The sequence below is a fragment of the Flavobacterium frigoritolerans genome, assembly GCF_025847275.1.
GTDB lineage: Bacteria > Bacteroidota > Bacteroidia > Flavobacteriales > Flavobacteriaceae > Flavobacterium > Flavobacterium frigoritolerans.
In genome coordinates this window covers 57,672-173,014 of the sequence record NZ_JAOZEV010000001.1, presented here as the reverse complement: position 1 = coordinate 173,014, position 115,343 = coordinate 57,672, and the positions used below count along the sequence as shown (strand labels likewise).

General features: G+C 32.3%; 99 protein-coding genes and 1 pseudogene. 56 read left to right on the top strand and 44 right to left on the bottom strand.

Features of this window, described 5'->3' with window-relative positions:
- Window positions 1-202: 202 nt before the first annotated feature.
- Entirely contained in the window at window positions 203-1,219 is a 1,017-nt protein-coding gene (locus OIU80_RS00745; RefSeq protein WP_264285200.1) for a glutamine synthetase beta-grasp domain-containing protein, read from the bottom strand.
- Between the two features lie 405 nt (window positions 1,220-1,624).
- Here OIU80_RS00745 and OIU80_RS00740 point away from each other — a divergent pair, with 405 nt between their 5' ends.
- The 10 genes from OIU80_RS00740 (at window position 1,625) to OIU80_RS00695 (ending at window position 12,293) form a co-directional block, all read left to right on the top strand.
- Window positions 1,625-3,814, top strand: coding sequence for a glutamine synthetase III family protein (locus OIU80_RS00740; protein WP_264285199.1), 2,190 nt, complete (start codon window positions 1,625-1,627; stop codon window positions 3,812-3,814).
- Between the two features lie 400 nt (window positions 3,815-4,214).
- On the top strand, window positions 4,215-4,904 hold the full coding sequence (locus OIU80_RS00735) for a hypothetical protein (RefSeq protein WP_264285198.1): 690 nt from the start codon (window positions 4,215-4,217) through the stop codon (window positions 4,902-4,904).
- A 111-nt stretch (window positions 4,905-5,015) separates the two neighbouring features.
- A complete protein-coding gene (locus OIU80_RS00730) occupies window positions 5,016-5,501 on the top strand; it encodes a hypothetical protein (RefSeq protein WP_264285197.1) in 486 nt (161 codons plus the stop codon).
- 4 nt (window positions 5,502-5,505) lie between these two features.
- On the top strand, window positions 5,506-6,240 hold the full coding sequence (locus tag OIU80_RS00725; RefSeq protein WP_264285196.1) for a curli production assembly/transport protein CsgE: 735 nt from the start codon (window positions 5,506-5,508) through the stop codon (window positions 6,238-6,240).
- Between the two features lie 81 nt (window positions 6,241-6,321).
- Window positions 6,322-6,759 carry a curli assembly protein CsgF gene (locus OIU80_RS00720; protein WP_264285195.1) on the top strand — a complete coding sequence of 146 codons (438 nt, stop codon included), beginning with the start codon at window positions 6,322-6,324 and terminating at the stop codon, window positions 6,757-6,759.
- A 70-nt stretch (window positions 6,760-6,829) separates the two neighbouring features.
- Entirely contained in the window at window positions 6,830-8,206 is a 1,377-nt protein-coding gene (locus tag OIU80_RS00715) for a CsgG/HfaB family protein (protein ID WP_264285194.1), read from the top strand.
- 84 nt (window positions 8,207-8,290) lie between these two features.
- Window positions 8,291-9,781 carry a carboxypeptidase regulatory-like domain-containing protein gene (locus tag OIU80_RS00710; protein ID WP_264285193.1) on the top strand — a complete coding sequence of 497 codons (1,491 nt, stop codon included), beginning with the start codon at window positions 8,291-8,293 and terminating at the stop codon, window positions 9,779-9,781.
- 156 nt (window positions 9,782-9,937) lie between these two features.
- The gene (locus OIU80_RS00705) at window positions 9,938-11,116 is read left to right on the top strand and encodes an AIR synthase related protein (RefSeq protein WP_264285192.1); all 1,179 of its coding nucleotides are present in this window, start codon (window positions 9,938-9,940) and stop codon (window positions 11,114-11,116) included.
- 183 nt (window positions 11,117-11,299) lie between these two features.
- The gene (locus tag OIU80_RS00700; protein WP_264285191.1) at window positions 11,300-11,656 is read left to right on the top strand and encodes a hypothetical protein; all 357 of its coding nucleotides are present in this window, start codon (window positions 11,300-11,302) and stop codon (window positions 11,654-11,656) included.
- Window positions 11,657-11,696: 40 nt separating this feature from the next.
- Complete coding sequence (locus OIU80_RS00695) at window positions 11,697-12,293, top strand: GNAT family N-acetyltransferase (protein WP_264285190.1); 597 nt, start codon at window positions 11,697-11,699, stop codon at window positions 12,291-12,293.
- 202 nt (window positions 12,294-12,495) lie between these two features.
- On the opposite strand, the gene OIU80_RS00690 is transcribed toward OIU80_RS00695, so the two are convergent.
- Window positions 12,496-13,116: a M949_RS01915 family surface polysaccharide biosynthesis protein gene (locus OIU80_RS00690; protein WP_264285189.1), complete on the bottom strand. Its 621-nt coding sequence runs from the start codon at window positions 13,114-13,116 to the stop codon at window positions 12,496-12,498.
- 280 nt (window positions 13,117-13,396) lie between these two features.
- Between OIU80_RS00690 and OIU80_RS00685 the strand changes: the two genes are divergently transcribed.
- Window positions 13,397-15,685, top strand: a complete 2,289-nt coding sequence (locus OIU80_RS00685) for a GH92 family glycosyl hydrolase (RefSeq protein ID WP_264285512.1) — start codon at window positions 13,397-13,399, stop codon at window positions 15,683-15,685.
- A 308-nt stretch (window positions 15,686-15,993) separates the two neighbouring features.
- Window positions 15,994-16,437 carry a hypothetical protein gene (locus OIU80_RS00680; protein ID WP_264285188.1) on the top strand — a complete coding sequence of 148 codons (444 nt, stop codon included), beginning with the start codon at window positions 15,994-15,996 and terminating at the stop codon, window positions 16,435-16,437.
- Between the two features lie 68 nt (window positions 16,438-16,505).
- Here the strand turns inward: OIU80_RS00680 and OIU80_RS00675 are convergent, their stop codons facing one another.
- From OIU80_RS00675 to OIU80_RS00630, 10 genes are all read right to left on the bottom strand, one after another.
- Window positions 16,506-17,717: a peptidylprolyl isomerase gene (locus OIU80_RS00675; protein ID WP_264285187.1), complete on the bottom strand. Its 1,212-nt coding sequence runs from the start codon at window positions 17,715-17,717 to the stop codon at window positions 16,506-16,508.
- 39 nt (window positions 17,718-17,756) lie between these two features.
- Window positions 17,757-18,851: a peptidylprolyl isomerase gene (locus OIU80_RS00670; protein WP_264285186.1), complete on the bottom strand. Its 1,095-nt coding sequence runs from the start codon at window positions 18,849-18,851 to the stop codon at window positions 17,757-17,759.
- Between the two features lie 24 nt (window positions 18,852-18,875).
- A complete protein-coding gene (gene gldI / locus OIU80_RS00665) occupies window positions 18,876-19,514 on the bottom strand; it encodes a gliding motility-associated peptidyl-prolyl isomerase GldI (protein WP_264285185.1) in 639 nt (212 codons plus the stop codon).
- A gap of 5 nt (window positions 19,515-19,519) precedes the next feature.
- Window positions 19,520-20,524 carry a DHH family phosphoesterase gene (locus OIU80_RS00660; RefSeq protein ID WP_264285184.1) on the bottom strand — a complete coding sequence of 335 codons (1,005 nt, stop codon included), beginning with the start codon at window positions 20,522-20,524 and terminating at the stop codon, window positions 19,520-19,522.
- Window positions 20,525-20,714: 190 nt separating this feature from the next.
- On the bottom strand, window positions 20,715-21,941 hold the full coding sequence (locus tag OIU80_RS00655) for a voltage-gated chloride channel family protein (protein WP_264285183.1): 1,227 nt from the start codon (window positions 21,939-21,941) through the stop codon (window positions 20,715-20,717).
- Window positions 21,942-22,058: 117 nt separating this feature from the next.
- Entirely contained in the window at window positions 22,059-22,445 is a 387-nt protein-coding gene (locus tag OIU80_RS00650; RefSeq protein WP_129537707.1) for a RidA family protein, read from the bottom strand.
- Between the two features lie 308 nt (window positions 22,446-22,753).
- Window positions 22,754-23,674, bottom strand: coding sequence for a phytanoyl-CoA dioxygenase family protein (locus OIU80_RS00645; protein WP_264285182.1), 921 nt, complete (start codon window positions 23,672-23,674; stop codon window positions 22,754-22,756).
- 59 nt (window positions 23,675-23,733) lie between these two features.
- Window positions 23,734-24,285, bottom strand: a complete 552-nt coding sequence (locus tag OIU80_RS00640) for a hypothetical protein (protein ID WP_264285181.1) — start codon at window positions 24,283-24,285, stop codon at window positions 23,734-23,736.
- A 277-nt stretch (window positions 24,286-24,562) separates the two neighbouring features.
- The gene (locus OIU80_RS00635; RefSeq protein WP_264285180.1) at window positions 24,563-24,868 is read right to left on the bottom strand and encodes a chaperone modulator CbpM; all 306 of its coding nucleotides are present in this window, start codon (window positions 24,866-24,868) and stop codon (window positions 24,563-24,565) included.
- On the bottom strand, window positions 24,861-25,778 hold the full coding sequence (locus OIU80_RS00630) for a J domain-containing protein (RefSeq protein ID WP_264285179.1): 918 nt from the start codon (window positions 25,776-25,778) through the stop codon (window positions 24,861-24,863). Before OIU80_RS00630 ends, OIU80_RS00635 begins: the two co-directional genes overlap by 8 nt.
- A 291-nt stretch (window positions 25,779-26,069) precedes the next feature.
- Between OIU80_RS00630 and OIU80_RS00625 the strand changes: the two genes are divergently transcribed.
- The 5 genes from OIU80_RS00625 to OIU80_RS00605 all read left to right on the top strand — a co-directional run bounded on the left by OIU80_RS00625 (window position 26,070) and on the right by OIU80_RS00605 (window position 32,976).
- The gene (locus OIU80_RS00625) at window positions 26,070-26,783 is read left to right on the top strand and encodes a hypothetical protein (RefSeq protein ID WP_264285178.1); all 714 of its coding nucleotides are present in this window, start codon (window positions 26,070-26,072) and stop codon (window positions 26,781-26,783) included.
- A 183-nt stretch (window positions 26,784-26,966) separates the two neighbouring features.
- A complete protein-coding gene (guaA, locus tag OIU80_RS00620; RefSeq protein WP_264285177.1) occupies window positions 26,967-28,496 on the top strand; it encodes a glutamine-hydrolyzing GMP synthase in 1,530 nt (509 codons plus the stop codon).
- Between the two features lie 62 nt (window positions 28,497-28,558).
- On the top strand, window positions 28,559-30,481 hold the full coding sequence (locus tag OIU80_RS00615; RefSeq protein ID WP_264285176.1) for a lytic transglycosylase: 1,923 nt from the start codon (window positions 28,559-28,561) through the stop codon (window positions 30,479-30,481).
- A 66-nt stretch (window positions 30,482-30,547) separates the two neighbouring features.
- Window positions 30,548-32,575 carry an amino acid ABC transporter substrate-binding protein gene (locus OIU80_RS00610; protein ID WP_264285175.1) on the top strand — a complete coding sequence of 676 codons (2,028 nt, stop codon included), beginning with the start codon at window positions 30,548-30,550 and terminating at the stop codon, window positions 32,573-32,575.
- On the top strand, window positions 32,575-32,976 hold the full coding sequence (locus OIU80_RS00605) for an OsmC family protein (protein WP_264285174.1): 402 nt from the start codon (window positions 32,575-32,577) through the stop codon (window positions 32,974-32,976). The genes OIU80_RS00610 and OIU80_RS00605 overlap by 1 nt, the downstream gene beginning before the upstream one ends.
- Window positions 32,977-33,055: 79 nt before the next feature.
- On the opposite strand, the gene OIU80_RS00600 is transcribed toward OIU80_RS00605, so the two are convergent.
- From OIU80_RS00600 to OIU80_RS00570, 7 genes are all read right to left on the bottom strand, one after another.
- Entirely contained in the window at window positions 33,056-33,388 is a 333-nt protein-coding gene (locus OIU80_RS00600) for a helix-turn-helix transcriptional regulator (RefSeq protein ID WP_264285173.1), read from the bottom strand.
- 485 nt (window positions 33,389-33,873) lie between these two features.
- Window positions 33,874-35,733 carry a glycoside hydrolase family 35 protein gene (locus OIU80_RS00595; protein ID WP_264285172.1) on the bottom strand — a complete coding sequence of 620 codons (1,860 nt, stop codon included), beginning with the start codon at window positions 35,731-35,733 and terminating at the stop codon, window positions 33,874-33,876.
- A gap of 102 nt (window positions 35,734-35,835) precedes the next feature.
- Window positions 35,836-37,215, bottom strand: coding sequence for a Gfo/Idh/MocA family protein (locus tag OIU80_RS00590; protein WP_264285171.1), 1,380 nt, complete (start codon window positions 37,213-37,215; stop codon window positions 35,836-35,838).
- 61 nt (window positions 37,216-37,276) lie between these two features.
- The gene (locus OIU80_RS00585; RefSeq protein WP_264285170.1) at window positions 37,277-38,575 is read right to left on the bottom strand and encodes a DUF3472 domain-containing protein; all 1,299 of its coding nucleotides are present in this window, start codon (window positions 38,573-38,575) and stop codon (window positions 37,277-37,279) included.
- Between the two features lie 138 nt (window positions 38,576-38,713).
- Window positions 38,714-40,411, bottom strand: coding sequence for a RagB/SusD family nutrient uptake outer membrane protein (locus tag OIU80_RS00580; RefSeq protein ID WP_264285169.1), 1,698 nt, complete (start codon window positions 40,409-40,411; stop codon window positions 38,714-38,716).
- A gap of 11 nt (window positions 40,412-40,422) precedes the next feature.
- Complete coding sequence (locus OIU80_RS00575) at window positions 40,423-43,497, bottom strand: SusC/RagA family TonB-linked outer membrane protein (RefSeq protein ID WP_264285168.1); 3,075 nt, start codon at window positions 43,495-43,497, stop codon at window positions 40,423-40,425.
- A gap of 723 nt (window positions 43,498-44,220) precedes the next feature.
- Complete coding sequence (locus tag OIU80_RS00570; protein ID WP_264285167.1) at window positions 44,221-45,444, bottom strand: FN3 domain-containing metallophosphoesterase family protein; 1,224 nt, start codon at window positions 45,442-45,444, stop codon at window positions 44,221-44,223.
- A 373-nt stretch (window positions 45,445-45,817) separates the two neighbouring features.
- Between OIU80_RS00570 and OIU80_RS00565 the strand changes: the two genes are divergently transcribed.
- Window positions 45,818-46,468, top strand: a complete 651-nt coding sequence (locus tag OIU80_RS00565; RefSeq protein WP_264285166.1) for a sugar-binding protein — start codon at window positions 45,818-45,820, stop codon at window positions 46,466-46,468.
- 1 nt (window position 46,469) lies between these two features.
- Here the strand turns inward: OIU80_RS00565 and OIU80_RS00560 are convergent, their stop codons facing one another.
- On the bottom strand, window positions 46,470-47,510 hold the full coding sequence (locus OIU80_RS00560; protein WP_264285165.1) for a LacI family DNA-binding transcriptional regulator: 1,041 nt from the start codon (window positions 47,508-47,510) through the stop codon (window positions 46,470-46,472).
- Between the two features lie 398 nt (window positions 47,511-47,908).
- On the opposite strand from OIU80_RS00560, the gene OIU80_RS00555 reads away from it, so the two are divergent.
- The 15 genes and pseudogenes from OIU80_RS00555 (at window position 47,909) to OIU80_RS00485 (ending at window position 65,516) form a co-directional block, all read left to right on the top strand.
- Window positions 47,909-49,003 (top strand): mevalonate kinase family protein, encoded by a 1,095-nt coding sequence (locus OIU80_RS00555; protein WP_264285164.1) that lies wholly within the window; start codon window positions 47,909-47,911, stop codon window positions 49,001-49,003.
- Between the two features lie 244 nt (window positions 49,004-49,247).
- Window positions 49,248-50,123 carry a sugar phosphate nucleotidyltransferase gene (locus tag OIU80_RS00550; protein ID WP_264285163.1) on the top strand — a complete coding sequence of 292 codons (876 nt, stop codon included), beginning with the start codon at window positions 49,248-49,250 and terminating at the stop codon, window positions 50,121-50,123.
- 181 nt (window positions 50,124-50,304) lie between these two features.
- Entirely contained in the window at window positions 50,305-51,687 is a 1,383-nt protein-coding gene (gene gluP / locus OIU80_RS00545) for a glucose/galactose MFS transporter (protein WP_264285162.1), read from the top strand.
- Between the two features lie 43 nt (window positions 51,688-51,730).
- Window positions 51,731-53,659 carry a glucosamine-6-phosphate deaminase gene (gene nagB / locus OIU80_RS00540; RefSeq protein WP_264285161.1) on the top strand — a complete coding sequence of 643 codons (1,929 nt, stop codon included), beginning with the start codon at window positions 51,731-51,733 and terminating at the stop codon, window positions 53,657-53,659.
- 231 nt (window positions 53,660-53,890) lie between these two features.
- Window positions 53,891-54,121, top strand: coding sequence for a DUF3820 family protein (locus OIU80_RS00535; RefSeq protein WP_229990684.1), 231 nt, complete (start codon window positions 53,891-53,893; stop codon window positions 54,119-54,121).
- An 81-nt stretch (window positions 54,122-54,202) separates the two neighbouring features.
- Window positions 54,203-54,532 carry a hypothetical protein gene (locus OIU80_RS00530; protein ID WP_264285160.1) on the top strand — a complete coding sequence of 110 codons (330 nt, stop codon included), beginning with the start codon at window positions 54,203-54,205 and terminating at the stop codon, window positions 54,530-54,532.
- Window positions 54,533-54,801: 269 nt separating this feature from the next.
- Window positions 54,802-55,040: pseudogene (locus tag OIU80_RS00525) on the top strand (DUF3820 family protein).
- 335 nt (window positions 55,041-55,375) lie between these two features.
- Window positions 55,376-55,789 (top strand): DUF4190 domain-containing protein, encoded by a 414-nt coding sequence (locus tag OIU80_RS00520; protein WP_264285159.1) that lies wholly within the window; start codon window positions 55,376-55,378, stop codon window positions 55,787-55,789.
- 593 nt (window positions 55,790-56,382) lie between these two features.
- On the top strand, window positions 56,383-57,996 hold the full coding sequence (locus OIU80_RS00515) for a CTP synthase (RefSeq protein WP_264285158.1): 1,614 nt from the start codon (window positions 56,383-56,385) through the stop codon (window positions 57,994-57,996).
- 66 nt (window positions 57,997-58,062) lie between these two features.
- Entirely contained in the window at window positions 58,063-59,970 is a 1,908-nt protein-coding gene (yidC, locus tag OIU80_RS00510; protein WP_264285157.1) for a membrane protein insertase YidC, read from the top strand.
- Between the two features lie 101 nt (window positions 59,971-60,071).
- Window positions 60,072-60,794, top strand: a complete 723-nt coding sequence (locus OIU80_RS00505) for a toxin-antitoxin system YwqK family antitoxin (RefSeq protein ID WP_264285156.1) — start codon at window positions 60,072-60,074, stop codon at window positions 60,792-60,794.
- Between the two features lie 498 nt (window positions 60,795-61,292).
- A complete protein-coding gene (gene mnmA, locus OIU80_RS00500; RefSeq protein WP_264285155.1) occupies window positions 61,293-62,480 on the top strand; it encodes a tRNA 2-thiouridine(34) synthase MnmA in 1,188 nt (395 codons plus the stop codon).
- Window positions 62,481-62,529: 49 nt separating this feature from the next.
- Window positions 62,530-64,143 carry a S8 family serine peptidase gene (locus OIU80_RS00495; protein ID WP_264285154.1) on the top strand — a complete coding sequence of 538 codons (1,614 nt, stop codon included), beginning with the start codon at window positions 62,530-62,532 and terminating at the stop codon, window positions 64,141-64,143.
- Between the two features lie 13 nt (window positions 64,144-64,156).
- Window positions 64,157-65,101 carry an NAD(P)H-dependent flavin oxidoreductase gene (locus OIU80_RS00490; protein ID WP_264285153.1) on the top strand — a complete coding sequence of 315 codons (945 nt, stop codon included), beginning with the start codon at window positions 64,157-64,159 and terminating at the stop codon, window positions 65,099-65,101.
- Between the two features lie 4 nt (window positions 65,102-65,105).
- Window positions 65,106-65,516 carry a hypothetical protein gene (locus OIU80_RS00485; RefSeq protein WP_264285152.1) on the top strand — a complete coding sequence of 137 codons (411 nt, stop codon included), beginning with the start codon at window positions 65,106-65,108 and terminating at the stop codon, window positions 65,514-65,516.
- A gap of 185 nt (window positions 65,517-65,701) precedes the next feature.
- On the opposite strand, the gene OIU80_RS00480 is transcribed toward OIU80_RS00485, so the two are convergent.
- A complete protein-coding gene (locus OIU80_RS00480) occupies window positions 65,702-66,136 on the bottom strand; it encodes a DUF4268 domain-containing protein (protein ID WP_264285151.1) in 435 nt (144 codons plus the stop codon).
- Between the two features lie 93 nt (window positions 66,137-66,229).
- On the opposite strand from OIU80_RS00480, the gene OIU80_RS00475 reads away from it, so the two are divergent.
- A complete protein-coding gene (locus tag OIU80_RS00475) occupies window positions 66,230-66,874 on the top strand; it encodes an NUDIX hydrolase (RefSeq protein ID WP_264285150.1) in 645 nt (214 codons plus the stop codon).
- A 316-nt stretch (window positions 66,875-67,190) separates the two neighbouring features.
- Window positions 67,191-68,000: a lysophospholipid acyltransferase family protein gene (locus OIU80_RS00470; RefSeq protein ID WP_264285149.1), complete on the top strand. Its 810-nt coding sequence runs from the start codon at window positions 67,191-67,193 to the stop codon at window positions 67,998-68,000.
- A gap of 127 nt (window positions 68,001-68,127) precedes the next feature.
- On the opposite strand, the gene OIU80_RS00465 is transcribed toward OIU80_RS00470, so the two are convergent.
- The 3 genes from OIU80_RS00465 to OIU80_RS00455 form a co-directional block, all read right to left on the bottom strand.
- On the bottom strand, window positions 68,128-68,757 hold the full coding sequence (locus tag OIU80_RS00465) for a hypothetical protein (RefSeq protein WP_264285148.1): 630 nt from the start codon (window positions 68,755-68,757) through the stop codon (window positions 68,128-68,130).
- A gap of 7 nt (window positions 68,758-68,764) precedes the next feature.
- Window positions 68,765-69,259, bottom strand: a complete 495-nt coding sequence (locus OIU80_RS00460) for an RNA polymerase sigma factor (protein ID WP_035623144.1) — start codon at window positions 69,257-69,259, stop codon at window positions 68,765-68,767.
- Window positions 69,260-69,326: 67 nt separating this feature from the next.
- Window positions 69,327-70,388 (bottom strand): DUF3810 domain-containing protein, encoded by a 1,062-nt coding sequence (locus OIU80_RS00455; protein ID WP_264285147.1) that lies wholly within the window; start codon window positions 70,386-70,388, stop codon window positions 69,327-69,329.
- 109 nt (window positions 70,389-70,497) lie between these two features.
- Here OIU80_RS00455 and OIU80_RS00450 point away from each other — a divergent pair, with 109 nt between their 5' ends.
- Window positions 70,498-71,958 (top strand): aminoacyl-histidine dipeptidase, encoded by a 1,461-nt coding sequence (locus OIU80_RS00450; protein ID WP_264285146.1) that lies wholly within the window; start codon window positions 70,498-70,500, stop codon window positions 71,956-71,958.
- A 298-nt stretch (window positions 71,959-72,256) separates the two neighbouring features.
- Here OIU80_RS00450 and OIU80_RS00445 read toward each other — a convergent pair whose 3' ends face one another.
- From OIU80_RS00445 to OIU80_RS00430, 4 genes are all read right to left on the bottom strand, one after another.
- Entirely contained in the window at window positions 72,257-73,567 is a 1,311-nt protein-coding gene (locus tag OIU80_RS00445; protein WP_264285145.1) for a DUF389 domain-containing protein, read from the bottom strand.
- Between the two features lie 132 nt (window positions 73,568-73,699).
- Window positions 73,700-74,467: a carboxypeptidase-like regulatory domain-containing protein gene (locus OIU80_RS00440; RefSeq protein WP_264285144.1), complete on the bottom strand. Its 768-nt coding sequence runs from the start codon at window positions 74,465-74,467 to the stop codon at window positions 73,700-73,702.
- A gap of 88 nt (window positions 74,468-74,555) precedes the next feature.
- Window positions 74,556-76,451, bottom strand: coding sequence for a DEAD/DEAH box helicase (locus OIU80_RS00435; RefSeq protein ID WP_264285143.1), 1,896 nt, complete (start codon window positions 76,449-76,451; stop codon window positions 74,556-74,558).
- A gap of 207 nt (window positions 76,452-76,658) precedes the next feature.
- Window positions 76,659-77,234, bottom strand: a complete 576-nt coding sequence (locus OIU80_RS00430) for a non-canonical purine NTP diphosphatase (protein ID WP_264285142.1) — start codon at window positions 77,232-77,234, stop codon at window positions 76,659-76,661.
- Window positions 77,235-77,503: 269 nt separating this feature from the next.
- Here OIU80_RS00430 and OIU80_RS00425 point away from each other — a divergent pair, with 269 nt between their 5' ends.
- Window positions 77,504-77,911, top strand: coding sequence for a hypothetical protein (locus tag OIU80_RS00425; RefSeq protein WP_264285141.1), 408 nt, complete (start codon window positions 77,504-77,506; stop codon window positions 77,909-77,911).
- Window positions 77,912-77,975: 64 nt separating this feature from the next.
- On the opposite strand, the gene OIU80_RS00420 is transcribed toward OIU80_RS00425, so the two are convergent.
- Together OIU80_RS00420 and OIU80_RS00415 are read right to left on the bottom strand one after the other, a co-directional pair.
- Window positions 77,976-79,487 carry an FMN-binding glutamate synthase family protein gene (locus tag OIU80_RS00420; protein WP_264285140.1) on the bottom strand — a complete coding sequence of 504 codons (1,512 nt, stop codon included), beginning with the start codon at window positions 79,485-79,487 and terminating at the stop codon, window positions 77,976-77,978.
- Between the two features lie 50 nt (window positions 79,488-79,537).
- Entirely contained in the window at window positions 79,538-80,341 is an 804-nt protein-coding gene (locus tag OIU80_RS00415; protein WP_264285139.1) for an NYN domain-containing protein, read from the bottom strand.
- A gap of 201 nt (window positions 80,342-80,542) precedes the next feature.
- Here OIU80_RS00415 and OIU80_RS00410 point away from each other — a divergent pair, with 201 nt between their 5' ends.
- The 5 genes from OIU80_RS00410 to OIU80_RS00390 all read left to right on the top strand — a co-directional run bounded on the left by OIU80_RS00410 (window position 80,543) and on the right by OIU80_RS00390 (window position 85,996).
- Complete coding sequence (locus OIU80_RS00410) at window positions 80,543-80,977, top strand: RrF2 family transcriptional regulator (RefSeq protein ID WP_264285138.1); 435 nt, start codon at window positions 80,543-80,545, stop codon at window positions 80,975-80,977.
- Between the two features lie 39 nt (window positions 80,978-81,016).
- The gene (gene azu, locus OIU80_RS00405; protein WP_264285137.1) at window positions 81,017-81,538 is read left to right on the top strand and encodes an azurin; all 522 of its coding nucleotides are present in this window, start codon (window positions 81,017-81,019) and stop codon (window positions 81,536-81,538) included.
- 96 nt (window positions 81,539-81,634) lie between these two features.
- Window positions 81,635-83,872 (top strand): nitric-oxide reductase large subunit, encoded by a 2,238-nt coding sequence (locus tag OIU80_RS00400; protein WP_264285136.1) that lies wholly within the window; start codon window positions 81,635-81,637, stop codon window positions 83,870-83,872.
- A gap of 13 nt (window positions 83,873-83,885) precedes the next feature.
- A complete protein-coding gene (ric, locus tag OIU80_RS00395; protein WP_264285135.1) occupies window positions 83,886-84,608 on the top strand; it encodes an iron-sulfur cluster repair di-iron protein in 723 nt (240 codons plus the stop codon).
- Window positions 84,609-84,724: 116 nt separating this feature from the next.
- A complete protein-coding gene (locus OIU80_RS00390) occupies window positions 84,725-85,996 on the top strand; it encodes a hypothetical protein (protein WP_264285134.1) in 1,272 nt (423 codons plus the stop codon).
- Window positions 85,997-86,385: 389 nt separating this feature from the next.
- On the opposite strand, the gene OIU80_RS00385 is transcribed toward OIU80_RS00390, so the two are convergent.
- The 3 genes from OIU80_RS00385 to nirK are packed head-to-tail and all read right to left on the bottom strand — an operon-like array spanning window position 86,386 to window position 89,177.
- Window positions 86,386-86,988: an SCO family protein gene (locus OIU80_RS00385; protein ID WP_264285133.1), complete on the bottom strand. Its 603-nt coding sequence runs from the start codon at window positions 86,986-86,988 to the stop codon at window positions 86,386-86,388.
- Window positions 86,989-87,004: 16 nt separating this feature from the next.
- Window positions 87,005-87,775 (bottom strand): formylglycine-generating enzyme family protein, encoded by a 771-nt coding sequence (locus OIU80_RS00380; protein WP_264285132.1) that lies wholly within the window; start codon window positions 87,773-87,775, stop codon window positions 87,005-87,007.
- Between the two features lie 13 nt (window positions 87,776-87,788).
- Window positions 87,789-89,177, bottom strand: a complete 1,389-nt coding sequence (nirK, locus tag OIU80_RS00375; RefSeq protein ID WP_264285511.1) for a copper-containing nitrite reductase — start codon at window positions 89,175-89,177, stop codon at window positions 87,789-87,791.
- A 349-nt stretch (window positions 89,178-89,526) separates the two neighbouring features.
- On the opposite strand from nirK, the gene OIU80_RS00370 reads away from it, so the two are divergent.
- Both OIU80_RS00370 and OIU80_RS00365 read left to right on the top strand, forming a co-directional pair.
- Window positions 89,527-90,789, top strand: coding sequence for an aminotransferase class I/II-fold pyridoxal phosphate-dependent enzyme (locus tag OIU80_RS00370; RefSeq protein ID WP_264285131.1), 1,263 nt, complete (start codon window positions 89,527-89,529; stop codon window positions 90,787-90,789).
- 131 nt (window positions 90,790-90,920) lie between these two features.
- A complete protein-coding gene (locus OIU80_RS00365; RefSeq protein ID WP_264285130.1) occupies window positions 90,921-91,388 on the top strand; it encodes a hypothetical protein in 468 nt (155 codons plus the stop codon).
- A 112-nt stretch (window positions 91,389-91,500) separates the two neighbouring features.
- Here OIU80_RS00365 and OIU80_RS00360 read toward each other — a convergent pair whose 3' ends face one another.
- Together OIU80_RS00360 and OIU80_RS00355 are read right to left on the bottom strand one after the other, a co-directional pair.
- Window positions 91,501-92,619: a GTP cyclohydrolase gene (locus tag OIU80_RS00360; RefSeq protein WP_264285129.1), complete on the bottom strand. Its 1,119-nt coding sequence runs from the start codon at window positions 92,617-92,619 to the stop codon at window positions 91,501-91,503.
- Between the two features lie 66 nt (window positions 92,620-92,685).
- A complete protein-coding gene (locus OIU80_RS00355) occupies window positions 92,686-93,672 on the bottom strand; it encodes a transporter (protein WP_264285128.1) in 987 nt (328 codons plus the stop codon).
- Between the two features lie 123 nt (window positions 93,673-93,795).
- Here OIU80_RS00355 and OIU80_RS00350 point away from each other — a divergent pair, with 123 nt between their 5' ends.
- From OIU80_RS00350 to OIU80_RS00325, 6 genes are all read left to right on the top strand, one after another.
- On the top strand, window positions 93,796-94,089 hold the full coding sequence (locus tag OIU80_RS00350; RefSeq protein WP_264285127.1) for a DUF4834 family protein: 294 nt from the start codon (window positions 93,796-93,798) through the stop codon (window positions 94,087-94,089).
- A gap of 49 nt (window positions 94,090-94,138) precedes the next feature.
- Window positions 94,139-96,580: a YfhO family protein gene (locus tag OIU80_RS00345; protein WP_264285126.1), complete on the top strand. Its 2,442-nt coding sequence runs from the start codon at window positions 94,139-94,141 to the stop codon at window positions 96,578-96,580.
- Between the two features lie 49 nt (window positions 96,581-96,629).
- Entirely contained in the window at window positions 96,630-97,913 is a 1,284-nt protein-coding gene (locus tag OIU80_RS00340; RefSeq protein WP_264285125.1) for a glycosyltransferase family 4 protein, read from the top strand.
- A 41-nt stretch (window positions 97,914-97,954) separates the two neighbouring features.
- Window positions 97,955-99,424, top strand: a complete 1,470-nt coding sequence (locus OIU80_RS00335; protein ID WP_264285124.1) for an oligosaccharide flippase family protein — start codon at window positions 97,955-97,957, stop codon at window positions 99,422-99,424.
- Window positions 99,425-99,507: 83 nt separating this feature from the next.
- The gene (locus OIU80_RS00330; RefSeq protein ID WP_264285123.1) at window positions 99,508-101,184 is read left to right on the top strand and encodes a mechanosensitive ion channel family protein; all 1,677 of its coding nucleotides are present in this window, start codon (window positions 99,508-99,510) and stop codon (window positions 101,182-101,184) included.
- Between the two features lie 242 nt (window positions 101,185-101,426).
- Entirely contained in the window at window positions 101,427-101,726 is a 300-nt protein-coding gene (locus tag OIU80_RS00325) for a hypothetical protein (protein WP_264285122.1), read from the top strand.
- A gap of 6 nt (window positions 101,727-101,732) precedes the next feature.
- Here the strand turns inward: OIU80_RS00325 and uvrA are convergent, their stop codons facing one another.
- On the bottom strand, window positions 101,733-104,525 hold the full coding sequence (gene uvrA, locus OIU80_RS00320; RefSeq protein WP_264285121.1) for an excinuclease ABC subunit UvrA: 2,793 nt from the start codon (window positions 104,523-104,525) through the stop codon (window positions 101,733-101,735).
- Between the two features lie 452 nt (window positions 104,526-104,977).
- Here uvrA and OIU80_RS00315 point away from each other — a divergent pair, with 452 nt between their 5' ends.
- Window positions 104,978-105,562 (top strand): RNA polymerase sigma factor, encoded by a 585-nt coding sequence (locus tag OIU80_RS00315; protein WP_264285120.1) that lies wholly within the window; start codon window positions 104,978-104,980, stop codon window positions 105,560-105,562.
- Between the two features lie 51 nt (window positions 105,563-105,613).
- Complete coding sequence (locus tag OIU80_RS00310) at window positions 105,614-105,757, top strand: hypothetical protein (protein WP_264285119.1); 144 nt, start codon at window positions 105,614-105,616, stop codon at window positions 105,755-105,757.
- A 90-nt stretch (window positions 105,758-105,847) separates the two neighbouring features.
- On the opposite strand, the gene OIU80_RS00305 is transcribed toward OIU80_RS00310, so the two are convergent.
- On the bottom strand, window positions 105,848-106,525 hold the full coding sequence (locus OIU80_RS00305) for an endonuclease III domain-containing protein (RefSeq protein WP_264285118.1): 678 nt from the start codon (window positions 106,523-106,525) through the stop codon (window positions 105,848-105,850).
- Window positions 106,526-106,634: 109 nt separating this feature from the next.
- On the opposite strand from OIU80_RS00305, the gene bcp reads away from it, so the two are divergent.
- Window positions 106,635-107,087, top strand: coding sequence for a thioredoxin-dependent thiol peroxidase (bcp, locus tag OIU80_RS00300; protein WP_264285117.1), 453 nt, complete (start codon window positions 106,635-106,637; stop codon window positions 107,085-107,087).
- 307 nt (window positions 107,088-107,394) lie between these two features.
- Here bcp and OIU80_RS00295 read toward each other — a convergent pair whose 3' ends face one another.
- Window positions 107,395-108,855: a TonB-dependent receptor gene (locus OIU80_RS00295; RefSeq protein WP_129537773.1), complete on the bottom strand. Its 1,461-nt coding sequence runs from the start codon at window positions 108,853-108,855 to the stop codon at window positions 107,395-107,397.
- 95 nt (window positions 108,856-108,950) lie between these two features.
- Between OIU80_RS00295 and OIU80_RS00290 the strand changes: the two genes are divergently transcribed.
- The 3 genes from OIU80_RS00290 to OIU80_RS00280 are packed head-to-tail and all read left to right on the top strand — an operon-like array spanning window position 108,951 to window position 110,713.
- Window positions 108,951-109,715: an MBL fold metallo-hydrolase gene (locus tag OIU80_RS00290; RefSeq protein ID WP_264285116.1), complete on the top strand. Its 765-nt coding sequence runs from the start codon at window positions 108,951-108,953 to the stop codon at window positions 109,713-109,715.
- Window positions 109,716-109,728: 13 nt separating this feature from the next.
- A complete protein-coding gene (locus OIU80_RS00285; RefSeq protein ID WP_264285115.1) occupies window positions 109,729-110,229 on the top strand; it encodes a hypothetical protein in 501 nt (166 codons plus the stop codon).
- Window positions 110,230-110,275: 46 nt separating this feature from the next.
- Window positions 110,276-110,713: a hypothetical protein gene (locus tag OIU80_RS00280; protein ID WP_264285114.1), complete on the top strand. Its 438-nt coding sequence runs from the start codon at window positions 110,276-110,278 to the stop codon at window positions 110,711-110,713.
- Window positions 110,714-110,877: 164 nt separating this feature from the next.
- Here the strand turns inward: OIU80_RS00280 and OIU80_RS00275 are convergent, their stop codons facing one another.
- From OIU80_RS00275 to OIU80_RS00250, 6 genes are all read right to left on the bottom strand, one after another.
- On the bottom strand, window positions 110,878-111,447 hold the full coding sequence (locus OIU80_RS00275; protein ID WP_264285113.1) for a cysteine hydrolase family protein: 570 nt from the start codon (window positions 111,445-111,447) through the stop codon (window positions 110,878-110,880).
- A gap of 366 nt (window positions 111,448-111,813) precedes the next feature.
- Window positions 111,814-113,058, bottom strand: coding sequence for an alpha/beta hydrolase-fold protein (locus tag OIU80_RS00270; protein WP_264285112.1), 1,245 nt, complete (start codon window positions 113,056-113,058; stop codon window positions 111,814-111,816).
- A gap of 114 nt (window positions 113,059-113,172) precedes the next feature.
- Window positions 113,173-113,562 carry a DUF5071 domain-containing protein gene (locus OIU80_RS00265; protein ID WP_264285111.1) on the bottom strand — a complete coding sequence of 130 codons (390 nt, stop codon included), beginning with the start codon at window positions 113,560-113,562 and terminating at the stop codon, window positions 113,173-113,175.
- A gap of 199 nt (window positions 113,563-113,761) precedes the next feature.
- The gene (locus OIU80_RS00260; RefSeq protein WP_264285110.1) at window positions 113,762-113,938 is read right to left on the bottom strand and encodes a hypothetical protein; all 177 of its coding nucleotides are present in this window, start codon (window positions 113,936-113,938) and stop codon (window positions 113,762-113,764) included.
- Window positions 113,939-113,967: 29 nt separating this feature from the next.
- Window positions 113,968-114,612: an alpha/beta hydrolase gene (locus tag OIU80_RS00255; protein ID WP_264285109.1), complete on the bottom strand. Its 645-nt coding sequence runs from the start codon at window positions 114,610-114,612 to the stop codon at window positions 113,968-113,970.
- 74 nt (window positions 114,613-114,686) lie between these two features.
- Entirely contained in the window at window positions 114,687-115,013 is a 327-nt protein-coding gene (locus OIU80_RS00250; RefSeq protein ID WP_264285108.1) for a hypothetical protein, read from the bottom strand.
- Window positions 115,014-115,343: the final 330 nt, after the last annotated feature.

Here is a 115,343-nt window from a genome sequence, read left to right as displayed (position 1 = left end):
CGAGATTGTTTTTTAAAATCCATTTTTATCTGCGTCTTTACTTTTGTAAATCTGCGTCATCCGCGTTCCTTTATATAGGCAATTTAAGCTTCGGTACTATTAACCCTTTTACAAGTAACTTTTCACCTTTCACCAAAATAAACTGCATAAAAAAAGTGCCTACATATATGAGGCACTTTTGTAATAGTATTAGGCTATGAGATTACAATGCTGATTTTACAGTTTTGATAATTCTAGCAGCAATTTTATATGGGTCACCGTTAGATGCAGGTCTTCTGTCTTCCAACCAACCTTTCCAACCTTTTTGTACTGTAATTAATGGAATTCTTATCGATGCACCTCTATCAGAGATTCCGAAAGAGAAATCATGAATAGAAGCAGTTTCATGTTTACCAGTTAAACGTAAATCGTTGTAAGCACCGTAAACAGCAATGTGCTCAGCAGTTACAGGACGGAAAGCCTCACAGATTCTTTCGTAAGTAGCTTGATCTCCACAAGTTCTTAAAACTTCGTTAGAGAAATTAGCATGCATACCAGAACCATTCCAATCGGTATCACCAAGAGGTTTAGGGTGGTATTCGATATAGTAACCATATTTCTCAGTCAATCGATCTAATAAGTATCTGGCAATCCAAATTTCGTCACCCGCTTTTTTTGCACCTTTAGCAAATAATTGGAATTCCCATTGTCCGCAAGCAACCTCTTGGTTGATACCTTCAAAGTTAAGACCAGCAGCGATACATAAATCAGCGTGTTCTTCAACTAATTTTCTACCGTGCGTGTTTTTCCCACCTACAGAGCAGTAGTACATACCTTGTGGAGCAGGATAACCTCCAACAGGGAAACCTAATGGCAATAAAGTTTTAGTGTCCATGATGAAATACTCTTGTTCAAAACCAAACCAGAAATCATCATTATCATCATCAATAGTAGCTCTACCGTTAGAAGGATGCGGTACTCCATCAGCATACATAACTTCAGACATAACTAAGTATCCATTGATACGAGTTGGATCTGGGTAAATTGAAACAGGAACTAATAAACAGTCAGAAGAACCACCTTCGGCTTGTTTAGTTGATGATCCGTCAAATGACCAATTCCCAAGTTCTTCTAGTGTTCCTTTAAAATTTTCGTGTTCTTCAACTTTAGTTTTGCTTCTAAGATTTTGAGTTGGTTCATATCCATCTAACCAAATGTACTCTAACTTTATTTTAGCCATAATAATATAAATTAATTTTTTTTGGATTTTTTTGTTGGGTCAAATATATATTTATTTTTTTATTGCTAGAAAAATGGGGGTAATTTTTATTTATGGTATTGTTATTTTTCGCATAAGCTCAATTTTTGATTCCTAAATTTTTAAATAGTCAATTTTATGGGGGTATAAAAAATAATTTCGCAATTATGAGTGATTTTTTTTAAAATGAGCGTTATCTAGTGGTTATTAAATTGTTTCAATAATGCTGAAAACCGAGGGGTTTTGTTAAATTACTTCGAAAAGATGGGGGTGTGCTTTTAAAAAGTTACATAAAAGGTATTGATGGGGGTGTAAAAAAGGGGATTTATTATTATATTTGCACTTTATTATAAAATCTAAATTAATAATAACTTAAAATTTGTCAGCATGTCAACATTACGTTTCCAAGCTTTAAAAGAAGCTTCAACAAGAAAGCCCGTTCAGTTTGAAGAAACCGACAGAAAATCAACCATTTTTGGTTCTAATGTATTTAACGATAAAGCAATGAAGCAATATTTGACTTCGGATGCATTTAAAGGAGTACAGGGAGCGGTTCAGCATGGAACTAAGATAGACAGAAAATTGGCGGATTATATTGCAATGGGTATGAAAGAATGGGCACTTTCTAAAGGTGTTACTCATTATACACACTGGTTTCAGCCATTAACAGGTACAACTGCCGAAAAGCACGATGCCTTTTTTGAGACATCATATGATGGTACAGATTCATTTGAGAAATTTGGAGGAGCACAATTGGTACAACAAGAGCCAGATGCATCAAGTTTTCCAAATGGAGGAATAAGAAATACATTTGAAGCAAGAGGATATACAGCTTGGGATCCTACATCACCGGCATTTATATTTGGAACTACTTTATGTATTCCTACTGTTTTCATTTCCTATACAGGTGAAGCATTAGATAATAAGATACCTTTATTAAGAGCGCTATCTGCTATTGATGATGCAGCAACTGATGTTTGTAAATATTTTGACAAAAATGTAAAGAAAGTTACTGCAACCCTGGGATGGGAGCAAGAATATTTCCTTATAGATAAATCTCTTGCAGAATCTCGTCCTGATCTTATGATGACAGGAAGAACACTGTTAGGGCATACATCTGCAAAAGGACAACAATTAGATGATCATTATTTTGGTTCAATTCCTACTCGTGCATTAGTTTATATGAGAGATTTGGAACAAGAATGTATGTTGTTAGGAATACCAGTTAAAACACGTCATAATGAGGTAGCACCAAATCAGTTTGAGTTGGCTCCAATTTTTGAAGAGACAAATCTAGCAGTAGATCATAACTGTTTATTAATGGATGTAATGCAAAAAGTAGCCGAGCGCCATCACTTTAAAGTATTATTTCATGAAAAACCATTTAAAGGAGTTAATGGTTCAGGTAAACACAACAACTGGTCGTTGGCAACAGATACTGGAGTAAACTTGTTGAGTCCTAGTAAAACACCAATGAGTAATTTACAGTTTTTAACGTTCTTTATCAATACGATTAAAGCAGTTAATGATTATGAAGAATTACTAAGAGCAGCAATTGCAACAGCAAGTAATGACCACCGATTGGGAGCTAATGAAGCACCACCTGCAATTATCTCAGTATTTATTGGAGAACAATTAACTAAGGTTTTGGCAGAATTAGAAGGGGTAACAACTGGAAAATTATCACCAGAAGAAAAAACAGATTTAAAACTGAATGTAGTAGGTAAAATTCCAGATGTATTATTAGATAATACTGATAGAAACAGAACTTCACCATTTGCTTTTACAGGAAATAAATTTGAGTTCAGAGCAGTTGGTTCAACAGCAAACTGTGCTAATTCAATGACTACGCTTAATGCTATTGTTGCAAAACAATTAAAAGACTTTAAAGTTGAGGTTGATGCTCTGATCGATCTAAAAGACATGAAGAAAGACGATGCTATCTTTAATGTTTTAAGAGAGTATATTAAGGTATCTAAAAAAATCCTTTTTGAAGGAGACGGATATAGTGAAGCATGGGAAATAGAAGCTGCTAAAAGAGGTTTGAGTAATCATAAAACAACTCCAGAGGCATTAAAAGCAAGAGCATCTAAAAAAGCATTGGATTTGTTCTCAGAATTGGGAATCATGAATCACATTGAGGTAGAAGCGCGTTACGAAATTGAATTGGAAGAGTACACTAAGAAAATTCAAATAGAAGGAAGAGTTTTAGGAGATATTTCGAAAAACCATGTTATTCCTACTGCTATTCGCTACCAAAATACATTGATAGAGAATGTAAAAGGGTTAAAGGAAATTTTTGGAGATGATTTCCTTACTACAGCCAAAGAGCAAATTGTATTGATTAAACAAATTTCAGGACATATCGAAGGAATCAATTCTAAAGTAGAAGCGATGACTAACGAAAGAAAGAAAGCAAATCATCTTACAGATGCACAAGAAATGGCAGAAGCGTATTGTAATAATGTAAAACCTTATTTTGAGGATATAAGAAATCATTGTGATAAACTAGAATTACTTGTAGATAACGAAATCTGGACATTGACTAAATATAGAGAGCTATTGTTTACAAAATAAAAGCTTAAAGGGTATTATAAAAAAGGTCTGGCAATTTGCCAGACCTTTTTTGTATAATAAATCCAAAAGTGACGTTTAAAATGCATTTTTTAGAATGAAATAAAAATCTAATATTAATTTAATAGATTTAGTAATTTTTTTCTGATAGTAATTTAAGATAAAATTAGCATTTCGTCGTTATTGTTTTGCAGTTCATCGAAAAGACTATTAACTTGTTGAAAAATAGGCGTTTGTATTTATTTCATTAAAGGAAAGTTCTTTAAATTTGAATCGTAATTAAGAAATAAAAACACTTCTTTTAAATTTATTTAACTTACTTACAATTACATTTTTTGGAGTGATTCCCCATCACAAAACCTACATAATAATTTGTATTAATAACCAATTAAATATATTTATTATGAAAAAAGTAGTTTTAAGCATCTCCGCGATGCTATTTGTAGGTGCTGCAGCAATTGCGCAAGCCAATGTGAGTGATGTAAATCAAACAGGTTGGATAAATGGAGCTTTGGTAGCTCAGGTAGGTTCTTCAAATGATTCAGAAGTAACACAGTTTGGTTTAGCAAATTTAGCATTTGTTGGACAAACAGGGGATTCAAATGAATCAGACGTTACTCAAGTTGGTATTCTTAACATAGCAGCTGTAAGTCAGGATGGAGATAGTAATAGTGCTACTATTGGACAATTAGGCCTTGGAAACATTGCAGTAATTGACCAAATGGGTAATAACAACACTGCATTAACAGCACAATTAGGAGCTTTTAATACATCTTCAACAACTCAATCTGGGGATAACAATAATGCAACAACATTACAATTTTTTGTAGGTAACTCATCAACTATTGACCAAGATGGAGATGGAAACAATGCATTTGTAGTACAATCTTACTGGTTTAACACTTCTGATATTTATCAATTAGGAGACGGAAATACTGCAATTACAGCTCAACTTGGATATGACAATACATCAAGTGTTTACCAAAATGGGACTGCTAACTTTGCACTTACATTACAATTGGGTAATGACCATATGAGTACTATTTCTCAAACAGGTATTGCAAACGGAGCTATAGTTTTCCAATCTAACTAAGCTTTACTTGAAGAAGTAGAATTTTAAATTTTACTTATAATTCAGTTTATACCAGTTTTATATATAAAACTGGTATAAATTTTTAAAGAAGATTTATTTTAAAGATGTATCATGAAACCAATAGTGTACTTAATATTATTTCTATTTACAAGTATTGCTTTCTCGCAGGGGTTAAATCCGATACTCGATTCGTATGCTATAAAAGCGTTGGAAGGAAATAATACTTATAGAAATCAAAATGCCAATCTATTTGTTCAGAATAATAATATTGTAAATATTATGCAAATAGGGAATTACAATACTTCGGATGTAAGTATCATTAGTAATAATGCCAATGTAGTTCTTAGTCAAATAGGGAATGACAATTATATAAATATGTATAAGAAAGCACCAGAAATTAATCAATCAGTTGTTCAAACTGGAAATAATAATATGGTGAGCGATTTTTCTTTATACTCGAGTGGGGCTATAAATATGTCAATTATTCAAAACGGAAGCAATCTGAATGTTTTTAATAATGGATCAAATTCTATATCCGAGGGGATGAGAATTACTCAAACCGGAAATTCAGGCACTATTTATATTTTCAATCATTGAGGCTATGAAGCGATATACTATAAATATTATTTTAATTGTGATGCTGTTCGTAATGCAAGATACATATTCGCAAGTGGTTTATACAGAGGTAAAAGCAAAAATTGAAATTGAAAAAATTGAAAATTTGCTAGCCATTACTGGAACTGTCGAAAATTTAAAATCAGAGTTTAAAAACATCTCTTATAAATTATCAGTTTTAAAAGTAAATAAATCAAATTCGAATCAATCAAATAATGCGCAGGACGGCAGGGCTACATTAGAGCCTATTCAAAAAGTGAATCTTTCAAAAACACAGGTAAATTTTACTCAAGACGATGAAATAATTATCCTGTTGTTAATATATGACGATAATAATGCGGTAATAGGAAAAGATAAAGTAGTTTTTGGTGGAAAGGATGAAGCAAGAATTGCTATTCCAAAACCTATTGACGGATTAGAAATGAATGGTATAGTTTCAAACGATACCAAGACTAAGTTGGGCAATGATTTTTACGATTATTTTTATTCAGAATATTCGAAATTAAAAATCAAATCACATAAGATCGTTACAGTTCGAGAAGAATTAACCTTCGGAAGAACTACTAAGATAATGATAGATGTTGATGGAGAAATAATTGATGAATTTATTTCAAGACCAGACGAAGAGTTTTTAAAATACATGGCAGAATCATCATCGGCTAAAATTTTCAAGTATTTTAAAAATATCGAACGACAAAATAAGTTTATCACTCAGTATTAAGTTTTACATTTAATTAGTTGACTTTCGAATAGATTAATTGAATGTTTTTTGGCCATTATTTTTAACCCTAAAAATACCAAAATGAAGACAATAACTTTACTATTTTGTTTACTAGGAATATGTTTTACTTCAGTTGCGCAAGATCTAGCATACAAACCTATCAACCCAGCTTTTGGGGGAGATACTTTTAACTACAATTGGCTGCTTAGTTCGGCGCAAGCACAAAATGACTACAAAGAAGATAAAACTACTGGATTCGAACAAAAATCAGATTTACAACGTTTCAAAGAAAATCTTAACAACCAATTGTTGAATAAACTTTCGAACTCTTTGTTTGAAGATCAGTTTGGCACAGGAATGGGCACTGGTACTGGTACAGGAGGAGGAATTAAACCTGGATCGTATGTTTTTGGAACATTGTCTGTAGATGTTTACGATTCTAATCTGGGATTAGTTGTAGATATCTTGGATATAGAAACAGGAGAACAAACACAAGTAATTGTTCCTGGAAACAATTAGGCTTATGTTTTTTATTGCCTAATACTATCTTTCGCATTTTTATCGGTAATAAGTTAATAAAGACTCACTTATGAATCAAAAATCACTTTTTGGAGTTCTAATAGTTCTTTTATTCTCTGGCTGTGGTGCCTATTTTAATCAACCAGTTGGAGTACAAAAAGCTATTTATGGAGAGAATACACCTGCTACCTCGGCATTAACCAATATTCCTAAACCTAAAGAACAAATTGTTGTTGGGGTGTATAAATTTAAAGATCAAACAGGACAGTATAAAGCCATCGAACAAGGAAGCACATTTAGTACAGCAGTTACACAAGGCGCTACTTCTATTTTAATAAAAGCACTTGAAGACTCAAAATGGTTTATTCCAATTGAACGTGAAAACTTGGGAAATTTACTTAATGAAAGAAACATTATTAGATCTACAAGACAGGAATATTCTACTAAACCTAATGAAAAAGAAGCCCCATTAACGCCTCTTTTATTTGCAGGTGTTTTGCTAGAAGGAGGTATTATATCCTATGATACAAATATAATTACAGGAGGTTTTGGTGCTCGATATTTTGGTGCAGGAGCTTCGGTAAGATATAGACAAGATAGAGTTACAGTCTATCTAAGACTAGTTTCAACATCAAATGGTAAAATTTTAAATACCGTTTATGTTTCCAAAACCATTTTATCACAAAGTGTCGATGCTAATTTATTTCGATATGTAAACCTAAACAGGCTTCTGGAAGTTGAAACAGGTTTTACCAGAAATGAACCCATACAATTAGCCGTTACTGAAGCTATCGAAAAAGCAGTTGAGGGACTTATTGTAGACGGAATTAAAGATAAGCTTTGGGAAGTAGATGCACCACAAGTTCAGGTAGATAATTTTGTTGCTGGCTATGATAATGAAAAAAGCGAAGCCGATTTAGCACAACTTTATGGAAGAAACCTAACCGAGAGAAGAGGACGTTTTGGGCTGGAATTATCAGGTGGGGCAACTTATATGCAGGGCGATTATCCTAATCCGGTTGCAAAACCAATGGCGAGAGGCGCGGCAAAAGTTTTTATTACCCCAGCTTTTGATATTAGTGCTTCGACAAATGTTTTTAAACTCGGTAATAAAGATAAGTTAGATGTAGGTTATGCAACGCTGGATTTAAATTTAGAATTGTCAATATTGCCTCACGATGTTTTTACGCCTTTTGTTTTTGGAGGAGCAGGTTTAGGATTCAACTCCAAGTATAAAAATTTTCATAGTAAAGTTCAGTTTGGAGGAGGGCTAGAGTATTTAGTAACAAGTAATCTTGGTATAAAAGTGTACGGAGAATACAATGTGAATTTTACAGATATGATAGATTATGTTGATAGCGGAGTCAGGGATGATTTTTATTGGCGTTTTGGTTTAGGAGTGACCTATTATTTCCCAAAGAACTATCATAAAAAAAAGAGAATGTAAATTTTCTTAACAATAATAAAAATATCTCATTCGAAAAATCACATCGGATAAACTTGATAAAAGTCTAATAAATAAAATCTACAAATGAAAATAGGATTAAGAATTTTAGTGTGTTTTATTCTTTTGATTTCTTGTAGTGAAGAACAATTGAAGGATGGAGCAAGTGGAACTGTAAAAGGAAGAGTCGTCGAGTCGGGAACGTTTACGCCTATAGAAAATGTGCGTGTATCCTCAAGTCCTGCGACAAGTACGGTATTTACAGATAAAGACGGTTATTTTATTCTGGAAGGTGTGTTGGTTGGAGATTACTCTTTTCAGGCTCAAAAAGACGGCTATATTGCCAGATTTGAACCAGCAAAAGTTGCAGCCGATGCTACAGTACAAGTTATATTTGAATTAGAAATATCTACTGCAAATAATAAACCGCCAGATATTCCGGTGCTAACAGCTCCAGTTGATAATGCAAAAGATCAGGCTCTAAGTTTAAATTTAACATGGACAGCTGCCGATAAAGAATCAGATACTTTAACCTATACCGTTACTGTAAAAAATGGAACGACCGATGAGGTTAAAATATATCCTGATCTTAAAACGACAACCTTGGCAATAAAAGATTTAAGTTATAGTACAAAATACTATTGGCAAGTAGCTGCTTCTGATGGAATTAATAAGCCAACTAATAGCGTAACCAATTCATTTACAACTTTGGCATTCCCAAATCCAAGATTTTTGTATGTTAAAAAAGTGAATAATAACAACGTTATATACACTGCTGACGAAGCAGGAAACCAACTACAATTAACATCAGCAAATGTTAATAGTTTTAGACCAAGAAAAAATTTAAGTGTAAATAAAATTGCGTACCTTAGCTCTGATGGTTCTCAGAATCAGATATATACTATGAATCCAGATGGGTCGGGAGTATTTAAAGTTACAAATTATGTACCTGTTGCAGGATTTAATATGGAGTTTGTAAATTATTGCTGGAATACAAACGGAAGTCAGATAATATATCCAAATTTTGATAAACTATATCGTATAGATTCAGATGGAGGAGGACTTATTCAATTGTTTCAAACGCCAAACGGAAAATTTATATCCGAGTGTGATTGGAGCCAAGATGGCAGCCAAATTGCATTAAAAGTAAATGACAGATCAGGATATAATGTAGAAATTTATGTAATAGATATGTCAGGAACAGTTTTATATACAGTACAAACAGGTTTAAGCGGAGCGACAAGCGGGTTAAATATATCGGTAGATAATCAGAAAGTAATTTTTACAAGAGACGTTTCAGGTTTCGAGAATTCAACATACCGAAGATTAGATTCCCGAATTTTCATGTACAACCGTTCAACCAACACAGCAGTAGAGTTAACAACTCAAAAGCAAAATGGTTTTAATGATTTAGATGTGAAATTTTCACCAAATGAGGCTGAAATCATATTTGTAAATACGTCTAATGACGGGATATCGGCTCAAAACGTACAAAAAGTAAGTGTCAATAATACAAGTGGTTCTACATCATCAAGAACCACATTATTTCAAAACGCATCAATGCCCGAATGGAAATAATCGTGGTATGGATCTAGATTTCCAAGCACTTTTTTTCTAAAAATCCGATGAGATTCTCAAACTTATCGGATTTTTTTATGTTTCAGACAGTCATAAAACGCAACAATTAAAAAAACTGGTTATCTTTGCATCACATCAACAACACAAACTAATTTCATGAGTTCAGATTCTAGCAAAAGGTACGCACAAAGAGGAGTTTCGGCATCTAAAGAAGACGTACACAACGCCATAAAAAACATTGATAAAGGGCTGTTTCCACAAGCATTTTGTAAAATTGTTCCAGACTATTTAACCCAAGATCAAGATTATTGCCTTATTATGCATGCCGATGGTGCAGGTACAAAATCATCTTTGGCCTATATGTATTGGAAAGAAACAGGCGACATATCAGTATGGAAAGGAATTGCACAAGATGCATTAATCATGAACATAGATGATTTACTATGTGTAGGAGCAACAGATAATATATTGCTTTCATCAACAATCGGAAGAAATAAAAATCTAATTCCAGCCGAAGTTATTTCAGCAATCATCAACGGAACCGAAGAACTGATAAAAGAACTAGATACTTTTGGAGTAACCATTCATTCAACAGGAGGAGAAACTGCCGATGTTGGCGACATTGTACGTACAATAATTGTAGATTCTACAGTAACAGCACGTATGAAACGTTCAAAAGTAGTAGACAATGCAAATATTAAAGCAGGAGATGTAATTGTAGGATTGGCTTCATTTGGTCAGTCAACATACGAGAAAAGCTATAATGGAGGAATGGGAAGCAACGGGTTAACATCGGCACGTCACGATGTATTCGGTAAATATTTAGCAACCAAATATCCAGAAAGTTTTGATGCAGCAGTTCCCGAAGAATTAATTTACTCAGGACAAGTAAAATTGACCGATGCTGTCGAAAATAGCCCGATAGACGCAGGACAATTGGTTCTTTCACCAACAAGAACCTACGCGCCGATTATCAAGAAAATATTAGATAAATATACGCCAGAAGAAATTCACGGAATGGTACATTGTAGTGGAGGAGCACAAACAAAAATCCTTCATTTCGTACAGAATTTGCACATCATAAAATACAATTTATTTCCAGTTCCACCATTGTTTCAATTAATTCAGGAACAATCTAAAACAGATTGGAAAGAAATGTACCAAGTATTTAATTGTGGTCACCGCATGGAATTATACGTTCCTGAAGCGATTGCACAAGATATAATTGCGATTTCAAAATCATTCAATGTCGATGCACAAATCGTAGGTAGAGTAGAGGCATCCAAAGATAAGAAGCTGACAATCACCAGCGAATACGGTACATTCGAATATTAATATTTTGAGGTACAAAGGTTCAAAGGTTCTGAGTTGCAAAGGTTTTTATACTGGAGTTTCAACAGAACCTTTTTATTAATAATTAGCTTTTTTAGGAGCTAATCCCGCTATCCGCTATATCTTTTCGGGCGAACACCGCCCAAAAAGGATACCGCTGCTATCGGGGCTAAAAATCACGTTATCATGTACGAATTACTTTTTTGGAAATACTCAGAAGGAATTTATTTAAACCATCACGAAGTTTACGAAGCACTTATTGAAGAGCAAGACGTCGAAGGTTTAGAGCAACTTCCTGTTACCGTAATCCTAAACAGGATTAGTTCATTATTTTCTAAATGGGAGAAAGTCGATGACAACAGTTGGAAAAACAAAGAAGGAAAAGGAGCTTTTCAGATAATAACTACACCACAAAGTATTAGAATCGATTGTTACGGAACCGAAGGAAAAGCAATGGATATTCTGGTAAATGCGTTAGAAGAATTTAAATGTCCGCTTTACGATCCACAAGTTCCAGAACGGTATGATGATATGAATGAGTAACCAAAATTTTAAATAAATTACAAAGCTGATTTTTAATAAAATGGATTTCAATTTCTCTGAAAATATAGTACTCGAAGACGATTTAGTTTTATTACGACCTTTGCAAAAAACTGACGTCGAAAACTTATTAGAGATTTCTCTTAACGAACCAGAAACTTGGGAGTATTCGTTAATTCGTGCCAACGGAAAAGAAAATCTAGAGAATTATATAGCTATTGCATTAAAAGCAAGAGATAATAAAACCGAATTTCCTTTTATAGTCTTCGATAAAAAATCAGGAAAATACGCAGGAAGCACGCGTTTTTACGATATACAGCTTTCATTCAAAACATTACAATTAGGATATACTTGGTACGGTTCGGCATTTAGAGGAACAGGATTGAACAAGCATTGTAAATACTTATTGTTACAATTTGCTTTTGAAACTTTGGGAATGGAGCGCGTAGAATTCCGTGCTGATAATAATAACCAACGAAGCATTGCAGCCATGAAAAGTATCGGTTGCAAAGTCGAAGGAGTTTTACGAAATCACATGCCTACTTTTGGCAGCGAAGTACGTCGAGATTCAATCATTTTAAGTATTCTACGAGAAGAATGGTTCGATGAGGTAAAAGAAAACCTGAGACAAAAGCTATAAATAAGTTGCTGGTATAATCAGTGGCAGAAAAATTAACCGCAAAGTTTTTAACCGCAAAGTACACAGTCCCGATAGCTATCGAGAGACACAAAGATCACAAAGTTTTTCCCAAATATTGTCATTCTGAACGGAGTCGAAGAATCATCGGAAGAAACTCGATAATCTTTTAAATTAGTGGTAGCAAACTATTAAAACCTTGTTTCTACCCATCTTTCAATAATACATGCTGTTCTTTTCTAATTTTGGCAAGTAATTTATCGATATGTGTTTTTATTTTCTGAGGTAGTAAATTCCAGTTTTTATCTTTTTTAAAACTTCTACAATAGTCTAAGTCGCACTCTACAGCACGGATAGCATATTTTTTGCCTTTGTAAACGGTGATAACTTTTATGCGTCTTATATTTTCATCATCAGTTTTGGTACCATAAACGATTACTGGATCGATATATCCATCATCATCTATGTCTTGAGTGCTGCAATATTTTGTCCAAAACCAAATAGACGTTTCTTCAACTTCGGCACTTTCAACTAAATCGTTTATAGTCCATTTTACGAGATAGTTTCCATGGTCATTTAAATAGCAAACAGCTTCAATTTTAGTGTTTAGCGTATCTTTAGACGAAATAACTTTTTGATTTTCATTTAAAGTTAATCCATAAAGTCCGCCTTTGTCTTGATATTCAAAGGCTTTGAAAACGGGAAATTTCCCTCCATCTAAATTTCTTTCGATTATTTCGTTTTTACTCAGCATTTTGCTTTGTACTGTTTGCGAAAAACCCATTATAGAGTAAAAGAAAACCAATAATAAGGCGAGTTTTTTCATAAGCTTAAATACTTTTTGACTACTCAAAGATATTCATTTTTAGCTTTATTTTAAAAAAAGTAAGTGAATACAGTATTAAACTTCAGAATCAAATTTCATCGATAGTATTTGCAAAGTAATTTTTAAAAAAACCAATATTTATTGTAATTTTCTAACCTGAAAGTTTTATTAAATCGTTTTAGTAAAATAGATTAACGCCATTAACCGACAACCATAAATTAAAAAAGACCTAATGAATATTGTAAATAACAAAAGATTCTTTTTCGGATTATCAGTTTTAATGCTGATTCCTTTCTATGAAATCAGCGGACAGGAAAAAACGAACAAACTTAAAGATTTAGTTCAATACGTGGATCCAATGATAGGAACTGCTAAGATGGGGCATACTTATCCAGGTGCAACAGTACCTTTTGGGAGTGTGCAATTAAGTCCAGAAACCGATACGATTCCCTATGCTACAAATGGTAAGTATAATAAAGATGTTTACAAGTATTGCGCGGGATATCAATACGAAGATAAAACGATAGTGGGGTTTAGTCATACCCATTTTAGCGGTACAGGACATTCTGATTTAGGCGATTTTTTAATTATGCCTACAATAGGGAAATTACAATTAAATCCCGGAACAGCAAGTCATCCCGAAACAGGATATCGATCGGTATTTTCACATAAAACAGAGAAAGCTGAACCTGCCTATTATAGTGTGCTTCTGGAAGATCATAATATCAAAGCCGAACTTACAGCAACAACAAGAGTTGGGATGCACCAATATACATTTCCAAAGTCAGATCAGGCACATATTATTTTAGATCTTACAGCAGGGATTTACAACTATGATAAAAAGAATGTTTGGACTTTTGTTCGTGTAGAGAACGATACCTTAATTACAGGATATCGCCAGACAAATGGCTGGGCTAGAACAAGAACAGTGTATTTTGCTATGTCTTTTAGTAAGCCAATTAAAGGATATGGACAAGCTACGCCTGAAAAAAACGTGTATAAAGGTTTTTGGGGACGATTTGATCAAACCAAAAACTTTCCAGAAATGGCAGGAGCAAACCTAAAATTATACTTTGATTTTGATACCAATGAAAATGAGAAAATTAAAATAAAATTTGCTATTTCTCCAGTAAGTACCCAAGGGGCATTGGCTAATATGAAAGCAGAAATTTCAGATTGGGATTTTGAAAGAGTTAAAAAAGAAAGTCAAGAAATTTGGAACAAAGAATTGAATAAAATTCAGGTGCAAACAATTCAAAAAGAAGACATGGTTAATTTTTATACCGCAATGTACCATGCTTTTTTAGGGCCAACAGTATATATGGATACCGATGGAAAATATAAAGGATTAGATGGTAATGTGCATCAAGCAACTACATTTCAGAATTATACAAGTTTTTCATTGTGGGATACGTACAGAGCTTTACATCCGTTATTTAATTTGGTTCAGCCCAAAAGAAACTCCGATATGATAAATTCGATGTTGGCACATTATGACCAAAGTGTACATAAAATGTTACCAATATGGTCACATTATGGCAATGAAAACTGGTGTATGATTGGGTATCATAGTGTTTCGGTAATTGCAGATGCCATAGTAAAAGGGAATACTGGTTTTGATGTTGATAAAGCGCTTTTAGCAACTGTTAATACGGCTAAAGTCCCTTATTATGATGGATTAGAATATTATATGAAAAAAGGATATGTTCCTGAGGATAAAAATGGTTCATCAGTATCTAAAACTTTAGAATACGCTTATGATGATTGGGCAATTGCGCAAGCAGCCAAAAAGTTAGGAAAAGAAGAAATTTATAACGAGTTCTCTAAAAGAGCAACAAATTATAAAAATGTATACGATGCCAAAACAGGTTTCATGAGACCTAAACTTGATGATGGAACATTCAAGAAAGAGTTTGATCCATTAGACACACACGGGCAAGGTTTTATTGAAGGAAATTCTTGGAACTACAGTTTGTATGTACCACAAGACCCTGCAGAAATGATAAAAATGATGAATGGTAAAGACGCTTTTACAAGAAGATTAGATTCACTTTTTTCGATGCACTTACCAGACAAATATTTTGAAAATACTGAGGATATTACCAAAGAAGGAATTATTGGTAATTATGTACATGGAAATGAGCCTTCACACCATGTGGTTTATTTATACAATTGGACAAATTCGCCATGGAAAGCACAAGATAAAATCAGAATGATCTTAAAAAGAATGTATAAAAATGGCCCTGATGGATTAGGAGGGAATGATGATTTTGGACAAATGAGTGCTTGGTATATTTTTAGCAGTTTAGGGTTTTATCCCGTTGCACCAGGATCAGAAGATTATAGTTTAGGAAGTCCATTAGTAGCAAATGCTATTTTTAATCTTGAAAATGGAAAAACATTTGAAGTAGCTACAGTAAATCAATCAGATAAAAATGTGTTTGTTAGTAAAGTACTCTTAAACGGAAAACTGCTTACGAGCCCTACAATAAAGCACAGTGATATTGTAAACGGAGGAAAGATTACATTTTATATGAGTAGTAAACCAAACAAGAAAATATATCTATAAAAGGGGCTAAGGTACTAAGGTTCTAAGTAGCAAAGGTTCAAAGGCTTTGCAGATGAATTTAAAAAGCATTTTAATCTTTTGAATTAATTTAGTATAAATAGAAGTTTTACATTATCATCCTGTAAGATCAAGAAAAAGACCTTGCAGGAATAGAATTTCTAAGAAAATTTGAGGATAACACTTAATTTTCCTTAATCTCTTAATGGTTCATTTTTTTATCTTTAATTTTATTGTAATTAAAATAGAAACGTAATGCAACTTTATAAAAACTTCACGAAATTTGCCTTTTAAATAAATAGAAGAGACATATGAAAATAAATCCTAAAAATGGAATAGACAAGTTGTTGTTCGGTATGAAGCAGAACGATGTTACAGCTATTTATGGTAAACCAGATAGAAATTATAAAGACGAAGATGATAATGTTATTTTTGCTTACAATAAGCACAAAATGAGATTGACATTCTATCAGGAAGAAGCTTTAAAATTGGGTTATGTTGTAGCATCAAGTCCAGATTTAGAAATTTTTGGTTTTAAAATTATAGGAAGAAAAATTGCCGATGTAAAAAAAGATTTGGCAACCAAAGGAATTACAAAATTCACACAAGAGGAGTTTGATACTTTCGAGAACTATTTCAACGAAGAAAACTGGATTATCTTTCAAACAGAATTTGAAGAAGTAGTAAAATTCGAAATCGGAGCAATCATCAATAATAAAGATGAATTTGATTGGAAGTTTCCAACAAAAAAATAAAAAAAGACAGCGTATAAAAAAACCGATAGTTGAAACTATCGGTTTTTTTATGATATAATTTAAGAAAATTATTGTTTTGGAGTTGGTTGATCTTTATAGATTTCCAATTCAAAAATAAGGTTTGTATTTGGAGGAATAACTCCACCAGCGCCTCTTTCTCCATAAGCAAGTTTTGAAGGAATGAAGAACACTACTTTATCACCATAAGACATAAGATCTAAACCTTCGATAAAACCAGGAATCATACCGTCTTTTTTACCAGCCTGAAAAGGAAAAGCTTGATATCCTCCTTGTGCAGCACGATTTGCATCATGTTTTCCGTACGCTTTAGCAACCTCTTCAAAGCTACTGTCAAAAAGAGTTCCGTCTTCAAAATAACCAGCATAATGAAAATAGAAAGTAGAACCATCTGCTGGTTTTACTCCAGTCCCTTTTTGGACTTTTTTATAAGATAAACCAGATGGAGTAGTTGTTATAGTAGCTTTTGCAGTATCAAAATATGCTTTTTTAGCAGCAATTACAGTAGCATATTTTTCTTTGTAAAGGCGTTCTTGTTCAAGAGAAGCAGCTTGTGCTTGTTTGGCTTTTTCAGCATCAAGTAAAGCTTGCTTTTTAGCTTCTTCTGCTTTGTTTTCGTAATAAGAAGCAAATACTTTAGGGGCATCAAATTTCTTTGCCATAGCTCCTTTACGAGTAATCTTTACAGTTAGCATTACATCATCCTGAAGAATAAGATTAACAACATTCATTCCTTCTGTAACGTGACCAAATATAGTGTGTTTGTTATTTAACCAAGGAGTATCTTTGTGAGTAATAAAGAACTGGCTTCCGTTGGTAGTTGGACCAGAATTTGCCATTGCAAGGACACCGCCTTTATCAAATCTAAGGCTAGATACGAACTCATCTTTAAAAGCATATCCAGGGCCTCCAGAACCGTTTCCGTCAGGATCACCACCTTGTATCATAAAGTCATTGATAACTCTGTGAAATTTTAATCCATCAAAAAATGGTTTTCCTTTTAATTTGTCAATAGTTACATAAGGATTTGTTCCTTCTGCCAATGATATAAAATTAGCTACAGTAATAGGAGTTTTTATGTATTCAAGTTGCAATACGATATTTCCTTTTTTTGTTGTAATTGTAGCAAAAATTCCTTCGTTAAGTGAAGGTTTTGTTTCAACTTTTGTAATTGCTGTTTTCTTGTTTGGAACAGGCTTTTTTGTTTGTGCTTGTAGGTTAAGTACACCTAAGCAAAATAAAAATAGAATTTTTAATTTCATCTGATTCTAATTTAAAATCGGTTAATTTTTAATATAAATTTATTGTTGTGGCATTTTGTCTAACAACTGTACTTCAAATATAATATTTGCATTTGGCGGAATTACACCTCCAGCTCCAGCTTGTCCATAAGCTAAATGCGATGGGATGAAAAGTACTGCTTTATCTCCAATAGAAAGTTGCTCGATACCTTCGATAAAACCAGGAATCATACCTTCTTTACTACCTGCTTGAAATGCTATTGGGGTGTATTGTCTTGCTTCGGCTCTTGCAGCATCAAATTTTCCAAAAGTCTGTGCCACACTTTCGATACAAGTATCAAATAATGTTCCGTCTTCTAGGAAACCAGCATAATTTATGAATACTTGTGCTCCAGCAGCAGGCTTTTTACCTTTAGCTTTTTCAGTAATTACATATTCTAATCCAGAGCTTGTTTTTGTTGCTTTTGATTTTAAATCAGCGTAGTAAGCTAGCTTTTCATCGCGAACAGCTTTGAATTTAGATTCAAATTCGCTTTTTTGTTTTGCTTCTGCAGAAAAATAATCATGAAATACTTTTATAGCGTCAAATTTCTTGGCAGCCTCACCATTTCTGATAATAGTTACTTTCTTGATATAATCATCTTGTTTAACTTGATTAACAACTTCCATTCCTTTGTCTACAACGTGACCAAAAATAGTATGTTTGCCTTCTAACCAAGGAGTTTCAACATGAGTAATAAAAAACTGACTGCTATTTGTAGCTGGTCCGTTATTAGCCATTGCCAAAACACCACCTTTGTCAAATTTTAAATCGTTAAATTCATCTTTAAATTTATATCCAGTGTCTCCAGAACCAGTTCCTAATGGATCTCCAGTCTGTATCATAAAATCTTCGATAACTCTATGGAATTTTAATCCGTCAAAAAAAGGTTTCTTTTTTAATTCTGGATTGGTAACGAATTCATTTTTACCTTCTGCAAGCGTTACAAAATTGGCTACAGTTATAGGTGCTTTTTGATAATTTAATTCAACAATGATGTTTCCTTTGTTGGTTTCAATTTCTGCATATAAACCATCAGGTAAATTGCTATGTTCATCTTTACAAGAATAAAGTGTTGTAATTGCAAGTAATAGTAATATGAGGCTTTTTTTCATTTCTAAAATATTAATTGTTTTTGATTAATTTAATGAGTCTTTCTTTATTGCAGGTGTTGTAGGTTTAGGTGCTTCAGTTTTTGATGATCTTGTTTCCATTTGTTTTCTGTAGGCAGTTTCCGGAACAAAATTGTGTAAAGTAACAGTGCAGATTAATGGTTGGTTAATTCCAATTCGTTTTTCATCACCATGATAGCCATAAGCCATATGAGATGGGAATAAGAAATTTACAGTTTCGTTTTTGCGCATTAATTTGATACCATCACGTAATCCCATCATGATTTCTTGTTTATCTACAAAATAAGTTTGAGGTCTTAACTCCATTTCACTATAAATAATATTTCCTTTTAGGTCTTTTATTTCATAGTCAAAAAAAGCAACATCTCCTTTTTTTGGAGTTATTGTATCGGTAGTGTTTTGGTTTTCATACGCATACCAATATCCTTTTGCAGAAGCAATATATTTTATTTTAGGATTGTTTTTAATAACAGTCTTAATTTGTTGTTCTTCTGTGGCTACAAGTTTTTTATTTCGTTCGATAGATTTCTTCATGAATGTACCCGAAGAAATAGAAACAGGTCTTCTGGCATCTTCATGTTGTTTACAGCTCGAAACTAAAACGGCTAGAACAATAGCTGAAGCAAATATTTTGGGATAGTTCATGGTGGTTATATTTTTAGTTTGGTTACTAAATCTTCAAATTTTTTCAAAGTTTCTTCCATCGAATCTAGTGATTTTCCTCCAGCAGCATTGCTGTGGCCTCCACCATTAAAATGAGATCTAGCAAATTCATTTACATCGAAACCTCCTTGCGAACGGAAAGAAATTTTGATTATTTTCTCCTCTTTATTTTCAATAAATATAGCTGTAAAAACAATACCTTTCATGCTTAAACCGTAATTTACGATTCCTTCAGTATCCCCTTTTACATAATTAAATTCATCTAATTCGGCTTGAGTTAATGAAGTATATGATGTTTTATGTTCGCCTAAAACTTTCATGTTTTGTAACGCTCTTCCAAGTAATTGCAGACGGCTGTACGAGCTATTGTCAAAAAGCAAAATAGGAATTTGAGTATTTTCAACACCTAAGTCAATAAGTTCTGCAATAATACGGTGCGTGTTTCCTGTTGTTCCAGGAAAACGGAAAGAACCTGAATCGGTCAATATCCCTGTATAGATGCAAGTCGCGATAGTTTTATCTAAATCTTCTTTTTTATCTAAAAATGAAATGAAATTGTAAACCATTTCGCAAGTAGATCCAAACGAAGTGTCAGAATAAGTGTAAGCAGAGTAATCATCAGGCTTTTGGTGATGATCAATCATAATGAAAGTACCTTTAAGCTTTGCTAAAGTATGTTCCATTTCGCCTGTGCGATGTAAAGCATTAAAATCTAGCGTAAAAATTAGTTCTGCTTCTTCAAGAATTTTAGTGCAGTTATCAATATCTTTTTCAAATATTTTTACAGTTTCTGAACCTGGTAACCAAGCAAGGAAATCAGGAAAATCATTTGGAGCAATTACAATTGGCTCATGATTATTTTTTAATAAAAAGTGGTATAAAGCTAAGGTTGAACCCATAGCGTCTCCATCGGGGCCTCTGTGTGGAATTATGGCAATCTTTTTTGGAGTTGCTAGTAACAACTTTATGGCTTGAATGTCTTGTATTTTCATGTGTGCGAATTTACATTTTTTTACTGTAAACCTGAAAACATTTTAGACATTAACATGCTTTTATATGTTCTTATTTTGGTTGATAGTCGCAGTCTTAGTTTTTAGTCAGCAATTTTAGATTTGATTTTTTAACTGCAATCGCAACTGAAAACTGAAACCGAAAACTGGGACTGAATACTAAAAAACTAAATCAAAACCATTTCTGATACAAATTATACTTAGGACCTTTTACAATTTGCGATTTGTAAATGCCTATGGAGCCTGAGGATAAGTAGGCAATAACACAGGCAATGGCAATAAAAATTCCGCTTTCAATCCCAAAAAGCTCTATTCCCATTACAGTACAGGCAATAGGAGTGTGAGTTGCTCCAGAGAATACGGCAACAAAACCCATTCCGGCAAGAAGAGCAATTGGCATAGGAATTATAAGTGACAAAGCACTGCCAAAAGTAGCACCTACAAAAAACAATGGGGTAACTTCTCCACCTTTAAAACCGGCACCTAAAGTAAATCCAGTAAAGAGAATTTTGAGTAAGAAATCATACCAAGCATTTGTATTTGTAAACGAATCTACAATTACAGGAACTCCTAGTCCTGAGAATTTTGAAAATCCGAAACCAGCAATAGCAATTGCTAGAATGATTCCGCCAACAAAAGGACGAAAAGGAGGATATTTAATAGTTTTAGAGAATAAAGAGCTCCAAAAATGAGTACTTCGAGAAAATAATAAAGCGGCAAATCCAAATAGTACCCCACAAATTAGAGTATAAAGCAAGTTTATTGAAGTAATTTCTGGAACAAGCGGAATACTGTAATGTGTATGTTTTACTTGCCAAATCTCGACAGTAAAATAGGCTACATATGCCACAATAAAAGAAAGTAAAATACTTTTTAAGTTAATTTTACTAAAATAAACGACCTCAAGAGCAAAAATAGCTCCTGCCAATGGTGTTCCAAAAACAGAAGCAAAACCGGCACTGATTCCTAAAATAATTAATGTTTTTCTTTCAGAATCATCGAGTTTAAAGATTCGGGTAAATTGGTCAGCGATTGCTCCTCCCATTTGTACAGCAGTCCCTTCTCGACCAGCCGAACCACCAAATAAATGTGTGATTATAGTTCCAAAAAAGACTAAAGGAGCCATTTTTAACGGAATAATTTGTTTAGGATTTTCGTATTCTTCAAGTAGTAGATTATTGCCTTTTACAACATCTTTACCTAAGTAATAATAACTAAAACCTACAAGTAATCCGCCAATAGGTAAGAGCCAGATAATCCAGTTATGATGGATTCTGTAATGGGTAACAAATTCTAAAGTAATTAAAAAAAATGCCGAAGCCGAGCCCGATAAAATACCTATTAAAACACAAATGAAAATCCATTTGAGAGCGAGAAGTATTTTTTCTTTTAAATTCATTAAAAATGGGCTTACAATATTTGTTTGAGTACAAATATAATAAATCAGTTTAGAACACGAATTTCACAAACAAAGGAGTGAAATTCGTGTTTGAATGTTATAATTAAATGCTGATTTTTAATCTACAATTACTGCAGTAAATTCTATTTCTACTAAGTATTCCGGAGATACCAATTTACTAATTTCGTAAAAACCAGTTGTTGGTTTTATGTCTTTAAAAAAGGTAGAATGTGCTCCAGCTACAGATTCAAAAGTCGAAATATCAGTAGTAAAAATGCGTGTTCTAATTACGTCTTTCATTCCAATGCCTAAGTCTTCTAGTACTTTTTCTACTCTTTCCAGAATATTCAATGTTTGTGCATAGGCATCATCGGCTTTAACTTTTTCGCCATCAACAATAGCAACTGTTCCCGAAACTTCTACGATATTACCAATGCGGACTGCACGACAATATCCCATTTTGTCTTCCCAAGGAGATCCTGTCAGGATGTTTTCTCTTTTCATTCTAAGGTTGTTTTTGTGTGTTTTTGAACTGTTTTTAGTGGTTTTTAAAAGCAATTCGTAGTTAGATTAATGTACTGCAATTTATGAAAAATGCACAAGAAAGACTGCGAAATAGTGCTAAATAATTCTTTGTAAATAATCAGTTTTTGTGATAAATTTTAAAATAGTTGGGCGTATCCCACTGAAGAGAGGTGGTGGGCTTTCTGTTACTATCTCTCACGAAAGATTACATACAAAATAAACCTCACAGACTAATTAATGATTGTTTTTAAACATAAATAAGAAATTAATTTATAGTTTGTTATAAATCAGATCCATTTCTCGCTGCTAGTATAATCATTAGGGAAATAAGTAAGATATTGAACCATTCTAGGAGTTGTTCCTTGGTTTGCCGAAGCACAATGAGGCAAAGTGTTTTGCCATATTATAAAATCGCCAGCATTTGCAACTATTGGTACAGGTTGCGTTATTTTGATTATTTCTTCTCTTGGGTTTATATCTGATTTAAGGCTATTCAGCCAAGAATCTATTTTTTTATGAAATCCAGGAACGCAATGAAATGCACCATCTTGAGCACCACAATCAGTTAGATAGAGTAGTCCTTGCAATCCAAAACTAATAGGTTGGCTTAAGCTAACATCCCAATGGAGAGCACCTCCCAAAAAAGTAAATTCATGATTTTCAGGGGGATTAAAGCTTACTTTATCAATCGTTTTGTATATTTCAGTAGTATTGTATAATTGTTCGTAAGCTTTTTTTATTCTTGGAGAAAATCTATTTCTGTTTAATGTTTCATGATCCGAAAAATTAACCATTAGTCCTTTTTGTTCCTGATGGTTTTTATACCAAGATTCTTTTTTATCTAGATCCATTTCTAAGAAATCCCAAATAGCACGTTGTGTATCCTTACAATCTTCTTTTGGAATAGCATTTTTTACAATAACATATCCATTAGTATTCCAAAATTCGAGATCATCACTAGATAGTACATTTTCTGTAAGCTCTTCGGTTCCTAGAGGAATATCCTTTTTGTTTTTATTAACCCAAATTTTAAAAGCTTCAAAATCCGGTTTTTCAAAATATAAATATTGTAATGCATCTTCCATACTAATCCCTAATCGGTATAGTATTTCAATTTCTTTGTCCCAAGTTAAATTTTCATTAGTATTAGCAATCTTGTTAGGGTTTAAGGTGCGGTTCCATAGATTTTCAAGAATATTCCAAGGCATAGTTTTAAATGTAGATGTGGTTTTGAAAAATAAAAAGGGAGTTGGTTTGTAGGAAATTTTTATTGGATCATTTCAAGAGGTATTTGATCAAAATATACTTGTAATGTAAAATCACCTACTACAATACCATTTGCAAGTAATAAATGACCATTAGGGGTGTTGTTCCATCTTACATTTGTTGAAATATGATGTAGGCCACCATTATAATTCTTTATCGAAAGGTCTTCTATTAGTAAAGGTTTTCCATTTTTATCAACAATTTTTTGTCCTGGAATTAGCTTATCAGCTCTTGTGTATTTTCCATTTGGAAGTAAAAAAGGAAGGTTTGTATCGCAAATAAAATAAGGAATATCATTACTGGGAACAAGAAGATGAACCATTTTCTTAGATTGGCTTTGAGATTCTGTATCCACACTAAAAGATACTTTGGCGATTGATGATGACAATTTAATTTTACCATTATTTAATTTTACAGAAATTGCAGATACTGCATCTCCTTTTGTAAAATAATATGCAGATTTTAATCCGGTAGGAATTGTGATAAGAGGATTGTTTTCTAAAGCATTACTATTTAAACTAACATCATTCGCTGGAGTAGAATTCGTTTTCATGCTGTATTTTTTTTAGAAAGTTTTGGGCTATATTTTAAAAAAAGACATAACCCAAAAATAACTTATTTAAAAATATAATTATTACGTATAAATACCTGTTTTGTTCTGCTTTTTTTTATTTTTATCGATTTATTTAGTTGTTATGTAGGTATTTATGAGGTTTTAAGGGTTTGAATGTCTTTTTGGGTTTATATAATTTTTCATTAGTGACTTTAATGAAAATAGCTAATGAGTATTTACTGTAATCTGAATATCTATTTAAGATGCTACAATAAAATTATCCGATTTGATGTTGTTCAAAAAGGCGAAGTTTATTTTGCGTAGCAGTCAGGTTTTTTTGCAGAACTTCGATTTTGTTTAATAAATGGGTAATGGCATCAATTCCCTCTAAGTTAATTTTGAGATCATAGTGCAATCGTATCATTTTTTCAATAGAAGGCAATTGTTCTGGTTGTAAATATTGTTCTTCTTCAAGAACGATAATTTCTATTAAGCCATAATTATTTAGATTAGATATAAAGGTATCCTCAATTTCGTGATATAAACAAAATTGTTTTATTTGGATTAAGTTTTTGCTATTCATGATTTCTTATTTTAGATAATTCTTTGAATAATTCTTTTTCTTTTTCAGATAGTTTTGTTGGAATTTTTATGGTGTAAGTGATGTATAAATCCCCAAATTGGTTCTCTTTTTTATATACGGGAAATCCTTTTCCTTTTAATTTGACTTTGGTTCCAGGTTGCGTTTCTGGTGGGACTTTTATTTTTACTTTACTATCAAAAGTATTCACTAAAATTTCGCCTCCCAATACCGCAGTATATAAATCAAGATCAACATCGGCGTATAGATTGTTTCCTTCACGTTTAAAATCAGAATTGTTTGCAACTACAAATGTAATATACAAATCTCCATTAGGACCTCCGTTAGCACCAGGTCCTCCATGTCCAGGAATTTTTATAATTTGCCCGTTTTCAACACCGGCTGGAATGGTAATTCGAATGTTTTTACCATTTACGGTTAGGTTTTGTTTATGCGTTGTATAAGCTGAAGTGAGATCCAATTGCAATTCTGCATTAAAATCTGGTCCTCTGTATTTAGCTTGGCTTTTACTGCTTCTTCTGGAACCATACATAGAATTGAAGAAATCTGAGAAATCACTTTCTGAAAAATCTTCTCCCGAATAATTAGAATAGTTGCTGTTATCTTGTCGTTGTTTTGAATATTGTTGTTGGTTAGGATCATATCCAGCTTTTTCAAATTCATCGGCATGTTTCCAGTCTTTACCGTATTTGTCGTATTTTTTACGATTTTCAGGATTGCCTAAAACTTCATTAGCTTCGTTTATTTCTTTGAATTTTGCTTCAGCTTCTTTGTCATTCGGATTTAAATCTGGATGGTATTTACGAGCTAATTTTCGATATGCTTTTTTGATTTCAGCTTCAGTGGCAGATTTCGTAATTCCTAATGTTTTATAATAGTCGATATAATCCATCTTTTAAAGTTTTTAATAAAGGTAAATTAAAACATTGAAGTTATGAATAAGTTATTAATTATCAAAATTGTATATTCAATAAGGTGAATGTTTAAAAGAGCTTTTTTGATATAATCGCTTTAAAAATGGTACGTTTTAATTTTTTTGGCAGGTTTTTTGTTTCCAAAAATTAGCCTAATATATTGTTATAAATCTCTTAAAGTTGTAGAGCACAATTTAATTATGCTATTTTTGCTATATCCCTATGATTTTGAAAAAATCTAAAAATTGATTCCATAATATTATATCCGAATGAAACAGCTTTTATTTTTTATCCTATTAATTACAACTCTTTCGGCATCAGCTCAAGCAGAATTTGCACCTAAGTTTAAACCAATTCCTCCAACGAATTTTGGTATTAAACCTAAAAAAATTCCGCCAACTGCTACAATGCCAACAGATATACCAGGGATTAAAGCACCAAATGTTTTTAATAGTATAAATATCGCTCCTGTACAATCGCAATTAAATTCTTCGTATCAAATAGGTAAAAAGGATAGTTTTTCAATGACTCCTTCGAATGAATTTGCAAATCCTGGAGACAGATTCATACCAGGAATGGAAAAAGATTTAGATAAAACATTAAAAGATCAAGGTTTAAAAGAAGGGAGAGGGGCTTTGCTTAAACAGAATATTTCGTTTGGTGATTTTAAAACTAAAGCAGATTATTTTATTATTAGACTTAGGGATTTTGGAGCTATTGATGGTGATTTGGTAAAAGTATCTTCTAATGATAAGGTTATTCAATCTGAAATCTTTTTAGATAGTAATTATAGAGATATTAAAATTATTTTGGATAAGGGATTTAATAAAATGGAATTCGAAGCACTGAATATAGGTACTCTTGGTGGTAATACAGCCGAAATACAAATTTTGGATGATCGTAAAAATGTGATTGTTCACGATTATTGGAATAATCTTGCAGCTGGTTTTAAAGCATCAGTAGTTGTTACAAAAGAAGAATAGGTTTTTTAAGGTTCAGAGCAACAGAGGTTCAAAGTTGTAAGGACTCAGTATTACATAGGTGTCTATCTTTTTTTACTCAAGAAAAGATAGATAATCAGTACGTTATAAGGCTAGAGACTTTAAGCTTTAAAAAAAAATTAAAATTCAATTTTTCAATTCGGAATATAAAAAGTATTTTTGCGCATGCAACACAACGTACTTATTTTAGATTTCGGATCGCAATATACTCAGCTTATTGCGCGTAGAGTTCGCGAATTAAATATATTCTGCGAAATCTTCCCTTATAATCATTTTCCGAGTGATTTATCAAGTTATAAAGCAGTAATTCTAGGAGGAAGCCCATTTTCTGTTCGTGCAGAAGACGCTCCACATCCTGATTTATCTCAAATTCGTGGTAAACTTCCAATGTTGGCAGTTTGTTACGGAGCACAATATCTAGCTCATTTTAGCGGCGGAGAAGTAGCTGCTTCAAACACTAGAGAATATGGTAGAGCCAATTTATCTTATATTAAGGAAAACGAAGTTTTCTTTGAAGGTGTTTCAGAAAATAGTCAAGTTTGGATGAGTCATAGTGATAGTATCAAAGCTTTGCCTACAAATGGAGTAAAACTAGCAAGTACGCACGATGTAGAATTTGCTGCTTACAAAATTGAAGGTGAAACGACTTATGCTATTCAATATCATCCAGAGGTTTTCCATTCAACTGATGGATCAAAGATGCTGGAGAATTTCTTAGTAAAAATTGCTGAAGTTCCTCAAAACTTTACACCAAATGCTTTCGTTGAAGAAATGGTGGGAGAATTGAAAGAAAAGTTAGGTAATGATAAAGTAGTTTTAGGATTATCAGGAGGAGTAGATTCGACTGTAGCGGCCGTATTATTGCACCAAGCAATCGGTAAAAACCTATACTGCATATTTGTAAATAATGGTTTACTTCGTAAAAACGAATTCCAAAATGTATTGGATCAATACAAAGGAATGGGATTAAACGTAAAAGGAGTAGATGCTGGAGATCGTTTTCTTAGTCAATTAGCTGGAATTAGCGATCCAGAAACCAAACGTAAAACGATTGGTCGTGTATTTATCGAAGTTTTTGATGATGAATCGCACCTTATCGAAGATGTAAAATGGCTGGCACAAGGAACAATTTATCCAGATGTTATTGAGTCAGTTTCTGTAAAAGGACCTTCTGCAACTATTAAATCGCACCATAATGTAGGTGGATTGCCAGATTACATGAAATTAAAAATTGTAGAACCGCTTCGTATGCTTTTTAAAGATGAAGTACGTAGAGTAGGTGCTTCTTTAGGAATAGATCCAGAGTTATTAGGAAGACATCCTTTTCCAGGACCAGGATTATCAATTAGAATTCTTGGAGATATTACTCCTGAAAAAGTACAAATTTTGCAAGATGTTGATGCCGTATTTATTGACGGATTAAAATCTTGGGGATTATACGATAAAGTTTGGCAAGCAGGAGCAATTTTACTTCCTGTAAATAGTGTTGGTGTAATGGGTGATGAGCGTACTTACGAAAAAGTAGTAGCGCTTAGAGCTGTAGAATCTACCGATGGTATGACTGCTGATTGGGTACATTTACCTTACGATTTCTTGATGAAAGTTTCTAATGACATTATAAATAAAGTAAAAGGCGTGAATCGTGTAGTTTACGATATCAGCTCAAAACCACCTGCAACAATTGAGTGGGAATAGTATTATTTTTCAAATTAAGGCATTACATTTGTAATGCCTTAATTTTTTAAAACCTACTATTTATGAGAGAACTTCTTACGATTTTTCTTGTCTTTATTTTGTCGTTTAACAAAATAATTGCACAAGAATCAACTATTGAACACAAAATTCAAAAAGGAGAAACTGCTTATTTCATTGCCCAGAAATATAATGTTTCCTTAGAGGAGATTTACAAATTAAATCCCGAATCGCAAAACGGATTAAAGGATAGTCAGATTATCCGGATTCCTATAAATTCTCCCGTTAAGGAGAAAGAAACCAAACAACTCACACACACAGTTACAGCAAAGGAAACATTGTTTGGTTTATCAAAACAATACAATGTAAGTGTCGAAGCCATTCAAAATGCAAATAGTTCAGTCCTTACAGATGGATTAAAAATGGGACAGGAGCTTATCATTCCACAAGATCTCGTTAGTAATACTAAAATTGTCCCTGCAAATACTATTGTTTCATCTAAAGTGATGCATCAGGTTTTGGCAAAAGAATCTTTATTTAGTATTGCCAGACAATACAATGTTTCAGTACAGGATTTAGAAAATTTAAATAAAGAGATTTTATTAAACGGTTTGCAAATAGGACAAACAATTGTAATTCCAAATAAAAGAAAAACAATCGATGGTAGGGTTCGTATTATAAATGAAGAAACTATTTTTCATGTTGTAGCTCCAAAAGAGACAAAATATTCGATTGCTAAAAAATATGAAATTACAATAGATCAGCTTGAGGCTCAGAATCCTGAGATTGTAAACGGATTGGTTGAAGGAAATAAACTAGTAATTAACACCAAAGAAATAACGCCTACTAACGATAATGAAGAGTTGATGCTTGCATTGGCAGAGAAGCAAGTTGTAGTCGAAAAAACGAAAGCCAAAACTATCGAATTAGAGGATTTAAAAGATAGATTGGTTGTCCAGAAAGAGATGAACCAAAAGGTAATTAAAATCAACGATCTTAATGTTGATCTTAGGGGAATGGATGGTTTAAAAGGCAATTCGATAGAGAAATTGAGACTCGTTTTAGAAGCTAATAAAAACGTTCAGGAAGTTTTAATGTCAAAATTAGATTCATTGGTGGTTAGTATGACCGATGATTTAACTGATTTAAAAAAGATGGATGTCTTGAACATGAAAGAATCCAAACGATTAGAAAAAAAATCTTTCGAGAGTATTGCCAAAACAAACGAACTATCTTCTCAGCTTAAAAAAGAATTAGCCGAAAACAGAAAGTCTTACGCAGGCTTGATGAATAAAGTAGAGCGAATTGCTGTTGAAGAAAATCAAGAGTATAAAAGAAAGGTTCGTGAGAATATTAAAAATAAAACTGGAGAGACGTTATTGCAAAGTCTTTCTTTAGAGAAAATCAAATATTATAAAATTGATCAGGAGAAAAATGATGCTCAGAATCAAAAATTAATTGCCAAAATTGATTCATTAGATACTCAGAAAAAAATAGAAGTAAAACGACATATTAGTAAAGCTTCTTTTTATGGATCCGAAGCCCGCGCATTTGATGATAAAGTGGCCTTAGTTAAATTAAAAAGATATCAAGATAATGCACTTCAAAATCAAACTCATACTGAAACTCCTGTTGTAGCGTTATCATTAGAAGAAATTAAAGAAAAAATAAAAGTAGATCCACTTTATAATAATAAAGAAGGTATGATTGAAGTTTTTGATAACCTAAAAGCAGTTCCTAATGGATATTATTTGGTTTTAGGTATCTTTACAGACGCTACACCAAGAGATCAGTTTATTATGAAACTAATTGACTCAGGTGATTTTAATGCCAGTTTTTTCTATAATGTAAACAGTCAGTCGTATTATGTTTATTCTGATAGTTTTGAAAATATAGAAGAAGCTTTATATGAATACAAACAAAAAGAAAATACACCACTTTATAAAAATTGGAGTATTGCTAAACTAGAATTATACATTAGCAAATAATTAACAGGTATGTGGAATCTTGTTTTATATAGAAATACTACCTTGTTTAAAATTTTTTATCTTATTATGAAATACATTTCAATACTAATTACAACCGTTTTTTTGATGTCTTATTCTGTTTTTTCACAGGATAAAATTAGTAAACACACCGTTGCCAAGGGAGAAACAATTAACCAAATTGCTCAAAAATATAAGGTGACTCCTTATGATATTTACAAGCTTAATCCAGATGCTCAAAGAGGTTTGAAGCTGGACAGCGTTTTGTTGATTCCAAATAATTCAGGAAAAGCAACGAGTTCAGAAAAAGCGGCAACAACTACGGTTACTCCTAAAAAATCAAATAGTGCAATTACACATGAAGTAGTAGCTAAAGAAACGCTTTTTGGAATTGAAAAAAAGTATAATATTTCAGATGAAGCTTTAAAAAAAGCCAATCCATTTCTTGAAAAAGATGGTTTGCAAATAGGACAAACTCTTGTTATTCCTTCAGGGAATAATAGTGCAAAAGGCACTACAAAAGACTCAAAAACAATACCTGCTACAAAATTAGTTCCTGCTAAACAAGATCAATATGTTTACCATGATGTTTTGGCAAAAGAAACTAAATATTCGATTACAAAACAATACGGAATCACAATTGAGGAATTAGAAAAACGCAATCCAGAAGTTATTCCTAATTTGCCAGTAGGGTATCGTTTAACTATAAAAGGTATTGCTCCAAAAACTGTAGCTACTACAACTACTGCTGTTAAAAATGAAGTAAAAACTCCAGTTATAGAAACTTCTAAGAAAGTATCATATGCAGATTATCAGGTAAAACCAAAGGAAACATTATATAGTTTGTCTAAAACATTTGGTTTATCGCAAGATGAATTAATAAAATTGAATCCGATTTTGTCAGGAGGAGTTCAGGAAGGGATGATTTTAAAAGTTCCTGCTGGAATTATGCCTCCACCAGAAATTAAATCTGAGACAAGGCCAGAAATTAAAGAGGAAGCAAAAGAAATAGTTACTTTGACTAAAAAGAGAAGTAATGACCGTAAGAAAATAGCATTATTATTGCCTTTTAATTTGTCTAAAATTCAAAGTGATACAACTAATGCTGCAACTCGTTTGAAAAAAGATAAATTCTTGAATATGACTTTAGACTTTTATTCAGGAGCATTAATGGCAATAGATTCGGCTAAAGTACTTGGGTTACCAATAGATGTTTCGATTTTTGATTCGCAGGAAACCAAAAACGGATCAAATGTAGCAGCTATTATTCAAAATAACAGATTACAAGAAGCTGATGCAGTTATCGGACCATTTTATCAAACTAATGCAGAAGCAACAGCTAAGTTATTAGGAGAAAGTAAGGTTCCTGTGATTTCTCCACTGTCTAAAGACAAAGGAAATCCTTTTGATAACTTATATCAGACAATCCCATCTAATGATATTTTAAAGAATGCAATGTTTGATTATATGCGTTCTAAAGGAGGTAATATAATTGCAGTTGTTGATAAGAAGAAAGAATCTATAAGACAATATATTCAGCAAAATCAAAAAGGAGTGATTTTTGCACCAGTTACTGAAGCAGGAGATTTTAATCCAGCAGGTTTAAAAATTCAGTTTGTACCTAACAGAATGAATTATGTTGTAATGGAAACGGGAAATACAGCTATGATTAATGCTACAATTAAAGTGTTATTGAGTTCTATGTCGGCATATCAGGTGCAGTTGGTAATTCTAGAGCCAAACAGTACATTGGACACAGACGAAGTTAGTTTTGAAAGTTTAACTAAGTTGAAATTAATGTACCCGTCAGTAACTCGTGAAAACGAATCTCCTGGAGCACTTGTTTTTGAAAAAGAGTATAGAAACAAAAATAAGATCAATCCAAATACTTATGCTACCAGAGGTTTTGATGTTACCTTTGATACTATGATGCGATTATCTCAAGGTAAAATTTATGAAGAGACTGCTAATGAAATTGCTACTGAACAAATAGACAATAAATTTCAATTTTATAAAAAAGAAGATGGAGGCTATGCTAATAGAGGCGTTTACATCTTGTATTACGATAGTGATTTAACAATAAAAGAAGCGAACTAATGACATCAAAAGTAACCTATTTAGGGGATTTAAGAACTAAATCAATACATGTGCAATCAGGGAATGAAATCATATCTGATGCACCTTTAGATAACAACGGAAAAGGAGAAGCTTTTTCTCCAACTGATACTGTTGCAAATGCTTTGGCAAGTTGTATGATGACTATTATGGGAATCAAAGCCCGTGATATGAATCTTGATATTGCTAACTCTACTGCAGATGTTACTAAAATCATGAATGCTGAGCCAAGAAGAATAGGAGCAATTGAGATTGTTTTTGAAATGAAAGGAACTAATGACGAAAAGAATAAAACAATCTTAGAAAGAGCTGCAATGACTTGTCCAGTTTTCCTAAGCTTGAATACCGAAATCGAAAAACGAATTACTTTTAACTGGAAGTAAGTTCTTAAGATTATATTTAAAAAGCCATCGAAGAATATTCTTTGATGGCTTTTTTGTGTTTATAGAGTAGCTCAAAAAGTTAATCTTCGTATTTCTTAACCTGATCTTCAAGCTTTTTAATCTTTGCTTTTAATAATTCTATGAGTTCTATAACAAAACTAGGAATAATAAATGATTCTGTTTCAATAGAATGATTTATGTTTAGTCTGTCTTCATTGGGAGTATCTAATTCATAAATGTCTTCTTCTTTCACCTCTAAATGTTTGGCAATTTGAATCCATTCGTAATCGGATATTTTTTTTAAACCTCTTTCTCTACGACTATAATTAGATTGTGTCATACCTATTAAATATGCTAACTCTTCTTGAGAGAGACCTTTATTTAGTCTTGCGTTTAATAGTTTTTCTTTCATGACTATGTGTTTTCTGTTAATGTTATGTTTGCAGTGAGTTTTATATAGGGTTATTTTTTAGTTTTTCTAAAAAACACATCACATCTTTAGAATGATTAAAAAGTAGTAATAATAGTATATAAAACATCCAATTGTACGAAAATATTGATTATAAACTTATAAAACAAGAATAAGCTACGAAAATGTTCCCGAACAGATAAAGCTTTATTTATGTTGTTGTGAAATTAATTTGTTTGAAGTTCCTGTAAGGATGAGATGAGAGGTAACTTTTAATTATACATATCTAAAAGTAGGAGTATGTAGTTTATTAAATAAAAAGTTAATCTATTATAAACCAAAACCTGTAATTCAGTTATTAAAGGCTTTGATTAGTATTTTATTAAAAGAATTGTATTTCTGCTAAATTTGGGTATTGTGGATTTAAAGCAAAAGCCATCGAAGAATATTCTTCGATGGCTTTTTTATGGTTACTAGTAAAAAATATTCTACAAGCCTTTTTCAGGTCTTAGATCTTCGAGAATAGGAGTAGCGATTGTTTTTACTTCTTTTTGTATTACTTCATTTTTTTGCTCAAAAATCACAATATTGTTTTTGCCTTTTTTAAGCCAACATCCCGGTAAGTATAATGTTTGTTGTGGGCCAACGCTCCAATAACGACCAATATTGATTCCGTTTACAAATACAATTCCTTTGCCCCAATCACGCATATCTAGAAATGTATCTCCAGTTTTACTAAGTTTAAAAGTACCTTGGTATAAAGTTGGGCGATTTGCTTTTGCTGAATTTTTATAAGCTATTAAATCTGGTTCAGTAGTCATTGGTAATTTATACATTTCCCAATCACCTGTAATAGTTTCCCCATTTATAATAACTGGACTTATAATTCCTTTATTATTGGCATTGATTTGTGAGCCGTAATTAATGCGTCCCATATTTTCGACAACAATATCTAACGTTGCATTAAATGGGATTTCGATTTCGCAATCGTATTTTTTATAATAACGATTTAACTCGGCTACTTTTTTTCCATTTACATATACTATCGCATAATCACGTAATCCATTCAATTCTAATTTTCCGCTAATAGGTTGTGTAAACTTTTTGCTGTACCAAACATAACCATCACCTTGATTTAATTGTTCAAATGTTTGCGGATTATCTTCTATTACAGGGGAGATTTTAGATTTTAAATCGGCTAGATCTACTGCTTTTACTAGTTTTATATCTGGAATAGTGATTACTGGTATTTGGCTAGGAATAGCAGGAGTTTCATTTGTTTTTAATAATTCTCTTAAAGCATTGTATTTTGGTGTTGCCCAACCAGCTTCGCTAATTGGGGCATCATAATCATACGATGTCATATCTGGCTGTATGTCATGTTCTTTATCATAATTAGCGCCTGAGGTAAAACCAAAATTTGTTCCTCCGTGTACCATATAATAATTAAAAGAGACTTGATTGTCCAGATATTTTTTTGTTTGTCTTACAGTCTGCTCAGGTTTTTGAGTAGGAAAAGGCTCTGCCCAATGATCCAACCAACCAGGATAAAACTCAGCTACCATGTAAGGACCTTGGTTATTATTAAATTGATTAACTACGGCCTTTAATTTTGCAATATCACTTTCGCCATTAGCAGTTGGTAATGCACCTGGTAAAGCGCCACCTTCAAATAACCAACTTCCATCAGAAGTAAAGAAAGGAACTTCAAAACCAATGTCCTTTAATTGTTGAAATACGGCTGCACTATATTTTTTATGCTCTTCGAGAGGTACATCTTTGCGTTGAGCAACATAAGAACCAAATTCATTTTCGCCTTGAACCATGATTATTGGTCCACCTTTGGTAATTTGTAAGTCTTTGACCTGATTATACAATTCGGTAAAATAGGCTTTGGTTGCAGCCAAATATGCTGTGTTGTAACCACGAATAACCATATCAGGAACATTTTGCAGGAACCACGGATAACCTCCAAATTCCCATTCGGCACAAACGTATGGCCCTGGACGTAAGATTACAAACAAGCCTTCTTCTTGCGCTATTTTTATATACTCGGCTAAGTTTTTATTTCCTGTTTTAAAGTCCCAAACTCCAGGAGTAGTTTCATGATAGTTCCAGAATACATAGGTTGCAACGGCATTTAATCCCATTGCTTTCATCATTTTTAAACGATGACGCCAATAAGGTTGTGGAATGCGAGAATAATGCATCTCTCCCGAATGTATTTGTACTGGTTTATTATTAAGTAAAAAGTTTCCATCGCTTATAGCAAAAGTTTGTTTTTGCTGCGCTAATAAAGGAGAGAGAGTAATGAAAGAAAATAGGAAGGCTAAATAAACTTTTTTCATTTTTAATTGAATTAAAGATTATAATTTATTGTGTATAACAAAAAGAGGGCACTTTATGATGGTGCCCTCTTGATGCAATTTAACTAACTTCAAAATTTTATTTTATTTAGAAAATTCTAAACCTTTTAATTTGTTCCAACCACCGCGTGTAAAATCTGGAATCTCTACTGGAGATGAATTGTTATCCAGTGAAATTTCTGTTAATGGACCTAAACAAGACCATTCAGCAAGATCGTATACATCCATATCAAGAGGTAATCCGTTTTGTAAACAGTGAATCAAACGGTAATCCATGATGAAATCCATTCCACCGTGTCCACCTACTTGTTTTGCTTTCTCTTCGATTCCTACTACAATTGGGTGTTTGTATTTTTCCATTAATGCTTTTTTCACATCTTCAGGCATGAATTTGTGTGCACTTAAGTTTTCATGATCTGGTTTAATATCTGAGCTAATTGATTTAGCATCTAATGCATAACCTTCTACTGGATATTTATTAGCAAATCCTTTAGTTCCACTAAGTTGATACATACGGCTGTACGGACGTGGAGATGTTACATCATGTTGAATTTGGATTGTTTTACCATTTTCTGTACGAATCATAGTCATAGTATGGTCTCCGTTTCTGAAATCTTTAACGTCGACACCTGATTTTTCTTTAATGTAAGCTGGATTTCCTACTGCTTTTGTATCCATAGAAACTAGGTAGTTCATCTTGTCACCACGGTGAATGTTTAATGCTTGACAAGCTGGCCCCATACCATGTGTTGCATAAATATCTCCACGGTGTTTTTTATTGTAATCCATACGCCAGTTATTCCAGTATTCTCCCCAAAATGGTTGAAGACCGTGAATATAAGAGCCTTCCGCATGAAGAATCTCTCCAAATAAACCTTGTTGAGCCATGTTTAATGTAGTAAGTTCGAAGAAATCATACACACAGTTTTCTAGCATCATACAGTGTTTACGAGTTTTTTCTGAAGTATCTATTAGATCCCAAATTTCTTTCATAGTCATTGCACCCGGAACTTCTATAGCTACGTGTTTACCATCTTTCATAGCTTGAGCACCAATATTAGCATGATGTTTCCAATCAGTTGCAATATATACTAGGTCTACATTTGGTAATGCTGTAACTTTTTTCCAAGCATTTTCATCTCCATAAAACTCCTGCGCTTTTGGAAGCCCTTGTTTTGTTAGAATTTCATTTGCTTTAATAGTATTTTCTTGAGTCATGTCGCATAATGCAACAATCTCTACTCCAGGAATATGTGTCATACGTTCTACTGCTCCTGGACCACGCATTCCGAGTCCGATAAAAGCAACACGAACGTTTGGAATTGGTGCTGTGGCTAAACGTAAAACATCTTTTTGTCCTTTAGCACGCGCAGGAGTAGGTGTCTTAATCATTTGGGCTGAAGAAGTAGCATATCCTAAGAAGAAGCAGGATATCAGAATAAATTTAAAGATACTAGTTTTCATGTTGAATTAATTTTAATTTAAAATTGTGGGCAATCTATTTTGGGATTGTCTTAGTTTTTTTTTATGGCAAAGTACTAAAATTTATACTTGGCTTATTATGCTTTAATGGTTTTGTAAATTTAGTTTTGGCTTTGGTGTATTTGTTAAAGAAACCACCATCTTTTAAAAAGAAGTATCCTTTTTCGACGCCACCAGAATAATCCATTCGATATCCTTTTCTTCCTGTATTATCTACTGTAAAAATAGCCGAATCTATTTCAGTCCAACTGCCTTTATCATCGCAATACCATTGATTATTAAACAAAACTTTGCGAGATTTATTTCCTTGTTGTGGTACGAAATTCTCTAAGAAAGAATGAAATCTTTTTAAATAAGTATTGGTTTGCGGACGATTAAAACTTGCAATTAGCATCCATTTGTTTAATTCGGGTGCATAAAAGTATGCGGTGTATGTAGTTGAGTTATCATTTTGAGGAACTCCGTTAAGCAAAAATTTATATGTCTTTCCAGCTTTCCAGTTATATCTTAAATAACTTTGTCCACCAGATCCTTCGTTTCCAAATTCACCAGTTTGTACATTTTCTCCTTTTTTAAGCATTTTAATTTTATGCGATTCAGGAATGCTTTTTGGATCATCTGTAACAAATGGGCTCCAAACAGAAAACAATACGCGACGCTCTGTTTCGGAATTTACCTGAATTCCAAAATAGCCTTCACCAAAACCGTTTGCCATATAATATGAACCTATTTTGTCTTCGTTTACAGGAACAGTAATTTCATTATAATACCATTGAACGTTTACTTTTTCTGGTACTTCGTAGTTTAAATGTACTGAAGGACCTCTTCGTCCCCAATGAAAAAAATTATCATCATTATTAGGTACAAAAGCAGTTTTTCCTTGAAGTGCTGAGCCACTAATGATTAATTTAGAAATAGAAGGAAAACTATTTTGTGTTTTACTAATTCCTTTTATTTTTAAAGCAACATATCCTGTATCAACAATTTTCCATTCTCCTATTAAAATAGGTCTTTTGTTGGTCTGGTCAAATTCGATCTTTTGTAATTCTTTGTTAATACCGAATTCTAATGTAGATTTTCCTTGAACATTCACATGCTCATCTGTAGAAATCCGAATCAATCCTGGAGTTGAAATCCTAAAATAAACGGTGAAGTATTCTTTAGGATCTGTCCAATTTTCTATTCCGTTATCGGTTATAGTATTATTACTTTCAAGGTTGTAAGAGCTAAAAGCATTTCCACCAAGAGGCAAATTGATTTCGTTTTTTGAATCTTGTGCTGCTACATTTGTACATAAAAGTAATAATGCAAGGAAAGAGAATATAATTTTAAAATATTTCATTTAGCCTGATTTTAGCTATTATTGATTTTTGCATTTAACTTCTTCAGAATCCCCCTTAATTACTAAGGAGGAATTCTAAAGAGAGCCTTATTTACTAACTAACCATAAAACTCAAAATTAGTTTTTTCAAAATCCTACTTATGGATTTTGAGTTAAAGTTCCAGGATATGCATTTATTTCCGATTGAGGAATATATTGCACTACTCTTGGACTTGTTGCTGGATAATCTACCATTGGTGTATGAGGACCAGGATAATGACGTGTCATTGTTTGTCCGTTTCTGTATACATCATACCCACGTTGCGCTTCAAAAGCTAGTTCCAGCTGGCGTTCTTCATCAATAAGCTGTACTGCATTTGTACTAGTTAAAGAAGTATATCCGCCACCTACGATTGATCTTTCTCTAACAATGTTTAAATTTTTAAGCGCATTTTGATAATCTGATTTTTTAGCATACGCTTCGGCCATATTCAAATACATTTCAGCCAATCTAGAGATAATAGGCGAGTGTAGGTGAGAGCTATTGTCTTGTAAAGAGCATTTCGTAACGTAGTACATAGGATATACACGATTTAACAACATCATGTAATCTTTTTCTCCTACATAAGTTTTACCAGCATAATTTATCGAATAACTATTTTCGGAAGCATTAACTACGGTAAGGTTGTAGTCTGTATTTGCTATAGTAATATAATATGAACCATTTGGATTAGTTTTAAGTGGTTGTTGTACATAGTTATAACCAGTTTGTGCTCCAGCAGCATTAAAAGCATCTGTTATAAAACGGAAAGCTTCTGTTTTATTGTTAGCAGCATCCAATGCATATTGAGGATCGATAAAAGCCCATCTTGCATCTTTCTTTAAACCAGATTTACGTAAAAGGTCTAAGTATTTCGCGCTTGCATACATTTCGCCCCAACCTTGTCCTTGAATGTTAGCGTACATACCACCAATACCATAATAATGATCGAAACCTGAGAACTCTGAAGCTACACGTTTAACAGCAAAAATAGTTTCTGTTTGTCCACTAGCGTCAGGTGCAAAAGTGTTGTATTTCATAAAATCGGCTCTGCTAAGTAAATTATAACGACCGCTATTAATTACTTTATTTGCATATTCGATAGATAAATCAGCATATTGTTGATTTGGTGTTTCATAAGTTCCACTCATGTATAAATATACTCTAGAAAGCATTGCTTGAGCAGCTTCTTTAGTTGCGTAAGCAGCAGTTCTGCTTTCATTCATTAAAGCTTCACCTTTTTTAAGATCGCTTATTGCTTGCTCATAACTTGCTTTTACAGTAGCTCTATCCGGAAGGTTAATGTTGGCAATATCTTCGGGTAATCCGTTTACAATTGGCACACCCAAATTAGTTTCTGGAGATTGTGCATAAGGTCTACCGTATGTTTTAACTAAATAAAAATAAACCATTCCTCTTAAGTAATAGGCTTCTCCTAATTGTTGATCCATTTTAGGGCTTTCTCCTTCAGAAATCATTTTCATCAAGTCGCTTGATTGTGAAATCACTTTGTAACTATTATTCCAGAAAGTAGATAATCTATCATTGACAGGGCTATGCTGATAAGAAATAAAAGTGTAGAACGCATCGGTAGAGGTTCCTCTAATCATGATGTTATCTCCTGGGTATTCACCAACACGGTGCATTACATCCGACCAGCCTTTAAGTTGTGCATAACACCCGTTAAGAAGTACTTCGACAGCAGCTTCTTTATCCTGCATGATTTTATCTTTTGTATATGAGCCAAATGGTTCTCGCTCCAGTTCACATGAAGATAGAAAACTAAGAGTAATAAATAATATGAATATTTTTTTCATGGTTTTGTTTTTTAAAGAGTAAGATTAAAACCTAATACAAATCTGCGTGTCTGTGGATATACAGAGGTTGAAACTCCTGTTATCGTTCTTACACCATTTCGCTCAAATGGAGGTATTTCTGGATCTACCCCTGAGAAATTAGTAATTGTAAACAAGTTTTCGCCTGATACAAATATTCTTAGGTTAGAAATATTCAAACGTTCAATAGACAAATTATATCCAAATGATACACTTCTCATTTTTAAGTATGATCCATCTTCTAAGAAACGAGATGATGCTTTATTTGAGTTACTGTTATTATTGTAAGAAGCTTGTGGGTGTGTAGCAATATCGCCTGGTTTTTCCCAACGACTCCATCCTTTTTGAAGGTTCATTTGGTTACGATCGGTATAAGCTCCATCCGAATCAAATTCTGCACGGGCATAGTTATAAATTTTACCACCTACTGAATAACTGAATGTTGCTCCAAAATCGAAATTTTTATAATTTAAGCTAGTCGAAAATCCTCCGTAATAAGATGGAGTATAGGCGTCGATAGCAATTTGATTTTTTGAAGCTTCACCATAGTCAGACGTTTTAACACGTTCACCAGCAGCATTGGTTGTAAACCATTCTGGTTTTCCATTATCAGGATTTACACCAGCCCATTCTGTAAGATACCAAGTATCAACATCTTTTCCAGGTGTTAATAGTTTGTTTGCTGAACCAGAAATACCTGTTCCGTCACCTACAATAATTTGTTGTTTTGTTCCGTAAAGACTTGTTACTTTGTTTCTGTTTAAACCAATATTAGCATCTACATTCCATCTCCAGTTTTCATTTTTAATGATATCTACATTTACAGACGCCTCAAAACCTTTATTGTTTACAGATCCAACATTTCTCCAAATACTAGTTACTCCAATTACTCCAGGTAAAGGAACTTCATATAATAAACCAGAAGTATCTTTATCGTAATAGTCTAATGTTATATTAATTCTGTTTAAAAGGCTAATATCTAGACCAACACCAGTTGTAAAAGTTTTTTCCCAGCTTAAATCTGGGTTACCTATTTGAGAAATAAGAGCTCCAGGATTCTCATTGTAGCCAGAAGATACAGAGTATAGTGGTAAGTGTAGATATAAACCAGTTGGTCTGTTTCCTACTGAACCATAACTTGCTCTAAGTTTTAAGTTGTTGATATAGTCAGCTTTAAAGAACTTTTCTTTATGAATGTTCCAACCACCACTAATAGAAAAGAAATTACCATATCTTGCATTTTCTCCAAAATTGGATGCTCCATCACGGCGAATAGAAAATTGCGCCATGTATCTGTCATCATAAGTGTAATTGATATTGGTAAACAAAGATTGAACAGCCCATTGCGATCTGTTTCCTTTAACTTTTTCGGGAACAGTAGCTGCATCTGCAACAATAAACCCAGGAGGTATTCCTGTTGAAACTCCTTCAGTACTTTTACCATTATATTCATTCCATTCGTATGCTGCAACTGCATTTATGGCATGCGCTCCAAATGATTTTTTAATGGTAAATAATTGACTGGTATAGAAACGATTATTACTAGTAGTTTCATCTGTAATTCTTCCTTTTACTGACAACCCTTCAGAAGATCTTGGATCTATGTAGGTCATTGAGTTATAATTTGAGAATGTATAGTTATTCGTAGAAGTGAATGATAACCAACTAGTAATTTTAGCATCAAAATCTAAATTGGATCGAACACTATATCTTTCAGATTCTCCGTAATTCCATTGTAAGTCATACAAATAGTTAGAACCTGTTGTATTTACCCAAGTAGGATTAGGTTGGTTTCCTACCAAAGTTCCATCAGGAAGATAAGGACTATCCCAAGGCATATTACCATACATTGCGCCTACAGAATGCTGTTTGTCTTCGGTTTCAGTACGTGTAATATTGGCTTGTGGACGTATGGTTAGCCAGTTATTTACTTTATAACTAAATTTTAAGAGTAAGTTATAACGGGTATAATCGTATCCTTTTATTGCACCAGTTTCATCATATACTCCTAGAGAAACGTAGCTTTTAAAAACATCACTACCGCCATTAATTGATAAGTTAAAATCTCTTGCGATACCTGTTTTTGTTGCATTTTTCCACCAGTCGTAATTTTTATTTCTTAATTCAGGAGTCCACCACCACGCATTACTAAAATCTTGCTTGTTAGGAAAGGAATCATACAAATCATATAATTCCTGACCATTCATAATATCAAAATTTCCTGGATTTACTGTTGTAGCGGCAGTTTTAATAGAGGCATTAATGGTTGCTTTGCCAGATTTCCCGCTTTTTGTAGTAACAATGATAACCCCGTTTGCCCCTTGAGATCCATACACAGCGGTAGATGCAGCATCTTTAAGCACTGTCAAGGTTTCGATATCGGCTGGATTCATATTTCCAGAGCTACTTCCTACGATAACACCATCAATAACCCATAGAGGGTCAGTGCTTCCGTTAACTGTAGTTTTTCCACGAATAACGATTTTACCAGCATCTCCTGGCTGTCCGTTTCCTGAACTTACATAAACTCCAGTTGCTTTACCAGCTAATAAATTCTCTACAGATGGAGTAGTAATATCTGTTAGTTTTTTATTGTCTAAGGTTTGTAAAGCTCCAGTAAGGCTCTCTTTTTTAATTTTGCTGTAACCAACGATAACTACTTCGTCCATTTGTTCTCCAGCTTCTTTTAGAGTAACAACGATAGGTCCTTTTCCAATCGTTACTTCTTGTTCTTGCATTCCCATGTAAGAAATAACCAGTACTGTTTGGTTATCTGCTACTTCAATGGCAAATTCACCATTGTAATCAGTTTGTACTCCAATACTAGTTCCTTTAATTAGGACATTTACTCCCGGAAGAGGTAATCCAGAGGCGTCAGTTACTTTTCCCTTAACGATTTTTTGTACAAACGCTAAATCAATCCTGTTATAAGTAGTTGATTTTGATGGAGCAGCTGTTGAAATTTGAAATGTTAAAGCGAACAATGAAAGAATTGTCAATTTAATTTCCTTCCTAGATGGTTGGTTAAACCATAAGTCTCTAGGCTTTTTTTTAATTAATAATTTCATACTCTTAAAAATGTGTTTGGTTAATAATTTGTTTTTGTGTTGTGTTAACTGGTATTCATTTTTATTATGATCTTTTTAAGGGATAATTGCCTTAAAATGAAATTGATCTTTTATGCTTTTTTAATATTAATTATCTAGTAAATTATTTTCTAAACCTTAAAAAAAAGTACGTTTTTTCCTGTTTATTATATTGCTATTTTTTAACATAAATTGTGTTTTATTTTTTAAGATATGACGAAACTATATATTTAATTTTTATTAAACAAGGAAAAGTATAAAAAATGTGCTCGAACACACTATTTTTGTGTTCTCGAGCACATTTTTTTTATTGAAAATGTTTTTTTAGTAATAAAATTCTAGTTTATTATTAAAAAAAAAGGAAGTCTAGCATTCATGTAAAAACAGGAATTTTACAGGTAATTATTATTAGATGAGGGAATAAATAAAAATATTACTGAAAAAGTTATGAATTTTATATAAAATGTTTCAATTGAATAGTAGATGTATTTAAAATAGTACTGTTAATAAAACAATAATATAGTATCAATAATGGTCTTTAGAATTGAAGTTTTAATGTGTTTTTTTGGTTGAGTTAATACTCTTGAATCCCTTCAAATATTGGAAGTCATTTGAAGGGGGTTGATTACTTAAATTTGAGCCAATTTTTGTAAAATCCAAATTGGAATATTAGAAATAAAAAAAGCGATTTTAAAAGAGATAATCTTACCTTTTGGTATTAAGTGTAAACAAGCCTATTTCTTTCCCTGAATCATTAAGCATTTGTAAATTTAAAACTTTAGAATTGGCTTTAATTCGTATTAAAGTTCTAATTCCAGTTTCAGGACCACCACCTATAACAAAATGATAGGAGTGATCGGTATTTGGTTCAAACATTCCGTATTCGTGTGTGTGTCCTGCAACAAACAAGTCGATTTTGTATTTTTCGAATAAAGTACCAAATAGTCTGCGGCATTCTGTAGTTCCGTGTTCTTCATCAGAATGATAATGAGGGATATGCATCATTACTACACGAAACGGAGCATTTTTAAAAGCTTTAGATTTCATTTGTTTTTCTAGCCAAACAGCTTGTTCTTCGCGATAAGAATCGTAATTAACAGTTCCACCATATACAGGATGAGAGTCTTTTTTATCTTCACCAGTATCTAAAACAATTGTAAAAACAGGACCCATCTGGAAAGTGTAATATTCCTTCTTGTTATAATTGTAATAATAATCTAATAGATTTCTTGAGAATTTACCTCTGGTTTCGTGATTTCCTCTCACAAACATAAAAGGTTTTTCTGCCGAAAATAAGCTGCAAGGATGGAGTAAATGATCGATTATTTGTTTTTCATCCGTTTGATAGTCAAACATATCTCCGTTAAGGAAAACAAAATCGTAGGGCTCATTTTGGTTGAGATGTATGAGTTCGCCAAAAGATTCCGGTCGGTCATGTATATCATTAAGAACCAGCCAGCTTACTTCTTTTGCTTTTGGGTCGAGTGTATTAAACTGATAGGTTTCACTGCTTATAATATTTCCAAAAGTGATTTTGTAAGGTTGGAAATCTAGAATTTGTTTAGAGAAAACCTTATAAAAATATTTGGTATCTGGTTTGAGATTTTTGAGTGTTACCGTATTGATTTTAGAGTTGGTATTCATCATACCGTGAGCACATTGTTGCGCTTTGGTTCCTAATTTCTCGGTTTCTCCATATTCTACCCAATTTAAGCAAAGTAGGTTCGTAAGCCACATTATTGTAATGCTATCACTTGTAGGAGCTTGCAAATAGGGCTTTGTTAAAAAATCATGTTTAGCGTCTAGTACTTCAGTATTTGTGTTTGATGCTAAAGCCGATAATGGTATGCTCGTTGCTATAACAGATCCCGAAATACCTGCTATAGTTTTTGTTAAGAAGGAACGACGAGAGTTTTTTTCTTCTTTCATAAAAGATAAAATTTTGGTTATTTATAATCTGTTGGATGTAATTATTTTTGATACATAGCTACATAGGTTAAGTACTTCCAAAAAAGGTATTTTACTTATTTAAAGCGGACATAGTTAGCTATGTGAAAGAAAAAAGTTTCTTTTTTGCATTCTTTTTGAGTTATAAGATCTATGTTTTTATGTGTTAGAAAAAAATAATGAATTATATACTAAAGTATTATTTATAGTTAAAATGGTTGTTAGTTTGTTGTAAATTGAAACGAAACTATAGATTATATTTTATTAAACAAAGAAAAGTATTGCAAAATGTGTTCGAGCACATTATATTTGTATTGTTGGAATATTTGTATCAAAAAGATAATTGAAGAATAATATGAATCAGGGAATTAAGAATTATGAAGTAAAATCAATAGCTGTAAACCAATTAATTGTATCTGGAAAAGGTGATTCTGAATTATGGAAAACAGCAGTTATCCTAGATGATTTTTGTTCGCCTTGGGATTCTAAAGCAGTTTCCCGAATCGAGTTTAAAGCCTTATGGGATGCCGAGCAATTATTTTTTTGTTTTACAGTATATGATTCTGAAATTCATATAGAAGAGGAAGACGATAGTATTGATAGTATCAATAATTCTGATAGGGTAGAACTCTTTTTTAGACCAAATAGTTCACTTAATCCGTATTATTGCATGGAGATTGATACTAAAGCCAGGGTAATGGATTTTATAGCGTATCCTGATAAGAATTTTAATTTTGATTGGTCATGGCCAAAAGATGATTTAGTAGTTAAATCATCTGTAAATGAGGATTCTTTTGTAGTAGAAGGCGCGATACGTATTGCATCCCTGAAGCAATTTGATTTAATAAAGAATAACCAAATCGAAACGGGAATTTTTAGAGCCAAATATTCTAAAACAGATAGCTCTGATTATGAACCCACTTGGATCACTTGGGTGAATCCTGATACCGAAACACCCAATTTTCATATTTCATCATCGTTTGGAATCTTAACTTTGGAAGACTAGATTATTCCAGATAAAAATCGGCATTTTCGGAATTAATAATATCAATAGGTAAGAGTGTAACAGCAGGAGTTTCTTTATGAAAAAGGAAATGCTCTACAAGGTATGTTATGCCAAGATAAGCTTGTCTTTTTTGGTTTTGATGAATCAGGAAATCAATTACACCAAGATTTAGATTGTTTACATTCTCGTCGATTAAATCGTACCCAATGATTCGGATTTTTTTATCCTTAATCTCACTAATAGTTTTGGCTATTTGATATGCCTTGGATGTAGTAATAAAAACACCAGCTAAATCAGGATTTTCACTAATGAAATTTTTAAGAGTAACTTCTACATTTGGACTTTTTAGTTTTAAAGTCGTAATCTTATAATCAAGGTCTTCTTTCTCGCTAAAATAATTTCTGAAACCTCTTTCTTTTTCCTGCATGTGAATTGCATTCTTGTAGGTTTCGTCAATATGTATAATAGCAATATGTCCTCTGATTAGAATTGTATTTAATAATTTGGCTGCTACGCGACCACTTCTAAATAAATCTTGTCCAACAAAATTCTTTATTAAAGTAGATTCTACCTGATTATTAAATGTATTTACAATGATATTTAAAGAATCGTATTTTTTTATAGCATCCAATGTTTCCTTATGGAATAATGGTGCTAACAAAACTGCATCTGGCGATTTCTCTATAATAGTTTCATTGGTGTTTGTAAACGATTTTGTTTTCTCAGGATTAAAATAAAATGTTTCAACAAGTATATTGTAGGCTTTAAATTCCTGAACAGCATCTTTTATTCCTTGGATGCAGGGAAGCCAATAGGGATCGATTTCAGGATCAGGTAATAAAATACAGATCTGATAAATCTTATTGTTCTTTAAATTTCGAGCAATAAGATTGGGTTCGTAATCAATTACATTTAAAACTTCGTTTACTTTTTCTAGAGCCAGCGGAGAAACTTTTCCTCTTTTATGCAATACCCTGTCAACAGTACCTTTCGAAACACCTGCTAATTTAGCAATATCTTTAATCGTATATTTTTTATTCATAAGGAGGCAAATATATAAAAACTTTGTATTTATTTTTTTTAGGAAATATTTATAAAGTAAATGGCTTTTTAATTTGTAATGAAGTATTTGGTTCTGTAATAAATAATGTACTGAAAAATTTGTATGCAAAATAAAAATATAAAATTAGGTATTCTTAGTTTCAATTAACGTAAAAATCTTAATAATTTTCAAGAAGATTTTTATCAATATTTTCAGGCATATATATAAGTGTGCTCGATAACATTATTTAAGTGTGTTCGAGCACATTTTTTGTTTTTTCTTAGGTTAATTAAAATTTAATATCTAGTTTCGTAAAGTTGAAATTAAAATAAAAACCTATTTTACGAACAAATAATAGTGTAATAAGCAGTATTGCAGTATTTTAATATATTATAAAAGTGAAGAAAATTATATCGTTGGCACCAGGAAGAACGTGCCTTTTTGGGGATCATCAAGATTATTTAGGATTGCCTGTTATAGCTTGTGCAATAAATAGGAATATACAATTGACAGCAATACAAAATGAGACTTCAGTTTTTAAACTAAACATGGAGGATATTAATGAAGTTAGAGTCATTGATATCAATGCAACTTTTGTAGAATTAGAGCCACGTGACTACTTCGCTTCTTCGTTACGAGTTTTAAGAAGACACGGCTGTATTCCTACTGTAGGATATGATATAACTGTAAAAGGAGATATTCCTATTAATTCAGGGACATCAAGTTCATCGGCATTATTAATGGCATGGATTAATTTTTTGATAACTGCTTATGGCGTTGATTGCGAGGTGACTCCTGAATTTATAGCGCAAATGGGATATGCATCAGAAGTTTTGGAGCATGGAGAGCCAGGCGGAATGATGGATCATTTTAGTATAGGAGTAGGGAATATTGTTCATATTAATACAAGCGTTCCGTTCTCGTACAACATAATTGGCACAGAATTAAAAGGATTAATTACAGGAGTTTCTGGAGTTCCAAAGGAAACAATTGGGTTAATAGGAGAATTAAAAGGCAATGCATTATTGGCTATCGATATTATAAAACAGAATTTCAAAGATTTTGATTTACATAAAACCGAATTAGAAGATATAGATAAATATCGTAATTATTTACCAGACAGATTGATTCCGTTTTTTGAAGCAGCTATAAAGAACTATCAATATACAAAAGAAGCATTAAAAGAATTTGATAAACCAACGCTTGATTTGGTAAGAATTGGTGAATTAATGAATATGCATCATGCAGTTTTAAGAGATTTATTAAAAATAACAGTACCAAAAATCGACGATATGATTAATGCCGCATTGCGCGCAGGAGCTTATGGTGCCAAGATTGTTGGTTCAGGTGGTGGTGGAAGCATTGTTGTAATTGCAGATCCTAAAAAAGAAGATGCAGTTGTAGCTGCAATATTGGCTGCTGGAGCAAAAGAAGCCTATACAGTAACCGTAGATCCAGGAGCAAGAATAATAGAACAACCTAGTTTAGTGTAATTTTTTTTAACCCATAGAATCATAATTTGCAAAGTCTAAAAAAGGCGTTTCATTCAAAAGAAACCATATAGAGTAGAGCTATGCGGAAAAATTATAATTCTCTAGAATAGCTTCTTGATAATTTAAGACTATGTTTCTATGCGTTAAATGGCATTTTTCGGCTCGAGCAAAGCGAACAGACGTAGTAATTAAGCCAAAACAAGGTATAACAATATAATAATATTAAAATTTTAAAGAAAAAATCATGCATGACAATTTAATTATTTTAGCAGGCGGTGCATCTTCTCGAATGAAAAAAGAAGTTGTATTAAATAATTTAACCGAAGAAGAAATCGCTCAGGCGAATGAAAGAAGTAAAGGCTTAATAGGAGTAGGTCCTAACGGAAGACCCTTGTTGGATTATCTCTTGCTAAATGCAAAAAAAGCAGGATATAAAAACATCATTATTATTATAGGAGAACAAGGAGAATTGTTTAAAGAATTTTACGGAAACCAAGATAAAAATAATGATTTTCATGGATTAAATATTTCATTTGCAGTACAGTATATTCCAGAAGGAAGAGTAAAGCCGTTTGGTACAGCCGATGCATTATTTCAAGCAGTAGCCCAATATCCAGAGATGAATACTCAAAGTTACTCCGCTTGTAATAGTGATAATTTATATTCTACAGCAGCATTGCTTGCGCTAAGAGAAACGAATAGTCCAAATGCTTTTATAGGCTACGACCGTGATGCATTAGATTTTCCATCCGAAAGAATTTCGCGTTTTGCAATTGCCAAGCTAGATGAAAATAACCACTTATTGGATATTTTAGAAAAACCAACCGCAGACGATTTAGAAAAATACAAAGACTCGGAAGGAAAATTAAGAGTAAGTATGAATGCTTTTAAATTTGATGGAGCAATGTTATATCCTTATTTGAAAAACTGTCCAGTTAATCCTGAAAGAGACGAAAAAGAATTGCCAACAGTACTTTTAAATACAATAAAAGACAACCCAAATACCGCTTTAGGAATCCCTTTTTCTGAGCATGTTCCAGATTTAACAGCCAAAGAAGATATTGCAGAAGTAAAAGAATATCTAAAAAAATACTACCCAGAATTAAACTGGGAATCATAAAAATTAACAAAAATTTCATATCTAATTTAGGAATAAGAAGAACTTATTGAACTACTTTTGTCGTAGTATTGCAAAAAAATCGCAACAAGCTGTGATGAATTTGCAAAAATTATGAAAGTGTTGGTGCTATTTTAGATTGAAAAAAACAACTAATCAATTAACCATCAACCAAAAAAAAATTATGTCAAAGATTGAAAGCGCAGTAAGTATAGGCCAAAGGAGTACAATTATTCCTATGGTTATTTTAACCGCATTATTTTTTATTCTAGGATTTGTTACCTGGCTTAATGGGCCTTTAATTCCTTTTTTTGAGTTAGCTTGTGAGCTAACCGCTTCTCAAGCTTATTTTGTAACATTTGCTTTTTATATCGCTTATTTTGTTATGGCAATTCCATCATCTTGGGTTATCGAGAAAGTGGGATATAAAAACGGAATTTCACTTGGTTTAATTGTAATTGCAGTAGGAGCTTTTATGTTTTATCCAGCAGCAGCAACAAGAACTTTTGTATTCTTTTTATTGGCATTATTTACCATGGGAACAGGTTTGGCAATTTTACAAACTGCAGCAAATCCTTACGTAGTAGTTATTGGACCAAGAGAAAGCGCTGCTGCAAGAATTAGTGTTTTAGGAATCGCAAATAAATTTGCAGGATTTATAGCGCCATTAGCCCTGACAGCTTTGGTGTTATCAAATATGCAAGAATACACAGCAGATAAAATTGCACTTTTAGACGAGGTTTCTAAAACAGAAGCCCTAAATTTGCTCACATTACAATTGCAAACGCCATATCTTTATATGGGATTGGTTATTTTGGTTTTGGCACTTTTAGTTAAGCTATCTCCGTTACCAGAAATTGATTTGGATGAAGAAGGTGATGTACTGCATTTAAGTATTTTTAAGCAAATAAAAAATGCTTTCAAACACCCACAATTAGTTTTAGGAGTAATAACTCTAATGTTATATTTAGCAGCCGAAGTTTTAGCAGGAGATTCTATCGGAGGATTCGGAAAAGAACTTGGCGTGTATGGTAAAGACGGTAATTTTTATTTAAAATTAACTTCATTTACAATGTCGGCGATGGTAGTAGGATATGTTTTAGGGATTACATTAATACCTAAATATCTTTCTCAAGTTACTGCATTAAAAGCATCTGGAATTTTAGGATTAATTTTAGTAATTTTAATAGTTGTTATATCACCAGAAATAACGGTTCAGTTTTCGGGGATTCCAGCTATACCATTAGTAGTTATTTTAGTAGCATTAATGGGACTTGCAAATGCACTTTGCTGGCCAGCAATATGGCCAATGGCACTTGCGGATTTAAAAGGATATACCAAAATAGGAAGCGCAATTTTAATCATGGGTATTATAGGAGGGGCAATTTTCCCTTTAGTTTATGGAGCTTGGGCAGAAAGCATTAATACAAGTAATATAGCAAATGGAGTTGCTAAAACTGCTAAAAGCGGAAATCAAATAGCATATTTAATGCTAGTACCATGCTACTTAATGATTATATTTTTTGCATTTAAAGGGCATAAATACAGAAGTTGGTCTCGCAAATAAAAACAGGATAAATAAATAAAGTAAATATAAAAAGAAGCGAATAATGTTAAAAAGTTCCATAGATAAGGCAACAGGTTTCGAAAAGCGATTCGAAAACATTGACACAGTAGTTTTTGAAAATTCAACCGAAGCATCTAAAGCAGTTGCGCAGCAAATAGCGGCACTTATCAAGTCAAAACAAGAAAAAAATGAATCATGTGTATTAGGATTAGCAACAGGATCTTCTCCAAAAGGGTTGTATGCTGAGTTAGTACGTTTACACAAAGAAGAAGGATTAAGTTTTAAAAACGTAATCACTTTTAATCTGGACGAATACTATCCAATGGAACCGGATTCAGTAAATAGTTACGTGCGATTCATGAAAGAATTGTTGATGGATCAAGTAGATATTTTACCTGAAAATTACCATATTCCAGACGGACTTTTATCAAAAGAAGAAATTGCAGATTATTGTGCAGATTATGAAGCTAGAATCGAAGCTTTAGGAGGAATCGATTTGCAGGTTCTTGGAATTGGAGCCAATGGACACATCGGATTCAACGAATCAGGTTCATTACAAAACTCAAAAACAAGATTAGTAGCGTTAGATCACATAACAAGAGTTGCAGCAAGTAAAGACTTTTTTGGATTAAACAACACGCCAAGAACAGCTATTACACTTGGAGTAAAAAAGATAATGGAAGCCAAACAAGTTATCTTATTAGCTTGGGGAGAAGGAAAAGCAGAGGTTGTAAAAAAATCTGTAGAAGGAGAAGTTACCAATAGAATTCCTGCGTCATTTTTGCAAGAGCATAACAATGTTGTTTTTGTTTTAGACAAAGAAGCATCATCAAAACTAACAAGAATCAACAGACCATGGTTAGTAGAGAAAATTGTTTGGACAGACAAATTAACTCGTAAAGCTGTTTTAGGATTAGCCTTAGATTTAAAGAAACCAATTTTAATGCTTACCGATGCCGATTATATCGAAAATGGAATGAGTGATTTATTGGCAGATTCAGGACCAGCTTATGATATCAATATAAAGATATTCAACAAATTGCAAAATACCATTACAGGATGGCCAGGAGGAAAACCAAATGCGGATGATACCAAACGACCAGAAAGAGCTGAACCAGCAAGAAAAAGAGTATTGATATTTAGCCCACATCCAGATGATGATATCATTAGTATGGGAGGAACATTCATGCGTTTGCAAGAACAAGGACATGAAGTACACGTAGCATATCAAACCTCTGGAAATATAGCTGTAGCTGATGATGAAGCATTGCGATTTGCAAGATTCGTTACCGATTACAACGAAAAATTTGGAATCAAAAGTGTCGAAGCAGAAAATATCTACCAAAAGGCAGTAACATTCTTAACAAACAAAAAGAATAGCGAGATTGATATTCCAGAAGTACGTTACATCAAAGGATTAATCAGAAAAGGAGAAGCACGTTCGACTAGCCACTTTGTAGGTTTACCAGACGAACAAATTCATTTTATGGAGCTTCCGTTTTATGAAACAGGAACAATCGAGAAAAAACCAATTGGAAAAGAAGATATCCAATTAACAATGGATTTAATCGATAAAATCAAGCCACATCAAATATATGCAGCAGGAGATTTAGCCGATCCACACGGAACACATAAAGTATGTTTGGATGCAATTTTTGAAGCAGTAAAACAATTAAAATCAAAAGACTATATGAAAGACTGTTGGGTTTGGTTGTACAGAGGAGCTTGGCAAGAATGGGGAATTGACGAAATAGAAATGGCAGTACCAATGAGTCCAGATCAGGTATTAGCAAAACGTCACGGAATCTTCAAACACCAATCGCAAAAAGATGGAGTTGTATTCCAAGGATCAGATGCACGTGAATTCTGGCAAAGAGCCGAAGATAGAAACAGTGAAACAGCACAATTATACAATGAATTAGGATTATCACGTTATGCTGCAATGGAAGCCTTCGTGAGATGGCACTTTTAGAAGTTGTTAAGGTTCTGAGTTACTAAGATTCTAAGTTTTTTAGGGCTTTATAATATTCGCCACGAATTCCCGAATTATATTTAAACCTAATTCGGGAATTCGTGGCGAAATCATTTTAATTCTTTTAATCTGTGGCAAAAAAATAAAAATTAGAATAGCTTTGTACCAACAAGAAGTAAGAAAGAGAATAAGTCCATATTCTATTTTCTTATTTTTTTCTTCTTAAAAAACATGGAACAAAATAAAAAAGAGCTTATAAAATTGGCACATACAAAAATGCCCTTCGGGAAGTACGAAGGACGTTTTCTTATTGATTTGCCTGAATATTACGTAGTTTGGTATAGCAATAAAGGATTTCCAAAAGGTGAATTAGGATTGCAATTGCAATTGGTTTACGAATTAAAATTAAATGGTTTGGAGGAGTTAATTCGTAATATTAAGAAGCGATATCCGAAACCGTAAAAAAGTATTAAGATAGTTTTGGATTTTGTAGATGATTTGCTAATCATTTTTATTTTTGTGTATTGAAATTTAATTTGGTAAATGGAAAATAGTATTAAAAAATCAAGTTCGGGTCAGGTTTTAAGTGTATTGTCGTTCATATTGTCAACTATTGCAATAATTTCGGCAGGGTTATGTTGTGTGACAACTTTTATAAGTCCTATAATTGGAATACCTTTTGGGTTGTTGGCAGTTTTTCTTGGCTTTGTTTCTGTAATCTCAGCAACAATCGGCATGTCTCAAGCAAGAAAAAGTAATAGTTCTTTACTTATTTCACAGATTGGATTATGGGTAGGAATAATTGCTGTTGCAATTGTTGTCGTTTTTATTTTAGTAATATTTTATTGGATGGGGACTCAAATGCTGAGATAGGAGATTTAACATATTTTTGTAATTTTATTATTTTAAGTTAATTGAACCGTTTTATATAGATAAGATATCCTGATTTTCTATATCTATTTCTAGCACAATTTATTTGTTTTTTCTTCATGAATTAGATTTTTAATAGATTTGTTATTCATAGATTGCGCAGATTAAAATGTTTTTTTTAAAATAATCTGTAGATAAAAAGAAAATAATAATAATAGCTTTGCAAGAGAAGCAAGAAAGAGAGTTCTATATTCTTTGTTCTTGTTTTTTTTATTTTAAAAAATAGAACAAGACAAAAACTTCTCATAAAATTAACTCACGCCAAATGCCTTTCGGGATATACGAAGGCAGATATTTAATCAATCTTCTTGAATATTATGTAGTTTGGTATAGTAATAAAGGATTTTCAAAAGGTGAATTGGGATTGCAATTACAATTGGTTTACGAATTAAAATTAAATGGTTTGGAGGAATTAATTCGTAATATTAAAAAGCGATATCCGAAACCGTAAACAACACAGCTTATATTTTTTGGAAACGTAGAGTATATACTACGCAACTTCCTAAAAAAAGCTACAACTTTTTTAAAATCTATTTTAAAGCTTTATAATGCAAATCGAAAAAAAATATCCAGGATTATTATAATTTATTTTTAGACTAATAACTTATCAAGTTGATTTCTAAGGCGTATAAAACCTAAGTTAATCTTAAATCCAGAGAGTATAAAAACAGTGTAAAATAAAAGGATAAGAAAAATCTTTTTATTTAATTGTTAATAACTTATAGTCGATCTATCGGGTTTGTGTATGTGTTTTTTTATTTTTGTAATAATTAAGATATAAAATATATGGAAAACAATCTACCTACGTCGAATGCAGGTCAAGGAATGGGTATTGCAGCTTTAGTATTAGGAATAGTAGCTGCTATAGCAGCATTTATTCCTTGTTTCGGTTTAATTGCAATACTTTTTGGAGTACTAGCTATCATTTTTGGAGCAATTGGCTTATCGCAAGCAAAAAAAGAAAACGCTCCCACTACAATGCCAAAAGCAGGTTTAATACTAGGGATAGTTGCAACAGCTTTTGTTATTATATGGATGTTAGTTGTTGTAGGAACTATCGGTTCTGCTGTTGTGTCTCATAAAGACGAGATCGGTAAAGCTTTAGATTCTATAAATGCTGAAACAGAAAAACTACAAGATTCTTTAGAAAATAGTGTAGAAGTAACAACAGATACAGTTAAAGTAGAAGTAGAGAAATAATATATATTCTTTGGAAATAAAAACTTCTTACGGAATAGATTCTTATAAAAAGATAAACTTAATTTTTATTATATTAATTATGTTTATCTTTTTTTATTCCTATTTGTCAACTTTTTTAAATTTTGGAATACGCTCTACTTGTGAAGGTATGCCAATCAGTTATTGTAAAAGCCGCGGTTTAACAAGGGCCTTTTCTCAAATTCTGAATTTCAATTTCAAGCAGGCAATTGCTTACAATGCCTACGGCTTAAAAATTTTTTCATTTTTTCTAATTCAATTAATAGCCCGTTTGGTTATTAATAAAATAATTAATTTTTCTAATTTTAAGTTAGTATTGACTTTTGATATCATTTGCAGTTCTATATTTTTTGTTTTTTCATTTTATAACTTAGTTGTAATATAAAAATTAAGACTGAATAAATAGATTGATTAAAATGGAGTCTATTTGAAAAGAAAAATTGTGAATTACGGAAACAACTAAACGTTCTGTTTAAAAAAATGGAAATTATCTAATTATCTAATTGACAATTTGTCCAATTTAATTTGTACTTTTGCCACGTTTTTTACACAACTACAATACAAACAACAACAGAATGAATCAAACGAAATATATTTTTGTTACAGGTGGTGTGACTTCTTCACTAGGAAAAGGGATTATCGCAGCGTCTTTAGCAAAATTGTTACAAGCAAGAGGTTATCGCACAACTATTCAAAAATTTGACCCGTATATAAATGTAGATCCGGGGACATTGAATCCGTATGAGCATGGAGAATGTTATGTGACTGATGATGGAGCTGAAACCGATTTGGATTTAGGACATTATGAGCGTTTTCTTAACGTTCCTACATCACAGGCTAATAACGTAACTACTGGTAGAGTATATCTTTCGGTTATTGAAAAAGAGAGAAGAGGAGAATTTCTTGGAAAAACGGTACAGGTAGTACCTCATATTACCAACGAAATTAAAGATAGAATGCAATTACTAGGTAAATCTGGTGATTATGATATTGTTATTACCGAAATCGGTGGAACAGTAGGAGATATAGAATCATTGCCTTATATAGAGTCAGTTCGTCAGTTAGTATGGGAATTGGGAGAGAATAACGGAATTGTAATTCATTTAACTTTAGTGCCATATTTGGCTGCTGCTGGAGAATTAAAAACAAAACCAACACAACACTCTGTAAAAACTTTAATGGAAAGTGGGATCAAAGCTGATATTTTAGTTTGCAGAACAGAACACGAACTTTCAGATGAATTACGTAACAAACTTGCTTTGTTCTGTAATGTAAAAAGAGAAGCTGTAATACAGTCAATCGATGCATCAACAATATATGAAGTACCTAATTTAATGCTAGAAGAAGGATTAGATGTAGTTGCTTTAAAGAAATTGGATTTGCCTAAGAAAGCAGCACCGGATTTAAAAAACTGGAACACTTTCTTGAAAAGATTAAAAAATCCAAAGCATACAATTAATATTGGTTTGATAGGTAAATATGTAGAAATGCAAGATTGCTACAAATCAATTTTAGAAGCATTTATTCATGCAGGAGCTTCAAACGAAACTAAAGTAAATGTAGTTTCTATACATTCAGAGCATATTAATGCAGATAATATAGAAGACAAATTGAAAGGTTTAGACGGAATTCTTGTGGCTCCAGGTTTTGGAGAAAGAGGAATAGAAGGAAAAATTGAAGCAGTGCGTTATGCACGTGAAAATAAAGTTCCTTTTTTCGGAATTTGTCTTGGAATGCAAATGTCAGTAATCGAATATTCACGTAATATTTTAGGTTATACAGATGCAAACTCAACAGAGATGAATGAGAATACTGCTCATCCAGTTGTGAATTTAATGGAAGAGCAAAAAACAGTAACCGATAAAGGAGGAACAATGCGTCTTGGAGCATGGAAATGTGATATTACGCCAGATTCATTGGCACATAAAATTTACGGTAAAACAACTATTTCAGAGCGTCACAGACACCGTTATGAGTATAACAGTCAGTATGTAGATGAATTGCAAAAGGCCGGATTAATTGCTTCAGGAGTAAATCCAGATACAGGATTGGTAGAAATTGTAGAATTAAAAGATCACCCATTTTTTATTGGAGTACAATACCATCCAGAATACAAAAGTACAGTTGCGAATCCGCACCCAATTTTTGTGAATTTTATAGCTGCAGCGGTAACAGCTCATAAAAAATAATACGTATTTGTATAAGTTTCTGAAAACAGAAGAAACGTAAACATAAAACTTAGAATAAAAATTATAATGGAAGAAAAAAAATTTGACCTCAATTCAGTTATTGGTTTTATATTGATTTTTGGTATTTTGATTTGGATAATGTATCAAAATAAACCTTCTGAAGCTACTATAGCTGCAGAAAAAGCCAAGAAAGAATTAGTTGCAAAACAAGAAGCTCAAGCTAAAGATGCTACTGCTAAAGCTGCGGTTTTACCAGTTGCAACAACTCCAGGAGATACTTTACAATTGGCAAAATTGCAAAAAACATTAGGAGGATTTGCTTATTCAGCTACACTTCCTTCTGCTAAAGATGCTTATACAACTATCGAAAATGATGTAGTAAAACTAAAAATCGCCAATAAAGGGGGGTATATAGTAGAAGCTATTTTAAAGAAATATGAAAAATTTAAAAAAGGATCAGGTGAATTAGTAGAGTTGATTAAAAACAACAATGCTAATTTAAACATTCAACTGGTTACTAACGATAATCGTACTTTAAATACAAAAGATTTATTTTTTGAGCCAACATTGACTAAAAATGGTGAGGATCAAGTATTGTCTATGCGTTTAAAAGCAGGTCCAAATGAATTTTTGGAATACAAATATGTATTAAAGCCAAATGATTATATGATCGGTTTTGATCTTCGTTCACAAGGATTAAATAAAGTTTTGAATACATCTAAACCTTTGGATTTAGAGTGGGATTTAAAAACGTATAGAAACGAAAAAAGTGTTTCATATGAAAACCGTTATGCAGAGATATATTATGAATATAATGACGGAAAAACTAGCTACGTAGGTCAAGGAGAAAATAAAGAAGAAACGCCAGAAAAAGTAAGTTTTATTGCTTTTAAACAACATTTCTTCTCTACAATTTTATTGACAAAAACTCCTTTTGAAAAATCAAGATTACATTCTCATAACTTAGTTAAAGATGAGAAAGTTGATACAACATTTACAAAAGATTTTAAAGCAAATGTTCCATTAGCATTTTCAAATGGAGAGATTGATTATAAAATGAGCTGGTATTTTGGACCATCTGATTATAAAACTTTAAAATCATATGATGCAAATTTAGAAAGAATCATTCCATTAGGTTGGGGAATCTTCGGATGGATTAATAAATTTATCTTCATTCCTTTATTTGGATTCTTGAGCTCTACAATTGGATTATCATTAGGTATTGCTATTATTGTTTTTACAATTTTGATAAAAATAGCGATGTCGCCAATAACTTACAAATCATTCTTGTCGCAGGCAAAAATGAAAGTATTGCGACCTGAAATTACTGAGTTGGGAGAAAAATACAAAAAAGACCCAATGAAGAAACAGCAAGAAACAATGAAGCTGTATAATAAAGCAGGAGTAAACCCAATGGCGGGTTGTATACCAGCCTTGATACAACTTCCGTTTATGTATGCTTCGTTCCAGTTTTTCCCATCAGCATTTGAGTTAAGACAAAAAAGCTTCTTATGGGCAGACGATTTATCTTCATTTGATGCTATCGCAAAATTACCATTCCATATTCCATTATATGGAGATCATATTAGTTTGTTCCCAATATTGGCAGCAATTGCGATTTTCTTTTACATGAAAATGACATCTGGTGATCAACAAATGGCAGCTCCTCAACAAGAAGGTATGCCAGATATGGCTAAGATGATGAAAATCATGATTTATGTATCACCGCTAATGATGTTGATATTCTTCAACTCGTATGGAGCAGGTTTGAGTTTGTATAACTTTATCTCTAACTTAATTACAATCGGAATTATGTTTGTAATTAAAAACTATATTGTAGATAGTGATAAGATTCATGCTCAAATACAAGAAAACAAATTAAAAGAGCCTAAAAAACAAGGTAAGTTCCAAAGACGTTTACAAGAAGTTATGGAGCAACAAGAAGCTGCTAAAGCTGCTAAAGGCAAAAAATAATATAACATTGAAAATAAAAAAATCTCGATTTATCGGGATTTTTTTATACCCGTATAATTTATTAAGGAACTATTTCGTTAAGAATAAAAATAGAATATAAAATGGTTTGTAAAAGAATACTACTCGGATTGCTTTTGTTGAATGCTTTTTTTATAAATGCACAAACATTAAATAAGCTAGATGAAAACGGAAAAAAAGACGGGCTTTGGAAAGGAACTTATGAGGAATCAAAAAGACCCCGTTACGAAGGAACTTTTAGTCATGGCAAGGAAACTGGTGTTTTTAAGTTTTATGATGATACTAAGGCAGCCAGTGTAATTGCAACAAGAGATTTTAGTGCCAACGACGGTAGTGCATATACTATTTTTTACGATCAAGCGAAGAATAAAGTAAGTGAAGGAAAAGTGATCAATAAGCTTTTTGAGGGTGAATGGAAATACTATCATCAAGCTTCTCCAGCAGTAATGACTATTGAAAATTATAGTAAAGGAAAGTTAAATGGCCTGCGTTCCGTTTTTTATCCAAATGGGAAAATTGCGGAAGAAATGAATTATAAAAACGATGTTAAAGAAGGTTTTTATAAAAGATATGCCGAAAACGGAAATGTTTTAGAGCAGTTAAACTATAAAAATAACGAGTTTAACGGAGAAGCGGTTTTTAATAATTCAAATGGAGTTGTTGCTTCAAAAGGGATATTTGTAAATGGAAAAAAATCGGGTAATTGGCAGTTTTTCGAAAAAGGAAAGCTAGTAAAAGAAGTCAATATGAGCGATCCGAAAAATACAAACAAAACAGCAGATAAAGTCGAGAAGAAAAAAAAATAAAGTGACACAGTTTAATTTATCCTAACAGGTTTTTAAAACCTGTTAGGTGTTTTGTATCAATTATTATATCCACTATTATATCCACAAGGTGAGAAAAAGATCTTCTTTAGGATAACAATTAAGATTAACTTTCGGTATATTCAATCTTCCTTTTATCTAATTTTAATTTTGGTTTATTGGTCTCAGGTTGAAATTTTAACTTCATTACTTTTAGTGCAGAGTGGCTTAGCTTGCATAATAAAGCTATGTTATATTATTGATTAAGTGAAATGTATAAGCTAAAAAAACTATGTTTCTATGTGTTAAATAATAACACCAACGAGCTGAAATATAAGAGTATAGTGCATTTTTTAGAAGTAATTAAATTAAAAAAAAATACAATCAAAAATTATAATAACTTTTATCTACTCCTCGATTGTATAAACTAATGGAAACAATAGTTGTTATCTGCAATTAAGGATTAACTTTGCAAAATAATTTTTTTTAGATTTCGAATATATGAAACGTGTAGTAGTAGGACTTTCCGGAGGTGTTGATTCTAGTGTTGCGGCTTATTTGTTGCAACAACAAGGATATGAGGTTATTGGTCTTTTTATGAAGAATTGGCATGATGATTCAGTTACTATTTCTAACGAATGTCCTTGGTTAGAAGATAGTAATGATGCTTTATTGGTAGCCGAAAAACTTGGGATTCCTTTTCAAACCGTTGATTTAAGCGAAGAATACAAAGAAAAAATCGTTGACTATATGTTCAACGAATATGAAAAAGGACGCACACCAAACCCGGATGTGTTGTGTAATCGTGAGATTAAATTTGATGTTTTCATGAAAATCGCATTAAGTCTTGGAGCTGATTATGTAGCTACAGGGCATTATTGTCAAAAAACAGAAATCGATGTTAATGGCGAAAAAGTATACCAACTTATAGCCGGAGCAGATACAAATAAAGATCAATCTTATTTTTTATGTCAGTTGTCACAAGAACAGTTGGCTAAATCATTGTTTCCTATAGGAGGATTAACAAAACCAGAAGTGCGCGAAATTGCTGCTGAAATGGATTTGGTTACTGCTGAAAAGAAAGATTCACAAGGGTTATGTTTCATAGGGAAAGTACGTTTACCAGAGTTTTTGCAACAAAAACTACAACCAAAAGATGGTTTAATTGTGCAAATTGATAAAAACGATCCAATATATAATTCAGAAAAATCAGAGGACTTATCTGTTGAGAAAGAATTAGAATTTGAATCTCAAAGACTGCCTTACGCTCCAACAATGGGTAAAGTGGTTGGGAAACATCAGGGTGCACATTATTTTACTATTGGTCAACGAAAAGGGCTTAATGTAGGTGGAACAACAGATCCATTATTTATCATAGCAACCGACGTAGCAACCAATACGATTTATACAGGTTTAACGAGTCAGCATCCTGGTTTGTTTAAAAAAGCATTGTTTATAGAAAAATCAGAAGTACACTGGATTCGTACCGATTTGGCTTTAAAAAATGGAGAACAAATGGAAGTAATGGCAAGAATTCGTTACCGTCAGCCTTTGCAAAAAGCAACCTTACACCAATTTGAAGGCGGAATGTACATTCACTTCGATGAGCCACAATCGGCTATAACCGAGGGGCAATTTGCAGCTTGGTATTTAGATAATGAATTAGTTGGTTCGGGAGTAATTTCTTAGATTAGTACTTTTTTACGGAAGGTTTTTACCTTAACCCAAAAAGTAGCCTATGAAAAGATATATCCTATTTCTTCTTTTATTGGTTTCATCTGCGGCATTCTCGCAAGAAGAAGCATGGGTTTATTTTAATGCCAAACCCAATTCTCAAACCTATTATGATGATCCTTTATCGATGCTTTCACAGAGAGCGTTGGATAGAAGGCTTAGGCAAAATATTGCTTTGGACTTTAAAGATATTCCGATTGAAACGGCTTATATCAACCAGATAAAAGCAAGCGCAGGAATAACGGTTATGGCAAAATCCAAATGGTTAAATGCACTTCATATTCGGGGAACACAAGCAGATATTAATGCTCTTAAACTATTATCATTTGTGTCTAAAGTCGATTTTGCAAATAAATCTTTAGATCTTACAGGGAGAAAAATAGCTTCAGAAAAAGTAAAATCAACCAATAAGAAGCTTGAGACGGCAGTGAATTATTCTTATGGAATATCTGCAAATCAGATCCAAATGCTTAATGGGCAAATTCTACACCAACAAAATTATACAGGTTCAGGCAAAATAATTGCCGTTCTCGATGCTGGTTTTCCAGGTGTTAATACAGCAAGTACTTTTCAGCGTTTAAGGGATAATAATAAAATTTTAGGTGGTTATAATTACGTTTTAAGAAATCCGGATTTTTATGCAGGCGTTTCTCATGGTACCGAGGTTTTATCGACTATGGGAGGGTATAAAGAAAATGTTTTAGTTGGTACTGCTCCCGATGCTTCCTATTATTTGTTTATTACTGAAGATGATACTTCAGAGAATCCTGTTGAAGAATCGCTTTGGGTAGAAGCAGCAGAAGAGGCAGATAGATTAGGAGCTGATATTATTACGACTTCTTTGGGGTATTTTGGATATGATAATGCAAATTATAGCCATAGTTATAGTGATATGAATGGTACAGCTAATTATATTTCGAGAGGAGCAGAAATTGCTTTTAGTAAAGGAATGATTGTAGTTGCATCTGCAGGTAATGAAGGAAATACTTCGGAGAAACATATTGGAGGTCCAGCCGATGCTGTATCTGTAATTACCGTAGGATCAGTTACGGCTACCAAAACGTTATCTTCTTTTAGTTCTATTGGACCTAGTTATGACCAAAGAATCAAACCAGATGTTATGGCACAAGGAACAGCGGCAGTAGTATCTGATGTTTTTGGAAATATTGGTACAACTAACGGAACTTCTTTTTCATGCCCAATAATGGCAGGAACAATTGCTTGTCTATGGCAGGCTTTCCCAAATAAAACAAATCAGGAGATTCGACAGTTGGTTTTGCAATCATCAGATCGATATACGTTTCCGAATATTCAATATGGCTATGGAATTCCCAATTTCAGTCTGGCGTTGAATACCGCTTTAAATGTTGATTCGATTAATAAATCAGATTTTTTAGTATATCCTAATCCAACAAATTCAGATATTTATTTTACTTTATCAAAAGATATTAATGAAGCCTTTCTAACAGTATATTCTTTACTTGGGCAAAAGGTAGTTGAAAGACAAATTTCCAATCAGAGTTCGATAGTTTCGTTGCAATCGTTACATTCTGGGATTTATTTTTATACTTTAGAGGCGAGTAACCTGTATAAAACAGGGAAAATTATAAAACAATAATTGGCAGTAGTACATGAATAAAATAACAACTCTTTTTAATATAAAATACCCAATAATTCAGGCAGGAATGATTTGGAATAGTGGATACAAACTTGCAAGTGCAGTGAGTAATGCTGGTGGTTTAGGAATAATAGGAGCAGGCTCAATGTACCCAGAAGTATTGCGAGAACACATTCAGAAATGTAAAAAAGCAACTTCAAAACCCTTTGGAGTGAATGTGCCAATGCTGTATCCTAATATCGACGAAATCATAAAAATAATTGTTGATGAAGGGGTGAAAATTGTATTTACATCGGCAGGAAATCCTAAAACATGGACATCTTTTTTAAAAGAAAAAGGGATTACAGTTGTGCATGTGGTAAGTAGTACTATTTTTGCTTTAAAAGCTCAGGAAGCAGGTGTAGATGCCATTGTAGCAGAAGGTTTTGAAGCAGGAGGACATAATGGACGTGATGAAACAACGACTTTTACATTAATCCCGATGGTGCGCGAAAAAATTAGTATTCCACTCATAGCAGCAGGAGGAATTGCAACAGGAAAAGGAATGCTTGCAGCAATGGTTTTAGGTGCAGATGGAGTTCAGGTGGGCAGCCGTTTTGCAGCCTCAACAGAATCTTCTGCACATGATAATTTTAAACAAACTATTGTTAATGTAAAAGAAGGGGGTACACATTTGACATTGAAAGAATTGGCTCCAGTGCGATTAATTAAGAATAAATTTTATCAAGATGTTCAGGCATTGTATGAAAAATGTCCAACAAAAGAGGAACTTGTTGCGCTTTTAGGAAGAGCAAGAGCAAAACGCGGTATGTTTGAAGGAGATTTGGAAGAAGGAGAATTAGAAATAGGACAAATAGCAGGACTTATTCATGATATTAAACCAGCTGCTGAAATTATAGATGAGATGATTTCAGATTTTGAAACTGCACGTAAACAAACATTAAATTTAGATTTTTAAATAAATGAATCGAATAAAAATTTATATAGTATTATTTTTTCTAGGACTTGGTTTGCAACAAGCCTATAGTCAGAGTTATAAGTTTAGAACTTCTGGTTATAGCGTTTTAGAGAAAAATGAAAGAGGAAAATGGGGTAAGTGGTCAGATTTGGAATTGGTTAATATTTTGGTTGTTTTAGATACAGATAAGAACCGAATTGTAGTTAATTCACAAGAGACACAAGTATATCAAATTTCAGATTATATAGCTAGAGAAGAAAATGATACAGATATTGTGTATTCTTTTATTTGTAAAGATTTAAAAGGGAACGATACTAAATTATCGATTATAACAAGAAAAAAGCAGGATAACAGAAAGCAATTATATATAAACTACAACGACCGAATCATTGTGTATAATATTTTTACTATCTAAAATATACTAATCTATAATTTAGAGAAGATTAAAAATTAAACAACCCTGATAAGTTTGTAAAACTTATCAGGGTTGTTTTTTAATGGCTTGTATAACCACAATTCACGAAACTTTTATTTCTTTTGAATTTTAGGTTAAGTAGAAAATTAGAATCTTAGTAGCTCAGAGCTTCAGAATCAAAAAAACTACTCAATATCCTTGATAAACTCATCATATTCTAAGTAAAACAATTCCAAGGCATTCATTTTTTCAAAGTAAAAGTCGAATATTTCATCCCAATATTTACGATTACTAAAACCAACACCTAGTTTTTCTACCCAAATACGGCTGATAGTTTTACCACTTTCTAAAGTGTATTCTTTTTCAAAAACAAGGTCTTTGATAAATTCGTCTTCCAGAATATTTTTTAACGCCTCCAGTTTTTCATAGTAAGCATTTCGTTTGTCGTCACTACGGTGTTCGATGTCTATTAAAACCTGTGCTTTTTTATTATCGACATAAAATTTAAAAGAGAAATCTTTAATTTTGGTATCGTAGAGCACCCACTTTCGGGGATATTTCTCGGCAAAAGCCACCCAAAACTCTCTCTTCATTTTCTGTGATTCTTCTTTACTGTACATTTTTATTAGCTTAAACTCTGGAAAATTTGTGAGACACTATTTTCTAAAGTATATTTATATATTATTTTGAGACTACAAAAATAGACTTTGATTATGGATTTTCAATATTTTTTGCATTTTGTTCCTAATCTAGTAGAAGCAAAGCTCCCTGCTGAAGCAGCACATTTTAAAATGGCTCCATTAGAACGAATGGAAATCATGAAATATATCGATATTAAAGCTAATTCTCCGAGAGTTGCTGCAGTTATGATGTTGTTATATCCAAAAAATGATATTACCCATTTGGTTTTAATTGTGCGTAATGCCTATAATGGAGTGCATTCTTCGCAAATTGCATTTCCAGGAGGGAAATATGAGCATGATGATGAGAGTTATGCTTATACAGCTTTACGTGAAACACATGAAGAAGTAGGTGTTTTACCTGATAAAATTGAAATTGTAAAGGCATTTACGCCAACTTATATTCCGCCAAGTAATTTTGTAGTACATCCTTTTTTAGGCGTTTGTAAAGAAGAAATTCATTTCCGACCAGATCCAAGAGAAGTTGCTGATATTATAGAGTTGCCTCTTTCCGTTTTTTTAGATGATGAAATTGTTGTTGAAACGATTTTATCAACTTCGTATGCTGAAAATATTACTGTTCCAGCTTTTAAAATAGAAAATCATATTGTTTGGGGAGCAACAGCTATGATATTGAGTGAATTAAAAGAGGTTTTGAAAGAGAGTTTTGTAAATTAATTAGTTTAAGAAAAGATATTATTAATTTTACATTTACTGTTTCCAGAAGAATTGTTTGCATAGTTTTGATAAATAATAAAACAAGGTTTTTTGTTACATTTTTAAGAAGCTCTCTTTTAGATTAAATTAGTAAAATTTAAAACTTTTTTTAAGATTAATTATTTAACAGTAATGGTGTTTCTTTTAAGTGAAAATTATTATTGTGTCTGATAATTAGAGTGTTGCAGATTGTTTGTTTGGAGTAGTTGCTGGTAGGAACTACAAAAATAAATTTCGTAAGTTTGTCATTCTAATTTTCAAAATAACACATAAATTTATGGGATTGTTTAAGAGAAATCCTTTTGGTCATATACTATTTATAAAAAAATGGTTAATTCGAATTTTTGGGGGAATTACACATAGACGTTACCGAGGTTTTAACGAATTGCAAATTGATGGCTCAGAAATTATAAGAAGTTTACCAGATACTAATGTTCTTTTTATATCTAATCATCAGACTTACTTTGCTGATGTAGTAGCTATGTTTCATGTTTTTAACGCAAGTTTGAGTGGGAGAGAGGATAATATAAAAAATGTAGGTTACTTATGGCAACCTAAGATGAATATATATTATGTAGCTGCTAAAGAAACTATGAGAGCAGGTTTGTTGCCACGAATTTTATCTTATGTTGGAGCAATAAGTGTGGAACGTACTTGGAGAGCTAAAGGTGTTGATGTTACCGAAAAAAGAGATGTAAATCCTAATGATACCGAAAATATTAAAATTGCTCTTAATGATGGGTGGGTGATCACGTTCCCGCAAGGAACAACTAAGTCATTTAAGCCAGTTCGTAAAGGAACAGCGCATATTATTAAGGAGCATAGACCTATTGTTGTTCCAATTGTAATTGATGGTTTCCGACGTTCTTTTGATAAAAAAGGATTACGAATGAAAAAGAAAGGAATTCTACAATCATTTATTATCAAAGAACCGCTTGTTATTGATTATGATAATGATACAATTGATGAAATTGTTGAAAAAGTAGAATATGCCATCGAACAGCATCCTTCGTTTTTAAAAGTTATTCCGTCAGAAGAACTAAAAGTAGAAGAAGAATTGAATAAAATGCGTAGATGGGATTATTAGTTTTCTAGATAATGATTTTCATAAAAAAAATGGAGCTGTAAAATATATTTTACAGCTCCATTTTTAGATTTAAAAGTATTTCTCAACCTTTGAACCTCTGCAGCTTTGAATGTTTGAACCTTTTTTGTTATAAATCAATCTTTTTAAGTTCTTTATAATTAGCATACAATCTTCGTAGTAGCGTACCGTATATAAGTCTGTAGAAGCACCATACTAGCCCTAATGATATAAGAGTAACTAGAAGTAAAATACTTATTACCATTAGCATTACTGTACCATTGGTCGCAATTTTTTCTTTGAGATAGTTCATTTCAGGACTAGAGAAAGCAATAAAAAAGCTTATAATAGAACTTAAAACGACCATTGCTAAATTATACCAAACATAGTATTGAATCGTTTTTCGGGTTCTTAAGATACTGCTCATTAACAATTTTGTTGATTTTGTAGTCGATATAGTAGCGTAATTTTTGTAGAAAAAATATACAAAAATTAGTACTACTACATAATTAAAGTATGTTATTATTTCAAGATATAGTATGTATTCAGGATGATTAATTTTTTTTAAAAATTCATCAATGCTAAATACAAAATTCGATGCGGTCCAAAATAATATTTCTAGAAGACTTATAACTAAGATCCATTTTACAATCGATGACGATTTTTTATGAATCATATTATAAATCTCCACCTCGGATACTTGTTGAAAAGTATCTGCGGTTTTATTCCAATCTTTTTTGAGTAAATCCAGCTCTTTCATATTTTTTCTAAGGATTTAATATTTTTTTAAGTTTCCCTTTAATTCTATTCATTTTCACTCGTGCATTAACTTCACTAATTCCCAAAGTTTCGGCAATTTCTTGGTAATCTTTATCTTCTAGATACATAAAGACTAGTGCTTTCTCGATGTCGTTTAGTTGGTAAACGGCTTTGTACATTAACTTAATTTGTTCTTCTTCCTCATAGTTGTAATCAACTTCTTTTATAAAATGTTGGTGATTTTCAAACTCTACAGTTGCTATCGAACGTTTTGTTTTTCGATATAATGTTATAGCGGTGTTTAGCGCGACTCGATAGGTCCAGGTAGAAAATTTGCTATCACCTCTAAATTTTGGATATGCTTTCCATAACTGAATGGTAATTTCTTGAAACAAATCTTTGTGAGCATCTTGGTTAGCAGTATATAATCTACAAATTTTGTGGATTATATTCTGGTTTGCCTGCAATTGCACAACAAATGAATGTTCTAAATTATCGCTCATAATTGTATAAGTCTTAATGATACCAATTTTGTTACAGTTTTTTGCTTCAAAAAAAATAATTTATAATCTATAGTTCTTTCTTTTTGTAGTAATTCACCATTAAATCAACAAATTTGCTGTAGCTTTCCATGCCGTCTTTTTGTTGGTTCATCTTTAAGAAGTTGTCATAAAAAATATGAAAACCAGACTCAATAAAAGTTTCGTATTGCTTCCAAAAATCTTGACTTTCTTTGTAGTTTTTTAGAATTCCAGGATGAATCGTTTTTATTATTTGGTTAAATAATTTTTCATCTTTTACTCTTAGAATTCCTAAACAGTAGCGTAAAGCTAAACTATAACCAGAATATTGGATATATAAATTGTTGTTTTTTACCGAAGCCAAAAAACCTATAAAATTACATTCACTCTCACTTGCATACCCCATTTGATGAGCCATTTCGTGATTTGTGGTCATAGGAAAACTATACATCGGCCCTAGACTATTTACTTGGGCTTCATTGGTAAATGGATTTAAATAACCGCCAAATCCCATATAAGAAAGAGGTAAGCTAAAAAGTGATTTCTTTACGCTTAAATGAGAATAGGAGAAATAAGGATGTTCAATTGCAAGATTGTCGTAACCGCTTAAGTTCATTTTAAAGACTTGTTCCTGCGAATAGGGAAATACAACTTTGAGGCTATCATTTTTAGTTATTTGTGATTGAATGGAGTTGGTTTTTGTGATTAACTTTTGAGTGAAAGCTATTAAATCAGCATCAGAATAATCTTTTTGAATTTCCATTTTTTCAAATAAAGGCTCTCGGTAATAATTAAAAGCCCATAAAAAATGGAATAGAAAATAGAATATCGAGAGATAACTTAGAGAGGCCAAGAGATTGTCCTTCCAAAATAATTTCCATGATTTTCGTTCTGTCCAAAGCCATTTTAAGAACAATGCAATCAGGATAAAGTAAATACAATCACCTATAGAAAATGGAATCCATCCCAGTGTAATTCTTGAAAAAGAAGCAATCTTTAAGTATAATCCGTTACTATAGTATTTTTCGATGAATTCAGGGAAAAACGGAATAATCTTTAAGACGATGATTTGTAAGAGTAAGAATAAGGGAAGAATGTATTTTCGTTTCACAGTGTAAATTTTGGATACGTAAATATAAATACAATATCAATTGTATCGAAAAAGAATTTAAACTTTGTAACTTTGAGGTTGGAAAATGTTAAACTTCAAACAAAACATAATGAGTCAAGAAATAAGGAATTTAGAGCCAAAAGAACTTTGGAATAAGTTTGCCGATTTAAACGCAGTCCCACGTCCATCTAAAAAAGAAGAGCGTGTTATTGAGTTCATGAAAAACTTCGGTACTAGTTTAGGATTAGAAACTTTTGAGGATGAAATTCGTAATGTAATTATTCGTAAACCAGCTACTCCTGGAATGGAAAATCGTAAAGCCATTGTTTTACAAGGACATTTGGATATGGTACATCAAAAAAATGCCGACACGGTTTTTGATTTTGATACGCAAGGAATAGATATGTATGTTGATGGGGATTGGGTTCGTGCTCGTGGAACTACACTTGGTGCAGACAATGGGCTTGGAGTTGCGACAATAATGGCAATTTTAGAAAGTAAAGATATTCCGCATCCAGCAATCGAAGCGTTGTTTACAATCGACGAAGAGACAGGAATGACAGGAGCATTAAATTTAAAAGGAGGAATTCTTCAAGGTCAGATTTTATTGAATTTGGATACTGAAGAAGATGATGAAATTGATATTGGTTGTGCAGGAGGAATTGATGTAACTGCTACAAGAACATATAATGAAGAAGATGTTCCAGAAGGTTCGGTTGGACACATTATTACTGTAAAAGGACTAAAAGGAGGTCACTCAGGGATGGATATTCATAAAGGGTTGGGTAATGCCAATAAAATTATGAACCGTTTGTTGTTTGATGCTTTTGAAAATTTCGGATTGCAAGTAGTTGAGATCAACGGAGGAAGTTTGCGTAATGCAATTCCGAGAGAAAGTGTTGCGAAAGTAATCATTTCAGAAATGTTTGATGAAGCTTACATTTTTGACATGCAGGAGATCATTAATGATATTAAAACGGAGTATAAAACAACTGAACCAAATCTTACGATAGAAATCGTAAAATGCGATTTACCTAACAAAGTAATGGATTTAGGAGTTCAGGAAGGTATTATCCGTGCTATTTATGCTGCTCATAATGGAGTTTACAGAATGAGTGCTGATATGGAGGATTTAGTAGAAACTTCAAATAATATCGCTCGCGTAATTGTAAAAGATGGTGAAATTTCAGTTGGATGTTTAACTCGTTCTTCTGTTGAGACTTCTAAATTTGATTTGGCTAACTCATTGCGTTCAGCATTTGAACTAGTTGGCTGTGAGGTAGAACTTTCAGGAAGTTATCCTGGTTGGACTCCAAATGTAAAGTCTGAAATATTAGATGTTTTAGTTGGAATCTACGAAAAACAAAATAATGAAAAACCTAAAGTAGTGGCTTGCCATGCTGGTCTAGAATGCGGAATTTTGGGAACTAATTACCCAGATATGGATATGATTTCTTTTGGACCAACAATTCATGGAGCGCATTCGCCAGATGAAAGAGCAAGTATATCATCTGCTCAAAAATATTGGAAATTTGTTTTAGAAATACTTTCTAATATTCCAGTTAAGTAATAAAGTTTCAGTATTCAGTCACAGTTTTTAGTTTCCTTTGAGATTGAAAACTGTGACTGTCACTGAATACTGCGACTAAAAACAGATTACTAAAAATTAGTCTCTTTTAGGGCTGTTTTTCTTTTCTCTCTTTTCCTCTTTCTTTTCTTTTGCAGTTTTTAGAGGTTCTTTTTTTGCTGTTTTTTTAGCGTCTTGACTCTTTGCCATGATATTCTAGTTTAGTTAATTTCTTATTATATAAAAGTAAATATAGTAACTATTTTCAGAAGATTACTCTTAATGAGCTATTAAAAATTTATTATTTAAATGGTTGTCTGTATACTTCTATGGAGTCTTTAGCCAGTCGAATTTTGAGCCATGATTTTAATTTATGATTCATTTCTTTATCTAATTCTTTCTTGCTTTGATATAGAACAACAGGTATTATTTTGGTGTTTTGTGCATTTTTATAAGAGTAGTTCCCAATGACTAATGAAGATATATAAGGAAAAAGCACTTTAGATTCGTCTGTGATTTGTTCGTTATTAAATTGATATTCAGACAGCTGTTCGCGTAAGCTGTTAATTATGATGTCTTTTTTATCGACTAAATCTTTGCTAGAATTCATTTTGTTGAGGATGTCCCGACTTATATTAAAAGTGTCTTGCTGAATTAATAGTTGAGTGTTTGGTAAATTATAATCAATTAGTTTTTTATTTAAATTGCTGATTTCTTCGTTATTAAATTTTTTAGATAAAAATGCAAGCTCTATTTTTTTAGGATTACTATTGTATTCTATCCTTTTGTATATTATGGGATAGTCATGATCTGTGAACTCTTTTTTGATAAAGACTTCAGTCTTTAAGCGGTAGCTTTTTTCAACAAAAAGCTGATATGCAAAATAGATACTAGGTAAAATCATCAGCATGATAAGTATAGTAATACCATATTTTACTTGTTTTTCACGTCTTATATCTAATTGTTGAGCGATAGGATATTTTAGAAATTTTACGATTATAAAAGTTGCAATACAAATAAACACACAGTTTATAGCGTATAAATACATGGCGCCTAAAAAATAACCTATGTTTCCTAAAGCTAAGCTGTATCCGGCAGTACATAATGGAGGCATTAAAGCCGTTGCTATTGCAACACCTGGAATTGGATTTCCTTTTTCGACTCTTGTTACTGCAATAACACCAACTAAACCACCAAAAAAGGCGATTAATATATCGTATATATTTGGAGAAGTTCTAGCCAAAAGCTCCGATTGTGCCTCTTTAAAAGGGCTTGCGTAAAAATATATCGTAGAGATTGCTAGACTCACAAATGTAGCAATTAGAAGGTTTTTTATAGACTTCTTTACTAATTCAAAGTCGTACATACCTAAGCCGAAGCCTGCCCCAACGATTGGACCCATTAGAGGTGAAATTAACATGGCTCCAATTATTACTGCTGTTGAATTAACATTTAAACCAACAGATGCAATTAGTATCGCACAGGCTAATATCCATAAATTAGAACCTCTAAATGATATAGAGCTAGTGATGTTTTCAATTACTTTTCTTTTGTTTTCTTCTCCTTTATGAAGATCTATAAAGTTTAGGACTTTGTTTATTTCTTTTTTCATTAGAAAAGGAGTTTATTTAATGTTAAAGTACAAAAAAATATATTAGAATGTTTGTGAAAGAAGGAGTTGTTGTAAAAAAAAACCTCAGCTACTTTTGGTAGTGAGGATTCGTTTTTTGTTATTTTAAAGTATTTAATTACGTTTAAGTATTTTGTATTGTTCGTAACAACCGCTTATGGCATCCATTATTTGTAAGTCATTTGCAGTTTGTATAAAAGAATCTGAATAGTTGCAACGTTTCAAGATCTCAGGGATTTCATCTTTGCTTATTCCAAGTAATACAGCTACCGTTTCTCTGTCGAATTTTGATTCTAACAGATTACGAACAGTATCGTCTTTTTTCATTTCTTTGAGCTTTCTTAATTCCTTGGGGTTTTTTCCGAAAAAATTATAAAGTACATCAGTTGGATTAAAGATAGATCCTAGTACTTTCCCAAAAGCATTTGGAGAGTATTCTCCCGCTTCATATCCTTGAGTTAATCCGGAAATACTATAACGGTAGTTTTCTTTTGCAGGAATCAGCTTAGAGTCAACCTCTAGGTATCCAGTTAAGTTAAAAGGTCTTATTATGACTTCTTCAAGTGCAATTGCTTTTTCGGTAAGCTGAATTTTAGTGACTTTATTTTTTATCCAGTCATTAGTAACACGAATTCTTAAGGATTGAAATCCTAAAATAGAGAAGTGTAAGGTGTCATTTGGCTGAACATCAATTTCAAAATATCCTTTTGCATCAGATGTAGCACCTCTTACTTTGTTAAGATTGATGATGTTTACGCTAGATAGTGGAAGTTTTGTATTGTCATTAACAATGTAACCAGATACGCGTTGAGCATGCTCTGTGTCTTGAGAAAACGCGGTCGTGGATAGTACTAAAAAGAAGAAGACTACAAAGTATTTCATAAACTGATTTAAAACTCTAAAAGTAGTAATCAGGATTGAATATTTTGTAGTCTTCTAATATTAATTATAAGAAAATTAACAAAGAGAATTAATCTCTTCTTGGTCTTCTTGGTCTTGATGAATCACCAAAGCTTTCAGAACGTCTTGGAGCTCTATCAGAACTACCTTCATTTCTTGGAGCTGAGCTTCTGAAACCACCTTCTCTTGGAGCAGCGTTTCTGTCGCTTCTAAAACCACCTTCTCTTGGAGCAGAATTTCTGTCGCTTCTAAATCCGCCACCAGAACCTTCTCTTCTTGGAGCAGAACTTCTTCCGCCGCCGAAACCACCACCAGATCTTCCGTTATGGTCACGTCTTCCACCACCGTCATTTTTAGAAATTTCAACATTAATACGACGTCCTTCTAATTGTACGTTGTTTAATACTTCCATTACTTTGTCAGTGTGCTCAGGATCAGTGTTAAAGAAAGAGAAGCCTTCTTTTACATCTACTTTGAAAACGTCATCACGACCTAAGTCTAATGTTTCTTTCAAGTAATCTTTTAATGACATCCAATCAAAATTATCTCTTGATCCAATGTTAACGAAATATCTTGTTGCACCACCGTTGTTGTTAGGTCTTGCAGCACCATCTCTATCATCACGTCTTTCTGAACCAGATGATTGGTTAGAGATATCTCTGTTCTTTTTGTAATAAGCAATAAAACGGTTAAATTCAACAGAAACCATTTTCTTGATTAATTCCTCTTTAGATAATCCTTCTAAAACGTTGTTAATAGCAGGAAGGTAGTTGTCAATTTCGTGATCAACTTCAGTATCTTTAATCTTATTTGCTAAGTGCAATAATTGAATTTCGCAAATTTCGATTCCAGAAGGAATTGTTTTTTCTTCAAATTTTTGTTTGATAATTCTTTCGATAGAAGAAATCTTACGTAATTCACTTTTAGTAACAATTACAATAGAAGTTCCTAATTTTCCAGCTCTACCAGTACGACCAGAACGGTGATTGTATGTTTCAATTTCGTCAGGTAATTGGTAGTTTACTACGTGAGTAATACTATCAACATCAATACCACGTGCAGCAACATCAGTTGCAACAAGCATCTGAATTTGTCTTCCACGGAAAGATTTCATTACACCATCACGTTGTGCTTGAGATAAATCTCCGTGCAACGCTGCAGCGCTATATCCATCTTCAATTAATTTTTCGGCTACAGCCTGAGTGTCTCTCTTAGTACGACAGAAAACTACAGAGAAAATGTCTGGATTAGCATCAGCTAAACGTTTCAAAGCCTCGTAACGATCACGTGCATTTACTAAGTAAAATTCGTGAGATACAGTTGAAGAACCTGAGTTTTTAGCTCCAACAGTAATTTCTAATGGCTCGTGCATGAATTGTTTTGCAATTCTAGCAACTTCTTGTGGCATAGTTGCAGAGAACAACCATGTGCTTTTTTCGTCTGGAGATGTAGATAAGATGTTTACGATATCTTCGTAAAAACCCATGTTTAACATTTCATCAGCCTCATCAAGAACACAATAGTTGATTTGAGAAATGTTTACCAATCCTCTGTTAATCATATCTTGCATTCTACCTGGAGTAGCCACAATAATTTGTGCTCCTCTTTTTATGTCTCTTGCTTGTTCTGTAATACTTGCACCACCGTAAACTGCTACTACATTAATACCTTTTTCGTATTTAGAGTAGTTTTTAATTTCGTTAGTAATTTGTAAACAAAGCTCGCGGGTTGGAGATAAAATTAATGCTTGTGTATTTCTATTGTTGGCATCAATTTTCTGAATTAGCGGAAAACCAAAAGCTGCCGTTTTCCCTGTCCCTGTCTGAGCCAACGCAACCATATCTGTGTCTTTTTCCAATAATAGGGGAATCGCTTTCTCCTGTACTTCGGTCGGATTTTCAAATCCTAGATCTAAAATCGCCTTCAGTAACGATTCACTCAATCCTAATTGTTCAAATTTATTCATATGTATTTTTAAAATAGGGTGCAAAATTACTGTTAATTATTCAGATAAACTAATGCTATTTTAAGAATTGTATATTTATTATGATTTGATTATCAAATAGTTATATTTGACGTTGCGTTCTGTGTATTCATTTTTTTATAAATTGTAGCAAAAAAACGTCTTGAAATTTAAATTTTATGCTATAAAATGTTGCATTTTAAACAATTATTAAATTATGTTAAGAAAATCAATAAGTTGTTGCGTTGCTTTTCCGCGATGGCTAATTTTATTTTTGATGTTTAAGGGCAATTCAGCAAAAGTTTCTTCGTATCCTTCAGGTTGAAAAATTGGGTCATAACCAAAGCCCTGACTTCCTTTTTTATTCTGAGTAATTCTTCCATTAGCGATTCCTGTAAATAAATGTTGCTTTCCGTTAAGATTCAATGCAATTACAGTTTTAAAATGGGCATTACGGTTGGTTACGTCATTTAACCCTTTTAAAACCTTATTCATATTGTCATCAGAGTCACGTTGCTCTCCAGCATATCTAGCCGAATAAACTCCGGGTTCACCATTTAAAGCGCTTATTTCAAGTCCTGTATCGTCAGCAAAACAATCGTAGCCGTATTTTTGGGTAACATAATCAGCTTTAAGGATAGCATTCCCTTCAATAGTATCTGCAGTTTCTGGAATATCTTCATGACAGCCAATATCTTCTAGACTTAGTATTTTTATGCTACCATTAAGTATACTCTGTATTTCGAGAATTTTATTTTTATTATTAGAAGCGAAAACTAGATTCATTATATAATAGGTGTATAATTAAAAAAGATATTTATACAAAGTTACAATGTTTTCATGGAATTTTGACTTTGTAGTTTTTATGGAGTTATTCCTGCTGTACACTGTATCTCTTAGTTATTGAACCTTGGTTCAAAACTTAAATAAAAGTATTCCCTAGCATGATATTTAACCAATCGATTGTGAATGTTCTCTTCGGTAATTAAGTATTGTGTATGAAATGGAATTAGATTATGTTTGAATGAATGATTCATTAACTCAACTATAAAAAAATGATTAAGAAAATAACTCAAGTTTTATTTACCGTTGCTATTGTATTGTTATTAGTAAGTTGTAAAAATACTAAGCAAAAACTTCAAGAGTACGTTAATACTTATAACAGTACTGCTGCAACTTTTAAAGGAGAACATGTAACACTTACTACTGCTAGAGGTTATATAAATGATAATAAAGTCGAACTGCGTTTTGAAACTAATTTACCAGAAAATGATTCAAATAAAGCGGCAGCTAGTATATCGTTTCCTAAATTATTGAAGGATATGATAAACAAAAATCAAATTCCTAAAGAATTAATTAAAGAAGGAGTGCAGTTTGATGCCTATTTCTTGGCTAATGATAATACAGTTCTTAATAAGGAGGTATTGAATAATGAAACTTTAGATGTTTTGTTGAAGGAATAATTTATTGGTCTTTCTGGATTTAATAAAAAAGCCTCTTTGTAATTCACAAAGAGGCTTTTAAGATTTATCGTTTAGTAACGCTTGTTAAGTTATCTGGGAAATAGAGTTCAGATAGATTAGTAAATTCATCACCACGCATAAAAATATTGATATCTACATCGGAGAAATGGGTTTTTCCAGATGCAGCTAATAATTCATTTGCTGAGTGCAAAGTGTTTTTATGGAAATGGTATACACGATCAGATTTATCTGTAACAACCAAACCTTTCATTAGCATTTTGTTTTGTGTAGCAACTCCCGTTGGGCATTCGTTATTATGGCAGCGTAGCGCCTGAATACAACCTAATGAGAACATGAAACCTCTGGCGCTATTACACATATCTGCTCCAAGAGCTACAGCATGCAGTATAGAGTATCCTGAGATGATTTTTCCACTACCAATTACCCTCATCTTATCTCTAATATTTAAGGCAATCAATGTTTTGTTTACAAAAATTAGAGCAGGTTCAAATGGCATACCAACGCCATCTGCAAATTCTAGCGGAGCAGCACCAGTACCACCTTCGGCACCATCTATAGTAATGAAATCAGGATAACAATCTTCTGCAATCATTTCATTACAAATTTCTTCAAATTCTTTAGTATTTCCAATACAAAGTTTAAAACCAATTGGTTTCCCTTCTGATAATTCACGTAAACGAGCTACAAAATGAACCAATCCTTTTGCATCAGAGAATGCACTATGGCTAGGAGGTGATAAAATTGTAGTATGTGGTTCAACTCCTCTTATTTTAGCTATTTGCTCTGTGTTTTTACTAGCAGGAAGTACACCACCATGTCCAGGTTTTGCTCCTTGTGATAGTTTAATTTCTATCATTTTTACATTTGGAAGTAATGCTTTTTCTTTAAATTTTTCCCCATCAAAGTTTCCATTTGCATCACGGCATCCAAAATATCCCGTACCAATTTGCCAAGTAACATCACCGCCACCAGCAAGATGAAACTCTGTAAGTCCACCTTCGCCAGTATTTTGATAGAATTTTCCTTTTTGAGCACCTATGTTTAAGGCACGAACAGCATTTTCACTAAGAGAACCAAAACTCATTGCTGAAATATTTAGTAAAGAAGCTGAGTAAGGTTGCTTACAATCTTTTCCGCCAACAAGAACTCGAGGTAATTCTTCGTTTACTTTTGCTGGAAAAATAGAATGTTTTATTCCTTCATAACTATCGTGATTAAGGTTTAATTGCGTTCCAAAAGGAGAACTAGAATCTATATTTTTGGCTCTTTGATATACTAATGAGCGTTGGTTTCTTGAAAAAGGTTTACCATCAGTAGATCTTTCAATAAAATACTGTTGAATTTCAGGAGCAATCATTTCAAAAAGATATCTAAAATAACCAAGAACAGGGAAGTTTCGAAGAATTGCGTGTTTTTCTTGTTTGGTATTATAAATCCCAATAACTAATAATATTGGTAAAATGATAACAAGTAAAAAACCACGACCAGAATAAAGGTAAACTGCAGCGACGACTAGAAACAATAAGATTCCGTAAATAAAGAATTTTTTTCTCATGTTTTTTAATATTTAATTTGAAATGTGTAAAGTATGTAATTGTAGAATAGTTAGCTGTATCTCAAGCGAACGTAATTGTGTTTGATTCCTTTTTTATCTGAATCTCTCTCATCGATTTCGAGAATATCAGTTAAAGATTTTAGCATTGGAGTTAATTTTGAGAAGCCATAATTTCGTGGGTCAAATTCAGGTTTCTTTTTTACTAAAAGATTACCAATGTCCCCCAAGAAAGCCCATCCGTCGTCATCACCTATTGCATCAATAGTATCTTCGATGAGTTCAATGGTTTGTAAATCGATTTTGTTTAAAGGTTTTTCAGTCTGTTTTTCGCTTTGTTTACCAGTTGGTTTTTCAATAGTTTTTTTAGAGTCTGAAGCTGTAGGTTTTGGATCTTTCTTTTTAATAGCACCATCCAATACTTCAATATATATAAAACGATCACAAGCTACAATAAAGGCGCTTGGTGTTTTCTTTTCGCCAATTCCAATTACTTTCATGCCAGATTCTCGCAATCTAATAGCTAGTCTTGTAAAATCACTATCGCTCGAAACAATACAAAAACCATCTAATTTGCCAGAATATAATAAATCCATGGCATCAATAATTAATGCTGAATCTGAGGAATTTTTACCTACGGTATAACTATATTGTTGAATAGGAGTAATGGCATGCTCTAGTAAAACACTTTTCCAGCCATTTGCATTAGGTTTTGTCCAGTCGGCATAAATACGTTTGGTTGTTGGAGTACCAAATTTAGTAATTTCCTCCATCATACCTTTTACATTACTATACGGTACATTATCGGCATCGATAAGTACAGCAAGTTTTAATTCTCGGTTGCTGTTTAAAGACATTTTATAGGTTTTACAAAATTATAATCTACCAAAGGTAAAATTAAAATTTGTTTTAAAGGAAGTTGCTTTATAATATGTGTTTTGAATAATTAAATTATTCTGGTTATAAATAAGCTTTTTTTATTTAAAATCTATTAAAGATAAATTTGTCTTTTAATAAGTTTTTTGAGTATATTTGTATAAAATATAATTAACTAGTCTATGTTTTCAAAAGCATGTGAATATGCCATTCGAGCCTCAATATTTATTGCAACCAAATCTTCGCAAGGAATTCGTGTTGGGATAAAAGATGTAGCAAAAGAAATTGATTCGCCTGAACCGTTTACTGCCAAAATAATGCAGATTCTTACCAAAAATGGTATTATAGATTCAGCAAAAGGCGTGGGAGGAGGATTTGAAGTTTCTACTAGAGCTATTAAATCGATTAAATTAATCCAGATTGTTGATGCAGTTGACGGAGATAGTATATATATGGGTTGCGGTATTGGTTTAAAAGAATGTTCAGAAACACACCCTTGTCCAGTACACAATGAGTTCAAGGTAATACGTGGGTTATTATTAGATATGCTTACAAACACAACTTTAGAAGAACTTGCTTTGGGAGTGAAGTCTGGAGATTTTTTCTTAAAACGATAAATAAAAACAATTAATATTATATAATTTAAATACACAAAAATGAATAAAAAAATCAAAATTTCGATTCTAATGCTAATGGGATGTTTAGCAATAACTTCTTGTGGAAAAAAAGAAGCAACTCCAACTGGTGAATCAACAGAGATAAATGAACAAACATCAGATTCTGAAGGACAAACTGAAGCAGTAAGTAATGTTTTAGTCATTGAAGGAAATGATCAAATGCAGTTTAATACCAAAGAACTAAGAGCAGTAGCAGGAAAACCAATAACGTTAACATTAAAACATGTAGGTAAAATTCCAAAAGAAGCTATGGGACATAACTTGGTTATTCTACAAGAAGGTACAGACGAAGCAGCTTTTGCAGCCAAAGCGATTGCAGCCAAAGACACAGACTATATTCCTGCTTCTGAAAAAGCTTCTATCATTGCACATACTAAATTAATTGGTGGTGGAGAAGAAGACACTATTGAATTTACAGTAGATAAAAAAGGAACATACAATTTTTTATGTACTTTCCCAGGGCACGTTTCTATGATGAAAGGTGTTTTAATAGTTGAATAATTAAAGAACTCTAATCCTAATTTATTGGGTTAGAGTTTTTTATTAAACCAATAAAGGACTGTTTTGTCTTTTATTAGAAAAATTTAAAAAGAATATATGAAAAGAGAAAAAAAATTATGGATTGCATTTTTTTTGGTAATGAGCATATCCTTTGCCGTTTTAGGATACTATGGATATGAAATTTACCAACAAGCACCTCCAATTCCCAAACAGATAGTTTCAGATAGTGGAAAACTTGTTTTTTCTGAAGACGAAATTAAAGATGGGCAAAATGTTTGGCAAAGTATAGGAGGACAGGAAGTTGGTTCTATATGGGGACATGGAGCATATGTAGCTCCCGATTGGACAGCCGATTGGTTGCATCGAGAAGCAATGTTTATTCTTGATAAATACGCACAAGAAGATTTCGGGAAAGTATTTAATGATTTGGATAAAGAGAAACAAGCAGGATTGAAGATACGTTTGCAAAAAGACGTAAGGACAAATCGCTATGATGAAAATTCGCAAACACTTACGATATCCGAAAATAGAGTTGAAGCAATTAAATACCTGAGCAAATATTATGAAGGTCTTTTTACCAACGATCCTAAATTTGATAAACTAAGGGAAGACTATGCCATTCCTAAAAATGCTATAAAAGAGGAGGCGAGAATGCATAAAATGAATGCTTTTTTCTTTTGGGCTACTTGGGCTACAGTAACAGAACGTCCCAATTCTAATATTTCTTATACACATAACTGGCCATCAGATGAACTGGTTGGTAACATTGCTACAAAAGAGTTACTTGCCTGGTCAGGTGTAAGTATTATTTTATTGATTTTTAGTATTGGAATTCTAGTGTTTTATCATGCTAAATCGGGTGAAGACGAAGCGTTTCCTCTACCATCCAAAGATCCAATAATCAATCAAGGAATGACTCCATCAATGCATCTGATCAAAAAATATTTTTGGGTGGTGAGCTTACTGATGATTATTCAAATGGCTTTAGGAATAATTACAGCTCATTATGGTGTTGAAGGAAATGCGTTATATGGCATTCCAATAGATCAAATTTTGCCGTATGCAGTAACAAGAACCTGGCATACACAACTGGCTATTTTTTGGATAGCAACAGCATGGTTGGCAATAGGATTATATATTGCTCCGGCAGTTTCGGGTAAAGATCCTAAATTTCAATGTTTCGGAGTTAATTTCTTGTTTATTGCTCTACTAATCATTGTTTTGGGTTCAATGGTTGGACAATGGTTTGGAGTAATGCAAAAACTAAACCTAGTGCAAAATTTTTGGTTTGGACATCAAGGTTATGAATATGTAGATCTAGGACGTTTTTGGCAGATATTCCTTTTAGTTGGATTGTTCTTATGGTTAGCATTAATGATACGACCATTGATTCCAGTTTTAAAGAAAAAAACAGAAGAAAAAAATCTAATCGTTTTATTTTTAATCTCTTGTACTGCAATTGCCATGTTTTATGGAGCAGGATTAATGTGGGGAAGACAAACAAATCTAGCGATTGCCGAATATTGGAGATGGTGGGTTGTTCATCTTTGGGTAGAAGGATTCTTTGAAGTATTTGCAACAGTTGTTATCGCATTTTTATTTGTTCGATTGGGATTGTTAAAAACGAAAACGGCTACTTTAAATGTTTTGTTGGCAACTATTATCTTCATGGCAGGTGGTATTCTGGGAACATTTCATCACTTGTATTTCTCAGGAACTCCCACAGCTATTATGGCATTAGGAGCATCGTTTAGTGCGTTAGAAGTTGTACCGCTTACATTAATTGGTTTTGAAGCATATCAAAATTATAAATTGTCAAAATCTACGCAATGGATTATAGATTATAAATGGCCTATTTATTTTATGATTGCAGTAGCGTTCTGGAATTTCCTTGGTGCTGGAGTTTTTGGATTCATAATAAATCCACCGATAGCACTTTATTATGTGCAAGGTTTAAATACTACACCTCTTCACGCGCATACAGCATTGTTTGGAGTTTACGGAATGTTAGGAATTGGGTTAATGCTTTTCGTGTTAAGAAGTTTATACCGAGACATTACCTGGAACGAGAAATTACTTAAGATTACTTTTTGGTCATTAAATATAGGGTTGTTTTTAATGGCTGTGTTGAGTTTGCTGCCGATAGGAATTTGGCAGGCGATCGAAAGTATTGATCACGGAATGTGGTATGCTCGTTCATCAGAATTGATGCAACAACCTACAATGATTACTCTTAAATGGATGCGTGCTATAGGTGATTCTATCTTTGGGATAGGAATTATAACTACAGCTTGGTTTGTTTTTGATTTGACGTTAAAAAATAGAAAAAAATAATAAATTAAGAATTATGGAAAGTTTACAAAATAAAACAATTGGAGCATTTGTAGCTGAAGATTATAGAACAGCAGCAGTATTTTCAAAATATAAAATCGATTTTTGTTGTAAAGGAGGCAGAACTATCACAGAGGTTTGTGTAAAACAAGAAATTGAACCTAAAGTTTTGCTGAAAAAAATTCAAGAAGCTTTATCGGCAGAGGATACTAATAAAATAGATTTTAATTCATGGCCATTGGATTTATTGGCTGATTATATCGAAAAAACGCATCACCGTTATGTAGAAGATAAATCAATCATTATTATGCAATTCCTAAATAAACTTTGTAGTGTTCATGGAGGGAATCATCCAGAACTGTTCAGGATAAACGAATTGTTTACCGAATGCGCAAGCGAATTAGCACAACACATGAAAAAAGAAGAATTAATGCTGTTTCCTTTTATAAAAAAGATGGTAAAATCAAAAGAAACGGAAGCAGATTTGATGCAACCTCCTTTTGGAACGGTATCGAATCCAATTGCAATGATGATGCAAGAACATGATACTGAGGGAGAACGCTTTCGCGAAATTGCTAGCTTAACAAATGATTATACAGCGCCAAGTGATGGATGTACTACTTATAAAGTAACATTTGCAATGCTAAAGGAATTTGAAGAGAATTTACATACACACATTCATTTAGAAAATAATATTTTGTTTCCTAAAGCAATGGTTCTAGAGAAAGAGTTCTCTTAAAAGTAAATGTATATTGATTAAGAGAATGCACCGATAAATTAATTAACATCGGTGCATTTTTATTATTATAAATTGATAATAATAGATGTTTTAAACTACTTTTAATTTAATTAAAAATGAAATTGTTATCTAAAATGAGTTCGCAAAAAAGTTGGATTATATGTTGCTTCTTTAATTTCTTGATAGCCTCACTTATGGGGTTATTGATGCGTTATCTCTATCTATTTCCATTAAATATAAATTATAGTTTTTTGCTTCATGCGCATTCTCATGTGGCAATGCTTGGCTGGGCGTATTTGATGATTTATGTTTTGATTGTTCGTTTTTATCTTCCAAAAGAAAAAGGGGAGAAGCCGATTTACAGTCAGTTATTTTGGGTTACTGAATTTGCTGTTATAGGTATGATGGTAAGTTTTCCTATTCAGGGATATGCCTTGTTTTCGATAGTATTTTCTACAATGCATATTTTATTGAGTTATGTTTTTTGTTGGTTGGTTTGGAAAGATGGTTTTAAGGATAGAACAAGTCATCATAAACTCTTATTAGTTGCAGTTCTATTTATGGTTTTTTCGACTTTGGGAGTTTGGTGCCTAGGTCCTGCAGTAAGTATGCTAGGAAAACAAAGTGCTTTTTATCAAATTGCAATTCAGTTTTTTTTGCATTTTCAGTTTAATGGCTGGTTTTTATTTTCAGTTTTGGCTTTGTTTTTAAAGCAATTTGATGATAAGATAGAAAAAAAAGCTTTCAAAATATTCTTCATTCTGCTTATTGTAGCAACATTTTTAACGGTTGCATTCCCAATAAGTTGGTATGTCGAGAACAATTTATTAAGTTGGATTAATACTATTGGAGTTGTTCTGCAATTGGTTGCTTTTGTTTATTTCTATAAAATGCTAAAGCCTCAAATAGCTTGGTTTAAAACCAATTTAGACTCAACGACTAAAATAGTTTATGGCTTAGCTTTATGTTCCTTATTCTTGAAAACAGGCATACAATTATTGGTTCTGATACCTAATTTAGGTGAAGTTTCACATCAAATCCGAAGTTTTATAATTGGTTTTATTCATTTAACAACCCTAGGTATTATTACAGGATTTTTACTTGGAGTGTTAATTCAGAGTAAGTTGCTTTCGCATCAATCCTATTTGCTTCGCATAGGAATAAAATGTTTTATTTTTGGATATATAATAACCGAAGTATTATTATTTGTTCAAGGAGGATTTCTTTATTTTGGGAAAGGTCCGCTTTGGGGTTATTACGAAGAAATTTTTGGAACAAGTATTCTTATTGTTGTAGGTTTAAGCTTGATTACAGCTTCAATATTTAAAACAAAAATGTTACCAAAAGAGGTTAGCCTCAACCCAAGTAATAGCGAACTGACGAAGTAATTGCACTAATCTTCATTAATTAATTTTGTAACCTAAAATAGCGAGATAGAATTGCCTATAATCGAACGCGGATTAAACGGATTCGCTAAGGCGAAAACGCGGATAAAAAACGGATTTACTTTCTATTGTTTTAAAATCCGTTTTTATCCGTGTCTTTACTTTTGTAAATCTGATTAATCCGCGTTCTTTTTTTGCGACCACGATAGCTATCGGGATAAAAGGATTTCACAACTTTGCGTAAATCTTTACTGACTTTGGGGTTAATTTTTCCAACACAGATTAAGAGGATTTTAAAGCCTTGCAGTTAATTCTCATGCATATTATAAAACAAAAAACAAGAGTCGATTAATTAAAATCTTCCCTTGTTTTTTACGAATTAATTAACCTAATTAAATTTTTTCGGCTTCCAGATTTATTCTGTCAATCGTTTTGTCATTGTTTACACCTAAACCTTCTTGTTGGTAAATTAACTCTCCATCTGGATTAAAAACACTTATAATATTAGAGTGCGAAAAATCTATAGGAGATATTTTTTTATAGTTAACAGCAAGAATTGCCGCAAATTCGCGGGTGTTTTCCTCAGTAGAGCGTAAGAAAATCCAAGGATCATGATCCATTTTATTGGCAATAGCAAATGCTTTTAGTTTCTCGGGAGTATCGGTTTCTGGGTCGATGCTTACCAATATAAGTTTTACATTTTTCTTGGTTTTTACATTTAATCGAGATTCTATGTTTCTCATGTCGGCAACTAGTCTTGGACAAGCAGCTTTACAAGTTGTGTATATCATTACCATAACAAGAACATTCCCTTTTAAGCTTTTTAGTTCAATGTCTTTACCATCCTGAGTTGTCCATTGAGTGGGTAAATTATAAATAGATAAATCGCTAATTGGTTTGTCTTTTGAGGCTAATGAATCATTTTCCTTTTTTGAATCTTTACAGCTTTGTAAAGTAAAAAGAAGAATAAAGATTGCGATTATTGTTTTTTTCATCTTAAAAGATTTAGAATTATAGTTTTGTAGAGCTAGCACATCGAAACCCTAGACTTCTAGTTGAGTATTGCGCCTTGAGACTTCCTCTAAATGCATAACGCATAAAAGCAGCATAATCCATTAAGTCACTTGCATTTACTGAGGCTCCACCGCAAAAAAGATTTTTATCATTACTCTTGTCTTTTCTTGATTCTCCAGACAAAAAAATGCTATTAAAGTCAGAAGTCCATTCCCATATTAATCCATGCATATCATAAACACCCCAATAATTTTTGAATGTTTGTCCAATGGGGTTTTCATATGTTTTTGATTTCTCATACCAAGACAATATGTATTTGTTAAATTCAGCTTTGGTTCTGGCATCAATCTTTTTTTCATCTGCCATAGCAACATATTCCCATTCATCCATTGTAGGTAATCGTTTGCCTTGACATTCGCAGTATTTCTTAGCAGCAAACCAGGAAACGTTTGTTACGGGAGCTTTAGGATTTGAATTTCCAAAATCTAAATCACCTTTCCAATACGATAGATAACTTTTGTCTGCAAAAAGTCCTTTTATTTTAGATTTACTATAGTTTGGATTCTTTTTGATAAAAGCCAAAAACTCACTATTTGTAATAGGATAAACATCTATGTAAAATGATTTTACTGCAACAGGTGTTTTATCTGTAGTCCCATAAAGAGGGACAAAAGAGCCCTCTTTTATTGGAACCATTTTCGATCCTTGTGCGCTTACCATTCCCATATAAGCCAAGAAAAGAAGAATAATTAAAATGTTTTTTTGCATAATAGTACTGTTGTTATCTTAGTGATTTTACCATTTCAGGAGTAACATCTGTTTTATTATTTCCCCAACTGTTATATATGTAAGTCATAACATTTGCTATTTCATCATCAGATAAATTCTGACTTGGCATAACATTGTTGTATTTATGACCATTTACAGTTACTTCACCACTTAAACCATGCAAGATTGTTTTAATTGCTCGTTTAGGATCTGCATTAAGATAATCTGATTTTGCCAAAGGAGGGAAGGTACTTGGGATTCCTTGTCCTTCAGATTGATGACAGGCAAAACATGTGGTTCCAAAAATTTCTTTACCAATTTTTATTTTCTCAGCTACAGTTCTTTTTGGAGTTACAGTTTTGGCTGCTCCGTTATCAGGCATTTTTTGAATCGTTCCGCCTTCTGGTAAATAAATACCTTCTTGAATAGTTCCAGAATAAATGTTTTTATGTTCAGCACCTTCAACTTTTAAAATTCCCAATGCCCCTTTATTGAATGCTCTAAAAATAGAGTGGTCAACTAAGATGAAATCTCCCGGAGTTTCGACTTTAAAATCAATTATCGCAGCTCCTCCAGCAGGGATTAGTGTTGTTTGAACATTTTCATTAATCAAACTTCCACCTTCTACATGCACTTTATCAAATATTTCACCGATTACATGGAAAGAAGACACTAAGTTTGGACCACCATTACCAACAAATAAACGAATCGTTTCACCCACTTTTGCAGTAAGTTCACCTCCATTAGTCAATGAACCAACTTTTCCGTTAAATACAACATAATCAGGTGTTTCTTTTACGGCTTTATTCATATCAAAAGGTTGTAGTCCTTTGGCTCCATATTCACCTTGTGTATAAAAATCTCCTTGCATAACGTAGTATTCTTTATCTACAGGAGGAAGTCCGCCTTCAGGTTCAACAAGAATCAAACCGTACATTCCATTTGCGATATGCATTCCAACAGGAGCTGTAGCACAGTGATAAACGTACAAGCCAGGATTAATTACCTTGAAGTTAAATACTTTTTCATGTCCAGGAGCTACTAGTGATGATGTTGCTCCACCTCCAGGACCTGTAACAGCATGTAAATCGATGTTATGTGGCAACTTATTGTCTGGGTGATTTTTTAGGTGAAATTCAACTTCATCACCTACACGAGTTCTAATAAAACTACCGGGAACAGAGCCGCCAAATGTCCAATAAGTGTATTTTACACCATCAGTCATAGTTCCTTCCTGTTCTTTAATTTCCATGTTTATTTTTAGTTTCATGGCAGGTCTGTTACCAACAGGTTTCGGTACCATTGGAGGAGTTGTTAGCTCGGCTTCCATTTCTCCATCGGTCACAATATCAGTATAATTAGTTGAATGTTCTCCTTTTTTACATGATGCTAAGAGTGTCATTGCAAAAATTGCACAAAAAAAGACTTTTAATTTTAGTGGCATTTTATAATTTTTTCTCATAATTAATTTGGTTTTATTTTAGTTTTAAAATCTTTACACAAATATAAAAGACATGTTTGTCTTTTATTATGATAAAAATCATGAAATATCTATTAATTATTCTAGAAATTTGTCTTGTTATAATTTCGATAGTTGTGCTCTTAAAGAATATGTTTTTCGAGAAGCATAATACTTGAATATTGATATTCAGAATATTTTTCAATAAAAATAAATGGAAACTCTATTTTAGAATAATAATCATTATTTTTGCACGCTGTTTAAATTAAAATTATTACTTCAAAATATATTTATGGTAAAAGATTTATTCGAAAGAATTCAAAACAATAAAGGACCATTAGGAAAATGGGCTTCTCAAGCAGAAGGTTATTTTGTTTTCCCTAAATTAGAAGGTGAACTTGGTCCAAGAATGCAGTTTGGTGGAAAAAATATTTTAAACTGGAGTTTGAATGACTATTTAGGTTTAGCAAATCATCCAGAAGTACGTCAGGCTGATATTGACGCTGCAACTCAGTTTGGTGCTGCATACCCAATGGGAGCACGTATGATGTCTGGTCACACTAAATATCATGAGCAATTAGAAAACGAATTGGCTGATTTTGTAATGAAACCAGCGGCTTACTTGTTGAATTTTGGTTACCAAGGAATGGTGTCTATCATTGATGCTTTGGTTACTAAAAATGATATAATTGTCTATGATGTAGATTCTCATGCTTGTATTATCGATGGTGTTCGTTTGCACATGGGTAAACGTTTTACATACAAACACAATGACCTAGAAAGTATGGAGAAAAACCTGCAGCGTGCTACTAAAATGGCAACTGAAACAGGTGGAGGTATTTTATTTATTACTGAAGGTGTGTTTGGAATGCGTGGTCAACAAGGGAAATTGAAAGAAATTGTTGCTATGAAACAAAAATACAATTTCAGATTATTGGTAGATGATGCACACGGTTTTGGTACACTTGGTAAAACAGGAGCTGGAGCAGGTGAGGAGCAAGGAGTTCAAGATGATATTGATGTTTATTTCTCTACTTTTGCTAAATCTATGGCAAATATTGGAGCTTTTGTAGCCGCAGATAAAGATATTATAGATTACCTAAAATACAATTTACGTTCTCAGATGTTTGCAAAAGCATTACCAATGATTCAAACAATTGGTTCTTTGAAACGTTTAGAATTATTGCGTAATCACCCAGAATTGAAAGATAAACTTTGGGAAAATGTAAATGCATTACAAAACGGTTTACGTTCTAGAAATTTTAATATTGGTGATACAAATACTTGTGTAACTCCAGTTTATCTTCAAGGAAGTGTGCCAGAAGCAATGGTAATGGTAAATGATTTAAGAGAAAACTACGGTATTTTCTTGTCGATTGTTATTTATCCAGTTATTCCAAAAGGAATTATTTTACTAAGAATGATACCTACTACATCTCATACTTTAGGAGATATTGATGAGACACTTACAGCTTTTGAAGCTATTCGTGAAAAATTAGAAAATGGAACTTATAAAGAAATTGCTAGTAGAACTACAGTTGATTTAGATGCATAAAAATATTTGCTAATATTCAATTGAATATGTGGAAATTATATAAAAAAATCCATTCGTTATGCGAATGGATTTTTTTTGTTTAAAACTTTTATACAGTATATTTAACATTCAAAACTATTAAACTAAATAATATGAAAAAAAATATCTTGATAATAGGAGTTCTTACATTAGTATTGGCTTCTTGTAAAAAAGAAAAACCTGGCGAAATAATCCCTAGTACGGTAGAATCTGGAGAAATCAAAGAATCGGTAGGAAAGCAGTGTTTTCAATCAATAACTAATAAGGATACGGTTATACTGACTTTAAATACAAATTCTCATAATGAAGTAGATGGGCGATTGACGTACAAAATTTATCAAAAAGATAAAAATGAAGGAACTATAATAGGGAACATAAAAGGAGATACACTTATTGCCGATTATACTTTTAAATCCGAAGGAGTTTCTTCTATAAGAGAAGTTGCTTTCTTAAAAAAAGCAGGAACTTTTGTTGAGGGATATGGAGATCTTATAGAAACAAATGGCAAATTGGTGTTTAAAGATAAAAAGCTTTTAAAATTTGATTCAAAAATGACTTTGTCAAAAGTAGATTGTAAATAGTTTTATTGAATTATATAAGAGTTTTAGCAGTTAGAGGAGCTAATTATAATTTATTAGTTTTAAAACTGTGGAAATAAAAAAATCCATCTGCCGAGACAGATGGATTTTTTTATTATAATTCTTTACGAAAAGTAGCTCGTCGTTTGTGTATTACAGGATCAAAATGCTTCCATAAATTGTGTATGGCTACATTATCTGATAATTCGGGAGTTCTGTAGCAATTAATGATACCTTTTTCTTTAAAAGTATGGTAATACTCATTGAATATAATTGCAGTTACAGCTTTATTTTGATAGTCAGGATGAACACCAATTAGATAAAAAATCATATCCTTACTATGTTTTTTAGCTTTAAGTAAATGAAGGAATCCAAACGGAAATAATTTTCCTTTTGTTTTCTGTAAAGCTTCCGAAAAGGAAGGCATAACAATGCTAAAAGCAACAATATTATGGTCTTTATCTTCTACAAATTTTATAAATTCGGGATTGATAAAGCTAATGTATTTCTTCTTGAAATATTCTTTCTGAACATCTGATATCGCTACAAATGAAGATAAAGAAGCGTAAGATTCATTGAATAAATCAAACATTTTATCCACATGAGGCATAACTTCTTTGGTAGTCTTGAAATTTAGCGGTTTTAATTGGTATCTTCTCTTTACTAATTCATTTGCCTTTTCGAAGAATTCAGGTTTTACATTAGCGAAAGGAAACTTACTCTCATCATATCTTTTTTCTACCACATAACCGAGTTGCTCGAAATGCGTTGCGTAATAAGGATGATTATACCATGTAATCATAGTTCCCATTTCATCAAAACCTTCAGTTAAAACACCAACTTTATCGAGATTAGAGAACCCCATTGGACCTTCAACGTATTCGAGATTGTTTTTTCGACCTAATTCATATACTTTTTCAAGTAAAGCTTTGGTTACTTCGATATCATCAATAACATCAAACCAGCCAAAACGGACTTTCTTTTTTTGTTGTCCAGTTACTTCATCCCAGTTAATTATGGTAGCAATACGCCCTACAATTTTATTATTTCTCAAAGCGACATAGAAAGTAGCCTCAGCATTTTCGAAAGCAGGATTTTTGGTTTTATCAAAAGTTTCTAACTCATCAGCAATAATAGGAGGAACCCAATATTTATTGTCTTTATATAGAGAGAAAGGAAATTTTATAAATTCAGTTAATTCCTTTTTTGTTTTAGCTTCTTGTATTGTAATCATTAAGATTGTATTATATTTTAAAAAAATCTCTTTTTTGAGAGGTTGTCTAATTTGTAGTTGCAGTTATTATTCAAATGTAGATTTACGTTTTTGCTCAATTTTGATAGAATCTTCTTCAAGTTCTTTCTTTCTGCTTTTTTTACTTTTTTTATCCTTTTTACCTTTCTTAGTATCTTTAAAGTTCATTTGAACTTCCTTATAGTTGGTGTCGTAACGCCAAGAAAATCCAACACCACCATAAAAAATAGAAGGAGTATCTTTGAAATTAGTACTTATAGATGCGTCGATTTGCATATTTTTATTTAGCAAATAGGCTGCGCCACCTCTAACAATACAATCACTGTAAAAATCACTTTTATAACCTTGATTTTCTACAAAACCAGACCATTTGTCATTAAAGCCTCGTGTAAGTGTTACAACATATCCATAACTAGGAAAGTCAGTAGTGATATAATCAGCAATAATATTGGTAACAAATACCCATTTTCCATCACCTAAATGATTTTGAGTGATTAACATGATTTTTGGAGAAATGCTCGACTCATTTGTGAAAGCGTATGGATTTCCAGCAAAAGTAAAATTAGCACCTGCAAAAATAGAAACTGCTGGAATTAATTGATGCCAGTTGAATCTTTGGTTGGCTTTCCAGCTATAAATATTTGCTTTTTTTTCATAGTTTTTAAACGGATCGTAGATTAGATATTTTGCTCCTAATATAGTCTGCTTAAAATCGTTTTTTTTGTAATTAGCAAATGGAGTAGAATAATCTTCCATTTGATACTGTATATCGGCAATAAGTTCAAGTTGTTCGCGAAAAAGCCCCCAACGAAGAGTTAAATCAGTTCCGAAACCACTTGCATTATAATTTAATAAATTGTGCTTTTCGTTAATTCCATAAACGCCAACTTCGGCTTGAATTACTGATTTTCCAACAGAAAAAGCCGACATAGTTTCGCCAGGTCGGTTAGAATTGATGACATCGGTATGCTGGCCGAAAAAAAGATAAGGCGTTAAAAAAACGCTGGAAATAATCAAGTTTCTGATTTTGAACATATTATTTTTTTTAGTTAAAAAGTAATAACGCATTTCAAATGTACTATATTTTATTATTTATTTAAGATTGATATTTTAATTTTGAAGAATGGATTTGCTATTTTTGAAAAAAATTATATGATTATGCAAACAGCATCTTTTTCAGGTCTTATAAAAGCGATTTTTTATATGATTGCTTTTTATTACATTTTTAGATTCTTGGCAAAATTATTTTTACCAGTTTTAGTAAAAAAAGTGGTAGATAAAGCAGGAGAGAACTTTCAGAAACAACAGCAGCAATATACACAGCAACAGCAAAATAATTCTTGGCAAAAAACAAGAACTAATGATGAGGTGATAATTGATACCGCTAATGCGAAAAACCCACGTGAAACCAAAAAAGTTGGTGATTACGTTGATTATGAAGAAATAGATTAAATTTGTAATCGAATAATAGATTTTTCATCCATAACCAAACCTACCAAAATTGAAAGTAATAAATAAGCTTTATCCGCATGCCCTTGTTATATTGGGATTTGTACTCGTTTCTTTAATTTATTTTTATCCTGTATTACAAGGAAAACAGATTTTTCAATCGGATATTGCACAATATACCGGAATGGCCAAGGAACAAAATGATTTCAGAGCAACTGAACATGCTGAACCGTATTGGACAAATTCGGCTTTTGGCGGAATGCCAACATATCAATTAGGAGCTAATTATCCACATGATTATGTAGGGCAATTAGATGATGCTTTACGATTCTTACCTCGTCCAGCAGATTACCTTTTCCTATATTTCTTAGGATTTTATGGTTTGTTATTGGTTTTAAAAATCGATCCGCTTAAAGCTTTCATTGGAGCATTAGCTTTTGGTTTCTCTACTTATTTAATTATTATATTAGGAGTAGGACATAATGCTAAGGCACACGCGATTGCATATATGCCATTAGTTATTGCAGGATTTATACTCGTATTTCAGAAAAAATATATTGTAGGTGGATTACTCACCATGTTTGCGGTTGCCTTGGAAATCAATGCAAACCACTTCCAAATGACATATTACTTATTAATTTTCTTGTTGATACTTTCAGGGTATTTCGCATTTAATTATATTAAAGAAAAAGAATATAAGCCGCTTTTAATCTCATTTGGAGTTTTGGCAGTAGCAGGAATTTTTGCTTTAGGGGCAAATGCAACCAATTTAATGGCTACTAGCGAATATGCTAGTTTTAGTACAAGAGGGAAAAGTGAATTAACATTCAATCCAGATGGTTCAAAAAATAATACCAGCGGAAGTGCTTTAACTCGTGATTACATTACAGAATATAGCTATGGAATTGCAGAAAGTTTCAACCTAATTGCGCCAAGATTGTTTGGTGGTTCAAATAGTGAAGCTTTAGGTACAGATAGTCATATGTACGAATTTATGATTGGACAAGGGGTTCCAGAAGGGCAAGCAAAAGATTTTGTTTCGGCAATGCCAACTTATTGGGGAGATCAGCCTATTGTAGCAGCTCCTGCATATATTGGTGCTATCGTTTTCTTCTTAGCAGTTTTGGCTTTGTTTATTGATGACAGAAAAATTAAATATGTATTCTTCTCAGGAGCAATGGTCGCTTTAGTGCTTTCTTGGGGTAAAAACTTTCCGTTGGTAACAGATTTCTTTATCGATTATGTACCTATGTACGATAAATTTAGAGCTGTTTCTTCAATACAAGTAATTCTAGAGTTATGTTTTCCAGTTCTTGCAATTATGGGATTACAATCTTTCTTTAAGTTAAAAGACAGTGACCCAAAATTACAGCAAAAAGGATTAGTTCAAACAGGTGTATTTAGTATTGGTGTTATATTGATACTGGTTTTCTGTAAGAGCATGTTTAATTTCTCAGGAGGGAGTGATAGTTATTTCTTAGAGAATTACGGTCCTGATTTTGTAGATGCGCTAAAAGAAGATAGAAAAACTTTATACTCAGCAGATTTATTGCGTTCAGGATTTTTTATTGTAGTTGCATTTGGAGTTTTATGGTTCTTTATCAAAAACAAATTTTCTCAAAATACAGCACTTATAATAGTTGGAGTTTTAATGATTTTTGATTTGTTTTTTGTAGATAAAAAATATGTTTCAGCAAAAGATTTTGTAAGTGGAAGAGAAGTTGCAGTTCCTTTTCAGGAAACACCTTCGGATGTTCAAATTTTGAAAGATACTACGCATTATAGAGTTTTTGAAGTTAATGGTAACTTGTCTAGTGCACGAGCTTCCTATTTCCATAAATCAATTGGAGGATATCATGCAGCAAAACCAAGAAGAATGCAACAGTTATTTGACTATCAAATAGCTAAAAATAATATGGAAGTATTGGATATGCTAAATATAAAATACATTATCCAAACCAATAAAGAAGGGCAGGAATTTCCAACAATAAACCCGAATACTAATGGTAATGCTTGGTTTGTAAAAGACGTAAAATTGGTTAATACTGCCGATGCTGAAATGAAGCTTTTAAACCATTTAGATACTAAAAATGTGGCTGTCTTTAATATTCATGACCATGGATCTAAATTTAAGAGTGCTCGATTAAAGAAAAAATGGGATGCAAGCGGAACTATAAAGTTAGAAGTTTATAAGCCAAATTATCTTAAATACACATCAGATAACTTAAATGATGGTTTAGCTGTATTCTCTGAAATATATTATGAAAAGGGATGGAATGCTTATATAGATGGTAAGTTAACAGATCATTTCCCTGTAGATTATGTTTTGAGAGCGCTTGAAGTTCCAGGAGGTAAACATACAATAGAGTTTAAATTTGAACCAGAAGTGGTTAAAACTGGTAGCATGATTACACTTGCTAGTTCAATAGGTATGTTAGTTCTTTTAATCGGAGGAATTTATTTTGAAAGAAAGAAATCGATTAGTGTTAAGTAATTAGATTCTATTTTCAATTTGTAGCATTAATCTTTAAATCAATTTTTTCTTGGAACAAAAGAAACTTCTAATTATAACCTATTATTTCCCGCCAGCTGGAGGGCCTGGCGTGCAGCGCTGGTTAAAATTTGTAAAATATTTGCCGGAATTTGGTGTTCAGCCAATTGTATATGTACCAGAAAATCCAACATATCCAATTGTTGACGAAGGACTGGTTAAAGAAGTTTCGGATCAGGTAATTGTTATCAAGAATAAAATTATAGAACCGTATCAACTAGCTTCATTTTTTTCGAAAAATAAGACTAAAAAAATTGCTTCGGGGATTTTTCCGAATAAAAAAAAGCAATCCTTCCTTGATAAAGTCTTCCTTTGGATTCGTGGAAATTTATTTATCCCTGATGCTCGTGTTTTATGGGTAAAGCCATCAGTTTCTTTCTTAGAGAAATATATTATCGAGAATAATATTGATACAATTGTAACTTCTGGTCCGCCACATAGTTTGCATCTTATCGGATTGGAGTTAAAACACAAATTGAACATAAAATGGTTTGCTGATTTTCGTGATCCATGGACTACGATTGGTTATCATAAATCATTACGTTTATCTAGTTATGCTGCTAAAAAGCATAAAAAATTAGAACATCAGGTTTTAAATACTGCCGATACTATTCTTGTAACTAGTAAAACAACTAAAGTTGAATTTCAGGAAATAACGACAAAACCTATTGAAGTTATTACTAATGGGTATGATGTTGAAAATGTTGATAAACAAACTTTAGATACTAAGTTTACATTGGCACATATAGGTTCTTTCTTGTCCGAAAGAAATCCGCTTTTTCTATGGGAAAGTTTGGTTGAATTGTTACAAGAGATTCCAGAATTTAAGCAGCATTTAGAAATAAAACTGATTGGAGCAGTTAGTCAGGAAGTATTAGAAACAATTACTAAGTTTAAACTTAATGATTATCTAAATAATTTAGGATATGTTTCGCATAAAGAAGCTATCGCGCATCAAAAAAAATCTCAGGTTTTATTGTTAATCGAGATCAATTCAGAAGATACAAAGAGTATTATTCCTGGGAAATTGTTTGAATACATGGTTTCTAATAGACCAATAATTGCAATAGGACCAAAGGGTTCTGACTTCTCAGATATTATAACTCAGACAAATACAGGTGTGTTTTTTGACTATTCTGAAAAAATGAAATTAAAAAGTGTAATTTTGGATTTTTATAATCAATTTTTAGAAGGGAAACTACAATCAAACGGAGTAGGATTACAACAATATTCTAGAAAAAACCTAACAAAACAGTTAGCACAATTGATTAAATAGAATACTTTTTAAACTTTCAATAAAAAACATAAATACCTTCAATGGGCATAGTCTTAAATCAGTCTTTTAAAAATACTATTATAACATATATTGGTTTTGGTATTGGTGCAATAAACACGCTTTATTTATATCCGATTTATTTAGGCGAAACTTATTATGGCTTAACAAATTATATTCTTTCTGCAGCAAATGTAATTATGCCTTTGTTTGCTATCGGAATGCAAAATACGTTGGTCAAATTTTATTCTCAATATAAAACAGAAGAAGAAAGGGAGCAGTTTTTGTCGTTTACGGCTTTGTTTCCAATACTAATGTGTATTCCGTTAGGAATTATCGGAATCTTCTTTTTTGATGACATAACAGCCTTCGTATCAAAGAAAAATCCTGTTGTAAAAGAGTTTATTTTACTAATTCCTTTTGTCGGAATTTGTATGGCTTATTTTGAGATTTTTTATGCTTGGGCAAGAGTGCATATGCATTCCGTTTTTGGTAATTTTATCAAAGAAGTTGGTTTAAGACTGTTTTCATCCTTTGTATTAGTAGGATTGTATTTTCATTGGATAACCTTAATTCAATTTGTATATATAACAGCTGCAATTTATTTTTTAGCTTTCATCGTAACGATGTTTTATGCTTTTAGTATTAAGAAACCAAATTTTCAGATTACAATACCAGAGAATGTAAAAAGTGTAATGGAATATACGTTTTATATAATTCTTTCAGGAAGTGTAGCCAATTTACTATTGGATGGAGATAAGTTGATGCTTAATCAGTATATGAAAATTGAGAATATTGCCTATTATTCGGTAGCAACATATATAGCCTTGGTAATCTCGGTTCCGAGCCGTGCCATGCATCAAATAGTATATCCTATTACGGCTAAATTAATGCATGAAAATAAACATGATGAATTGAATGATTTGTACAAAAAGACATCTATTAACTTACAGATTGTTGGTGGATTTGTGATGTTGTGTATTTTCGTAAATATTAATCAGTTGTATGAAATAGTTCCTGAGCAATATAGAGGAGGAGTTCCAGTTGTTTTTATGATTGGGTTATCTAAATACTTTGATCTTATTTTAGGAAATAATAATGCTATTATTTTTAATACAAAATATTACCGAACGGTATTGTTTTTAGGATTAGGTTTAGTTGTTTTGACTTTTATTTTAAATATAATTTTTATACCAATTTACGGTATTAAAGGTTCTGCATTTGCAACGTTACTATCTATAACAGCATACAGTTTGGCAAAATTACTTTTTGTAGTTAAGAAACTTCATTTGTATCCTTTTACAAAGCAAAATTTGTATTCGTTGTTGGTTACAGCCGTGTTATTTCTATTGTTTTACTTTTGGGAATTTCCAGTTTATCCGTTAATTGGAATTGCTTTAAAATCAGCTATTGTGACGGTTTTTTATGTGTATTTAAATTATAAATTTGAAATCTCAAAAGAGATAAACCAAGTAATGGATAATTTCTTAAAGAAGCTAGGGATTAAAATTTAGTAAGAAATAAGATCGGAGATTAAAAGTGATTCTTTTTGTTTTTATATTTGTTATAACCGCTTGTGGTTTTATTACATACAAATATGAAAAAGAGAATAATTGTTTTGTTGTTTGTTCCTTTGCTTTTGGTTTTTCAAGTTGGTTTTGCTCAAAAAGTAAAAAATAAATCTGTTAATCAACATGTTCAAGGCAATCATACTGATTCTATTTCTACGGTTAATTTAAAAGGATACCCAGTTACTCCTTTTAAAGACACTCTTTTCTATGTTTATAATAAAGTGGGTTCGTTTTCTGCCGAAAGTAGAGCTCAGGCAATTTCTGATAGAATTAAAAAACTCTATGAAGATGCTTTTTTTGTTGCCGATTCCTTAAAAATCGTTTCTTCGGATGTAAGTTTGGATATTATTTATGAAAAAGATTTTGTAATAATGGCAATTTTAGATGCCGACGCAAAATCAGAAAATAAGTCTGTAACTGCTCTTGCAGAACGTAATTTTACAATAATAAAGAAGGCTATTCTTTTTCAGAATGAAAATAATTCCCTGTTGCCAAAGAGATTAGGGCTCACAGCTTTGTTGGTATTGATTCTTGGTCTTATTTTGATTTTTATAGGTGGCCTTTTTAATAAACTAAAACTATATTTATCCAGAAACAAAGCAAAGTATTTTACAGGATTTAAGTACGATGGGATTGATATATTTAGCCCACAAAAGCAACTTTTTTTAGCAATGCGATTAATCGGTGCTGTAAAGACTTTTGTACTAGTACTGATAGTCTATTTGTCGTTACCAATACTCTTTAGTATTTTCCCGGGTACCGAAAAATATACAACAACCTTATTGCATTGGGTTCTAACTCCTGCAAGATTGGCGGTTATGGGGTTTGTGGCATTCCTTCCTAATTTATTTACAATCATTGTAATTGTGCTTATTTTTAAATATATCTTAAAAGTAATCAAGTTTTTTGTTGATGAAATTAATAAAGGGAATATTAAAATAAATGGATTTTATAGTGATTGGGCAAAACCTACGTTTAATATCATACGTTTCTTGATGTATGCTTTTATGCTAGTCGTAATTTTTCCGTACTTACCAGGTTCGGATTCACCTGTATTTAAAGGGGTTTCTGTTTTTGTGGGAATTTTATTTTCATTGGGATCATCAAATGCAATTGCCAATATGGTTGCTGGACTGGTTATTACTTATATGCGGCCTTTTAAGATAGGAGATTTTATAAAAATAGGAGAAGTGAGCGGGGAAGTGATAGAGAAAACAGCTTTGGTTACGCGTATGCGAACGCCTAAATTTGAAGATATTACAATACCAAATGCAACTGTTTTATCGAGTACATCAATTAATTATTCGGCCAATACAAAAGAGGATGCCAAAGGATTGATCGTTCATTCTACCGTTACTATTGGATATGATGTGCCATGGCCAGCTGTTCATAAGGCATTAATTAATGCAGCTTCAAAAACAGATTTTATAGAAAGTATTCCAACTCCATTTGTCTTGCAAACTGGTTTGGATGATTTTTATGTTTGTTATGAGATTAATGCATACACCAAAGAACCTCAAAAACAGCCATCAATTTACTCATCCTTGCATCAAAATATTCAGGATAGTTTTAATGAAGCTGGGATCGAAATAATGTCACCGCATTATAAGGCGCTTCGTGATGGTAATAAAACGACTATTCCAGAAGATTATCTAAGTAATAATTATGAAACTCCTACGTTTAATATAAAAAGCAAGTTGTAATTTATTGTTTTTGAGAAGCAAGTATTTAAAAAAGGGCAATTGATTAATATGTAATAAATCTTTTGATATCGTGTTATGTATTAGAAGATTAATTTTTTTTAGTGTTTTATGATGAAAGACTAATTGTAAAATCACTAAAAGTGGGTATTGTTTAATTTGTTATTGTAAACTAATTTTGCTCCCTAAATTACTCCAAAATAAATTATTAAAGTAAATAGCTAAAATAATTTTAATTTATGATTATGAAAAGCCCACAATTTACGCAAGAAGAAAGTTTACAAGTATTCTCAAATATAATTTCAAATAAGATTCATAATGGTTTTATTTTAGAAGAAAGAAATGATGAAATGCTTTTTGCAGTTTTATCAAAAGGAGAAAGAGTGGTTGATCATAGTTTTAATTTCCTTATTTGTTGTTTAACATTTGGGTTGTGGTCTATTGCTTGGTTGTATTTAACGATAGAATCATCCAAAAACAAAAAGATATTGGTTGCCATCGATGAAGACGGAGTTCCTTTTGAAGATAAATGTTATCACGAATAACTAAGATTACAGTTTTTCTTTTAAGTAGATACCTGTTATAGATTTTTTTATTTTTACTATATCTTCAGGTATTCCCTCTGCTAATAATTCCCCACCATTTTCTCCACCTTCTGGGCCTAAATCGATTATCCAATCGGCACATTTTATAAGGTCAAGATTGTGTTCGATTACAATTATAGAATGTCCTTTATCAATCAATGCATCAAATGAAGCTAATAATTTCTTGATATCATGAAAGTGAAGCCCAGTTGTAGGTTCATCAAAAACAAATAAAGCTTTATCTTTTGTAGCACCTTTAACCAAGAATGAAGCCAGTTTAATACGTTGTGCTTCACCACCAGAAAGAGTCGAAGAGGATTGTCCTAATTGTACATATCCTAAACCAACATCTTGTAAAGGCTGTAATTTTTGAGTGATTTTAGTTTGATTGTTTGTAGAAAAAAAACTAATTGCATCATCAATTGTCATAGTTAATATGTCATTGATGTTTTTATTATCAAAAGTAACTTCTAAAACTTCTTTTTTAAAGCGTTTACCACTACAAGTTTCGCATGGTAATTGCACATCGGCCATGAAAACCATCTCAACGTTAATAGAGCCTTCTCCTTTACAGGTTTCGCATCTTCCACCATCTACGTTAAATGAGAAATGTTTGGCTTGATAACCTCTTATTTTCGATAGTTTTTCTTTGGCATATAGTTCTCTGATATCATCATAAGCTTTTATGTAAGTTACGGGATTAGAACGAGAACTTCTTCCTATAGGATTTTGATCTACATATTCAATATGCTTTATTTGCGAAAAAGATCCTTTTATTTCGGTAAATTGACCTGCTTTTTCGGCAGCATTGTCTAATTTTTTCTGAATAGCAGGAAATAGAATCTTTTTAACAAGTGTACTTTTTCCACTACCAGAAACTCCAGTAATTACGGTTAAAACATCTAATGGAAATGTGACATCAATGTTCTTAAGGTTATTTTCACGAGCACCAATAACCTGTATATAATTCTTCGATTTTCGTCGGTGTTTAGGAACAGCTATTTCTAAATCGCCATTAAGGTATTTAGCTGTTAACGAAGATGATTTTAATATTTCGTTATAGGTTCCCTGTGCGACTAATTCTCCTCCAAATGTTCCTGCTTCTGGGCCAATATCTATAATCATATCGGCAGCCTTCATGATGTCTTCATCATGCTCTACAACAATTACGGTATTGCCTAAATCACGAAGAGAAAGCAATACTTTTATCAATCGTTCAGAATCTTTTGGGTGTAAGCCAATACTAGGTTCGTCAAGGATATACATAGAACCAACCAAACTGCTTCCTAGAGAGGTTGCCAAATTGATTCGTTGTGATTCTCCCCCAGAAAGAGTTGAGGAATTTCGATTTAACGTAAGGTAAGAAAGTCCTACTTCTGTCAAAAAGGATAGTCTATTGTTAATCTCGACTAATAATCGTTTTGCAATTTGTTTTTCGTAAACATTAAGCTCTATTTCGTTGAAGAAAGTAACTAAATGTTGAATTGGCAAATCGACTAAATCAGAAACTGTTTTGCTATTTATTTTCACATAAGAAGCTTCTACTCTTAGACGCTTTCCTTTACAAACATGACATTTTGTTTTTCCGCGGTAACGCGAAAGCATTACTCTATTCTGTATTTTGTAATTTTTCTCTTCCAGTTCTTTGAAGAAATCATTTAAACCTTCAAAATACTGATTTCCTTTCCATATTAATTCTTTATGTTCTTCACTTAATTGAAAGTAAGGTTTGTGTATTGGGAAATCAAATTTATGGGAATTATTAACCAATTGATCGCGAAACCAGCTCATGCTTTCGCCACGCCAAGGATAAATAGCATTCTCATAAATAGATAAAGAAGTATTTGGAATAACTAAATCGGTATCGATACCAATAATGTTTCCATATCCTTCACAAGCAGGGCAAGCACCATATGGATTATTGAAACTGAATAAATGTGGATTAGGTTCTAAAAATGTGATTCCATCCAATTCAAAAATATTAGAGTAACTGAATCTTTTATTAGTTTTTAATTCTTGTAAAAAGCAAATTCCTTTTCCTTCAAAAAAAGCTGTTTGAACAGCATCCGAAAGGCGATTATAAAATTCTTCCTCTTCTTTTACAACGATTCTGTCAATAATCAATAAAATCTCCTGGTTCTTTTTTGTGTCAAGTGAAGTTGCAAATTCATCTAAACGAACCATTTCGTTGTCAATTAAAATACGAGCAAATCCTTGTTGTAGCAAAACATTAAGTTTGTCTTCTAATTTCCTTCCTTTTTCAAGATGAATAGGAGCCAGAAGAAGCCATTTGCTATCTAACTCAAAGCTTTTTACATCGGTAACAACATCGGTAACGGTATTTTTTTTAACTTCTTGACCGGAAATAGGAGAGTATGTACGACCGATTCTTGCAAAAAGTAACTTTACATAATCATAGATTTCTGTAGAAGTTCCTACTGTTGAACGAGCATTGGTAGTATTTACCTTTTGCTCAATAGCAATTGCAGGAGCGATTCCTTTGATGTATTCGACTTTTGGTTTGTCTAAACGACCCAAAAACTGACGTGCATACGACGACAGGCTCTCTACATAGCGACGTTGACCTTCAGCATACAAAGTATCAAATGCCAAACTTGATTTTCCTGAACCCGAAAGTCCTGTAATAACAACAAGTTTGTTTCTTGGAATGGCAACATCTACATTTTTTAAATTATGTACTTGAGCACCTTTAATGATGATGTTTTTCTTTGGGTCGAGTGTAGAAAGGTCAATTTGCATACAAAAAATCAATTTCCACAAAAGTAAGCAATTTTGATTTGAGTTATGTTAAGGATGGAAGTTCTATTTATGTAAAAAATAACGTGATAATTATTTCTTTATAATTAAGATCAGTTTAGAAAAATATTTTGGGATATATTAATGATAAAGAATGCTAAAAAAAGAATGTTAAATTGTAATTGGTTTATTTTGTGCGATTTAGATTTCTTTTTTAACTGTTAAGAACAATGAGATAATTTATTGTTTTTTACCCTTTTTCTAGAAATCATTGACTTTATTTTAATGTTTTTCTGAATTTGATAATAATAATTCTTAATTTAATTTGCTTTTTAAAAAAAATATTTGTTAAATTTGAACACTTAATTAACACTTTAAAAACCAGTAGCCTATACAGTAAAATTACTTTTTTAGAAAATTACCCAAATTTCAAATTAAAACTAAAAGGTAGTATTATGGCTAATCTGCAAATTCCTGACGCTCTATTGGTGAAGAACTATGTTGAAGGTAACGAAAGTGCCTTGTCAACATTGATAAAAAGACATGAATCAAAGATTTATGGATTTATATATTCAAAAATAGCTGACAAAGACATATCAAATGATATTTTTCAGGATACATTTATAAAAGTAATCAAGACTTTAAAAAGCAATTCATATAATGAAGAGGGGAAATTCTTGCCTTGGGTAATGCGTATATCGCACAACTTAATAGTAGATCATTATCGAAAAACAAAGAAAATGCCAATGTATAGAGAAACGGAAGAGTTTTCGATATTCTCTATCATGTCAGATGATACGCTAACAATTGAAAATAAAATGATTGTGGATCAGGTTGAAGTCGATTTAAAAAAGTTAATAGAGGAACTTCCAAATGATCAAAAAGAAGTGCTGGTAATGCGTATGTATCAGGATATGAGCTTTAAAGAAATATCAGAAGTAACAGGAGTTAGTATCAATACAGCCTTAGGGAGGATGAGATATGCACTAATGAATATTAGAAAAATTATAGAAAAACATCAAATTATTTTAACTAATTAATATACTAAATTGAGTAATAGGTCGTTGTTATATAAATAAACAATTATTAGCATGGCAAAAATTTACTCAAAAAAAGCAGCAGTTACTACAAACTTGAAACCCAACAAAGAAGTCGTTTCTTTTATATTAAGTTACTCACAAGCATTAACAGTAGTGAAAATTAACGAGAAGAGTTTTGAGATTATAGCTAATTAAACAGCCCACAACAGTTGTCGGATGTTTTGGAAGTAAATGAATTAATCAAATTGGTCGTTTGATTAAAAAATCACTAAGTGCAATATGCAATTAGTGATTTTTTTGTTTTTTATTAGCTTGGTTTTCATAGTAATCGTCTATCACCGATTTTCTTCCAATGGTTTTTGTAATGATGTCTTTATCAAGATCCCAGCCACGGGCAGGCGAATATTCTCTGCCATACCAAATAATTTCAAGATGTAAATCATTCCAGACTTCTTCAGGGAAAAGACGTTTAGCATCTTTTTCAGTTTGAGTTACATTTTTTCCGTTAGATAAATTCCATCGGTACATTAATCTATGAATATGAGTATCTACAGGAAAAGCAGGAACACCAAAAGCTTGAGACATAACAACACTAGCTGTTTTATGACCAACAGCAGGTAACTCTTCCAGATATTCGTAACTCTGCGGAACTTCGCCGCCATGTTTATCAATAAGGATTTGCGACAAGCCATGAATACCTTTCGATTTCATAGGCGATAAACCACAAGGACGAATAATATCCCGAATTTCTTCAACAGACATTTTTACCATATCATACGGATTATCAGCCTTTGCAAATAATAAAGGCGTAATTTGGTTTACACGAACATCAGTACATTGAGCTGACAACAATACGGCTATTAATAAAGTATAAGGGTCTTTATGGTCGAGAGGTACAGGGATAGTTGGGTATAATTCTTTTAACGTATTTATAACAAAAGTTACCCGTTCTTGTTTATTCATTTCCGTAAATTTAATCCCGTAAAAATAGTACAATTTTGGAATTATAAATTGTTAATTTTAAGAATCTAAGTAAGTCTAAAAATCTAAGTAGTCTAAAAAAAATAAAAAAATGACAACATTACAAATAGGAGATAAAGCGCCAAATTTTTCAGGAACAGATCAAGACGGAAATACACATAAATTAGCTGATTATGCAGGGAAAAAACTAGTAGTTTTCTTTTATCCAAAAGCGAGTACTCCGGGTTGTACAGCTGAGGCTTGTGATTTAAGAGATAATTTTGAGCGTTTTCAAGCTAATAATTATGCTCTTTTAGGAGTAAGTGCCGATGCGCAAAAAGCACAAGCTAAATTCAAAGAAAAGTATGACTTCCCGTTTCCGTTATTAGCAGATGAAGACAAATCAGTAATTCAAGCCTTTGGAGTTTGGGGACCTAAAAAATTTATGGGAAGAGAATATGACGGAATTCACAGAACGACATTTGTAATTAATGAAGAAGGAATTATAGAAGACATAATTTCAAAAGTAAAAACTAAAGAACATGCAGATCAGATACTGAAGTAGAGTTTTTCAGTTTTCAGAAGATCTTTGTCAAAGTTCAAAGCTATGACAAGGGTTGTTGTTTTTTTTAATTCATTGAGGTTTAGTGGTTTACTCTCAGTCTTCTCACCCAGAACGGAGTCGAAGAGGCTCAGCTGACAAGATTGCAATTGTTTAGTAAAACGTGTTTTTATGTTTTAATCTCAGTAAATCAGAGCCTTAGTGCCTTTTTTAAAATAGAAAAGCATCAGTTATATAACTGATGCTTTTCTATTTTAAAACCTTTGAACCTTTGAACCTTTGCTTCTTAGAGCCTTAGTTCCTAAAAAGATTAATTAGACTCTTTTAAAATTCTGTTAGGCTCGTATCCAAATAAGTGATGTTCTTTTATAATTTCAGCAATACCTTTCGGAAGCATAGGCTCCCATCCAGGTTTACCTTGACTAATCATTTTTAGTACTTCTCTAGAGAATACTTCCAGAGTATGAGGATCAAAATCAGCAACATCAATTACTTTTCCGTTAAATTTAAAGAACTTGTACAATTCTTTCATTCTAGGATGAACTTTTAAGTTGGTCGAGTTCATAATTGTACCATCTTCATCAATCATTGGATACAAGAATACCTTCATGTCACGGTAGAATAGTTTTCCGAAAGCTTCAAGTATTCCTCCACTTAAATGGCGGTAGTATTTCTCATCAAAGATGTCGACTAAATTATTAACTCCCATTGCCAATCCCATTCGGGCTTTGGTGTAATTAGCAAAATATTCAACAACTTTATAGTATTCTTGGAAGTTCGAAATCATTACGGTTTGACCTAATGAACAAAGCAATTCGGCTCTATCCATAAAATCGCGTTCATCGATTTCTCCATCAGAACGAAGGTTAGATAGCGTGATTTCGAAAATTACCAGCGTATTATCTTTTTCAACTTTATTTTCTTCGAGAAACATTTTTAATGATTTCTCGTACATGTCCATATTAACCTTAGTTACAGGGCGAAAACTCCCGCGTAAGGCAAGAATGTTCTTTTTGTATAAAATGGCAGCAGGAAGAATATTTTTACCTTCAGGATTGAACATAACGGCATCAGTCATTCCGTTTTTAACCAATTGTAAGCTAATCAATCGATTATCTACATCAGCAAATCGAGGACCAGAAAAGTTGATAGTGTCAATTTCAAGTTGATCTTTGTCTAGATGGTCGTATAAATAACGAAGTAATCTTTTAGGATCATTATATTTATAAAATGCTCCGTAAATTAAGTTAACACCAAGAATCCCTAGTGTTTCTTGTTGTAATCGAGCATCAGTTTCTTTAAAACGAATATGAAGTATAATTTCGTTATAGGCTTCATCAGGTTCAATTTGGTATCTAATTCCAACCCAACCATGACCTTTAAATTGTTTTGCAAAATCGATTGTTGCAACAGTATTGGCATAACTAAAGAAAAGTTTTGTAGGGTGTTTTTCTCTACTTAAACGTTCTTCAATTATCTGACCTTCAAGAGTTAGCATTTTTTTTAACCGCTCTTCAGTAACGTAGCGACCATCACTTTCAATTCCGTAAATGGCATCACTAAAATCTTTGTCGTAAGCAGACATTGCCTTTGCAATTGTTCCAGACGAACCACCAGATCTAAAAAAATGCCTTACAGTTTCTTGCCCCGCACCAATCTCTGCAAAGGTTCCGTAAATATTTTCATTTAGATTAATTCGTAACGCTTTGTCTTTTATGGATGGTATTTGAGCGATGACTTTGTCACCCTTAAGTTTTATTTCTATACCCATTTTATTTTAAATATGGCTGATTTGTTACAAAGTTAGTAAATTAGGTTTCTAATGAAAGATAATTAATCCTATTTTTGTAAAAAAATAAAGTACAATTGAAGGTATATTTTTTAGGCACAGGTACATCTCAAGGCATTCCGATAATAGGGGTCGATCATCCTGTATGCAAAAGCACTGACGCTAAGGATAAAAGACTTCGAGTGTCTATTTGGATTAGTTGGGATAACCATTCATATGTTATCGATTGCGGTCCCGATTTTAGACAACAAATGCTGGCTTGCAACTGTCAGAAATTAGATGCAATTTTATTTACACATGAGCATGCCGATCACACAGCTGGTTTGGATGATATACGTCCGTTTAATTTTAAACAAGGCGAAATGCCTATTTATGCACACGAGCGGGTTATAGGTAATTTAAAAAAGCGTTTTGATTATGTATTCGAAACTGTAAATAAATATCCAGGAGCACCATCAGTAAAAACAATTGAGGTAATTAATGGTGAACCGTTTGCCGTGGGAAATAAAATGGCGATTCCAGTAAATGTTATGCATGGTAATTTGCAGGTTTTTGGATATCGAATAGATGATTTTGCCTATTTAACAGATGTTAAAACTATAGAAGAAGCCGAAATTGAAAAGCTAAAAAACTTAAAAGTATTAGTGATAAATGCATTACGTGTAGAGCCACATGATACACATTTTAATTTGCAGGAAGCCCTAGATTTTATAACTTTGGTTCAGCCAGAAGTGGCTTATTTAACACATATTAGTCATGTATTAGGATTTCATGAGGAAGTACAAAAAATGCTTCCTAAAAATGTTTATCTGGCATATGATAATTTAGAAATCACAATTTAATTATATTTTAAAAATGAAAAAATCCTTATTGCTTTACCTATTTATCATTGCTATACTTATGAATATTTTTACCTATATGTTTTATAGTAAAGAAGTAAAGTTTGAACAGGAGCGTTATGCTAAAACAACCAAAAAGCTTAGAGATAGTTTAGATTTAGTAGAGAATAAACTAAATGAAGCCAACTATTTCTCATTGGAGAACAATCAAAACGCACAAAATTACTTTGACTCGGCTGATGCTTCAAAAACAATAAAGTACGAGCAACTAATTCCGATGGTTACGGAGAAATTAATGGACCTTAATGCTAATCCAAAAGGGAATCCATATGTAGGACAAGATCAAATAGGAGTAAATAAATTTATCATCAATAAAGTTAAAGTGTTAAACCACAGATGGATTATAGCTGATTTTAGCGATGGAGAAACATGGGGAGAAGTTTTATTGAAATACTTTATCAATAATGATGGGAGTATAACTTTTGAAGTAAATCAGTCATTATTATATCAAAAATAAGATTTACGAACTGTATAATAATTGTAACAACTAATAAATAGAACATATGAAAAAAGTATTTTTATTTTCGATTATTATTGGACTTTCATTTTCTTGTGCCAAAAAAGTTTCTCAAGAAGAAACAAAACCTATTAAGGAAGAAGTTAAGCCTGAGCATATTGTAGGGGGAGATTCGGATGCTCATGGGTGTAAAGGATCTGCTGGTTATACTTGGTCGGCTGTTAAAAACGAATGCGTACGATTGTTTGAAATAGGTACTAAGTTAGAACATGCCAAAGATGGTAAAACGTATTCTACTGTAGCTTATGTTATTTTTGAAAAAGACGGAAACAAGGCCGAACTTTTTCTTGATACAGAAGATGGAACAATTATTTTAGAACGAAAAGCCGAAGGTGAGCCTTGGGTTAATGGAGATTTAGAATTAATACCTTGGAAAGGTTACGTACTGAAAAAGGCTGGAAAGATTATTTATACTGGCGAGTAAATAGAAAACATATAACAAAGGCGAGAAGTAATTCTCGCCTTTGTTGTTTATATAAATATGTTGTTTTTCTGCCACTCCCGATAACTATCGGGATAAAAAAGATTAGAATTATTTTAAAACCTTTGCGAGCTTTTCGTAATTCTTAGCGATTCTTTGCGGTTAAATTAAATATTCTGTTTTATAAAATCTGTAGTAACAACTTGAGCAAATTCTTCGTTTAAACTGGCAAGAGCAGTTTCATGAATTGTCTCGGCACTAAATTCCTGACCGTTTAATCCCTTTTTATTATAAGCGGCTGTTGCGTCTGAGATTAGAAAGGTATTATAACCAAAATTTCCTGCCATTCTTGTAGTTGTCGATACGCAATGATCGGTTGTTAAGCCTACAATAACGAGTGTATCAATTTTATCATGATCAAGTTGTTCTTTTAAATCGGTACCAATAAAAGCACTGTTTACATTCTTCTGAATGATTGTTTCTCCAGCTAGGGGTTTAACGATATCCTTAAATGCATTTCCGGGATTTGTTTCATGTAGCAATGAATTTGGATTAGAAGAACAATGTTGGATATGAAATATCGGTAACTTATTATTTCTCCATATTTCAAGAAGTTCGCCAGCATTTTGTTCAGCATTTAAATTATTGCGTTCTCCACCCCAATATTCGATATTATCAAAACCTTTCTGAATATCGATTAGGATTAATGCTGGATTGTCGAGTTTAGATATTTTCATCTTTATAGTTTAGTAGGTGTTGTTTTTTGATGTTGTGAAAAAGTGAAAAGAGAGATTGAAAATCAAGTTTTCACACAATAAAAGCGCAATATTGTGATCCTTACGAAGCAAGAATTTTCTCGAGTAGCTCAGTATCTATCCTCATTTTTTAGTTTAAAAGGATATTATTATAAATTATTTTTAACGCATAGAAACATAGATTTTGTACTTTCAAATTAAGACGCTCCACTTATTTAAAATACACAGAGCTGGTTAGCTATGTAAAAAAAATATATTTCTTTTTTTTCTTCTTTTTTATGCATGAAGCCTATGTTTCTATGCGTTAAATAAATTTTTTATAAATTATACCTAACGTATTATTATACATTATTTCCCTTTTTCAAGTTCCTCCAGTTTTTGTTTTGTTTCGGCGCTTTCCTTGTTGATGGATAACGCCTTTTTGTAATTGCTTATTGCGTTGGTTTTGTCGCTCACTTGTTTGTAATAATCTCCCATAGAGTCATATACATTAGCGCTTTGTGGATAATTTTTTATATTTAATTTAAAAAAATATTCGCCTTGAGCAATGTTTTTTCTACCGAGCGCCATATATCCTAGCATATTGATGTAAGATTCGGGAGGTAGTATTTGATATCCCATTTTTTCGGAGACATTTTGGTAATGTTTTTCAACCTTTGTTGGTAAACTCATTCCATTATCAAATAAATCGCTATATGTTAAGTCTAATTTATAGAAGTCAAAGATAAATCGAAGCGCATCGTATTCGGCAATAAATGGAACAGAACCATGACTATCTTTATCGTAATATTTGTATTCAAAGTTTAATTGGTTTTGTTTGTTCTTTTTTAGTGTATTAGCCAAATCGAATATAGCACGGATGTGTCTTGTACTTTGAGTGGTATCTTTTTTTACTCTAATAGTATCCATTCCAGCTTCCATTGTATTGGCAATACCTAGGAACAAGCTGGTATTATTCTTGAATTTTTTCTCAGCAAATACTTTTTTAGTTTGCTCTAGGAATTTTTGTTTGTCCCACCACATGCTAGGATCGATAGAAACATAAGAATTAAATAAATTAGTATGGTTTGCAAGTGTATTTATAGCTGTTAAACCACCAAAAGAATGTCCGATCAACATTTTGTATGGAGCAGTAGGATAATTGGTTTCAACGTAAGGCATTAGTTCTTTTTGGATAAACGCAATAAAGTTTTCATTTCCGCCAGTAGTTTTACTAGCTTCATTAGACATCATTGGTAAATCAGATTCGATATGAGTAGGAGTTAAATCACGTGCTCTGTCGGTATTGAGTATTCCTACTACAATCATTTTTGGGCAAATTGTATTACCGTTCATTGTACTTAATTGCTCTGTCATACCAACAACTGAAGTAAAATGGGCATCACCATCTAATAAATAAAGTACAGGGTAATGTTCTGTTTTTGCTGTGCCTTTGGTATAACCACCAGGTACATATATCCAGACTTTTCGGTCTTCATTTAATATCTTAGAATGTACGGTTTCAATCGTACCAATAGTAATCTTGTTATCGGATTGTGCTTTTGCGAAAAATGTAAATCCAATAAAAAGTAGCGAGAATAATAGTTGTTTCATAGTTAGTTAGATCAGTTTACAGGTTAGTCTTATTCTTTGTTATTTGTTACAAGATGTACAGTTTAAAGGTAAGGTGATTTATTATAAAAATGAAAGATGTCAAAAGTGAATAGTTTACTTCCAACCGCGTTCTATAATTATTTCATCTGCTATTTTATCAACCTCTTCGGCGACTTCATCTTTAGTCGGATTCGTTGCAATTCGGATAATTTCATTACGAAAAAAATTATCATTTGTGATTTTTCCAAAAATTGATATTATCCAATATTTCCAAACGCCATCATTTGTTTTTAAAATGGCTAGAATCTCTTGAGATATATTTTCGTTGATACTCTTTAAATATTCCGAAATTGGTTTTGCAACTGGCCAATTGAAATCTTGAAGCCACTCTAGTAATTCGGGAATTATTGGTTTCAGTTCAGAATAAGAATAGTTCTTTAAATTTTCGGCTCTTTGTATATCATGTTTGTCTTTTGGAATTAAATCCTTTGCATTGATCTTCATATTTTATTAATCCTAATTACTATTATTGTTGATTAAGAAATTATTTAATGAAAAAAGGTTTTAAATAAAACATTTAAAACCTTTGTATTTGTTTGATTTTAAGTTCACTATTTGAAACTTAAAGATATGATAATTTAATAATGTTGATAGTAGTTGAAGTTGTAAAATAAAAACTTACTTGAATATTATAAATCACTTATTAAAGAAAGAACATTAGGTATAACTTCATTAATAGATTCAGAATTCCTAAAATGAATAATACTTTCCAATATTTTTTGGAAGTTTGAAAGTTTGGGTCTTTAGTATTTTTTATAAAAAGACCAGCAGCAATTAATATTACTGGTAGGATGAAATCTTTTAAATCGTTTATTCCCATTATTGTGTTTTTATATTGAATACTGAGAACTATTGCGCTAGCCAATTTTTAAAATCAAAGAAATTCTGAGGAGCAACTCCATGTCCAACTGGGTATTCTTTATAAGAAACTGGAATGTTTAGATTCTCTAGAATTGCAGGTGTTTTTCTAGCCCAATCAATAGGGATTACCTGATCTACAGTTCCATGCGAAGCAAATATTTTTAAGTTCTTGAAGTCGTTTTTTTCATAACCTTCTTTGATGATTTCGTCATTAAAATAACCGCTCATTGCAACTACTCTCTGAATTTTTTCAGGATAAGAAAGTGCAGTTGCATAACTTAAAATTGAACCTTGGCTAAAGCCAATTAAAGTTATATTGTTTGCATCAATTGGGTAGTTTGCAGTTAATTCGTCAATGAAATTTGCAATTAAATCACGAGATGTTTTAGCTTGTTCGTTATCAGAGAATTTGTTTTGATCAGCATCAAAATTAATAGCATACCATGCATATGCACCATATTGTAAATCATAAGGTGCTCTAGCCGAAATAACATAGTAATTATCAGGAAGCTCGCTAGCAAAAGAGAATAAATCTTCTTCGTTGCTGCCATATCCGTGAAGTAATAGTAATAGTGGGTTTTTGTCTAAGATAACTTTTGGTTCTCTTATTTTATATTCTAAAGATAAGTTCATTTTTTAAGGGTAAATGGTGAGTTGTAAATGGTAAAATGCAGTTGTGGGTTTTAGATAATATCTGAAATCAAAAATTAACCGATGCTTTTAAACCATTTTTGAAAAAGCGCACCTACTAAAGGTACAGGTTTTGTTTGTCCTTGGATAGCACTAAAAATTCCGTATGTCCACAAAATAGAGATACAAATCCACATTGGGAAAGTAATCATAAAGCTGTCAAAGTTGCTAATGATAAGTCCGAATGAGATAAATGTTAGCGATAATCCTAGAGCTTGACGTATATGAAAAGAAGCAAAGCTATTTTTATTTTCAGAGTTCATCGACATCGCGATTAAAACACCGATAATTAATATGTAACTGGTTATAGCGGGAGTTTTTCCTTCTTCGATTGAGTTGTTCATTCTTGTGTTTTATATTTATTTTTTAACAATTTATTTTTATCATTAAGGTATATTAAGTTGGATTAGTTTAACTTTTCTTAATCTCTTAATAGTTAGCTTTTTTTTTGCCGCTCCCAATAGCTATCGGAATATTCAGATTAAAATAATTTCTCTATCATTGAGAAATTAGATTTTATTAATCATCCTATTGCAAATTATTTTCAACACATAGAAACATAGATTTTGTTGTCTTAAAAAAAGGCGTTTCACTTGTTTTAAAAACACAAAGTAAGCTATGTCAAAGGAATGTATTCCTTTTTGTATTCTTTTTTATATATAAAGACTATGTTT

What these genes read in the sequence shown, in the direction of transcription:
- OIU80_RS00420 (WP_264285140.1), bottom strand. Translation starts at nt 79,487, where the DNA reads ATGAGAAAAAAATTCTTTATTTACGGAATCTTATTGTTTCTAGTCGTC.
- OIU80_RS00690 (WP_264285189.1), bottom strand. Translation starts at nt 13,116, where the DNA reads ATGAAAAAACTCGCCTTATTATTGGTTTTCTTTTACTCTATAATGGGT.
- OIU80_RS00615 (WP_264285176.1), top strand. Translation starts at nt 28,559, where the DNA reads ATGAGAGAACTTCTTACGATTTTTCTTGTCTTTATTTTGTCGTTTAAC.
- nagB (WP_264285161.1), top strand. Translation starts at nt 51,731, where the DNA reads ATGTTAAAAAGTTCCATAGATAAGGCAACAGGTTTCGAAAAGCGATTC.
- OIU80_RS00365 (WP_264285130.1), top strand. Translation starts at nt 90,921, where the DNA reads ATGAAAAAAAATATCTTGATAATAGGAGTTCTTACATTAGTATTGGCT.
- OIU80_RS00440 (WP_264285144.1), bottom strand. Translation starts at nt 74,467, where the DNA reads ATGAAATACTTTGTAGTCTTCTTCTTTTTAGTACTATCCACGACCGCG.
- OIU80_RS00730 (WP_264285197.1), top strand. Translation starts at nt 5,016, where the DNA reads ATGAAACCAATAGTGTACTTAATATTATTTCTATTTACAAGTATTGCT.
- OIU80_RS00305 (WP_264285118.1), bottom strand. Translation starts at nt 106,525, where the DNA reads ATGAATAAACAAGAACGGGTAACTTTTGTTATAAATACGTTAAAAGAA.
- bcp (WP_264285117.1), top strand. Translation starts at nt 106,635, where the DNA reads ATGACAACATTACAAATAGGAGATAAAGCGCCAAATTTTTCAGGAACA.
- OIU80_RS00310 (WP_264285119.1), top strand. Translation starts at nt 105,614, where the DNA reads ATGGCAAAAATTTACTCAAAAAAAGCAGCAGTTACTACAAACTTGAAA.
- OIU80_RS00460 (WP_035623144.1), bottom strand. Translation starts at nt 69,259, where the DNA reads ATGAGCGATAATTTAGAACATTCATTTGTTGTGCAATTGCAGGCAAAC.
- OIU80_RS00415 (WP_264285139.1), bottom strand. Translation starts at nt 80,341, where the DNA reads ATGTCTTTAAACAGCAACCGAGAATTAAAACTTGCTGTACTTATCGAT.
- OIU80_RS00385 (WP_264285133.1), bottom strand. Translation starts at nt 86,988, where the DNA reads ATGAAAAAAACAATAATCGCAATCTTTATTCTTCTTTTTACTTTACAA.
- OIU80_RS00295 (WP_129537773.1), bottom strand. Translation starts at nt 108,855, where the DNA reads ATGGGTATAGAAATAAAACTTAAGGGTGACAAAGTCATCGCTCAAATA.
- OIU80_RS00715 (WP_264285194.1), top strand. Translation starts at nt 6,830, where the DNA reads ATGAATCAAAAATCACTTTTTGGAGTTCTAATAGTTCTTTTATTCTCT.
- OIU80_RS00640 (WP_264285181.1), bottom strand. Translation starts at nt 24,285, where the DNA reads ATGAAAACGAATTCTACTCCAGCGAATGATGTTAGTTTAAATAGTAAT.
- OIU80_RS00625 (WP_264285178.1), top strand. Translation starts at nt 26,070, where the DNA reads ATGAAACAGCTTTTATTTTTTATCCTATTAATTACAACTCTTTCGGCA.
- OIU80_RS00590 (WP_264285171.1), bottom strand. Translation starts at nt 37,215, where the DNA reads ATGAAAACTAGTATCTTTAAATTTATTCTGATATCCTGCTTCTTCTTA.
- OIU80_RS00685 (WP_264285512.1), top strand. Translation starts at nt 13,397, where the DNA reads ATGCTGATTCCTTTCTATGAAATCAGCGGACAGGAAAAAACGAACAAA.
- OIU80_RS00330 (WP_264285123.1), top strand. Translation starts at nt 99,508, where the DNA reads ATGAAAAAGAGAATAATTGTTTTGTTGTTTGTTCCTTTGCTTTTGGTT.
- OIU80_RS00410 (WP_264285138.1), top strand. Translation starts at nt 80,543, where the DNA reads ATGTTTTCAAAAGCATGTGAATATGCCATTCGAGCCTCAATATTTATT.
- OIU80_RS00350 (WP_264285127.1), top strand. Translation starts at nt 93,796, where the DNA reads ATGCAAACAGCATCTTTTTCAGGTCTTATAAAAGCGATTTTTTATATG.
- OIU80_RS00470 (WP_264285149.1), top strand. Translation starts at nt 67,191, where the DNA reads ATGGGATTGTTTAAGAGAAATCCTTTTGGTCATATACTATTTATAAAA.
- OIU80_RS00660 (WP_264285184.1), bottom strand. Translation starts at nt 20,524, where the DNA reads ATGAAAATACAAGACATTCAAGCCATAAAGTTGTTACTAGCAACTCCA.
- OIU80_RS00270 (WP_264285112.1), bottom strand. Translation starts at nt 113,058, where the DNA reads ATGAAACAACTATTATTCTCGCTACTTTTTATTGGATTTACATTTTTC.
- OIU80_RS00435 (WP_264285143.1), bottom strand. Translation starts at nt 76,451, where the DNA reads ATGAATAAATTTGAACAATTAGGATTGAGTGAATCGTTACTGAAGGCG.
- yidC (WP_264285157.1), top strand. Translation starts at nt 58,063, where the DNA reads ATGGAAGAAAAAAAATTTGACCTCAATTCAGTTATTGGTTTTATATTG.
- OIU80_RS00635 (WP_264285180.1), bottom strand. Translation starts at nt 24,868, where the DNA reads ATGAATAGCAAAAACTTAATCCAAATAAAACAATTTTGTTTATATCAC.
- OIU80_RS00530 (WP_264285160.1), top strand. Translation starts at nt 54,203, where the DNA reads ATGGAAAATAGTATTAAAAAATCAAGTTCGGGTCAGGTTTTAAGTGTA.
- OIU80_RS00515 (WP_264285158.1), top strand. Translation starts at nt 56,383, where the DNA reads ATGAATCAAACGAAATATATTTTTGTTACAGGTGGTGTGACTTCTTCA.
- OIU80_RS00450 (WP_264285146.1), top strand. Translation starts at nt 70,498, where the DNA reads ATGAGTCAAGAAATAAGGAATTTAGAGCCAAAAGAACTTTGGAATAAG.
- OIU80_RS00355 (WP_264285128.1), bottom strand. Translation starts at nt 93,672, where the DNA reads ATGTTCAAAATCAGAAACTTGATTATTTCCAGCGTTTTTTTAACGCCT.
- OIU80_RS00595 (WP_264285172.1), bottom strand. Translation starts at nt 35,733, where the DNA reads ATGAAAAAAGTTTATTTAGCCTTCCTATTTTCTTTCATTACTCTCTCT.
- OIU80_RS00610 (WP_264285175.1), top strand. Translation starts at nt 30,548, where the DNA reads ATGAAATACATTTCAATACTAATTACAACCGTTTTTTTGATGTCTTAT.
- OIU80_RS00630 (WP_264285179.1), bottom strand. Translation starts at nt 25,778, where the DNA reads ATGGATTATATCGACTATTATAAAACATTAGGAATTACGAAATCTGCC.
- OIU80_RS00700 (WP_264285191.1), top strand. Translation starts at nt 11,300, where the DNA reads ATGTACGAATTACTTTTTTGGAAATACTCAGAAGGAATTTATTTAAAC.
- OIU80_RS00495 (WP_264285154.1), top strand. Translation starts at nt 62,530, where the DNA reads ATGAAAAGATATATCCTATTTCTTCTTTTATTGGTTTCATCTGCGGCA.
- gldI (WP_264285185.1), bottom strand. Translation starts at nt 19,514, where the DNA reads ATGAACTATCCCAAAATATTTGCTTCAGCTATTGTTCTAGCCGTTTTA.
- OIU80_RS00650 (WP_129537707.1), bottom strand. Translation starts at nt 22,445, where the DNA reads ATGAAAAGAGAAAACATCCTGACAGGATCTCCTTGGGAAGACAAAATG.
- OIU80_RS00735 (WP_264285198.1), top strand. Translation starts at nt 4,215, where the DNA reads ATGAAAAAAGTAGTTTTAAGCATCTCCGCGATGCTATTTGTAGGTGCT.
- OIU80_RS00280 (WP_264285114.1), top strand. Translation starts at nt 110,276, where the DNA reads ATGAAAAAAGTATTTTTATTTTCGATTATTATTGGACTTTCATTTTCT.
- OIU80_RS00485 (WP_264285152.1), top strand. Translation starts at nt 65,106, where the DNA reads ATGAATCGAATAAAAATTTATATAGTATTATTTTTTCTAGGACTTGGT.
- OIU80_RS00390 (WP_264285134.1), top strand. Translation starts at nt 84,725, where the DNA reads ATGAAATTGTTATCTAAAATGAGTTCGCAAAAAAGTTGGATTATATGT.
- OIU80_RS00360 (WP_264285129.1), bottom strand. Translation starts at nt 92,619, where the DNA reads ATGATTACAATACAAGAAGCTAAAACAAAAAAGGAATTAACTGAATTT.
- OIU80_RS00285 (WP_264285115.1), top strand. Translation starts at nt 109,729, where the DNA reads ATGAAAAAATCCTTATTGCTTTACCTATTTATCATTGCTATACTTATG.
- OIU80_RS00255 (WP_264285109.1), bottom strand. Translation starts at nt 114,612, where the DNA reads ATGAACTTATCTTTAGAATATAAAATAAGAGAACCAAAAGTTATCTTA.
- OIU80_RS00465 (WP_264285148.1), bottom strand. Translation starts at nt 68,757, where the DNA reads ATGAAAGAGCTGGATTTACTCAAAAAAGATTGGAATAAAACCGCAGAT.
- OIU80_RS00710 (WP_264285193.1), top strand. Translation starts at nt 8,291, where the DNA reads ATGAAAATAGGATTAAGAATTTTAGTGTGTTTTATTCTTTTGATTTCT.
- OIU80_RS00475 (WP_264285150.1), top strand. Translation starts at nt 66,230, where the DNA reads ATGGATTTTCAATATTTTTTGCATTTTGTTCCTAATCTAGTAGAAGCA.
- OIU80_RS00585 (WP_264285170.1), bottom strand. Translation starts at nt 38,575, where the DNA reads ATGAAATATTTTAAAATTATATTCTCTTTCCTTGCATTATTACTTTTA.
- ric (WP_264285135.1), top strand. Translation starts at nt 83,886, where the DNA reads ATGGAAAGTTTACAAAATAAAACAATTGGAGCATTTGTAGCTGAAGAT.
- OIU80_RS00720 (WP_264285195.1), top strand. Translation starts at nt 6,322, where the DNA reads ATGAAGACAATAACTTTACTATTTTGTTTACTAGGAATATGTTTTACT.
- OIU80_RS00315 (WP_264285120.1), top strand. Translation starts at nt 104,978, where the DNA reads ATGGCTAATCTGCAAATTCCTGACGCTCTATTGGTGAAGAACTATGTT.
- OIU80_RS00480 (WP_264285151.1), bottom strand. Translation starts at nt 66,136, where the DNA reads ATGTACAGTAAAGAAGAATCACAGAAAATGAAGAGAGAGTTTTGGGTG.
- OIU80_RS00670 (WP_264285186.1), bottom strand. Translation starts at nt 18,851, where the DNA reads ATGAAAAAAAGCCTCATATTACTATTACTTGCAATTACAACACTTTAT.
- OIU80_RS00570 (WP_264285167.1), bottom strand. Translation starts at nt 45,444, where the DNA reads ATGAAAGAAGAAAAAAACTCTCGTCGTTCCTTCTTAACAAAAACTATA.
- OIU80_RS00325 (WP_264285122.1), top strand. Translation starts at nt 101,427, where the DNA reads ATGAAAAGCCCACAATTTACGCAAGAAGAAAGTTTACAAGTATTCTCA.
- OIU80_RS00575 (WP_264285168.1), bottom strand. Translation starts at nt 43,497, where the DNA reads ATGAAATTATTAATTAAAAAAAAGCCTAGAGACTTATGGTTTAACCAA.
- OIU80_RS00725 (WP_264285196.1), top strand. Translation starts at nt 5,506, where the DNA reads ATGAAGCGATATACTATAAATATTATTTTAATTGTGATGCTGTTCGTA.
- OIU80_RS00655 (WP_264285183.1), bottom strand. Translation starts at nt 21,941, where the DNA reads ATGAATTTAAAAGAAAAAATACTTCTCGCTCTCAAATGGATTTTCATT.
- OIU80_RS00705 (WP_264285192.1), top strand. Translation starts at nt 9,938, where the DNA reads ATGAGTTCAGATTCTAGCAAAAGGTACGCACAAAGAGGAGTTTCGGCA.
- OIU80_RS00400 (WP_264285136.1), top strand. Translation starts at nt 81,635, where the DNA reads ATGAAAAGAGAAAAAAAATTATGGATTGCATTTTTTTTGGTAATGAGC.
- nirK (WP_264285511.1), bottom strand. Translation starts at nt 89,177, where the DNA reads ATGACACTCTTAGCATCATGTAAAAAAGGAGAACATTCAACTAATTAT.
- OIU80_RS00445 (WP_264285145.1), bottom strand. Translation starts at nt 73,567, where the DNA reads ATGAAAAAAGAAATAAACAAAGTCCTAAACTTTATAGATCTTCATAAA.
- uvrA (WP_264285121.1), bottom strand. Translation starts at nt 104,525, where the DNA reads ATGCAAATTGACCTTTCTACACTCGACCCAAAGAAAAACATCATCATT.
- OIU80_RS00740 (WP_264285199.1), top strand. Translation starts at nt 1,625, where the DNA reads ATGTCAACATTACGTTTCCAAGCTTTAAAAGAAGCTTCAACAAGAAAG.
- OIU80_RS00645 (WP_264285182.1), bottom strand. Translation starts at nt 23,674, where the DNA reads ATGCCTTGGAATATTCTTGAAAATCTATGGAACCGCACCTTAAACCCT.
- OIU80_RS00695 (WP_264285190.1), top strand. Translation starts at nt 11,697, where the DNA reads ATGGATTTCAATTTCTCTGAAAATATAGTACTCGAAGACGATTTAGTT.
- OIU80_RS00265 (WP_264285111.1), bottom strand. Translation starts at nt 113,562, where the DNA reads ATGAAGATCAATGCAAAGGATTTAATTCCAAAAGACAAACATGATATA.
- OIU80_RS00430 (WP_264285142.1), bottom strand. Translation starts at nt 77,234, where the DNA reads ATGAATCTAGTTTTCGCTTCTAATAATAAAAATAAAATTCTCGAAATA.
- OIU80_RS00605 (WP_264285174.1), top strand. Translation starts at nt 32,575, where the DNA reads ATGACATCAAAAGTAACCTATTTAGGGGATTTAAGAACTAAATCAATA.
- OIU80_RS00250 (WP_264285108.1), bottom strand. Translation starts at nt 115,013, where the DNA reads ATGAACAACTCAATCGAAGAAGGAAAAACTCCCGCTATAACCAGTTAC.
- OIU80_RS00560 (WP_264285165.1), bottom strand. Translation starts at nt 47,510, where the DNA reads ATGAATAAAAAATATACGATTAAAGATATTGCTAAATTAGCAGGTGTT.
- OIU80_RS00275 (WP_264285113.1), bottom strand. Translation starts at nt 111,447, where the DNA reads ATGAAAATATCTAAACTCGACAATCCAGCATTAATCCTAATCGATATT.
- OIU80_RS00745 (WP_264285200.1), bottom strand. Translation starts at nt 1,219, where the DNA reads ATGGCTAAAATAAAGTTAGAGTACATTTGGTTAGATGGATATGAACCA.
- OIU80_RS00335 (WP_264285124.1), top strand. Translation starts at nt 97,955, where the DNA reads ATGGGCATAGTCTTAAATCAGTCTTTTAAAAATACTATTATAACATAT.
- mnmA (WP_264285155.1), top strand. Translation starts at nt 61,293, where the DNA reads ATGAAACGTGTAGTAGTAGGACTTTCCGGAGGTGTTGATTCTAGTGTT.
- OIU80_RS00260 (WP_264285110.1), bottom strand. Translation starts at nt 113,938, where the DNA reads ATGGGAATAAACGATTTAAAAGATTTCATCCTACCAGTAATATTAATT.
- OIU80_RS00425 (WP_264285141.1), top strand. Translation starts at nt 77,504, where the DNA reads ATGATTAAGAAAATAACTCAAGTTTTATTTACCGTTGCTATTGTATTG.
- OIU80_RS00380 (WP_264285132.1), bottom strand. Translation starts at nt 87,775, where the DNA reads ATGCAAAAAAACATTTTAATTATTCTTCTTTTCTTGGCTTATATGGGA.
- OIU80_RS00520 (WP_264285159.1), top strand. Translation starts at nt 55,376, where the DNA reads ATGGAAAACAATCTACCTACGTCGAATGCAGGTCAAGGAATGGGTATT.
- OIU80_RS00675 (WP_264285187.1), bottom strand. Translation starts at nt 17,717, where the DNA reads ATGAAATTAAAAATTCTATTTTTATTTTGCTTAGGTGTACTTAACCTA.
- OIU80_RS00565 (WP_264285166.1), top strand. Translation starts at nt 45,818, where the DNA reads ATGAATCAGGGAATTAAGAATTATGAAGTAAAATCAATAGCTGTAAAC.
- azu (WP_264285137.1), top strand. Translation starts at nt 81,017, where the DNA reads ATGAATAAAAAAATCAAAATTTCGATTCTAATGCTAATGGGATGTTTA.
- OIU80_RS00490 (WP_264285153.1), top strand. Translation starts at nt 64,157, where the DNA reads ATGAATAAAATAACAACTCTTTTTAATATAAAATACCCAATAATTCAG.
- OIU80_RS00580 (WP_264285169.1), bottom strand. Translation starts at nt 40,411, where the DNA reads ATGAAAAAAATATTCATATTATTTATTACTCTTAGTTTTCTATCTTCA.
- OIU80_RS00505 (WP_264285156.1), top strand. Translation starts at nt 60,072, where the DNA reads ATGGTTTGTAAAAGAATACTACTCGGATTGCTTTTGTTGAATGCTTTT.
- OIU80_RS00680 (WP_264285188.1), top strand. Translation starts at nt 15,994, where the DNA reads ATGAAAATAAATCCTAAAAATGGAATAGACAAGTTGTTGTTCGGTATG.
- OIU80_RS00550 (WP_264285163.1), top strand. Translation starts at nt 49,248, where the DNA reads ATGCATGACAATTTAATTATTTTAGCAGGCGGTGCATCTTCTCGAATG.
- guaA (WP_264285177.1), top strand. Translation starts at nt 26,967, where the DNA reads ATGCAACACAACGTACTTATTTTAGATTTCGGATCGCAATATACTCAG.
- OIU80_RS00600 (WP_264285173.1), bottom strand. Translation starts at nt 33,388, where the DNA reads ATGAAAGAAAAACTATTAAACGCAAGACTAAATAAAGGTCTCTCTCAA.
- OIU80_RS00535 (WP_229990684.1), top strand. Translation starts at nt 53,891, where the DNA reads ATGGAACAAAATAAAAAAGAGCTTATAAAATTGGCACATACAAAAATG.
- OIU80_RS00370 (WP_264285131.1), top strand. Translation starts at nt 89,527, where the DNA reads ATGGTAAAAGATTTATTCGAAAGAATTCAAAACAATAAAGGACCATTA.
- gluP (WP_264285162.1), top strand. Translation starts at nt 50,305, where the DNA reads ATGTCAAAGATTGAAAGCGCAGTAAGTATAGGCCAAAGGAGTACAATT.